The following is a 111,574-nucleotide window of genomic DNA, read 5'->3' on the forward strand; positions in this document are numbered from 1 at the left end:
ATGAAGGGGCCCATGCGCTTGGGGCTGCCTTTCTCGATCACGATCTGATGGGCCTGAAACAGGTTCGAGGTGGAGGGCCCGCCCGAGCCCATGATCAGACCGGTGCGCGGGTTCGAGACATCGGCCGCGTCAAGCCCGGCATCGGCAATCGCCTGTTCCATCGACAGGAAATTATAGGCCGCGCCCGCGCCCATGAAGCGCAGGTTGCGCTTGTCGATATGGTCTTCGAGCACGATCTGCGGTTTGCCATAGACCTGGCTGCGGAAACCGTGTTCGGCATGTTCCGGCGCGAAAACAATGCCCGAGCGGCCTGCGCGCAGGCTGTCCGACACTTCTGCGGCGGAATTTCCGATGGGGGAAATGATCCCCAGACCTGTGATGACGACGCGGCGCATGGTCCCTCCCGGTAAAACAGTCGTGCCTGTCTATGGCAGTGCGCGCGGCGGGGCAAGGGTCTTGGCGTGGTGGTTTTGACGGTCCGGGGGGATGCGGGCACTATCGGGGGTGGGGTAGGGTGCGTGCTGAGCACGCACCTTACATCAGCGCCCTTCGCGCAGCCATGCCCCCAGCGCCAGCCCGGCGGCCAGCAGAAGCCATGCCCAACCCGGCAGCAAAGCGCTGGTCCGCAGATCGCGGGTCAGATAGGCCTCGCGCGGGGTCAGGCCCAGCCAGCCGCGCCCGGCAGCGGCACGGCCCTCGCGCACAAGGCGCAGCTCGGGCAGACCCTCTTCCAGCCGCACGGAACCGCCGCGCGTGGCATTCACCAGCGGGCCCAGCTTCTCGGCCGTGGCGATGGTTTCCTCGAACTCGCGCGGGGCCTGGGGGCCAAGCGCGATCACCGCCTTCAGATCGCCCTCGGTCAGACGGTAGAGGCCGGTTTCGGGCGCGTCAAATTCGGCGCGGAAACTGCCGGGGCTGTCCTCGGTCAGATCCAGCAGGGTCTCGGTCCCGTCGGGGCCGGTCACGGTCACCTCCCCCACCTCGTCGCGCAGGCTGCGGCGCAGGATCGTCACGCGGTTGCCTTCGGCGGTCGCGCTCAGGGTTTCCTCTTCCAGTTCCGGCTCGCCCATCATCCAATGCGCCAGCCGCCGCAAGAGTTCCAGTTGCGGCCCGCCGCCCTCGAACCCGCGATCCCAGAGCCATGTCTGATCCGAGGCCAGCAGCGCCATGCGCCCCGCGCCCACCCGGTCGAGCATCAGCAGCGGGCGGTCCCCCACGCCGCTCATCACGGTCTGGCCCCGCTCCGGCACCATCTCGATCTGGCGGAACCAGCGCCCCCAGCCGGGGCCGTCCTCTGCGGCGGGGGCCAGCGCTTCCAGCCCCGCAGTCACCGGATGGCGCTGGCCAAGCTCGGTCACGCGCGGGGTAAAGCCTTCCTCAATCACGCGCGCGGTGGGCCGGGCCGGGAAGACCTCGCCCAGGGGCGAGCGCCAGATGCTGTCGGCGCTGGCGAGTTCGGGGCCCCCCACCACCAGAAGCGCGCCGCCCTCTTCGACATAGCGGGCGATATTGGCGTAATAGCTGTTGGGCAGGATGCCGCGACGGCGGTAGCGGTCGAAGATGATCAGGTCGAACTCGTCGATCTTCTCGACAAAGAGTTCGCGCGTCGGGAAGGCGATGAGCGAGAGTTCATTGACCGGCACCCCGTCATGGCGGTCGGGCGGGCGCAGGATGGTGAAATGTACCAGATCCACCGCCGGGTCGGATTTCAAGAGGTTGCGCCATGTCCGCTGCCCGGCATTGGGCTCGCCCGAGACCAGAAGCACGCTGAGGCGGTCGCGCACCCCGTTGATCTGGACCACGGCGGCGTTGTTGCGGGTGGTTAACTCACCGGGCGCTTCGTCAAGCTCGAATTGCAGCACATTCATCCCGCCGCGTTCCAGCGTGACGGTGATTTCCATATCCTCGCCCACTGGCACCATGGCGCGCTGCATCTCGCCGCCATTGATCGCGTAATTCAGCGCCGCATAGCTGCTTTCGCCGCGGGGCACCGCGCCCTGATCCTCGATTCGCAGCCCGAGTGTGATCGGCTCGCCCAGAATGGCGAAAGCGGGGGCGTTGCGCAGGATCAGGCGGCGATCCCAGTCGCTGGCCTTGCCGGTCTTGAGCAGGTGGAAAGGGGCGGGCAGGGTCAGGCCGGGGGCTTCGTCATGGGTCTGGCCGTCAGAGATGGCGAAGACGCCCGCCAGCCGGTCGCGCGGCAGATCCGAGAGCGCTTCGGCCAGTGCGGTGTTGATCTCGGTGCCCTGATTGCGCGGCCCGTCGGGCAGGCGCACCACGCGCGTCTCGATCCCGCCCAGGCCTTCGATCGCGCCTTCAAGGTGGTCGAGCGCGGCTTCGGTCTGTTCGGCGCGGCTGCCCAGCCGGTTCGAGGCGGTGTCATCGACGACAATCAGCGCGATATCGTCGAGCGTGTCGCGATCCTCGGTCTGCAGCGAGGGGTTGGTGAGCGCCGCGATCAGCGCCAGTGCCGCAAGCCCGCGCAGCCACCAGCCGCGAAGGCCCCGCCATAGGGCGATCCCGACCATGAGCGCGGCAATCCCCGTCACGGCCCAGATCAGCGCCCAGTCGAGCAGGGGTGCGAAGATGATCTCCTGCGCGCCGGTCATTGGCCCAGCCTTTCGAGCAGGGCGGGCACATGGACCTGATCGGATTTGTAATTGCCGGTCAGCACATGGGTGATCAGGTTGATCCCGAAGCGATAGGCCATTTCGCGCTGTTCCTCGCCCGAATAGCCCATGCCAAGGCGCACCATCGCGCGGCCCTGATCATCGACCGCCCAGGCCGAGGCCCAGTCATGCCCGCCGATGATCACCGGCGTCACCCCGTCATTGAGGTTGCGAAACGGCATGCCCTCGGCGCGCTCGGCATCGGGGGGCGCGGCTTCGACCCAGACATCGCGCCCGGTATGCCTGCCGGGAAAGTCCTGGATCAGATAGAAGGTGCGGGTCAGGATATGGTCCTCGGGGATTGGCTCTAGCGGCGGAATATCGAGCGTGCGGGCAATCGCCTGCAACCGGCGCGCTTCCGGCGTCGTGCGGGTCAGCCCGGCCAGTTCGGCATCGCGCGTGTCGAACAGGATCATGCCGCCGCCGCGCAGATAGCGGTTCAGTTTGGCTGTGGCCGCATCCGAGGGGATCGGCGTGTCCTCGGTGATGGGCCAGTAGAGGAAGGGGAAGAAGGTGAGTTCATCCGCTTCGATATCGACGCCGATGGGCGGGCCGGGCTCGACCGAGGTGCGGGCGTAAAGCGTGCGGCTGAGGCCCAGCAGCCCCGCGCGCGCAAGCTGATCGACGCGGCTGTCCCCGGTCAGGACATGGCCCAGCACCATGTCAGAGGTGGCTTGCAGCGCAAGGCGGTCATCGGCCTGCGCGGGGCTGTGATGCAGGCCAAGGGTGAGAAGCGCCAGCGCGGCGGTCGCATGGCGCAGCCGCCCCGAGATCCAGAGCGCGGCCAGAATGTCGATCATGAGAAGGCCAAGGCCAAGGGTGAGGAAGAGCGCGGTCAGATCGCGTTCTTCGGCAATGGTGTCGCGCTCGACCACCACGCTTGCGGGCCAGACGGTCGGGCGCAGTTCCATCTCGGGCGCGCCTATGTTCAGCGCCAGCGATCCGGCGGCGCTGCGATAGATGCCGGGGGGCAGATCGGGGCCGAAACGGTGCTCGGTCATGCGCTCGCCGGGGACAACCGGGCGCTGGCTGGCGTCGAGCACCTGCCCGAAGCCATCGAGCGCGCGTTCGGGTTGCCAGACCGTGCCTGCCATCGCCGCTTCGGTCGGGGCGGCGGGGCGAGTCGAGACGGCGAGGCGTTCCAGCATCTGCACGAAAAGGCCCGAAAGCGGCAGCGAGGACCATTCGGCATTGGCGGTGGTGTGGATCAGCACGACCTGACCATCGCCCGAGAATTTGCGCGTCACCAGCGGCGTGCCATCGGCCAGCGCGGCAATCGTGCGTTCCGCCAGCGCCGGATCAGGCTGGGCCAGAACCTGCGCGCTGATGGTGACATCACTGGGGATGGAAAGCCCCGCAAAGGGCGAGTCATTGCTGAATTCGCGCAATTCGCGGGGCGCGCCCCAGCTCATCGCGCCGCCCACAGTGCGCCCGCCAATGCGCAGGCGGACGGGCAGAAGCGGGTCTTCCTCGGCACGGGCCACGTCGCTTGCCGCCAGACGCGGCCCGGCGAAGCGCAGGAGAAGCCCGCCATCATTCACGAAATCGAGCAACTGGGCGGATTCGATCTCGGCCAGTTGCGCGATATCGACAAGGATCAGCACATCGGGCGCGGTCAGCAGCAGATCATCGATTGACGGGCTCTCGATCAGATCGGCGACCGGTTCCAGCGCCTGCCGCAGGTAGAAGAAGGGCGAGAGCAGATCGAGCCCTTCGCGCCCCTCGCGGCCTGTGAGCAGTGCCACCTTGCGCCGTTGCAGCGCGTCATCGCTCAGCGCCACGGCACCGGCGCTGCGCTCGCCCGCGATCTGGAAGCGGGTGATGCGGTTGCGCAACTCGGGCTGCAGGGTCAGATCGACGCGGGCGGTGGTGGCGCCTGCGGCAAATTCGGTCTCGGCCCGGTGCAACAGCCGCTCGACCCCGGCGGGGTCGCGGCCGGTGGCGGTGATCTCGATGCTCTGCTCGGGCAGGCCAGCGGGGCGGTGGGCGGTCAGCGTGATGACCCCTTCGCGCAAGCTGGGTGGTGCCAGGGCCAGCGGGATGCGCGAGGTCTCATAGACCGTGACCGCGCCACGCGCCTGCAGGGCGGATAACAGGTCAGCGCGGTAGGGGTGGTCGAGACCATCGGACAGCCAATAAGTGTCGAACCCGGCAGGCAGCGCGGCGAGCCAGCCGGTCAGGCGCTCGGGATCGGCGGTGAAGGGCGCAGGCGCCATGCCCGGCACGCGCTCGGCCCAGAAATCCGCCGCGCGGAAGGGGGTTTCACCGGGGGGCGGGTCGGTCAGCGCCACGACCGCGACCGGGCGGCCCGCGCGCTGGGCTTCGGACAGAAGATCATTCACCCGGTCCATGCGACGCGACCAGTCGCGGGCGCTGGCCCAGCTTGCGTCGAGCGCGATCAGAAGCGGCCCGTCGCCATCGCGCGCGGCCTGCGGGTTCAGGACCGGGCCTGCGAAACCGAAGATCAGCGCGGCGACAGCCAGCGCGCGCAGCACCAAGAGCCAGAGCGGGGTCTTGTCGGTCTCGGTGGTCTCGTCGCGCAGCCCGATCAGCAGCGCCACACCGGGGAAGCGGCGGATGACGGGCGCAGGCGGGACCGCGCGCAACAGCCACCACAGAAGCGGCAGCGCGATGAGCGCGCCAAGCAGAAGCGGCGAGGCGAAACCGAGCGGGCCCAGCGTGACCATCAGCGCCCCCGGCTTGCATCAACCTGCTGCCAGAGCCACATCAATGCGGCGCTTGCAGGCTGGTCGGTGTGATGGGAGAGCAATTGCCAGCCGGTGACGCGGGCAAGATTTGCCAGCATGTCGCGCCGCTCGGCCAGCCGGTCCCGGTAGCGGGTTTGCAGGTCATTCGCGCGCAATGTCTCATGGCGCAGGGCACCGGTCATGGATTCAAAGATCGAGCGGCCCTGATAGGGAAATTCCTCTTCCACCGGATCAAGGATCTGCACCAGAGCCCCGCCAATGCCGCGATCTGCGGCGCGGCCCACGGCATCCTGCACCGGCTTCGGATCGCCCAGAAAATCGGACAGGAACACCGCCTGCGAATGCGCGGGCAGCGCCATATCCGGGGGGGTGCCATAGTCCTGATCCGTCGTCTCTGCGACCAGCGCCAGCGCCAAGGGATCAAGCTGCGCGCGGCCTGCGCGCGGGGGCAGGTCGGGCATCAGCCCCACACGCTCGCCGCCCTTCAGCAGCAGGACTGAGAGCGCCAGCCCCAGAAGCCGCGCGCGGTCGGATTTCGGTGCGCGGGTTTTGTGGCCGGTGAATTGCATCGCCTGCGCGCGGTCCACCCAGAGCGTGACCGCCTGCGCCGCCTGCCATTCGGTTTCGCGCACGAAATGCACATCGGCGCGGGCCGAGCGGCGCCAGTCGATCCGCGCGCCCCAGTCCGAGGATGTGGCCTGCCGGTATTGCCAGAATTCATCGCCCGCGCCCGCGCGTCTGCGCCCATGCGCGCCGGGCAGGACCGAGGCCGCCAGCAAATGCGCCTGCGCCATGAGGGCGGGCAGGTTTGCGGCCAGTCCTTCGGCGCGGGAACGGAGCGGGGCGGACAGGTTCACGCCGCGGCCTCCATCCGCGTGGCGGTGGCGGCCACACGGTCGATGATCTGGCCCAGATTGTCACCGCGCGCACGCGCAGCAAAACCCAGCGCCATGCGATGCGTCAGAACAGGACGCGCCATCGCTGCCACATCCTCGACCGAAGGGGCAAGGCGCCCGTCCAGAAGCGCGCGGGCGCGGACCGTGAGCATCAGCGCCTGCGCCGCGCGCGGGCCGGGGCCCCAGCTGACGGCATCCTGCACCGCCTCATGCGCCTCTGGCTCATCGGGGCGGCAGGCGCGGACCAGATCGAGGATCGCCTCGACCACCTTTTCACCCACGGGCATGCGCCGCAGCAGGCGTTGCGCGGCCATCAGTTCCGCGGCGGTGAAGACCTCATGCGCGGCATCCTCGCTCTCGCCGGTGGTGGCCAGCAGGATATCGCGTTCGGTCGCGCGGTCGGGATAATCGACATCGATCTGCACGAGGAACCGGTCAAGCTGCGCCTCGGGCAGGGGATAGGTGCCTTCCTGCTCGATCGGGTTCTGGGTCGCGAGCACATGAAAGGGCCTGTCCAGCGCATGATGCGCGCCCGCGACAGTGACTTCGCCCTCCTGCATCGCCTGCAAAAGCGCGGCCTGCGTGCGGGGCGAGGCGCGGTTGATCTCATCGGCCATCAGAAGCTGGCAGAAAATCGGCCCCGCGATGAAGCGGAAGGCGCGTTTGCCATCCTCGGCCACATCCAGCACTTCCGAGCCAAGGATATCGGCGGGCATCAGGTCGGGGGTGAACTGGATGCGGTTGCCCTTCAGCCCCATCACGGTCGAAAGCGTGTCCACCAGCCGCGTCTTGCCCAGACCCGGCAGGCCGATCAGCAGACCATGGCCGCCGCAGAGCATGGCGGTCAGCGTCAGATCGACGACCCGGGTCTGGCCGATGAAGCGGCGGTTGATGCTGTCGCGCGCCTGCGCCAGTTTCTCGCCCAGGGTTTCGATCTCGGCGATCAGGTCACTCTCTTGGCTCATGCACAGGCTCCTTGGGTCGGGGGTGAGATTTGACCAAATCACCCGATCTGTTACTCTCAGACATATCGCATGAGGCGCCAATGGCAAAAAGCAGTTCTGAACAAAATAGCGTGACCCCTTCGGCAGATACGCTGGCACAGGCGGCGCGTGCCGCGGCCAAGGGCAAGGGCCTGCCGCCGGTGCATCTATGGGATCCGCCCTTTTGCGGCGATCTGGACATGCGCATCGCGCGCGACGGGACATGGTTCTATCAGGGAACGCCGATCGGCCGCGCGCCGCTGGTGCGGCTCTTCTCGACGATCCTGAAGCTGGAGGGGGGCAAATATTATCTAGTGACGCCGGTCGAAAAGGTCGGGATCACGGTCGAGGATGCGCCCTTTGTTGCGGTGGATTTCCAGACCGAGGGGCAGGGCGCGGCGCAGCGCCTGCATTTCACCACCAATGTGGGCGATAGCGCGCTGGCCGGGGCAGAGCATCCGATTCGCGTGATCCGCGATCCCGAGACGGGCGAGCCCTCGCCCTATGTCATGATCCGCGCGGGGCTGGAGGCGCTGATCGACCGCAAGAGTTTCTACCGGCTGGTGGAGCTGGGTCGGCATGCCGAGCATGAGGGCGCAAGCTGGTTCGGGCTGTGGTCGGGCGGCGTGTTCTTTCCGGTGATCCCGTCGGGGGAACTGCCGGACTAGGCTGGGGTGTAAGGTGCGTGCTCAGCACGCACCCTACTGTGATGCGTCAGTTCCGGGCCTTGTCGACCATCTTGCCCTTCGAGATCCAGGGCATCATCTCGCGCAGCTTCGCACCGACCTGTTCGATCTGATGCTCGTCATTGATGCGGCGCGTGGCCTTGAAGAAGGGCTGGCCGACCGCGTTTTCCTGCATGAAGTCGCGCACGAATTTGCCGGTCTGGATGTCGCTCAGCACCGCTTTCATCCGCGCCTTGGTCTCGTCATAGGGCAGGATGCGCGGCCCCGAGACATATTCGCCATATTCGGCAGTGTTCGAGATCGAATAGTTCATGTTGGCGATGCCGCCTTCATAGATCAGATCGACGATCAGCTTGACCTCGTGCAGACACTCGAAATAGGCCATTTCCGGCTCGTAGCCAGCTTCGACCAGCGTCTCGAAGCCCATGCGGATCAGCTCGACCAGACCGCCACAGAGCACGGCCTGCTCGCCGAAGAGGTCGGTTTCGCATTCCTGACGGAAGTTGGTCTCGATGATCCCCGAGCGCCCGCCGCCGATGGCCGAGCAATAGCTCAGGCCGATTTCCATCGCCTTGCCGGTCGCGTCGTGATGCACCGCCACCAGACAGGGCACGCCGCCGCCCTTGACATATTCGCCGCGCACCGTGTGGCCGGGGCCTTTGGGCGCCATCATGATGACATCGACACCGGGTTTCGGCTCGATCAGGCCGAAATGCACGTTCAGACCATGGGCAAAGGCAATCGCAGCACCTTCGCGCAGATTGTCATGGACGTATTTCTTGTAGGTTTCGGCCTGCAATTCATCGGGCATGGTGAACATGATCACATCACACCATGCTGCCGCCTCGGCAATGCCCATGACCTTCAGGCCCTCGGCTTCGCATTTCTTCGCGCTGGGCGAGCCCTCGCGCAGGGCGATCACGACATTCTTGGCCCCCGAATCGCGCAGGTTCAACGCATGGGCATGGCCCTGGCTGCCATAGCCCAGGATCGCCACTTTCTTGTCCTTGATCAGGTTCACATCGCAATCGCGATCATAATAGACGCGCATCTGCCGCCCTCCTTGGTTGCATTCATGCGGCGCAGTATAGGGATTTGAGGCGGGTTTTCGTTTCAATTCCCTCACATTTATGCATAAGAACGAAAAGATTATTCGCCTATCGGAAAATACTGGAAAAATCATGCGCCTTGATGACAGCGATCGCCGGTTGTTGCGCCAGCTTGTCGCCGCGCCCGATGCCAGCACCGCCGATCTGGCCGCGCGCGCGGGGCTGACCGAACCGACCTGCTGGCGGCGGCTGGAACGGCTGCGCGGCGCGGGCATTCTGCGGGGCCAGCGCGCGGTGATCAACTGGCGCGCGCTGGGCTATCAGGTCGAGGTCAGCCTGCGCATCACCCTCGACAAGACCGACCCGCGCGCCTTTGACGAATTCATCGCCCGCGCGCGGCTGGTGCCCGAGGTGCTGGAGATCCAGACATTCCTCGGCCGTGTCGATCTGCGCCTGAATCTGATCGCCCGCGACATGGCGCATTACCGGAAAGTGTATCGCGACCGTATTCTGACGCTACCGCATATCGCCGATCTGGAAGCGCTGATGCATCTCTCAGAGATCAAGTCGGAAGAAAGCCTGCCGCTATGATCATTTTCTTGCCCCAAATACTCAACAAGGCGGTGCGGCCATGATCGAGATTGACACCACTGACCGCGCCCTGCTGCGCGCGCTCTCCGAGGATGCCACGCAAAGCGCGGGTGCCTTGGGCCGCAAGCTGGGCCTCAGCCAGCCCGCGACATGGCGGCGATTGAAACGGTTGCGCGAGGGCGGCGCGATTGCGCGGCAGCGTGTCGATCTCGACCTTGCCGCGCTGGGTTTCGGTGTGACCGTGTTTTTGGGCGTGAGCCTTGCCGCCAAGGGCCGTGTCAGTCTGGCCGATTTCGAACGCGCCGTCGCGGCCATCCCCGAAGTGCAGACGGTGCAGCATGTGCTGGGGCTTTATGATTACCGGCTGCGGGTCGTGGCGCGGGATCTGAGCGATTTCGAGCGTATCCTGCGCCGCCGCATCCTGACCCTGCCCGGCGTGGGCGCGGTGGATGCGAATGTGCTCCTGAGCGAGGAACGCCTTCCGGGGCCGCTCTGAGTGATTGACCTGGGGCGCGGCTTTGGGCAGAAGGCTGCTCATGCTGATCTACAAGATTTTCCGCCGCGCCGAATGGGATGCGCTGGTCGCCGAGGGCGAGAGCCTTGGTGCGCCGGTCGATCTGGCGGATGGCTATATCCATTTCTCGACCGCCGCGCAGGTCATGGAGACAGCAGCGAAGCATTTCGCGCAGGAAAGCAATCTGGTGCTGGTGGCGGTCTCGGCTGATGCCTTGGGCGCGGATCTGAAATGGGAGCCCTCGCGCGGGGGGGCGCTGTTTCCGCATCTCTACCGGGCGCTGCGTCTGTCGGATGTCACATGGGACAAGGCGTTGCCCCTGGGCGCCACCGGCCATATTTTCCCCGAGGGTCTGATATGAGTCTGATCGAGCGCGCGGGCCTTGCCCTGTTGCAGCAAATGGATCCCGAACGCGCGCATGGGCTGGCCCTACGCGCGCTGCAATCGGGGCTGGTGCCGATGCCCGAGCCGGTCACGTCCGAGCGGCTGCGCGTGCATCTCGCGGGGCTTTCGCTGCCCAACCCGGTGGGGCTGGCGGCGGGGTTCGACAAGAACGCGACCGCGCTGCACGGGCTTGCCCGCGCAGGCTTCGGTTTTGTCGAAGTGGGGGCCGCCACGCCGCGCCCGCAACAGGGCAATCCGCGCCCGCGCCTTTTCCGGCTGCGCGAGGATGCGGCAGTGATCAACCGCTTCGGCTTCAACAATGAGGGCGCGGAAGTGATTGCCGCGCGTCTGGCCAAACGCCCCGAGGGTATGGTGCTGGGCCTCAATCTGGGGGCGAACAAGGACAGCGCCGACCGCGCCGCCGATTTCGCGACCGTGCTTGCGCGCTGCGGGGCGCATCTCGATTTCGCCACGGTCAATGTGTCCTCGCCCAACACCGAATCGCTGCGCGATCTGCAAGGGGCCGAGGCGCTGGCGGCGCTGCTTGCGGGGGTGATGGCGGCGCGCGACAGGTTGGCGCGCAGGATCCCGGTCTTTCTCAAGATCGCGCCGGATCTGAGTGAACAGGATCTGGCGGATATCGCGCGGGTGGCGCAGGCGGCGAATGTGGATGCGATCATCGCCACCAATACCACGATCACCCGCGACGGGCTGACCAGCCCGAATGCGTCCCAGACCGGTGGTCTGTCCGGCGCGCCGCTGTTTGACCTTTCGACCCGTGTGCTCGCGCGGCTTTCGCATCTGACCGAGGGCGCGCTGCCCCTGATCGGGGTGGGCGGGATTGCCTCTGCCGAGGATGCCTATGCGAAAATCCGCGCGGGCGCTTCGGCGGTGCAACTCTATTCCGCGCTGACCTATCAGGGCCTGTCGCTGGTGGGGCAGATCAATCGCGGGCTGATCGAGCTTCTCGACCGCGACGGCTTCGCGAGCCTGCAGGAGGCCGTCGGCACGGATCGCGCGCGCTGGCTCTGATCTTCATCTTGCCCGAAAATACTCTGGGGTGAGGGACAAAGCCCCTCAGATCCCGCGTGCGACCCGGCGTTCCAGTTGCGGATAAAGCGCCCCGAGCAATACCCCGCGCAGCACGTTCAGCAGCATCAGCCCCGACCAGAGCGCTGCATTGCCCCAGACCGGCACTGCAAGCCACAGAAACACCCCGTAGATCGCCACTGCCAGCAGCACGGTGTTGCGCATCTCGCGCGTGCCGGTGGCGCCGATGAAGATCCCGTCCAGCATATAGGCGCCCAAGCCCAGCAGGCAGAGCGCCACGACAAAGGGCAGGAACTTCCGCGCGGCCAGGCGCACCTCGGGCGCGGTGGTCATCACATCAATCGCCAGCGGCCCGAAGGCCCAGAAGCCAAGCGCCATGACCAGCGCCGCCCCCAGCGCCCAGAGCGAGGCCCGCAGGCTGGCCGCGCGCATGCCCGCGACCGAGGCCGCACCGACATAGCGCCCGACCAGCGCTTCGGCGGCGAAGGCAAAGCCATCCAGCGCATGCGCCGTGAGCGCCATGAACTGCCACAGGATCTGATTGGCCGCCAATTCCACATCGCCAAAACCCGCCGAGACGAACAGAAACCCCGTCATCGCCGCCTGCAGGGCAATCGTGCGCAGCATGATATCGGAATTGACCACCCACATGCGTTTGAGCCGCAGCCGGTCAAAGACCCGCGCCCAGTTGCGCCATTGCGCGCCCGAGAATGCCGCGCGGCAGAGCCACAGGCCAAGCGCGAGCGCGCTCAGTTCCGCAATCAGCGTGGCAATGGCGACGCCTTGGACGCCCCAGCCCAGGCCCAGCACGAACCACAGATCGAGCGCGATATTCAGCCCGTTCATCCACAACTGCAAGGCCAGCACGCCGCGCGTGCGCTCGGTCGCGATCAGCCAGCCGGTGACCGCGTAAAGCGCAATCGTTGCGGGCGCGCCCCAGATGCGGATGGCAAGATAGGCGCGGGCCAGCGCCTCGACCTCGGCGCTCGCAGGCGCGATGCGGAAGGCGGCGTAGCTGATCGCGGACTGACCCAGCACCATGACCGCCCCGGCGGCCAGCCCGATCATCACCCCGCGCGTCAGGATCGCGCCGCTTTCGGCCAGATCGCCCGCGCCCGTGGCCTGCGCCACCAGCCCGGTGGTGCCCATGCGCAGGAAGCCGAAAATCCAGTAGATCGAGGCGAGGATGATCGCCCCCAGCCCCACGGCGCCGATGGGGGCTGCTTCCCCCATCTGGCCCACCACGCCGGTATCGACCGCACCCAGAAGCGGGACCGAGATATTCGCCAGCACAATCGGCACGGCGATATTCAGGATGCGCCGATGGCTCGGGGCTGTCTCAGTCATCCTTGCGTTGCGGCATCAGGAAATGGCCGGTGGCCTGCGCGAAAAGCCGCGCGCGATTGTCCTGCCAGGCTTCGACATGCACTGAGGCATAGCGCCGCCCCGAGCGGTTGACGCGGGCGCGGGCATAAGCGTCGCGCGGCAGGCCGGTGCGCAGGTAATCCACTGTGAAATCAATGGTTTTCGGCAGGCGGGGCAGGGTATCTGCCATCGCTTCCGGCGTCAGGCGGCCCGATTCCAGCTCGTCCCAGAGCATCGCCCAGCTCAGTTCGATGATCGCCGCCACTTCCAGAAAGGACGCGATCACGCCGCCATGAATCGCAGGCAGCATCGGATTGCCGATCAGCTTCTCGGAATAGGGCAGCACGGCGGTCAGCTCATCCCCATGGCGCTCGAACCGGATGCCGAGAAAGCCCGCATAGGGGACCGCGCCCACAAGCGTGGCCAGTGCCGAATCGCGGCGGTGTTTCAGCTTCTGGACGGGTTCGGGCGCTTTCATGGCTGCTCCTTGCGCTCAAAGGTGAAGGCCCCGCTGGCGGTGGCGACCGGGTTGGCGCTGTCCTCGTCATGGGCGGTGGCCCGCACAAACGCCACGCGGCGGGTGACATGGTAGCATTCCGCCCGCGCGGTGATGCGCTGGCCCGGTGTGGCTGCGCGCATATAGTCGATGCGCAGGTCAATCGTCGCCGTGCCCAGCGCACCGGGATAGGAGAGCACGGCGGCGCCCCCGCAAGTGTCCATCAGCGCCGAGACCGCGCCGCCATGGATGACACCGGTTGCCGGATCGCCGACAAACCGCGCATCCCAGTCCATCGAGATCTGCGCATGCCCTTCGCCGATCTGGTCCAGTCGCATGCCCAGCGCCCGCGCGAAGGGCAGGGCATTGATGAAATCCTGCGCGTCATGTTCCGGCATGTCGGGGCCCTTTGCTGCTGATCGTGCCCTATCTGTGCCAGAAACGGATCGAATGACAAGGCGGCTTGCGTGAATTGCATCTGGCCGCACTGCGCATTAGCATGGCCCTGCGTTCACACCGGGGAGAGGCGCCGCCATGAGCGATAACCGTTTGAGTTTCAAGGAAATGTGCGCGAGGTTCGACGTCACGCCGCGCACCTTGCGTTACTATGAATATATCGAGCTTCTCAGCCCCGAGAAGGAAGGGCGCAATCGTTTCTACACGCCGCGCGAAGTGGCGCGGATGACGCTGATCATGCGCGGGCGCAGATTCGGGTTCAGCCTGGAAGAAATTCGCCAATGGCTTGAAATCTATCAGAAAGAAGGCACCGAGCCGCAATTGCAAGCCTGGCTCTCGATGGCCGACCGGCAGCTTGTCGCGCTGCGCGAACAGGCGCAGGATCTGGCGCATACCATTGACGATCTGGAAAAACTGCGCAGCGAGGCGGCAAAACTCTTGCCGGAACGCTGAGAAACGCTGCGTCGCAGGGAATTCTGACGCAGCGTTTAACTTTACCTTCACGTCAACATGCCTATCTTCGGGATCAAGACGCAGCGGCCCTGCCCCTGTGCCCCTGTTCGGAGGTATGCATCATGCCACAAGACACCAAGACCATCCGCGAGATGTGCGCCGAATTCGGCGTCACGCCCCGTACCCTGCGCTTCTATGAGGCCAAGGAATTGCTGTTCCCGCATCGTGACGGGCAGCACCGGCTGTTCACCCGCCGCGATCAGGCGCGGTTGAAACTGATCCTGCGCGGCAAGCGCTTCGGCTTCAGCCTGGAGGAAATCCGCCAGCTTCTGGAAATGTATGACCGCGACGACAGCGAATTGAAGCAGTTGCGCAAGACCTATGACATTGCCCGCGCGCGTCTGGCCGATATGGAGCGCCAGCGCGATGAACTGACCGAGGCGATTGCCGATCTGAAAAAGGAACTCGCCTGGGGGGAAGATGTGCTGCGCAATGCAGACCGCCCCAAGGCCGCAGAATAACAGCGCATCGCGCAAAGGGATTACGGGAGAGAGAGACCATGCCAAGCTACACTGCCCCCACCAAGGATCTGCATTTCGTGCTGCATGATGTGCTTCAGGTCAGCGCGTCAGACGTGCCGGGATATGGCGATCTGGAGCCGGATTTCACATCTGCGGTGATCGAGGAAGCGGCGAAACTGGCGCAGGATGTGCTCGCGCCGCTGAATGCCGTGGGCGACAGCCAGGGCTGCCGGTTGGAAAATGGCGTGGTCTACACGCCCGATGGCTTCAAGGCGGCGTTTGATGAGATCAAGGCCGGTGGCTGGAACGGGCTGGATATTCCTGAAGAATTCGGCGGCCAGAACCTGCCCTATCTGATGGGCTCTGCGGTGGGCGAGATCTTTGTCTCGGCCAATATGGCGTTGAACATGTATCAGGGGCTGACCCATGGCGCGATCTCGGCCATCCTCGCGCATGGCTCGGAGGCGCAGAAGGCGAAGTTCCTGCCGAAAATGGTCGCACTCGACTGGACCGGCACGATGAACCTGACCGAGCCGCATTGCGGCACCGATCTGGGGATGATGCGCACCAAGGCAGAACCCTCGGACGATGGCAGCTACAAGATCACCGGCCAGAAGATCTTCATCTCGGCGGGCGATCACGACATGGCTGAGAATGTGATCCATCTGGTTCTGGCCAAGGCACCGGGCGGGGGCGAGGGCACCAAGGGGATCTCGCTCTTCATCGTGCCGAAATTTCTGGTGAATGAGGATGGCAGCCTTGGGCCGCGCAACCTGCTCTCGGTCGGCAAGATCGAAGAGAAGATGGGCATCCATGGCAATTCGACCTGCGTGATGAATTATGATGGCGCGACCGGCTATCTGATCGGCGATCTGCACAAGGGCATGCGCGCCATGTTCACCATGATGAACGAAGCCCGTATCGGTGTCGGGCTGCAGGGCTATGCGCAGGCGGCGGTGGCCTATGAAAACGCGGTGGCCTATGCCATCGACCGGTTGCAGGGGCGTGATGTGACCGGTGTGAAGAACCCTGCTGGTCCGGCGGATCCCTTGATCGTGCATCCCGATATCCGCCGTATGCTGATGGATCAGAAAAGCTTCGTCGAGGGCGCCCGCGCCTTCACCATGTGGGGGGCCAGCCTGATCGACCGCGCGCACCGGATGGGCGACAAGGAGGCGGATGGGCTGATCTCGCTCCTGACCCCGGTGATCAAGGGCTTCCTGACCGACAAGGGCTTCGAGATGTGTGTGCAGGCGCAGCAGGTCTATGGCGGGCATGGCTATATCGAGGAATGGGGCATGTCCCAGTTTGCCCGCGACGCGCGCATCGCCATGATCTATGAGGGCGCGAATGGCGTGCAGGCGCTCGATCTGGTGGGCCGCAAACTCGCGCAGGACGGTGGCAAACATGTCATGGCCTTCTTCGCCATGGTCAAGGATTTCCTGAAGGAAAATGAAGGCGATGCGCGGCTGGAGGGCTTCCTTGGCCCGCTGAAATCCGCGTCCAAGGATTTGCAGGCGGCGGGGATGTTCTTCATGGAGCGCGGCATGAAATCGCCCAATGACGCGCTGGCCGGATCGAGCGATTTCATGCATCTCTTCGGCCATGTCTGCTTGGGGCTGATCTGGGCGCGGATGGCGAAAGCCGCCTATGCCGCGCTCGATGCGGGCGCGTCGGATCGCGATTTCTACGAGGCCAAGATCGCGACCGGGCGCTATTACATGGCCCGCCAGCTGCCCGCCACAGGGATGCATCTGGCGCGGATCCAGAGCGGGGCCGATCCGGTGATGGCGCTGGGCGCGGAGCAGTTCTGAGCCTAGGATCACGCTTGAGAATTCGGGGCCGGAATGACCCGGCCCCTGAACGTGACAAGGACTGACCATGCCCAAACGCTTCCGCCTGACCCGCCGCTTCAATGCCGCCATGACCGAAGACGGATATCGCCGCCTGCGCCGTTTCGCGCAGGAGGCGGGGCTTGATGAGGGCGAGGCGCTGTCCTTCCTGTTCGAGAATTTCGACTCGGTCACGGATGCGGACAATCTCGGGCACCGGTTGCGGCTGTTCAATTCCGAGCTTGAGGCGCGCAAGAGATGAGCGAAGGGTGCCTTCGGCGAGAGTATTTGGGGCAAGAAAATGAAGCATAGCTTACCCCGCCTGACCGATGGCCACATGGAAGTCTGTTTCCGGGCGGGCGGCAGGCGGGGCATTTCCTTGCACGGTCATCGGCTCTCCAGCCTGTACCGTGCATTAACCTTAACGCGCGACTGTTAACAGAAAGTGAAGCTGGATCATTTTCTTGCCAAAAATACTCAAACACCCCGGCTGCGGCACAGCGCGACGCTTGCGGCTGGGACACAGACAGACTGACCCCAACAGGGAGGGAATGAGATGAGTGACGCCTATATCTATGACGCGATCCGCACGCCGCGCGGCAAGGGCCGCGCAGACGGAAGCCTGCATGAGGTCACCTCGGTGCGTCTCTCGGCGGGGGTGCTGAACGCCTTGAAATCGCGCAATGATCTGGACACGGCGGCGATCGAGGATGTGATCTGGGGCAATGTGACCCAGGTGGGTGAGCAGGGCGGGTGCCTTGCGCGCACGGCGGTGATGGCGTCTGATTTCGACGAGCAGGTGCCGGGGCTGGCGATCAACCGCTTCTGTGCCTCGGGCATGGAGGCGGTGAATATTGCCGCCAATCAGGTGCGCGGGGGCGCGGGCATGGCCTATGTCGCGGGCGGGGTCGAGATGATGAGCCGGGTGGCGATGGGCTCGGATGGGGCGGCGGTGGCCGTGGATCCATCCGTCGCGATGGAGCGCTATTTCGTGCCGCAGGGGATTGCGGCGGATATCATCGCCACCGAATACGGCTTCACCCGTGATATGGCCGATGCGCTGGCGGTCGAGAGCCAGAAGCGCGCGGTCACGGCCTGGGAAGAGGGGCGCTTCGCGCGCTCAGTGGTGCCGGTCACGGATATCAACGGGCTGACCATTCTGGAGCGCGACGAATATATCCGCCCCGGCACGGATATGCAGAGCCTTGGCGCGCTGAAACCTGCCTTCAAGGATATGGGCGAGGTGATGCCGGGTTTCGACAAGGTGGCGCTGATGAAATATCCGCATCTGGAGCGGATCGAGCATATCCACCATGCGGGCAATTCCTCGGGGATCGTCGATGGCGCGGCGGGGGTGTTGATCGGCAGCAAGGAATTCGGCGAGAAATATGGCCTCAAGCCGCGTGCGCGTATCCGGGCCACGGCCAAGATCGGCACCGATCCCACGATCATGCTGACCGGCCCCGTGCCCGTGACCGAGAAGATCCTGCGCGATAGCGGCATGGCGATCTCGGATATTGATCTGTTTGAGGTCAACGAGGCTTTCGCCGCGGTCGTGCTGCGCTTCATGCAGGCTTTCGATGTGGAGAGCGCGCGCGTGAACGTGAATGGCGGTGCGATTGCGATGGGCCATCCCTTGGGCGCCACCGGCGCGATGATCATCGGCACGCTTTTGGATGAGCTGGAACGCACGGGCAAGGGCACCGGGCTTGCGACGCTTTGTGTGGCGTCGGGCATGGGGGCCGCCACGATCATCGAGCGCGTCTGATGCCGAAGCTCGATCTTTCAAAAGCGCCGGTTCAGACCGGATCGGGCTATCCGGCCCCCTATGCCGCGCAGATGGTCGGGCGGTCGTCGCAGCGGCTGGGCGATCTGGCCGGGTTGACCCAGTTCGGGGTCAATATCGTGACTTTGCAGCCCGGCGCGGTGGCGTCCTTGCGGCACTGGCATCTGCGCGAGGATGAATTCGCCATGGTGCTCGACGGTGTTCTGACCCTGATCGAGGATGCAGGCGAGACCGAGATGCGCGCGGGCGAGTGTGCGGCCTGGAAAGCGGGGGTGGCGAACGGGCATCGTTTCGTCAACCGCACAGGTTCCGTGGCACGGTTTCTGGTCGTGGGCGGCAAGGTCGAAGAGGACATCTGCACCTATACCGATGTGGATATGAAGGTTCATATCTCGGCGGCGGGCGACAGATTCACATATCATGATGGCAGCGACTGGGCCGGGCCCCGCGATCTGCCAGGCGGAGGAAACTGACATGAGCGATTTTCACTATTCCACCGATGCGGATGGCATCGCCACGATTTCCTGGGATATCGCGGGCAAGTCGATGAATGTGCTCTCAATGGAGGGGCTGGCCGAGCTGGAGGCGCATATCGACACCGCGCTGGGCGACGGCGCGGTCAAGGGTGTGATCATCACCTCTGGCAAGCCCGATTTCGCGGGCGGCATGGATCTGAATGTCATCGCCAAGATGAAGGATATGGCAGGCGATCAGCCGGAAAAGGGCCTCTTCGACGGGATCATGTCGATGCATCGCTGCCTGCGCAAGATCGAGCGCGCGGGCATGGACCCCAAGACGCTGAAAGGGGGCAAGCCGGTTGTGGCCGCACTTCCCGGCACCGCGCTGGGGATCGGGCTGGAGATTCCGCTGGCCTGCCATCGGATCATCGCCGCGGATAATCCCAAGGCCAAGATCGGCCTGCCCGAGATCATGGTGGGCATCTTTCCCGGCGCGGGCGGCACCACGCGGCTGTCGCGCAAGCTGGGCGCGATGGGGGCGGCGCCCTTCCTGCTGGAAGGCAAGCTCTCGGAGCCGAAAAAGGCGAAATCCGCCGGGATCATTGATGAGGTGGTGCCGGGCGCGGAATTGCTGGCGCGGGCGAAAGAATGGGTGCTGGGCGCAAAAGACGCCGATCTGGTCAAGCCCTGGGATGCGAAGGGCTACAAGATGCCCGGTGGCGCGCCCTATCACCCGGCCGGGTTCATGACCTTTGTGGGCGCATCCGCCATGATCAACGGCAAGACGCAGGGCGTCTATCCGGCGGCCAAGGCGCTTTTGTCGGCGGTCTATGAGGGTGCGATGGTGCCTTTTGACGTGGCCTTGAAGATCGAGGCGCGCTGGTTCGTCAATGTGCTGATGAACCCGTCTTCCAGCGCCATGATCCGCTCGCTTTTCATCAACAAGGAAGCGCTGGAGAAAGGCGCGAACCGGCCAGAGGTCGCGGATGAGAGAGTGCGCAAACTGGGCGTGCTGGGCGCGGGCATGATGGGCGCAGGCATTGCCTATGTCGCGGCCAATGCGGGTATCGAGGTGGTGCTGATCGACGCGGATCAGGCCGCTGCCGAGCGTGGCAAGGGCTATTCCGAGGGCCTGCTCGATAAAGGCATGAAGCGCGGCAAGGTGACGGAAGCGAAGAAAGCCGAAGTGCTGGGCCGGATCACGCCTACGACGGATTATGCCGCGCTGAGTGGCTGTGATCTGGTGGTCGAAGCGGTGTTTGAAGACCCGAAGGTCAAGGCCGAGGTCACCGCGAAAGCCGAAGCCGCGATCCCGGAGACGGCGATCTTTGCCACCAATACCTCGACCCTGCCGATTTCCGATCTGGCGAAAGCGTCGAGCCGCCCGGAACAGTTCATCGGCATTCATTTCTTCAGCCCTGTGGACAAGATGCTGCTGGTCGAGATCATTCGCGGGCGTGAGACCGGCGACCGCGCGGTGGCCAAGGCGCTGGATTTCGTCCGGCAAATCCGCAAGACGCCGATTGTGGTGAATGATGCGCGCTTCTTCTACGCCAATCGCTGCATTATCCCCTATATCAACGAAGGCATGCGCATGGTGCGCGAGGGCGTGGCACCTGCGCTGGTCGAGAATGCCGCGAAGCTCATGGGCATGCCGCTGGGGCCGCTGCAACTGGTGGATGAGACCTCGCTTGATCTGGGGGCGAAGATCGCCAAGGCCACGCGCGCCGCGATGGGTGAGGCTTATGCGGATGGCGATGTCGATGAGGTCGTGTTCTGGATGGTCGAAGAAGGGCGTCTGGGGCGCAAGACCAAGGCCGGGTTCTACGCCTATGACGAGGCGGGCAAGCGGCAGGGGCTGTGGACCGGACTGGGCGAGAAATTCGCCCCTGCCAGTGACCAGCCCGATCTGATCGAAGTGCAGCACCGGCTGATGTTCGCGCAGGCGCTGGAAGCGGTGCGCGCGCTGGAAGAGGGCGTGCTGACCGATATTCGCGAAGGTGATGTCGGTGCGATCCTTGGCTGGGGCTTCGCGCCATGGTCGGGCGGACCGTTCTCATGGCTCGACATGCTGGGCGCGCCTTTTGCGGTGGCGGTCTGCGAGGATCTGGAAGCGCGTTTCGGCACACGTTTCAAGGCACCCGCCCTGCTGCAGGAAATGGCGCAGAGCGGGCGCAGTTTCTATGCCAGCCGTGCCTCGATGGCGGCATAAGTGTCGTCAATGCTGCTCTCGGCGAAAGCCGGGGGCAGCGGCCTGGATCCGATGCCGAGCAGGCGGCGAAGTTCGGCGGCGGGCAGGCGGGGATAGGTTCCCTCACTCTCCGAAAGCGCGGTGGCAACGGGCGAGAGCGCGGCCTCTGTGACGGACAGGGCCAGAACGCCGCCGCTGCTCAGGACAATCTCTTCGCGCTCGAAGGCAAGCATGATCACCGTGATTGTGCTGTCGAAACGCGCCTTGTGAATGCCTTTGTAGCCGTCAAGCACATAGGCTGGGACCGGCACGAAGGGATCGCCGTAGCGCTCTTCGGCCTCGTCCAGTTCTACAACCACTTCCTGCATCGGCAGGATCTGCACATCAAGCGGGTTTCCAATCGTCCCGGCGGGCACATGCATGAGATGGCGCTTGCGGTCAGGAAGGATCCGGGGGTCAATCTCGACCGTCTGCACGGCGCAGAGGGGCTGCGCGCCATGATCGAAGGTCAGGACCATATCGCCCGCAATCAGGCTTCCGGCGGGCCGCCAGCCATTCTGCGTGGCAACCTGAATGTCCGACAGCAAGCCGGTTTCGCGCAACCGCGCCATCGTGGCCCAGGGCAGGGCCTTGTCATAGCTATGTGTCTCGATCTGTTTCTTGACGCCATCAAAGCTGCAGGAACGCGCAGCGAACAAGTTTACTGAAGAAGCGATATCCAACATGGTATTTCCTTTCTTCAGTGAACGGCGGGTTTCTTTTCTTCTGCCGTTCAGGTTGCCTGTGACTCAACTTTAACAAGTCTTAAATGGCGCAATATCGAAACAATCTGGACATTTTAGAGGCGCGCAGCATTATGATGGAAACATGCATTTCCTGGTAATCTTGTGTCGATCATGGCCTTGATGTGGCAGGCAGCGCAGAGGTTCGGAAGAAATCAGAAGAAATCAGTCGGGGAGGGCTGTGATGGGGTGGCTGTCGGATGAGACCGGTCTGGAGAAATGCGCGGCCAATCATGTCGCGCTGACGCCGCTGTCGCATCTGCGGCGGGCGATGGATCTGTTTGGCCATCGCGAGGCCGTGGTGCATGGCCGGACCCGGCACAGCTATGCCGAATATGGCGCGCGGGTGACACGCCTCGCCTCGGCCCTGGCCGCGCGCGGGGTCGCGCCGGGGGATGTGGTGGCGACACTTCTGCCCAATATCCCGGCACAGGCCGAGGCGCATTTCGGCGTCCCCGCCTGCGGCGCGGTGCTGAACACGATCAACACGCGGCTGGATGTCGATACCATCGCCTATATTCTGGACCATGGCGGGGCGAAGATCCTGCTTGCGGATAGCGGCTTTCTGGATCTGGCGCGCGCGGCCTGCGAAGGCCTGGACCGCCCGCCCGAGATCATCGAGGTCGCGGATGGGGAAGCCGGGTTCACCGCGTCAGGCGCGCATGTCGAATACGAGGATTTTCTGGCCGGGGGCGATCCGTCCTTTGACTGGATCCTGCCGCAGGATGAATGGGAAAGCCTTGCGCTGAATTACACATCGGGCACGACCGGGCGGCCCAAGGGCGTGGTCTATCATCATCGCGGCGCCTATCTGATGACCATGGGCACGGCCATTGCCTGGCAGATGGGGCTTTATCCGCGCTACATGACCATCGTGCCGCTGTTTCACTGCAATGGCTGGAATCACACCTGGATGCTGCCCATGCTGGGGGGTACGCTGATCTGCTGTCGCGATATCACAGCGAAAGCCATGTATGAGCTGATCGCGGATGAGAAGGTCAGCCATTTCGGCGGCGCGCCGATTGTGCTCAGCACTCTGATCAATGCCCGCGAGGAAGAACGCCGCGCCTTCGATCATGTCGTGCAGGTCTACACGGCGGGCGCACCGCCGCCCGCGGCGATTCTGGCGGCGATCGAGCCCCTGGGCTTTCATGTGACGCAGGTTTACGGGCTGACCGAGACCTATGGCCATGTCACCGAATGCCTGTGGCGGGCCGAGCATTGGGACGGGCTGGAAGATGAAGAGCGCTATGCCATCAAGGCGCGCACCGGCGTTGCCATGCCGATGATGGAAGAGATCACGGTTCTGGACCGTGATACCCTGCAGCAGGTGCCGCGCGACGGGGCATCTCTGGGCGAGGTGATGCATCGCGGCAATTGCGTGATGAAGGGCTATCTCAGGAACCCCGAAGCCACGCGCGAGGCTTTCGCGGGGGGCTGGTTTCATTCCGGCGATATCGCCTATCAGCACCCGGATGGTTATATCAAGATCGCCGACCGGGCGAAGGATATCATCATCTCGGGCGGCGAGAATGTCTCTTCGGTCGAGGTCGAGGGCGTGCTGATGAAACACCCCGCCGTGGGGCTGGCGGCGGTGGTGGCCTTGCCGGATGAGAAATGGGGCGAAGTGCCCTGTGCCTGTATCGAGCTGAAATCCGGGGCCGAGGCGAGCGAGGCCGAGCTGATCGCCTTTTGCCGCGAACGTCTGGCCGGATTCAAGACGCCCAAGCGGGTGGTGTTTCTGGATCTGCCCAAGACCTCGACCGGAAAGATACAGAAGTTTGAATTGCGCGCACAGGTCCGGGCGATGTGACTGCTGGTCATGTCGCTCGGGCTGGGGTAGAGTTCGCTCAAGAATGATAACATGCAGGCAAGCGGCATGACCGCGCTCGACAAGTACAGCAAACTCGAAGGTCCGGGCCTCTGGGCGGCTGCGCGCGATGAACAGCGCCGCGAAGTGGTGGTCAGTTTCGGCGATGCCAGTCTGGTCATCATGGACAGCCGCAGCCTGCTGGTGCTGAGCCATTGGTCGCTGCCTGCGGTCGAGCGGCTCAATCCCGGCAAGCGGCCTGCGCTGTTCAGCCCCGAAGGCGATGGCGGCGAGATTCTCGAACTCGATGATGACTGGCTGATCGAGGCGCTGAAAGTGGTGCAGGGCGCGCTGCGCCCGCCGCGCAGTCTGCTGTCGCGGATGCGCAGGCCGATCATGGCGGCGCTGGGGCTGGGCATGCTGGTGGCGGTCAGTGTGATCGTGCCGCCCGCGCTGGTCTCGCATACGGCTTCGGTGGTGCCGATGGCCAAGCGCGTGGAACTGGGCGACCGGCTGCGCGGGGATCTGCGGCAACTGGGCGCGCGCGAATGTATCAGTTCCTATGGCGAGTCGGCGCTGGCCAGCCTGCAGCGCGCGCTGTTCCAGAGCCCGGCGCAGATTGTCGTGGTCAGGGGGCTGCCGGTGGAACAGCCGCGCGTGCAGCATGTGATGGGGCGCTATTTTCTGGTCGATGCAAGGCTGCTGGAAGAGGCCGAAAGCGCCGAGGCGCTGGCCGGTGCGATCCTGATGGCCGCGCAACGCGCGACAGATGACGACCCGCTGCGCTCGCTCTTGCGCCATGCAGGCGTGATCGCGACCTTCCGGCTGCTGACCTCGGCGGAATTGCCGGAACGCTCGACGCGGGGCTATGCCGCGGCGGTGATGCGCGCGACCCCGGCGCCGCCAGCGCTTGACCCGCTCTTGGAACGTTTCGCGCGGGTGGGGCTGTCGACCCGTCCGCTGGTGGATAATCCCACGCCGCTGGATCCTGCCGTGACCGCGCTGGGCGAGGCGATGCGCAGCAAGGATCCGATGGCGGGTGAACTGCCCGAAGCCGCGCTGCTGAGTGACGGGCAATGGGTCAGCCTGCAGAATATCTGCGACAGTTGAGAGCGCATGTAGGGTGCGTGCTGTAGCACGCACCCTACGACAAGACCTCAGGCCAGCATCGTGATCGGGTTTTCCAGCAGCGCCACGACCTGTTGCAGGAATTCGGCCCCGAGCGCGCCGTCAATCACCCGGTGATCGACCGAAAGTGTCATCGACATGACCGTGGCCACCGTCACCGCGCCATCCTTGCCGATGACCGGTTTCTTGATGCCCGCGCCCACAGCCAGGATCGAGCCATGCGGCGGGTTGATCACCGCATCGAAATTCTCGACCCCGAACATGCCGAGATTGGAAATCGCCATCGACCCGCCGACATATTCATGCGGCGCAAGTTTCTTGTTGCGCGCACGTCCCGCTAAGTCCTTCATCTCTGCCGAAAGTGCGGAGAGCGATTTCAGATGCGCGTCTTTCAGGACCGGGGTGAACAGCCCGCCCTCGACCGCCACGGCAACCGCCACATCCGAGGGTTTGAGCCGCAGCATCCGGTCCCCGGACCAGACCGCATTGCAGCCGGGCACGGCCTGCAGCGCCATCGCACTGGCCTTGATGATGAAGTCATTGACCGAGAGCTTCACGCCACGGCTTTCGAGCTGCTTGTTCAGATCGGCGCGGAAGGCCATCAGCGCATCCAGCTGCACCTCGCGGCGCAGGTAGAAATGCGGGATGGTCTGCTTGGCCTCGGTCAGGCGTGCAGCGACGGTCTTGCGCATGCCATCGAGCGCCACTTCCTCATAGTCGCGGCCCTCATACATGCGCGCGACCTGATCGGCGCTTGGACCCGCAGCCAGCGCGGCTTTTGCGGGGGCGGCGGCAGCGGGGGCTGCTGCCGGGGCAGCGGCCTGCGCGGGCGCGGCAGCGGGTTTGGCATCCGCCACATCGGCCTTGACGATCCGGCCATGGGGCCCCGAGCCGCTGATCTGGCCGAGATCAAGGCCCTTTTCAGCGGCGATGCGGCGCGCAAGCGGTGAGGCGAATATGCGCGTGCCATCCGCGCGCGGCGCGCTGGCAGGGGCAGGGGAGACGGGCGCTTTGGTTTCCCCTGCGGGGGCCGCCTTCGCGCCCGTGTCGGCTTTCGCCTCCGTCGCTGGCGCAGCGGATGTGCCGATAGCGTCGGCGCTTTCGCCCTCTTCCAGGAGCACCGCGATCGGGGTGTTGACCTTCACGCCATCGGTGCCCGCCTCGATCAGGATCTTGCCGACCACGCCCTCATCGACGGCTTCAAATTCCATCGTGGCCTTGTCGGTCTCGATCTCGGCGATCACATCGCCCGAGGCAACGCTGTCGCCTTCCTTGACCAGCCATTTCGCGAGTGTACCCTCTTCCATCGTGGGGGACAGGGCAGGCATCAGGATTTCTGTTGGCATCGCTCTCGCCCTCCCTTAGCGATAGGTGACTTTGCGGGCGGCTTCGACCACTTCATCGGTCGTCACCAGCGCAAGTTTCTCAAGATTGGCCGCATAGGGCATCGGCACATCCTTGCCCGCCAGATTGATCACCGGCGCGTCGAGATAGTCGAAGGCCCGCTCCATCACGACCGAGGTGATGTAATTGCCGACAGAGCCTTGCGGGAAGCCTTCCTCGACCGTGATCAGACGGTTGGTCTTCATCACCGAGGCCAGAATCGCATCCGTATCCATGGGCCGGATCGTGCGCAGGTCGATCACCTCGGCGCTGATCCCGTCCTTGGCCAGTCTCTCGGCGGCTTCCAGCGCATAGGTCATGCCGATGCCGAAGCTGACGATGGTGACATCCGTGCCTTCGCGCCAGATCTTGGCCTTGCCGAAGGGGATGGTGAAATCATCCAGCACCGGCACATCGAAACTGCGGCCATAGAGGATTTCATTCTCCAGAAAGATCACCGGATTCGGGTCGCGGATGGCTTGCTTGAGCAGGCCCTTCGCATCGGCTGCCGAATAGGGCATGACGACTTTCAGACCGGGGATCTGCGCATACCAGGCGGCATAGCACTGGCTATGCTGCGCGCCCACACGCGCCGCCGCGCCATTGGGGCCACGGAAGACGATGGGACAGCCCATCTGCCCGCCGGACATATAGAGCGTCTTGGCGGCAGAGTTGATGATATGGTCAATCGCCTGCATCGCGAAGTTGAAGGTCATGAATTCGACAATCGGGCGCAACCCGCCAAAGGCCGCACCGACCCCGATCCCGGCAAAACCATGCTCGGTGATCGGCGTGTCGATCACACGTTTCGCGCCGAATTCGTCGAGCAGCCCCTGGGTGATCTTATAGGCACCCTGATATTCGGCGACCTCTTCGCCCATGACGAACACATCGTCGCTGCTGCGCATTTCCTCGGCCATGGCGTCGCGAAGCGCCTCGCGCACGGTCTGGGTTTTCATCGCCGTGCCTTCGGGCCAGTCGGGCGAGGTATCGGCCTTGGGGGCCGCCGGGGCGGGTGCGGCGCTGGCGGGGGCTGCGAGTTTGCCTTCGCTGTCATTCAGCGCGGCAGGTGCAGGCGCAGTTTCGGCCTTGGCGCCCTCTGCGGGCACGTCTTCGCCTTCGGCGACCAGAATCGCGATAGGGGTGTTGACCTTCACCCCCTCGGTGCCGGCTTCCACGAGGATCTTGCCGATCACGCCTTCATCCACCGCTTCAAATTCCATCGTCGCCTTGTCGGTCTCGATCTCGGCGATGATATCGCCGGATGCGACGGTATCGCCTTCCTTGACGAGCCATTTGGCCAATGTGCCTTCTTCCATCGTCGGCGAGAGGGCGGGCATCAGTATTTCGGTTGCCATATCTGTTCTCCTCCCAGAGCCTTACGCGTAAATATCCGTCCAGAGTTCCTCAAGCGCAGGCTCGGGGCTCTCTTTCGAGAATTCGGCGGCCTCGTTCACGATGGCCTTGATGTCCTTGTCGATATTCTTGAGATCATCCTCGGTCGCGTGCTTGCCCTGCAGCAGCAATTCGCGGACATGCTCGATCGCGTCGCGTTCCTGGCGCATTTTCTGCACTTCGTCGCGGGTGCGGTACTTGGCCGGGTCCGACATGGAATGGCCGCGATAGCGATAGGTCATGACCTCAAGGATATACGGCCCCTTGCCCGCGCGGCAATGTGCGACAGCTTTCTCGCCCGCGGCCTTGACCGCCAGCACATCCATCCCGTCGACTTCCTCGCCCTTGATCCCGTAGGCCGCGCCGCGTTCCCACAGCGAAGGGGATTTCGTCGCGCGCTGGACGCTCGTGCCCATGGCGTATTTGTTATTCTCGATGACGAAGATCACCGGCAAATCCCAGAGCATCGCCATGTTATAGGTCTCATAGACCTGGCCCTGGTTCGCGGCCCCATCCCCGAAATAGGTGAAGGTCACGTTGTCATTGCCCTTGTATCTGTCCGAGAAGGCCAGCCCCGCCCCGAGCGGCACCTGCGCGCCGACAATGCCATGGCCGCCGTAGAAATGCTTCTCTTTCGAGAACATATGCATCGAGCCGCCCTTGCCCTTGGAATAGCCACCCTCGCGGCCGGTCAACTCGGCCATCACGCCCTTGGGGTCCATGCCGCAGGCCAGCATATGCCCGTGATCGCGGTAAGAGGTGATGCGCTTGTCGCCTTCCTTGGCGGCGGCTTCCAGACCCACGACCACGGCTTCCTGACCGATATAGAGATGGCAGAAACCACCGATCAGACCCATGCCGTAAAGCTGACCGGCCTTTTCCTCGAATCGACGGATCAGCAGCATGTCACGGTAATAGCCAAGCAATTCCTCGGCTGAAACGTTTGATTTCGCTGCGGGTTTTTTCACGGCCATGAGCGGCGCCTCCTCCCCTGAAAGCAATAGTTCAACATTAAACCATCTCTTAGCGCAAAAGAGATTATGTTGCGAGAGTTTTTGCGCATGGCCGCCATGCGTGACCCGCAACCCTATTCGGGCTTGGCCACCAGCATATCCGTGGGCGGCGCGCGCATCAGATCGCGGGCGTAATTGCCCAGTTTGGTCGGGCTGCGACCGGAATGGCTGCCGATCACCACCAGATCGGGTTGCAGCTCTTCGATGCGGAAGCCCAGCACCTCATGCACGCCGCCCGGCACGATCTCGGGCGTGACCAGCCATGCGGGCAGGGACTCGAAATCAAGGAAAGCCTTGCGCAGCAATTCCGCCTCGGTCAGTTCGGGGCTGGTCATCAGATCGGCATTGGGCAGTTTCGCGCTCAGCGGCAGTTGCAGGGCATGGATGGCATGCATTTCCGCATCGGGCGCGATATGCGCCGCGACCCGCAGCGCCCGCGCAGAGGCAGGGCCGAAGGTGATCGCGCCCAGAACCTTGCGATAGGGCGCGCCAGAGCGGGACTGGGCGATCAGCACCGGGCAGTCCACCGATTGGGTGATGCGTTCCAGATTGGTCAGGCGCAGCGTGTCGAGCACCCGGCGCGGCAGATGCAGGCCCAGCACGATCAGATCGGCCTTATGCTCTGCCGCCAGCCGCTCGATCAGATCAGCGGGCGGTTCGGTCGCGATATGGGCCTCGATCTCGATATCGGGGAAGGCCGCGCGCAGTTTCGCGATTTCGGTTTCGGCCTTGGGCAGCGGGGTGTTGCTGACCGCCAGCCGGAAGCGCTTGACCGCCTGCACGCGCGGCTCGACCGCATGGGCCACGATCAGCCGCGCCTGATGCGCCCGCGCAAGCTGGGCCGCGCGCGGCAGCACCGCGGCCGAGCGGCGCGACAGATCTGTGGCGGCAAGGATGGTGCGCAGCGAATACAAGGACAGACCTTCGATCAGGGGCAGCGGGGATCAACCAGAGGCATAGCAGATCAGAACCGGGTCGTCACTTTGCTTTGTCGCGCAGGATGGCGGCGCGTTGCGCCTCGGTGACTTTCTCGACCGGGATATCCTGTGCGAAATGCGCGTGCTGATTGAGTTGCGGAAAGCGCCCGGCCAGATCTTCGGCCAATGTCGCGGGCAGATGTTCGAGCGTGGCGCGCGAGACCAGCATGCTCTCGACCGGGATGCCTTCGACATAGATGATCTGGTGCTGGTCGAAAACAAGGCTGAAATATTCGACGAATCCCGCTTCGCGCTGCAGCACGCGCCGCCCGTCCACCAGATATTGCGCCTGCACCAGCACTTCCGCCCGGCTGCCCAGCCGTTCCTCGCCGCGCTGATAGAGGAAGATGCGTTGCAGGGGGCCGACGGTCAGCGCGCCCAGATTGCCCAGACTGCCCGCCGGAAAGGTGACCGGCGCAAAAGAGCCATGCGCGCGGGTTGTCACCCGCCCGATCCAGCGCAGCGGCTGGGGGCCGTGATCGCGGGTGCGCACCGTCTGGCCGATGGACAGCGCCTCGACCGGGCAGAGCCCGCCATCGCCCAGCGTCACCCGCGCGCCCGGCGCGAAACAGCCTGTGACCAGTTCCGCGATGCGCAGTTCCGTGGCCTCGGGATTGACCGCGATCAGCGTGTAGTCGGTCGCCAGCCGCATCGGGTTCAGCGGCAACAGGAGCAGCGCGGGCCCGGTCTGCAGCGCCAGCGCCGTGACCAATTCGCCATCGGTGGACATGAATTTCAACTCGCCCCGCACGAGTACGCGCGCGCCGGGCATCAGCATCGCCGAGGGCGTGCCCGCCACCTCGCCGAGACGGATCACCTCTCCGATCGAGAGTTTCAGCCGCAGCGCCCTGCTGCGCGGCTCCAGCGCGTAGCGGTCGCCCAGACATAATGAGGCAGGCGGTCCCAGACCGTCGCCTTCATTGATGCCCCAGGTCACGCGAAAGGCGCTGCCCTCGAAGACCTCGCATTCATAGCTATAGGCCAAGCGTCCCCCTGCATTGTCAAAGCCTGCCGATGTCGCCCGGCAGACTATAGCGGGGTTTCTGCGGCTGTCATCCTGTCTGCGGCGGCAGTGGTGCAATCGCGCGACAGGTCAGTTGACGCGCGTCCAGTCCGATTCGCGGCAGATGAAGGCCACGCAGCCCGAGACCCCCAGCGTATTGCCGCGCAGGCTCATCTTGGCGTTATAGGTGTTGTCGCGGTCGGGCGCATAGACCTTGCCATTGCCATAAGCGCCATTGCCCTGCGGCACCATGTCCCAGACGATTGCACGGCCGATATTGGGGCTCTGGATCTGCTGGCCCGCGCCGTTGAAGGCCTTTTCCAGCCCGCCGCATATCTTGCCATTCGCGCAGGTCTGGATGCGGACATGGCCGTAATTGCCATTGTCGTCAGGCTTGGTTTTCCAAAGCCCGTGCACCGGATCGGCGAAAGCGGGCAGGGTGAAAGCGGACAGCATGACAGCTGCCAGGGTCAGTTTGCGCATGAGTGAACTCCTCCCAGAGAGGTTCAACTCTTGCACAAACCCGGCCCCGATCAAGCACGACCTCGCGTCAAGCTGCGGGTGATGCCGTTTCGCTGGTTTTCGGTAGGGTGCGTGCTCAGCACGCACCCTACGGATCGCAGCCGCTAGAGCCCGAGTTTCGCCGTCACGATCTCATTCACCGCCGCCGGGTTGGCCTTGCCGCCGGTGGCCTTCATGACCTGACCCACGAACCAGCCCGCAAGCTTGGGGTTCTGCTTGGCCTTTTCCACCTGCGCCGGATTGGCGGCGATGATCTCGTCGACCGCCTTCTCGATGGCACCAGTATCCGTGACCTGCTTCAGCCCGCGCGCTTCGACGATCTCGGCCGGATCGCCGCCTTCGGTATAGACGATCTCGAAGACATCCTTGGCGATCTTGCCCGAAATCTCGCCGGCGCGGATCAGCCGGATGATGCCGGCAAGCTGCGCGCTCGAGACCGGACTGTCGGCGATCTCGCGCGCGTCCTTCTTCAGCCGCCCGAACAATTCGTTGATCACCCAGTTTGCGGCCAGCTTGCCATCCCCGGCCTCGGCGGCCACCGCCTCGAAATAGGCGGCATTGGCTACATCCGCCGTCAGCACGGATGCGTCATAATCGGTCAGCCCGAAATCGGCCATGAAGCGCGCTTTCTTGGCATCCGGGAGTTCCGGCAGCGAGGCCGCGATCTCATCCACCCAGGCCTGTTCGATCTCCAAGGGCAGCAGGTCGGGGCAGGGGAAATAGCGGTAATCATGCGCCTCTTCTTTCGAGCGCATCGAGCGTGTCTCGCCGCGGTCGGGGTCAAACAGCCGCGTTTCCTGATCGACCTTGCCGCCATCTTCCACAATCGCGATCTGGCGGCGGGCCTCATATTCGATGGCCTGCTGAATGAAGCGCATCGAGTTCATGTTCTTGATCTCGCAGCGCGTACCGAGATGGCCGAAATCCTGAGTTGCCTGATAGCGTTCATAGGCACCGGGACGGCAGATCGAGACATTCACATCCGCCCGCAGATTGCCGTTCTGCATATTGCCGTCGCAGGTGCCAAGATAGCGCAGGATCTGGCGCAGCTTGCCGACATAGGCCGCCGCTTCCTCGGGCCCGCGAATATCGGGGCGCGAGACAATCTCCATCAGCGCGACACCGGTGCGGTTGAGATCCACGAAAGACATATTCGGATCCATGTCATGGATCGACTTGCCCGCATCCTGCTCGACATGGATACGCTCGATCCGCACCAGCCGCGCCACGCCCGCGCCCATCTCGACCAGCACTTCGCCTTCGCCCACCAGCGGATGGTAAAGCTGGCTGATCTGATAGCCCTGCGGCAGGTCGGGGTAGAAATAATTCTTGCGGTCAAAGGCCGAGCGCAGATTGATCGCGGCCTTCAGCCCCAGCCCGGTGCGCACCGCCTGTTCGATGCAATATTCATTCACCACCGGCAACATGCCGGGCATGGCAGCATCGACAAAGGCGACATTCGAATTGGGTTCCGCCCCGAAGCGGGTCGAGGCGCCGGAAAACAGCTTGGCCTGACTGGAGACCTGCGCGTGGATCTCCATCCCGATCACCAGTTCCCAATCGCCCGTCGCGCCGGAAATCACCTTGGGCTTGGGGGTCTCATATGTCAGATCGAGCATCTTGCGCGTCCTTTGGCCAATCGCATCGCGTGACTTCTAGCCAAGCCGTGCCAGCGCAGCAAGGGCCGGTTTCGGCGATTCCCCGCCGAAAAAGGGCAGATCCGCCGGGGCGGATTTGCCAACCCCCCCTGATTCGGCGCATTGCTGCACTGCAGCGCAATTTGGGCGCTGTGCCGCTTTCGGAAAACTGATGAAACCTTCGCTGCCTGTCACGCCCTTGCTGGCCGCTGCCTTTGTCGCCATGACCGCCGGGTGCACCCTGTCGGCCCCCGAGCCGAAGGCCAAATCCTCCGATGCTATCGATGTTTCGACCCGCTGGGATCATCGGCCCGAAGCCGAGCTCTGGACCGCAGCGACATTCGACGCGCTCGACAATGGTGGCCGGGCTCTGGTGAAAACAGTGCCGCGCGATATCGACAGTTTCTGTCCGGGCTATGCCAAGGCCGATATTGACGGGCGCAAGGCGTTCTGGACGGCCCTTTTCTCTGGACTGGCCGGTTATGAAAGCACCTGGCGCCCAGAGGCCGCAGGCGCGGGCGGGCGCTACCGGGGATTGCTGCAGATCTGGCCCACTTCGGCGCGCAATTACGGCTGCGATGTCTCGCATCCCAACGGGCTTTATGACGGGCCGACCAATCTGCGCTGCGCTTCGCGCATTGCCGCGCAGGCCGTGGCGCGCGATCAGGTCGTGGCAGGCAGCCCCGGTCGCTGGGGCGGTGTGGCGCGCGACTGGCCGCCTTTGCGCAATGCCAGCAAGCGCGAGGATATCGCCGCGTTCACCCGTACCCTGCCGGTCTGTCAGGCCTGAGCCGGGCGGATTTTCTCGGCCAGCTTCAGTCTTTGCTAACCCTTTTGCGCCAGATTTGGCGGCAGGACGGGTGGCAAGCCAATGACCAGGACCGCACAAAGCGCAGAGGAAACCGGACCGGCTGGCGAACAGGCGCGTGCTGATGCACTGCGCCTGATGGCGACGCGGCATCAACGCGCCGCCGCGCAGGACCGCGCCCAGCTCTGCGCCGCGCTGCGGGTGGCCTTTGGCCGGATGGCCTCTGACTGTCCGGGGCTGGATGCGATGGTGCAGCGCGTCGATATCCGGCAGGGCGCGCTGGCCGAGTGGCTGGATCTGATGGAAAGCGGCATGTTTCTGGCGCTGCTCGAAGGGCAGGGCGAGCGGATCGGCCTCATGACCGCCTGCCCGATGCTGATGGCCGGGATGATCGAGGCGCAGACCACAGGCCGCGTCGATACCGCCATTCCCCCCCGCCGCAAACCCACGCGCACCGATGCCGGGCTGATCGCGCCGCTGATCGACGCATTCCTGCGCCAGATCGACCAGCGCTGCGCCGATCTGGCGCAGGCGGATCTGGTCTCTGGCTATGTCTATGGCTCTTATCTCGACGATCCGCGCCCGCTCGGTATTCTGCTCGAAGACGGGATGTATCACATCCTGCATCTACGCATCAGTCTGGGCTTCGGCGCGAAAGAAGGCGATTTGCTCCTGATCCTGCCCGATCCCGCGCCCGCGCGCCCCGGACGCCGCGATGCGGCGACCGAGATGGAGGCCGAACGCGACTGGCAGGCGCGGATTGAAGCCGCGATCAGCAGCAGCGAAGTGGTGCTGAATGCGATGCTCGGACGGGTGCAGATCACGCTCACCGATGCGCTGCGCCTGCGCCCCGGCGATATTCTGCGCCTGCCCGAAAGCGCGCTGGAAACCCTGACGCTGGAAACCCTCGATGACAATGCCATCGGCATCGGGCGTCTGGGGCAGGCGCGGGGGCAGCGGGCCATGCGCCTGACCGCTGATCCCGGCGTACTGACGGATGCGACCGGCGCGAGCGTGCCGCGCGTCGCCCTGCCTGCGCAGATCACCCCCTTTGCCCCGCCGAAAGCCGCCTTCGTGCCGGACAGGCCGGGGGCGGGAGCGATTGCCGAGCCGCGCGACCCGGAGTGAAGGCCGGGGCCTGCGCAGGGGAAGTGCCCGGCGATATGCGCCCGGCCCGTGAAAACGCTTGGCGGATGGGTGTTCCTGTTTTATCCTCGCGGCAGCATGCAGCGAGGGAAGAATGTCCGTCATCAGCCATATCACGCTCGGGACGAATGACACGCGACGCGCCGGGCGCTTCTATGACGAGGTGCTCGGCGCGCTGGGTTTTGCGCGTCTGCCCAAACCTCCGGGCAAACCACCGGCCTATGAGAAGGGCGGAATGCCGACGCTATATCTCTATCCGCCGGAAGATGGCCGCCCGGCGACATGGGGAAACGGGACGCATATCGCCTTTGTGGCGGAAACGCGGGACGCGGTGCGGAATTTCCACGACTGCGCCTTGCGTCTGGGCGGAAGCTGTGAGGGTCCACCGGGGCTGCGACCGCATTACGGGGAAAATTACTATGCCGCCTATGTGCGTGACCCGGATGGCAACAAGCTGCAAGCGGTCTGCTACGCCGCAGCAGATTGAGTGTTTGTGACACAGGCCGCTGCAGGGCTGACGCGCAGGCTTTCGTGACTTCGGAAGCACTGGCGCAACAAAAAAGCCCCCGGCGTGACGACCGGGGGCCGAAGCGCGCTGTCTCAGCCCTGCGCCAGCTGGTCGATCGTGCCCCGGAACGGCTCCAGCGCATAGCCATAGCGCGCGGGCGCTGCGACCAGCTCATCCGTCGGCCTCTGCCCGGCCTGCGACAGCGCCCAGACAATCGACGAGCGGTTGCCCGAGGCGCAATAGGCCAGCACCGGCCCGTCGCTGTCGCGCAGGGCAGCGCCCTGCGCCTCGACATTCTCCATCGTGATCGCGCCGCCGATTACCGGGTTCAGCACGAAGCGAAGCCCCGCCGCCTCGACCGCCTTGCGGAGTTCCGCTGCCCGGATTTCGGGCGGGATTTCCCCGTCGGGGCGATTGCAGATCACTGTGGTGTAGCCCGCATCCGCAATCGCGGCCACATCTTCCGGCGCGATCTGGGGCGAGACTGCGTAACTGTCAGTCAGGGGTCGAATATCCATGCAAGGCTCCGCTCAGATAGCTGCCAGACGGTCGATCTGCAGCCGGATAGGTCTGGCTATCAGCATACCGCCGATCATCGCAAGGATAAAGGCGATCCCGCCGGTGCCGCCCCAGCTGAGCGAGGCAATCGCCGGGCCGGGGCACAGCCCCACCAGCCCCCAGCCCGCCCCGAACAGCACCGAGCCGATCACCAGATTATGCCCCAGTCGCGGATCAGGCTTGGCCGGAAACGGTTCTCCCACCAGCGACATGGCGCGTTTGGTGGTCATGTGCCACGCGAGCAGCATGGGCAGGATCGCACCGCCCAGCACGAAAGCCAGCGTCGGATCCCAGGCGCCGAAAATATCCAGCCAGCCCTGCACCTTGGTCGTGTCGGTCATGCCCGAAACCAGAAGCCCCGCGCCGAATAACCCGCCCGAAAGCGCTGCAAGAACAATGCGTTGCATCAGATCACCCCCAGAACATGCCGAAACAGCACCATCGCGATACCGCCCGCCAGCAGATAGAACACCGTCGCCACGATCCCGCGCAGCGAGAAGCGCGAAATCCCGCAGACCCCGTGCCCCGAGGTGCAGCCATTCGCCAGCCGCGTGCCGATCCCCACCAGCAACCCGCCCGCAATGATCACCGCCAGATTGGAGGTGATATTGGTCGACACCTCGACCGAATAGAGCGGCAGCATCAGCGCAGGCACCACGATGAGCGCGGCCAGAAAGGCCACCCGCTCGGCCCAGTTGCCCAGTCCGGTGCGGTCCACCAGCCCGCCGATAATCCCGCTCGCGCCCATGATCCGGCCATTGCCCAGCAGGAAAATCGCCGCCGCCATGCCGATCATCAGGCCCCCGATCAGGCCCCAGATCCAGTCTGTTTCAATCATTCTCTTACCCTGCTCGCAGAAGCGGCGCGGCAAAGCCCTGCCGCGCGCGCCCCGTGTTGATGTTGTCGCCCGGATCAGAGCGTGTTGACCGGCACTTTCAGATAGACTGTACCATTATCCTCGGGCTCGGGCATCTGGCCCGCGCGCATATTGACCTGCAATGACGGCACGATCAGTCGCGGCATGTCCAGTTCCGCATCGCGTGCTTTGCGGGCGGCGACGAAATCTTCCTTGGATTTGCCCATGCCCACATGCTTGTTCAGCCGCTTCTGTTCGCCCACCGTGGATTCCCAGGCATAGGTGTCGCGGCCTTCGGCCTTGTAATCATGGCCCACGAAAATGCGCGTCGCATCGGGCAGGGCAAGGATTTTCTGCACCGAATCCCACATCGTATCGGCAGAACCACCGGGGAAATCGCAGCGCGCCGTGCCGAAATCGGGCATGAAGAGCGTATCGCCCACAAATGCCGCATCGCCGATCACATAGGTCAGGCAGGCTGGCGTATGGCCCGGCGTGTGCAGCACATCGCCGCGCATTTGGCCGATATGGAAACTGTCGCCATGCTTGAACAGCGCGTCGAATTGCGAGCCGTCGCGCTGGAACTCGGTGCCTTCATTGAACACCTTGCCGAAAGTGTCCTGCACGATGCGGATATTCTCGCCAATGGCGATCTTGCCGCCCAGCTCGGCCTGAATATAGGGCGCGGCGGACAGGTGGTCGGCATGGACATGGGTCTCCAGCAGCCATTCGACCTCATAGCCTTTGTCCTTCACGAAAGCGATGACCTGATCGGCCGAGCGCGTATCGGTGCGTCCCGAGGCATAGTCGAAATCCAGCACCGAATCGACAATCGCGCATTTCAGGCTGTTCGGATCGCGCAGGACATAGGTGACGGTAAAGGTCTCTTCGTCGAAAAAGGCGGTAACTTCGGGCGTCATCTTGCGTCTCCATCTTTCAGTGTTGGAGGCAATATACGCTTTTGAATACATATTGCAAGATTTGAATGTAATAAATCCCGCAAAGCCCCGCGCCGCCGGAATGGGCAGCGCGGGGCGCGCAGATCAGATTTTCAGCGCTTTCGCGGGCGAGAGCACATCGATTTCCAATGCACGGCCCACGGCGTAATGGGTCAGGTGGCCGGCATGGGTGTTCAGCCCTTCCATCAGATGCGGGTCATCCTCGCAGGCTTTGCGCCAGCCCTTGTTGGCCAGCGCCAGCATGAAGGGCAGGGTCGCATTGCCCAGCGCGATGGTCGAGGTCCGCGCCACGGCCCCCGGCATATTCGCCACGCAATAATGCATCACGCCATCAACCTCATAGACCGGCTCGGCATGGGTGGTCGGGCGCGAGGTCTCGAAACAGCCGCCCTGATCGATCGCCACATCCACCAGCACCGCGCCGGGCTGCATGGTCGAAAGCTGCTCGCGCGTGATCAGTTTCGGGGCCGCAGCACCGGGGATCAGCACCGCGCCGATCACCATATCGGCCCGCGTGATCAGATCGGCAATCGCCGCAGCATCCGAAAACTGCGTCGTCAGCCGCCCGTGGAAGATATCATCAAGGTAAGACAGGCGCGGGACCGAGCGGTCCAGAATCGTCACATTCGCCCCCATGCCCACGGCCACCCGCGCCGCCGCCGTGCCGACCACGCCGCCACCGATGATGGTGACATTCGCAGGCCGCACGCCCGGCACACCGCCCATCAGCACTCCGCGCCCGCCATTGGCCTTTTGCAGCGACCAGGCGCCCATTTGTGGCGCAAGCCGGCCCGCGACCTCGGACATCGGCGCCAGCAGCGGCAACCCGCCATGACGGTCGGTCACGGTTTCATAGGCAATCGCGGTCACGCCCGAATCCAGCAGATCGCGGGTCTGGCTGGGGTCGGGTGCCAGATGCAGATAGGTGAACAGCAGCTGGCCTTCGCGCAGCTGCCGCCGCTCGACCGCCTGCGGCTCCTTGACCTTGACGACCATCTCGGCGCGTGCAAAGATTTCCTCTGCAGTATCAACAATTTCCGCGCCGATCTTCGTGTAATCTTCATCGGTGAAACCGGATCCTGCTCCGGCCCCCGTCTCGATGATCACCTGATGACCATGCGAGATGGCCTCCAGCGCGGCATTGGGCGTCAGGCCCACGCGAAATTCCTGTGGCTTGATTTCCTTGGGGCAACCGATCAGCATGATATCCTCCGTTATGCTTCCAGAAGAAGATATTGCAAAGCCTGCGCGAAATCTTTGATATTATGTGCAGGAATCGCAGATCGTGGCGAAGATTCTGCGCAAGATACCGGATTTCAGCAAGAAAGGTTGCGCCGCAATGCAGCTAGACACGACAGATCGTCGCATCCTCCGGGTGCTGCAAAAGCAGGGCCGGGTCACGAATGCCGAACTGGCCGAGCTTGTGCATCTCTCGCCTTCGGCCTGTCACCGGCGGGTGCAGCGGCTGGAAAGCGAAGGGATCATTGCCGATTATGTGGCCCTGCTCGATCTCAAAAGCATCGGGCGGCCCACAGTGGTTTATGTCGAGATCAAGCTCTCGGGGCAGAGCGACGAGATTCTGGATGCGTTCGAGCGCGAAATCCGCCGCGTGCCCGATGTGCTGGAATGCCACCTGATGGCGGGCAGCGCGGATTACCTGCTTAAGATCATCGCCGCCGATACCGAGGATTTCGCCCGCATCCACCGGCGCTATCTCAGCCGTCTGCCGGGGGTGGTGCAGATGCAATCCTCCTTCGCGCTGCGCACGGTGGTCAAGACCACGGCCGTCGATATCTGAGCCGCCCGGACGCGCCATGCTGTCCGGGCCGACAGGGCGTCAATCCGTGGGACGTGCGCGCAATTCGTCACGAATCTGGATCAGCAGTTCTTCCTGCGTCGGACCTTTGGGTTCTTCCGGGGCCGGGGCGGGGGCCTCTTCCCTCCTGCCCAGTCTGGACAGCCGGTTGAGCGTGCGCACCAGCATGAAGACCACAAAGGCAATGATCACAAACTTGATCACCGCATTGATGAAATTGCCGATCATGAATTGCGCGTTGCCGATGCCGAAACTGACCGCGCTGAAATCAATGCCGCCGATGAAAATCCCGATCAGCGGGTTGATCATATCCTCGACCAGCGAATTGACAATCGCGGTAAAGGCCGCGCCGATGATGATCCCCACAGCCAGATCCATCGCATTGCCACGGGCGATGAACTCCCTGAACTCTTTCAGCATCCTGTAATCCCTCGTGATTATGATGGCAGGATGCTAGCGCCAACGCCCGGACGGGTAAACTGATTAATCCTGCGATGCCGGTCAGGGCAATTGTCCTTTCAGCGTGTAGCGCAGGATCTGCACCACCTGTTCCGGTCTCTGCGCGACGGCGAGCGCTGCGGCATCGACCTCTTTCAGGGCATGCTGATGCTCGTCCTCATGCAGCACGATCAGCGATTTGCCCAGCGCCGCCGCATAGCCTGCATCAAAGGCCGCGTTCCATTGCCTGTATTTCTCGCCAAAGCGCACCACCACGATATCGGCATCCGCCAGCGCCTTTCGGGTGCGGATCGCGTTCAGCTTCGCGCCCTTGTGGTCATGCCAGAATTTCTGCTCCTCCGCCCCCAGAATGGCCACGCCGCAATCATCCGAGGCCGCGTGATCGGTCACAGGCCCGGTGAAGGTGACCGGCAGATCAGCGGCCCCTTGCGTGATCTGATCGCGCCGGTCGCTGTGGATCTCGCCTGCCAGATAGACGGTGAGTTTCATGTCAGCCTCCGTTTTTGCGCCTGTTCCCCAGCATATAAGCTGACGATCCGCGATCTCCAGACGCTGGCATGTTGCGGGGGCGGGCAAACTGTGGCAAAGGTCAGTGACAGGCTTGCTAAACTGATGAGTTCAAAACGATGGCCGATTTCGCTTCCCGCCGCCGGACCATGGTCGACACGCAAGTGCGCCCGTCTGATGTGACCAAATTTCCCATCATCGAGGCGATGCTGCGTGTCCCGCGCGAAGAATTCGTGCCCGATGACAAGATCGAGGCCGCCTATATCGGCGAGAATCTGGCGCTGGAGGGCGGGCGCGTGCTCCTCGATCCGCGCACATTGGCCAAGATGCTGGATGCGCTGAACATCACACGCAGAGATCTGGTGCTCGATATCGGCTGCGGCACAGGCTATTCCTCGGCGCTGATGCAATCCATGGCGCAGGCCGTCATCGGGCTGGAAGAGGATGAGGTGCTTGTCAAAAGCGCCGAAACCGCGCTCGCGCGGGCCGGGGCGGAAACCGTCGTGCTGGTAAACGGGCCACTGACTGCGGGTGCGACGGAACATGCGCCCTATGACGTTATGATCCTGCAAGGCGGGATCGAGGAATTTCCGCAAACCCTGATCGGGCAACTGGCCGAAGGGGGCCGGGTCTGCGCGCTGTTCATGGATGGTGCGCTGGGTGTGGTCCGGCTGGGTGTGCGCAAGGGGGACGTGATCGGCTGGCGCGATATCTTCAATGCCGCCGCCCCGGTGCTGCCCGGCTTTGCGAAGGCAAAGGCGTTCAGCCTGTAGGGAAAGCAAAACGCGCAACAAGCGCGGCATAAAGGGGCAGGATGGATGAAGCGTTTCTTGAAAACCTTGGCGATGGCCTCAACCTGCATCTGTCTTGGCGCAAGCGTGCAGGCGCAATCACTCGCGGATACGCTGATTGCGGCCTACCGCAACTCGAACCTGCTGGAGCAGAACCGCGCCCTGCTGCGCGCCGCTGATGAGGATGTGGCCGTGGCCGTGGCCCAGATGCGCCCGGTGCTGAATTTCGTTGCCGATGCGCAGCAGCGCCTGTCCTCGGGCGGACAGCCCGACAGCCTGACGCTGGGCTTCAATCTGGCCGCCGAAGTGACCATCATCGATTTCGGGCGCGGCAAGCTCGCGCAGGAAGCCGCTAAGGCGCAGGTTCTGGCGACACGTCAGGCGCTGGTCAATGTTGAGCAGAATGTGCTGCTGTCCGCGATTTCTGCCTATATAGATGTGCGCACCGCGACCGAGGCCGTGGCGCTACAGCAAGCGACGCAGCGCGTGATCACCCAGGAACTGAACGCCGCGCGCGAACGCTTTGAACTGGGCGAGGTCACCCGCACCGATGTCGCGCTGGCCGAGGCCCGTCTGGCCGCCGCGCGCTCGTTCCTGTCCGCCGCCGAAGGCGATCTGGCCGCCGCGCGCGAAGCCTATAAGTTCGCGACCGGCAACTATCCGGGCCAGTTGCGCCCGCCGCCCAGCCTGCCGCGCACGGCGGCCAATCTGCAGGTCGCGCAGGATATCGCGCGCCGGACCCATCCCAGCGTGTTGCAGGTCCAGCACGAAGTGACCGCCGCCGAACTGAATGCCGAGCGCGTCTTCGCCCAGCGTCACGGCTCTGTCACCGGATCGGCCTCGCTTGGACGGCAATTCAGCGATAGCGGCGATACGACCAGCGCGACCGCCGGTATCCGCTATGCGCGCCCGATCTATCAGGGCGGCCAGTTGAACGCGCTGCACCGTCAGGCCAATGCCCGCCGCGACGCCGTGCGCGCGGGGCTGCATCAGGCCGTGGCGCAGGCGTTGCAGAATGTTTCGGTGGCCTGGGCGAATGTCGATGTGTCCAGCGCCCGCATCGCGGCCAGCCAGCAACAGGTCCGCGCGGCCCAGACCGCGTTCGAGGGCACGCGCGAGGAGGCCCGCCTTGGCGCGCGCACCACGCTTGATGTGCTCAATGCCGAGACCGACCTTCTGGACGCGCGCACCCAGCTTCTGCAGGCGCAGGGGGCGCAGCAGATTGCCACCTATAATCTCTTGGCGGCGATGGGGCTTCTGACGGTCGATCATCTGGGGCTGGGGATTCCCACCTATGATGCCGAAGCCTATTACAACGCTGTGCGCAATGCCCCTGTCACCTCATCGCAGGGCGAGGCGCTGGATCGCGTGCTGCGCGCGATTGGTCGCCAGTAACCCGTTTACCGCGCAGGGATATTCAAGATTGTCTGCGCGCGCGCGCCGGGTTACACTTGTGCATATTCAGGCGTTTGTGCTCAGGGCCCCGTTCAGAAGGTGCCGCGCATGCGAATGCCTTGGCAGGTGTGGTAAGAGGGCAGCAGAATGACAGAAGCCATGTCGCGGCGCGATATCGAGGATGTTCTGACCTCCATCAAGCGGCTGGTCTCGCAAGAGGCGCAGAGCCGCCCAAACCCGGAGCCCGCCCTCGCGCGCACGGGCAAGCTGATCCTGACCCCGGCGCTGCGTGTGGCCCCGGAAGCGGAGAGCGCTGCGCCCGCCACGCCGATTGCGGCAAATGATCCCGCGCCGACAGAGCCCCTCGCGCCGACGCCGCCTGCGGAAGCCCCTGCCGCTGAGGCCGGAACGCCTGCAAGCTATTCGCTGATCCGGCGCATCTCCGAGGCCGGGGCCATTCCCCCGGCGCAGCCGGACCTAGCGCCCGAGGGTGATGCCTTCGACGCCTTTTCCGGCGCGGAGCCGGATCAGGCGATGGAGGGGCTTGAGGATAGCGCGCTGGAAGCCACGCTTGCGCGGCTGGAGGCGGTTCTTTCCGGCAAACCCGTGCCCCCGGCAGAATCCGCCGAAGCGACAGAGACCCCCGATGCCACCACGCCGGAGGGCGAGCAGATCATCGACGAGGGCATGCTCTATCAACTGGTCGCCCATATCGTGCGGCAGGAATTGCAGGGCGAATTGGGCGAGAAGATCACCCGCAACATCCGCAAGCTGGTCCGGCAGGAAGTCGCCCGCGAATTGCAACTGCGCCGCAGCTAGGGTTGCGCAGCATACTCGGGATCCCCGGTGATGAAGAAAATCGGAATGATCGGCGGGCTGAGCTGGGTCTCAACCGCCGAATACTACAAGCGCGTGAACGAAATCATGCAGGCGACGGCGGGCGGCGTATCCTCGGCCCGGATCGTGCTCGAAAGCGTTAACCGACAGGACTATGTCGATGCGGTGATCGCGCGCGAGGACGAGGACGCCGCCTGCGCACAAATCATGGCGTCAGCCCGCGCATTGGAGGCGGCGAGGGCCGATTTCATTGTCATCACCTGCAATGATGTGCACCGCTTCGTGCCTGCAGTGCAGCCGGAAGTCTCGATCCCTTTCCTGCATATCGCCGAGGTGACGGCCGAAGCCATCAAATCGCAGGGGCTGAAGCGGGTCGCGATCCTTGGTGTGCGCAAGACGATGGAGAGTGACTTCTACCCCGAAATCCTTGCCCGGCACGGGATAGAGGCTGTCATTCCAGATCTCACCGAGAAAGCCTTCATTCACGACAGTATTTATGAAGAACTGGTTCGGAACGAGTTCCGGCAGGAAACGCGCAAGGAATACCAGCGTATCATCGCGGCACTGGGTGCACGCGGCGCGGATTGCGTGGCACTTGCCTGCACCGAGATCCCCTTGCTGCTGGACCCCGGAGAGTCGCCCCTGCCAGCTTTTTCGACCACCGAACTCCATTGTCAGGCCGCCGTGGCCCGCGCGCTGTCATGACGGGGCGCAGTGCATCCGGTGCAAGAGGGGTTTACCCCTCCTCCAGTGGATAATCTTCCCAATCCTCCAGCGCCACCACCGCTTCGGACACGGTGCGCCCCTGCATCGACATGCCCGCCTTGCGGGTCGAGGCGGGATCTCCCGTCACCAGCGGGTGCCAGTCGGGCAGGCTCTGGCCGTTATGCAGCAACCGGTAGGCGCAGGTCTCGGGCATCCAATAGGCGATCTCATCCAGATTGCGCGGCGTCAGCACCACGCATTCCGGCACATGGCGTTTGCGCTCGGTGTAGTTCGCGCAGCGGCAGCTGCTGTCATCGAATAACCGGCAGGCGACGCGGGTGAAGATCAGCTCTTCCGTGTCGATATCTTCCAGCTTGTTCAGGCAGCATTTGCCGCAGCCGTCGCAGAGCGCCTCCCATTCCTCGGGGGTCATCTCGGTCAGGGGGAGGGTCTCCCAGTATCGCGGGCGCAGGCTCATACCGGCCACATAGCCGCAGCGCGCGCCGCTGAAAAGGGGGGCTTGCGCGGGCCGGGGCCGCTTTGCCACCGGTTACGCGCTTGTGACCCTGTGGCCGGACCGGACCCGGACGGAGACCCCCCTAAGCAAATGTGAGCCGCACAGATCGGGGTAGGGTGCGTTTATTCTGGAATCCGGGGAAATTTCGGGGTAGTCTTGGAAACTAGACCCGGAAAACGGGCAAATCAGGCAAGTTGACGCAAAACCAGAACAGACGGGTAGTCGGGGCAGTTCGATGACAGAAATGGTCTATGGCACCGCGCCAATGCGCGTTGTGGAGCCTGTGCTTCCGAAATGGTGGCGCACGATTGATCGGGTTTCGCTGACAGCCGTGCTGCTGCTGATGGCGGTCGGGCTGCTTCTGGGGCTCGCGGCCTCGCCGCCGCTGGCCACGCGCAACGGCTTGCCGCCGTTTTTCTATGTGCAGCGGCAGGTGTTTTTCGGCCTCTTGGGCATCGCGGCCATGATCGCCATGTCGCTCTGCTCGCCCGAGCGCATCCGGCGCGTCGCGACAGTGGGGTTCTTCATCTCGCTCCTGGCGATTGTGCTCCTGCCCTTCTTCGGCACTGATTTCGGCAAGGGCGCGGTGCGCTGGTACAGCCTCGGCTTCGGCTCGTTCCAGCCCTCGGAATTTCTCAAGCCCATGCTGGCGGTCTTTGCCGCCTGGCTGCTGGCCGCAGGCAATGAACCCGGCGGCCCGCCGGGCAAGGCGCTGTCGCTCGGGTTCACCATGATCGTGCTCGGATTTCTGGTCATTCAGCCCGATTTCGGACAGGCCGCGCTGATCGCGGCAGGCTGGATGATCATGTATTTCCTCGCAGGCGCGCCGATGTTCCTGCTGATCGGTTTCGCGGCGCTGGTGCTGCTGGGGGGCTACACCGCCTATCACAGTTCCGAACATTTCGCCCGCCGCATCGACGGCTTCCTCGCCGCCGAGATCGATCCGCGCACCCAGATGGGCTATGCCCAGAACGCGATTTCCGAAGGCGGCTTTTTCGGCGCGGGCGTGGGTGAGGGGCGGGTGAAATGGTCGCTGCCTGACGCGCATACCGATTTCATCATCGCGGTTGCGGCGGAAGAATACGGGCTGATCCTGGTTCTCTTCATCATTGGCCTTTATGCCACGATCCTCATGCGCTCGCTCTTCCGGCTGATGCGCGAACGCGACATGTTCATCCGCCTTGCCGGCACCGGCATCGTGGTCGTCTTCTCGCTTCAGGCCATGATCAACATGGGCGTTGCGGTGCGGCTTCTGCCCTCGAAAGGCATGACTTTGCCACTGGTCAGCTATGGCGGCTCATCGCTGCTTGCGACGGGGCTTGCAATCGGTATGCTTCTGGCATTCACGCGCAACCGGCCACAGGGCGAAATCGGCGAGATTCTCTCGCGGCGCGCGTCAGCCTGAGGGGCAGCATCATGGCCAAGCCGCCACTTCTTCTGATCGCCGCCGGGGGCACCGGGGGGCATATGTTCCCCGCACAGGCGCTGGCCGAGGAAATGCTGGCACGCGGCTGGCGGGTGAAGCTCTCGACCGATGCACGCGGCGCGCGCTATGCGGGGGGCTTTCCGGGCGCTGTGCGCATTGAGAAGGTCCGCGCCGCAACCTTCGCCCGTGGCGGCATGGCCGCGAAGCTGAAAGTGCCGTTTCTGCTGGCCGCAGGCTGCCTGCGCGCCGCCCTTGGCATGATCCTCGATCGTCCGCGCGCCGTGGTGGGCTTTGGCGGCTACCCCTCCATCCCCGCGCTGAGTGCGGCATGGGCGCTGCGTGTGCCCCGGATGATCCATGAACAGAACGGCGTACTGGGCCGAGTGAACCAGATTTTCGCGCGCCGCGTCAATGCGCTCGCCTGCGGTACATGGCCCACCGAGATGCCCGCCGGGATCGAGGGCAGTTTCACCGGCAACCCGGTGCGCGGAGCGGTGCGCGAGCGCGCCGCCGCGGGCTATATCCCGCCCGGCGATTATCCGATGGATCTTCTGGTGATCGGCGGCTCGCAGGGCGCGCGGATCCTGTCCGATGTGGTGCCCGAGGCCATCGCGGCGCTACCAGAGGCGATCAAGCGCAACTTGACGGTTGCCCATCAGGCGCGCGAAGAAGATATCCCGCGCGTGGTCGCCGCCTATGAGGCGGGCGGGGTCGCTGCCGAAATCGCGCCTTTCTTCGGGGATATCCCGCGCCGCCTGTCGGAATGCCAGCTGGTGATCAGCCGGGCCGGGGCCTCTTCGGTGGCCGATATCTCGGTGATCGGGCGGCCTGCGGTGCTGATCCCCTATGCCGCCGCCGCCGCCAATCATCAGGCCGCCAATGCCAGGATGCTTTCGGGCGTCGATGCGGCCGTGGTCTTCCCTGAATCCCAGTTCACCCCGGACGCGCTCTCAGAGACGCTCTATTCAATCCTGACCAATCCCAAAGCGGCCGAGACCATGGCCCGATCCGCGCTGAAAGTGGGCCGCCCCGATGCGGCGTCAGCCCTTGCCGAGATGGTCGAAACCCTTGCCCGAAAGGAGCCGAGATGAGCCCCGCCACGAAACTGCCCACCGATATCGGACCGATTCATTTTATCGGCATCGGCGGTATCGGCATGTCCGGCATTGCCGAAGTGCTGATGACATTGGGCTATGATGTGCAGGGCTCGGACATGAAGGCCAGCGCCATCACCGAGCGGCTGGAAAGCCTTGGCGCGCAGGTGATGATCGGCCAGCGCGCCGAAAATCTGGGCGCGGCGGCGGTGATCGTGGTCTCGACCGCGATCCGCAAGGACAATCCCGAACTGATGGAAGCGCGCCGCCTTGGCCTGCCGGTGGTGCGCCGCGCCGAGATGCTGGCCGAACTGATGCGGCTGCGCTCGAATATCGCGATTGCGGGCACGCATGGCAAGACGACGACCACGACCATGGTTGCGGCCCTGCTCGACGAGGGCAAGCTGGACCCGACCGTGATCAACGGCGGTGTGATCCATGCTTACGGCTCGAATGCGCGGGCGGGCGCAGGCGAATGGATGGTGGTCGAGGCCGACGAGAGCGATGGCAGCTTCAACCGCTTGCCCGCGACCATCGCGATTGTCACCAATATCGACCCCGAGCATATGGAGCATTGGGGCAGTTTCGACGCGCTGCGCAAGGGCTTTCATGATTTCGTCTCGGGTATCCCCTTCTATGGGCTCGCGATCTGCTGCACCGATCACCCGGAAGTGCAGTCGCTGGTGGCCCGGATCACCGACCGGCGCGTGGTGACTTTCGGCTTCAACGCGCAGGCCGATATCCGCGCGATGAACCTGCGCTATGAGGGCGGCATCGCGCATTTCGACATCGCGCTGCAGGATGAGCGGCGCATGATCAAGGGCTGCACCCTGCCCATGCCGGGCGATCACAACGTCTCGAACGCGCTGGCCGCTGTGGCGGCGGCGCGGCATCTGGGCATGAACCCGTCCGAGATCCGTGCGGCGCTGGCGAAATTCGGCGGCGTCAACCGCCGTTTCACCCGCGTGGGCGAGGTCGATGGCGTGACCATCATCGATGATTACGGCCATCACCCGGTCGAGATTGCTGCGGTGCTGAAAGCCGCGCGTCAGGCACTTGGCGGCGAGGGCAGGGTGATCGCCGTGCACCAGCCGCACCGTTTCACGCGGCTCTCGAACCTGTTCGAGGAATTCTGCACCTGTTTCAACGAGGCCGATGTCGTGGGCATCGCGCCGGTCTATGCGGCGGGCGAAGAGCCGATTGCGGGCGCAAGCCGCGATGATCTCTTGGCAGGGCTCAAGGCGCATGGCCACCGGGCCGCGCATCCGGTCGATACCGAGGATGATCTGGAAGCGCTGGTGCGCGGGCATGCGCAGCCCGGCGATATGGTGATCTGTCTGGGCGCGGGCACGATCTCGGGCTGGGCGCATGGTCTGGTGCCGCGCCTGCGGGCGCGCGCCGCGTGATGCTGCCGCCAGAGGCACGGATATGGCTGCTGATGGGCGGTGCGCTTGTCGCCGGTGCGCTTCTGGCGGCGCTGCTGATCCACCGGGGCTGGGCGCGCGCCTATGGGGCGGTTCTGGCCGGGCATATCCTGGCCGCCATCGGCCTCTTCCTTGCAGCGCGGCAGGCGCAGGGCATGGCGGGGCTGGGCCATGCCATCATGCTGTCGGTCTTTGTTCTGCCCGCAACCCTTGGCATGGGCCTCGGCGGCGGCGTGATGTGGTGGCGGCGCAAAAGGTAAGGTGCGTGCTCAGCACGCACCCTACGGATCACGTGGCGCGCGCATCCTCGCGGATCATATCGGCGGCTTTTTCGGCGATCATGATCACCGGCGCCTGGGTATTGCCCGAGGTGATGCGCGGCATGACCGAGGCATCCACCACCCGCAAGCGCTCGACCCCGTTCACCCGCAACCGGCCATCCACCACCGCGCGCGGGTCGGTTCCCATCCGCGCCGTGCCGACAGGGTGAAAGATCGTCGAGGCGATATCGCCTGCCGCGCGGGCAAGCGCGTCATCGCTCTGAAACGCCGCCCCCGGCTTGAACTCTTCGGGCCGGTAGCGCGCCAGCGGTTGCTGTTCCATGATCCGCCGCGTCAGCCGGATCGCGCGCGCGGCCACAAGCCGGTCGCCCTCGGTCGAGAGGTAATTCGGCTGGATCACCGGATGCGCCCTTGGATCGTTTGACGCCAGCCGCACATGGCCGCGACTTTCGGGCCGCAAATGGCAGACGCTCGCGGTGATCGCGGGAAAATCATGCGGCGGCTGGCCGAACGCGTCCAGCGTCACCGGCTGGACATGATATTCCAGATCCGGACTGGCCAGCCCTTCGCCGGAATAGGCGAAGGCCCCGAGCTGGCTCGGCGCCATCGCCATCGGCCCCCGCCTGCGGGCCAGATAATCCAGCCCGATCAGCGCCTTGCCCCACAAAGTCGAGGCCATCGTGTTCAGCGTTTTCACCCCCTGCACCCGATAGGCACAGCGGATCTGCAGATGGTCCTGCAGGTTCTCGCCCAGATCGGGCATGTCATGGATCACCTCGATCCCGTGGCTTTGCAACAGCGCCCCCGGCCCAAGACCGGAAAGCTGCATCAGATGCGGCGTGTTGATCGCGCCCGCCGAGAGGATCACCTCGCCCGCCGCCATCGCCCGCGCGGGCGCGCCCCTATGCGTGAAGCGCACCCCCGCGGCGCGCCGCCCCTCCAGGATCAGCCCCTCGCTCTGCGCGTGGGTCAGAACGCGCAGATTGGGACGCCTCAAAGCGGGACGCAGGAAGCCGCGCACCACCGACCAGCGAAACCCTGCGCGCTGGTTCACCTTGAAATAGCCGACCCCGAAATTATCGCCCAGATTGAAATCCGCCGTTTCGGGAATGCCCGCCGCCACCGCCGCCTCTTTCCAGGCATCCAGTATCTCCCAGCGCAGCCGCTGTTCCTCGATCCGGAAACCGCCACCCGCGCCATGCTGGCCCGGCACGGCGCCTGCATAATAATCCTCGGATTTCAGGAAATAGGGCAGCACATCCTCCCAGCCCCATCCGGCAAGCCCCATCTGCCGCCAGCCATCGTAATCCGCCGCCTGTCCGCGCAGGTAAAGCATCCCGTTGATCGAGGAACACCCGCCCAACAGACGCCCGCGCGGATAGATGAGCGCGCGCCCGTTCAGCCCCGGTTCAGGCGCGGTGCGGTAGCGCCAGTCGGTGCGCGGATTGTCGATGCAATAGAGATAACCCACCGGGATATGCACCCAGTGATAGAGGTCATTGCCGCCCGCCTCCAGAAGCAACACGCGGGTTTTCGGGTTCTCGCTCAGCCGGTTCGCCAGCACACATCCGGCTGAACCCGCGCCGAGGATGATATAGTCATAGCTGCCGAAATCCTGCATCGCCCACCCCCCGCCGATGCTGCCAAATTTCCCGATCCCGGCAGGGCGCGCAAGCCCAAAACCTGTGCAACGGGCCGCATCTCGCTGCGTCAGGGCGCTTAATTCTGTTGCAACTGCCCGGCTCCTGCACAAGAATACCGCAAAGGCAGAGGGCCGGGCTGCAAGCCTTGTGACTTTGCCGCGACAAGGGCTTAGTCCAGAGCCATGACCCCAACAGCAAGAGGTTCTTCCATGCTGCACCGCACTCTGACCACTGCCATCGGCTTCACGGCTCTGGCAGGTTCGCTTCATGCCCAGACCGCCATGCCTTTCGCGCTGGACTGGCGTTTCGAAGGGCCCTCCGCGCCCTATTTCGTGGCCATCGAGAAAGGCTATTTCGCCGAGGCGGGCCTTTCGGTCGAAGTCACCGCCGGGCAGGGCAGTCTGGACGCCATCCCCAAAGTCGCGACCGGCGCTTTCCCGGTGGGCTTTGCCGATATCAACAGCCTGATCAAGTTTCTGGACCAGAATCCCGGCGCACCCGTGATCGGCGCGATGATGGTCTATGACAAGCCGCCCTTCGCCATTGTGGGCCGCAAATCGCTCGGTGTCGAAACCCCTGCCGATCTCGAAGGCAAGATCCTCGGTGCTCCGCCCCCCGATGGTGCTTTCGCGCAATGGCCGATCTTTGTCGCGGAAACCGGCATCGACGCCTCGACCATCACCATTGAACCCGTGGGCTTCCCGACCCGTGAGCCCTCGCTGGCCGAAGGCACGGTCCATGCCGTGACCGGCTTCAGCTTCACCTCCTTCCTCAGCACCGCCCGTCTGGGGGTGCCGGAAGAGGATCTGTCGGTCATCCTGATGGCCGATCACGGGGTGGACCTCTATGGCAATGTGATCATCGTCAATACCGATTTCGCCGAAGCCAATCCCGATGCGGTCAAGGGCTTTCTAGGGGCCGTGGCCAAAGGCGTGATCGACACGATCGCTGACCCTGCCGCGGCGGTCAAAGCCATCGAGCCGTTCAATCCGGCGATGGATCTGGAGCTGGAACAGCGTCGTCTGGAACTCGCCCTGCGCGACACGATGGTCACGGATTGGGTGCTGGAAAACGGCATGGGGATCATCGACGCAGATCGTTTCGCCAATTCCATCGAGCAGATCAAACTCACCTACGAGTATCAGACCGAGCCGGATGCGAGCCTCTATTTCACCGATGCCTTCCTGCCCGAAGGCGGCTTCAAGCTCGACTGAGTGACGACGGGCCAGCGCGCGCCGCTGGCCCAATCCCAAAAGGGCCGCATGACAAATCTCATTGAAATCAAGGGCGTGCGTCACGCCTATCGCACCGATGCCGGGCCGCTGCCGGTTCTGGACGGTCTGGAAATCTCTGTACCCGAAGGCGGCTTTGTCGCTGTGGTCGGCCCCTCGGGCTGCGGCAAATCCACCCTGACGCGGCTGATCGCCGGGCTGATGAAACCCGATCAGGGCGAGGTCTGGCTGCATGGCGAGCGCGTGAAGGGACCGCGCGCGACCGTCGGCATGGCGTTTCAGAACCCGGTGCTGCTGGAATGGCGCTCGATCCTCAAGAACGTTCTGCTGCCGCTTGAAATCGTGCCCTCGAAATTGTCCAAAAAACAGGCCGAAGAGCGCGCACGCTTCCTCTTGTCGCTGGTGGGGCTGGAGGGGTTCGAGGACAAGCGCCCCTCGGAACTGTCGGGCGGGATGCGTCAGCGCGCCAGCCTTTGCCGCGCGCTGATCCACCAGCCCGAAGTGCTGATCCTTGACGAGCCCTTCGGCGCGCTCGACGCCTTCACCCGCGAAGACCTCTGGCAGACCATGCACCGCGTCAAGGAACGCGAACCCTTTACCGGCGTGCTGATCACCCATGATCTGCGGGAATCGATCTTTCTGGCCGATCAGGTTGTGGTGCTCTCGGGCCGCCCCGCGCGCACGCAATATGTGCTCGATATCCCTTCCAGCGGCCTGCGCACGCTCGATGACCTCTACACGCCGCAGGCCGCCGAGCAGCTCAACATCCTGCGCCACCAGATCCAGATCGCGCAGGGGCGCGCGTCGGCCGGGGAAGCCTCAGCATGAACAAGCACTTGCGCGCCATTGCGGTCCCGCTCATCGCCATCGCGATCCTGCTGGCTTTCTGGGAATGGCTGGTCTGGTTCAATGGCTGGCCCAAATTCAAGATGGCCGCGCCCTCGGACCTGCTGCCCGCCTATCAGCGCCATTGGCACCTGTTCCTGACTATGGGCTGGCAGACGCTCTGGCGCACGGTTCTGGGGCTGATGCTGGCGGTTCTGTTCGGCACGGCTCTGGGCATGATCATGGGCTTTTCGCGCACCATGCGAGACGCGCTTTATCCGATCCTCGTGGGCTTCAACGCCATCCCCAAGGCGACGGTGGTGCCCATCGTCGCGCTGATGTTCGTGGGCCAGCATGATTTCAACACGGTGCTTCTGGCCTTCATGATCTCCTTCTTCCCCATCGCGGTCTCGGTCAGTATCGGCCTCTCGACGCTGGAGCCCGAATATCGCGATATCCTGCGCAGCCTTGGGGCCTCGCAGGCGACGATCTTCTGGAAGATTGCCCTGCCCAAGACCCTGCCGGAATTCTTCGGCGCGCTGAAAGTCGCGGTGACACTTGCCTTCATCGGCACCAACCTGATGGAGATCGTCAGCCCGCACGGGCGCGGCCTTGGCGCGCTGTTCGATAGCGGGCGCACCAATTCCGATTTCCCGCTGATGTTCGCGGTGCTGATCGCGCTCGCCTTCCTCGGGATCGTGCTCTATTACATCGTTGTGGCGCTGGAAAAAATCTTCGCAGGCTGGGCCGAACGCGCGCCGGGATAGCGCGGTCCGACGCCTGTCATCCTTGCGCGGATATCCACCAGCGGGCGGGGGTGGTCAGTCCCCGCTTTTCCTGTCCTCAAGGTATTTGATCGCGCAGCGGGCATCTTGCCGGAACAGCTTTCCAATTCCGGGGCCAAACTGCTGATCAGTTACTGCCCTGACTATGTACATTGAACATGTTCCTTATCCTGCCGCGCATATGGTCAAATAGCAGGAAAATATTCTATATTGCTGCACAAGCGAAACAGGAGTCGCCCCATGCAGCACTATCCGGTCTTTCTGGACATGACCCGTGCCCGCGTCGTTATCGGCGGCGGCGGTGAGATTGCGCTGGCGAAACTGCGGCTCCTGCTGAAAACCGATGCGCAGATCACCCTTGCCGCGCCGGATTTCGCCCCCGAGATCGAAGCCCACACCCCCCGCGTGACCCTGATCCGCCGCTCGCTTCTGGGCAGCGATCTGCAGGACGCGCGTCTGGTCTATGCCGCGACCGGCGATGATGCCGAGGATGCCCGCATCGCAGCCCTTGGCCGCGAGGCGGGCGCGCTCGTGAATGTCGTCGACAATCTCGACGCTTCCGACTTCCTGACCCCGGCCATCGTCGATCGCAGCCCCGTCGTCATCGCCATCGGCACCGAAGGCGCGGCCCCGGTACTGGCGCGCAAGATCAAGGCCCATCTCGAAGAGGTGCTGCCCGCCTCGCTGGGTCTCCTCACCCGCATCGGCAAGGGCTTCCGCGCTCTGGCCGAGCAGTTGCCGCAGGGCGCGCGCCGTCGCGCCTTCTGGTCGGAATATTTCGACACTGCAGGCCCCCGCGCACTGCATCAGGGCGGCGAGGGACAGGTCCGGCAGGCGCTGGACGATCTGCTCGTCCGCCATCTGGACGCGGCCGCCCCCGAAGGCCATGTCGATTTCGTCTCGGCAGGCCCCGGCGACGCAGAACTGCTGACGCTGAAAGCCCGCAAGCTGATCGACCGCGCCGATGTCGTGATCTTTGACCGGCTGGTCTCGCCCGAAATCCTCGAACTCGCCCGGCGCGAGGCGGTGATGATCTCTGTCGGCAAGGAAGGTTTCGGCCCCTCGACCCCGCAAGAGGAAATTCACCGCCTGATGATCGAACATGCCGGGCAGGGTGCGCATGTGGTGCGTCTCAAGGGCGGCGATGCCTCGGTCTTTGGCCGTCTGGACGAAGAAACCGAAGCGCTCGACGCCGCCCGCATCCGCTGGCAGGTCATCCCCGGTGTCACTGCGGCCTCCGCCGCAGCCGCCAGCATCGGCCAGAGCCTGACCCGGCGCGGGCGCAATCAGTCGCTGCGGCTGGTAACGGCCCATGACATGCAGGGCTATGCCGATCAGGACTGGCGCGCACTGGCCGCCCCCGGCGCAATCACCGCGATTTATATGGGTAAACGCGCCGCGCGCTTTGTTCAGGGGCGGCTTCTGATGCATGGCGCCAGCCCCGACACCCCGGTCACGCTGGTCGAGAACGCCTCGCGCGTGGATCAGCAGATCCTCCCCACCACGCTCGCGCATCTGCCGCAGCAGGCCAGCGTGCTTGCCGGTCCCGCGATCATCCTTCTGGGCCTTGCGCCCAAAGCCGCCGAGCAGGCAATCGAGATTCAGGAACAGGCCCTATGAGCACCCGATTCACCACTTCTGTCGTCACTGCGAATGACCTGTTCGAAGGCGATGTCGTCTATCTGACGCCGCAGGGCGGCTGGTCGCGCATCCATGCCGAGGCCGAGTTGTTTACCGATCAGGCCGCCGCCGAGGCCGCGCTGGACGCCGCGAATGCCCAGCCCGATCGGCTGGTCGGCGCCTATCTTGCGCCCGCGCGCAGTGGCCCCGACGGCCCCGAGCCCGCGCATTTCCGCGAAGAATTCCGCGCGCGCGGCCCGTCAAACTACCTGCATGGCAAACAGGCCGAGCGAATGTGTTGAGCCCCCAAGCCACATATTCCTGACCTGCCCATCAAAGGACCGAACGCCATGTATACCTATTCCGAATTCGACCGCGACTTCCTCGCGACCCGCAACGCCCAGTTCCGCGCCCAGGTGGAACGCCGCATCGCCGGCAACCTGACCGAAGAGGAATTTCGCCCGCTGCGCCTGATGAACGGGCTCTATCTGCAGCTCCATGCCTATATGCTGCGCGTGGCCATCCCCTACGGCACGCTCCGCAGCGCCCAGATGCGCCAGCTGGCCCTGATCGCCGATAAATGGGACAAGGGCTACGGCCATTTCACCACCCGCCAGAACATCCAGTACAACTGGCCGCGTCTGCGCGATGTGCCTGATATCCTTGATGCTTTGGCCGAAGTCGGGATGCATGCGATCCAGACCTCGGGCAATTGCGTGCGCAATGTGACGGCGGATCATTTCGCAGGTGCTGCGGCGGATGAGATCGCAGATCCGCGCCCCGTGGCGGAGCTCTTGCGCCAATGGTCCACCGATCACCCCGAATTCCAGTTCCTGCCGCGCAAGTTCAAGATCGCCATCACCGGCAGCCCCAATGACCGCGCCGTGACCCGCGCGCATGATATCGGGCTGCGCATGGTGCTGCAGGACGGCCAGCGCGGGTTTGAGGTGATCGTTGGTGGTGGTCTGGGCCGCACGCCGGTGATCGGCAAGGTGCTGGCGGAATTCATCCCCGAGGCCGATCTGCTGCCCTATATCGAGGCGATCCTGTCGACCTATAACAGCTTCGGTCGCCGCGATAACAAATACAAGGCGCGCATCAAGATCATGGTGAACGAGCTTGGGCTGGAAGAGGTCCGCGCCCGTGTCCAGCGCCGGTTCGAGACGCTGCGCGCCGAATGGCAGGGGGCCGATCAGGCGATCCTCGCCGATCTGCGCCGCGACTTCGCGCCGCCCGCTTTCCGCGTGGCGCCGACAGAAGCCTATGAAATCGCGTATAAAAATGACCCTGTATTCCGGTCCTTCGCGGATACGAATCTGGCCCAGCACTGGCAAGAGGGCTACACGATTGTCACCATCAGCCTGAAGGCGCATGGGGCGACACCGGGGGACGCGACCTCGGACCAGATGCGCCTGATGGCCGATCTGGCCGAGCGCTATGGCCATGACGAGTTGCGTATCAGCCATGAGCAGAACGTGATCCTGCCACATGTGCACAAATCCGACTTGCCCGCGCTGCACGCGGCGCTGCAACAGGCCGGGCTAGCGACGGCGAATGTCGGGCTGATCTCGGATATCATCGCCTGCCCCGGCATGGATTATTGCGCGTTGGCCACGGCGCGCTCGATCCCGGTCGCGCAGGAAATCGCGACCGCGTTTGAAGCGCGTGAGCAGGATATCGGCGGGCTGAAAATCAAGATATCGGGGTGCATCAACGCCTGCGGACATCATCATGTGGGTCATATCGGGATTCTCGGTCTCGACCGGGCGGGCGTCGAGAATTACCAGATCACGCTTGGCGGCGATGCGACCGAGACGGCGGCGCTTGGGGAACGTGCTGGTCCGGGCTTTGCCTATGACCAGATCGTCCCGGCCATCGAACGGGTGATCGATGCCTATCTCGACCTGCGCGAAGATCCGCAGGAAGAGTTTATCCAGACATTCCAACGGCTTGGGGCGCAACCTTTCAAGGATGCACTCTATCTGACAGGAGATCGCGCAGATGCCGCTTGATGCACCTTCCCTGATTGCCGAGCTGCTGCGCGATCATGCCGAGAGCACCGCGCAGGGTTTTCTGACGGACGCCATCGCGCGGGTGGGGCGTGTCGCGATGGTCTCGTCCTTCGGGGCGGATTCGGCTGTGCTCTTGCATATGGTGGCCCAGATCGACCGCGATCTTCCGGTCTTATTCATTGATACTCTTGCACTTTTTCCCGAGACCGTGGCCTATCAGAAGGATCTGGCCGCGCATCTGGGGCTGAGCAATGTGCAGACGATCACGCCGGATCGTACGGCGCTCTTCGAGCGTGACCCGGAGGGGTTGCTGTATCAGTCGGATACCGAAAGCTGCTGCCAGCTGCGCAAGGCGGAGCCGCTGGAGCGGGCGCTGCAGGGCTATGATGCCTGGATCACCGGGCGCAAGCGGCATCAGGCGGCGACGCGCGCGGATCTTGACCGGGTGGAGATGGAGCCAGGAACGGGACGTATCCGATTGAATCCATTGGCAGATTGGACGGCCGCGCAGATCGGCGCCTATCTCGATGCGCATGACCTGCCGCGCCACCCGCTGGTCGCGCGGGGCTATCCGTCGATCGGCTGCCAGCCCTGCACTTCGCGCGTCCTGTCGGGTGAAGATCCCCGCGCAGGTCGTTGGCGCGGAACGGAAAAAACCGAATGCGGGATTCATTTCATTGGCGGGGTGCCGCAGCGCGCCCGGAAGGCAGATGCAGCATGAGTGTGATTGTCACCGATACCGGCTTCAAGAGCGATGACTGGCCCGAAGGGGCGGTCGCGTTCGCCGAGATGGAACCCAACGGGATCAACAGCCTGGTGGCTGTTGATCTGCCCGGCGACACGGCCCCGGAGGCTGTGGAAGGGCTTGCCGAACGCGCGAGTCATATCCGCGTCCTGATCCCCGCTTTCAGCGATGGGCGCGGGTTCACGCTGGCTAAGCAATTGCGGCGTATGGGTTTTTCCGGGCGGTTGCGCGCGGCGGGGCCGCTGATTGCGGATCAATATGCCATGGCGCGGCGGTCGGGTTTCGACGAGATCGAGATCCCGCCTGCGCTGGCGGAACGGCAACCTGAAAGCGACTGGTTGGCGCGGGCGGATTGGCAGGCGCCGCATTACCAGCGTCGGTTGCAAGCATAAAAGGACTATAATTCATGTCACTGGACGACGTTCTTCAGGCGAAGAAAGCCACCCCCACGCTGCCCGATGCGCAGGTGGTCACAAGCGTAACCCATTATACCGACAGGCTTTTTGCCTTTCGCTGCTCGCGCCCGCAAAGCCTGCGCTTCCGCTCGGGCGAGTTTGTGATGATCGGGCTGATGGGCGACAATGGCAAGCCACTTTTGCGAGCCTATTCAATAGCTTCGCCCTCATGGGACGAGGAATTGGAGTTCTATTCCATCAAAGTGCCGGATGGCCCGCTGACCTCGCGTCTGCAGCATATCCAGCCCGGAGACCCCATCATCTTGCGGCCCAAGCCGGTCGGAACGCTAGTGCTTGATGCATTGCTGCCGGGCAAGCGGCTGTGGATGCTGGCCACCGGAACCGGCATCGCGCCCTTTGCCTCGCTCCTGCGCGACCCGGAAACCTGGGAGAAATATCAACAGGTTATCGTCATGCATACCTGCCGCGAGGCGGCGGAACTGACCTATGGCAGAAACCTGATCGAGGCGCTGCCGGAAGACCCGCTGATCGGGGAACTGGTCGAGGGCAAGCTCTTGTATTACCCGGCGACGACGCGCGAGCCGAGTGCGAATATGGGAAGAGTGACCGATAACCTGTTGTCCGAAAAGGTTTTTGCCGATCTTGGCATCCCGCCGCTGGACCCGGAGACTGACCGGGCGATGGTCTGCGGATCGCTGGATTTCAACAAGGATATCAAGGCGATACTGGAAGAAGCTGGGCTGCGCGAAGGGGCGAACTCTGCCCCCGCAGAATATGTGGTGGAAAAGGCTTTTGTCGACTAGATGTTGATTTGAAAAAGCCTTTCACCAGATGAAAAAACCCCGCGTCTGTCGCGGGGTTCTTTTTTTGCCTGATGAAAACGCATTCCGCGATGTGAAAAATGCGCTCCAGCCGGGTTGCGACCGTTATTTCACGAAGATCTCGCGCGGTGTTTCGCAGAGAAGTTCCGGCCCTTGTTCGGTGATGAGCACCGGCTCGGTGATTTCCAGCCCGCCATCTTCGAGCCAGAGCGCGGGCATGAAGTGAATCACCATGCCCGGTTTCAGCTCGGTCATGTCACCACGGCGTAAAGACAGCGTGCGCTCGCCCCAGTCGGGCGGGTAGCTGAGACCGATGGAATAGCCGCAGCGATTGTCCTTCTCGAAGCCGCGCTTGTTCAGCGTCGCGTTGAAGGCATTGGCCACATCCTCGGCCCGCGCGCCGGGATAGCATTGCGAGAGGCCCGCCTCGGTCGCCTCTAACACCGCGTCTTCGGCATGGCGGTAGAGATCGGGGACAGTGCCGAAAAACAGCGTGCGCGATTGCGGACAATGGTAGCGGCGATGCACGCCCGCGATTTCGAAAAAGGTCGATTCGCCCTTGCGCATGGGCCGGTCATCCCAGGTCAGATGCGCGGCAGTGGCATCGAGGCCGGAAGGGGCCATGGGCACGATGGCGGGGTAATCGCCCCATTGGCCATCCGCGCCTTCGATCCCGGCCTTGGAAATCTCGGCCACCAGCAGGTTCTTGGCCATGCCGGGTTCGGCGACATCGAGGATGACCTGATGCATGCGTTCGACGATCCGGGCTGCGCGGCGGATATAGAGCAGTTCGGATTCGGATTTCACCAGCCTTTGCCAGTTCACGAGCCCCGTGGCATCGACAAAGCGGGCTTCGTGCAGATGGTTCACAAGGGTCTGATGCGCGGCGGCGGAATAATAGTAATTGTCCATCTCGACGCCGATCCAGCCGGTATTCCAGCCGCGATCAATGATCAGCGCGGCCAGCGCTTCCATCGCGTGTTTCTGCGGGTTCTGAACATAGGTGTCATCATAGGGGACGATGCTGTCTTCGCTTTTGGTGAAGACCGTGCGCAGGGCGCCGGGGGCGTCGATGCCGCGCCCCCACCAGATCGGATCGCCGTGGAGCGGCAGCAGGACCGCCTGCGGCACATAGAAGGACCAGCCGTCATAGCCCGAGATCCAGTTCATGTTGGAGGGATCGCAGATGATCATCAACTCGATGCCGCGCAGGTCCATTTCGACGCGGGTGCGGGTGATGCGGGCCTCATATTCGGCCTGGGTAAAATTCGGGTTGGTTGTGGTCATGGGCGGATCCGCAGGACAAAAAAGCCCCCGCGGGATTGCGGGGGCTTTGGGGGCTTTGGGGGTCAGAACTGGCCGGTCACAGCGTCGATAGCGTCGCGCGTGGCGGTGACGATCTCATCGGCCTCGGGCCGGGACAGGCACAGGGGGGGCGCGAAGCCGATGATTTCGCCCTGCGGCATGGCGCGGGCGATCACGCCGCGTCTGGCCATTTCGCCCACCACCTGCGCGGTGACTTTCTCGGCGGCGTCGAAATCCGTGCCCGTGGCGGGGTCGCGCTGCAATTCGACTGCGGCGAGCATGCCGTCGCCGCGCACATCGCCGACGAAACGGTGATCTGCCAGCGCATCGGCCATGGTCTGGCGGAAATAGGCACCAGTGTCGCGGGCATTCTCCACCAGACCAAGGCTGTCCACCAGTTTGAGGTTTGCCACACCGGCAGCGGCGCCGATGGGATGGGCGGAATAGGTCCAGCCATGGCCGAAGGGGCCGAACCTGTCGGTGCCTTCTTCGAGGATCCTGTACATCTCGTCGCTGACGATGGAGCCGGAAAGCGGCGCATAGGCGGAAGTGAGGCCCTTGGCGATGGTGATGATATCAGGGGTGATACCGTAATGGGTGGAACCCATCATCGTGCCCAGACGGCCGAACCCGGTGACGACCTCATCGGCGATCAGCAGGATATCGTGTTTCTTGAGAATCGGCTGGATCGCTTCCCAATAGCCTGCGGGCGGGGGGACGATGCCGCCGGTGCCAAGGATCGGCTCGCCGATGAAAGCGCCGATCGTGTCCGCGCCTTCGCGCTCGATCAGCTCTTCCAGTTTCGCGGCGCAATGGGCGGTGAACTGTTCCTCGCTCATCGCGGGGTCGGGGCGGCGGAAGTAATAGGGGGCCTCGGTATGGATGACCTCGGACAGGGGCAGGCCGAATTTCGCGTGGAAGGGCGTGAGGCCGGTGAGCGAGCCGGTGATCAGGCCCGAGCCGTGATAGCCGCGCCAGCGCGAGATGATCTTGCGTTTCTCGGGGCGGCCCCGGACGTTGTTGATATACCAGACAAGTTTCACATTGGTTTCATTCGCATCCGACCCGCCAAGGCCGAAATAGACGCGGTTCATATGCGCGGGCGCGCGCTCTGCCACCATATGGGCGAGCGTGATCGAAGCCTCGGTCCCGTGGCCGACATAGGCGTGGTAATAGGCCAGCTCATGCGCCTGGGCGGCGATGGCCTCGGCAATCTCGCTGCGGCCATAGCCGACATTGACGCAATAGAGGCCCGCGAAAGCGTCGAGCAGGCGGGTGCCGTCGCGATCCTCGATATAGACGCCCTTGGCGGTGCTGACGATGCGCGCGGGGCTTTCGCCGCGTCCGTGCTGGCCGAAATGGGTGGAGGGGTGGAGGAAATTCTCGCGATCCCACTGGCTGAGTTGGTCATTTGTCAGCATGTTGCGACCTTTCTGAAAATGTGAGTGCGGGGGGGGCGGCGGGCGGAAGGGCAGCGTTCAGCTGCCGCGCGCGCCTTTGCCGGGGTCGAGCCGATAGCTGCCTTCGGGCAGGTTCAGGGCTGCGGCCAGTTCGCGCAATTGCGACAGCGACAGGGTGATGACGACATCATCATCGCTTTGCGGGTCGAACTGGCGGAGTGTCACGCAATCCTCGAACGCGGTGATGATCACATCCTCGCGCAGCGCCTCTGCATGGGGCGCGCCCTCGTCCACGAGGGTGATGACGGTGGCGTCGAAATCGTGCTCGATGGTGAACATGAGAATGATGCTAGTGCAGGGCCGGGCGAGTTGGAAGCGGAAATCCCCGGTTGCGCGAAAATGGCGGTTTGCGCGCTGTGGCGGGCTTGGGTAGGGTGTTGCGGGCAATTGAGCGGGGGAGATCATGAGAAAATGCATCTGGGCGATGGCCGGTGTGATGGGCGCGGGGGCGGCGCTGGCGGATACTGCGCAGTTTGACGGCACCTATGCGATTGATCCGGCGGCGCGGGACTGTCTGGTCGGGCAGGGCGATGTGCCGGGGGCGGCGTTCCGCATCGAGGAGGGGCAGTTTTTCGGGATCGAATCGGTCTGTCGGCTGGCCAATCCGACCAATATCCGCGACATGAGTGCGGCGCGGCTGTTCGATCTGCAATGCAGCGGCGAGGGGGCGGAATGGTCGGACCGGATCCTGTTGATGAAGCTTGATGACGGGAGCCTGCTGCGGGTGGTGAACGGGCTGGCTTTCACCAACCCGCTCTGCCCGGAGTGACGCGGGGCTGATCGGGCGCCTTCGCCGTGATGGCGGATGCGCCGCCCGTCAGGGCACAAGCTGCTGCGCGCGCGCCAGATAGGCACTGGCCAGTCCGGTGAGTTTCGCGGCATCCACCCCTTCCGAGGCGAGATGGACCTCTTCCAGACGCTCGGCGAGCTCGGTGGCCTCAGTGATGATCTTTGCAAGCGCGTCTTCCAGCGTATAGGTCAGCTGGTGGATATCCTCCATATGGTCCGGGGTCATCGCGGGCTGTGCCAGAATCTCGGCCATGCGTTTGTTATGGGTGGAGAAATTGTCCATGGCTTCGGCCAGATCCGCAGATGTCTCGGCGGCGTAATGGTCAGGCCGCTCTTCGGCAAAGACGGGCATCGCGCCCATGGCCAGTGCAACGATCAGCGCAGTTCTTCGTTTCATGGGAAAGATCCTTCAGCGAGATGTGATAAAACCGGTCACTGGGTGCTGATGGTCATATCAGACTCTGGCTGCCTGAACCTGACGAAATGTATCGGGAAATGATCTGCTGCTGCAAGCGCTTTCGCTGCGGCGTTTCAGCGCTGGCCTGAAATGGGAAATCAGTAGAAAAAACGCATGAAGCGGTTGCGCGCCTGGGGTGAGGGAGAGAGCGCCCGCTCAGCGTGCCCACCCACCCGCCCTTGCACGCTTCGCGGGCGCTGCCCGGGCTGGTTGCCCGGGCGGGCACTATGGCTGCGGTGCTGTCTGCCGCAGCTTTCAGCGCTGGCCTGCGAAACGCGCTTCCCATTCCGCGCGTTGCTCATCGGTGATCTTGGCGAAAAGCACCTCGGGGACTGTGAAGGCATGGCCGGGTTTGAGCGTGTCGAGGGCTGCCGCGACATCAGCGGGCCATGACCAGTTGTCAGACTGCATGTCGGCCATGATGCGCGCGCTCGCTTCGGGGATGAAGGGTTGCGACACGACCGCATAGAAGCGGATCAGGTTGAGCGCGAGGCGGATCTGTGCAGCGGCAAGGTCGGGGTCACTCTTGAAGCTGGACCAAGGCGCGGCCTCTTGCAGGTATTCATTGCCCAGAACCCAGAGCGCGCGCAATTCGCCTGCGGATTTGCGGATTTCCATGGCTTCCATATGGGTCTCGTAAGCGCGCAGGCGGGTGGTCAGATCAGCGATGAGTTGATCTTCGCGCGCGCCGGTGGTGCCGCCGGTCGGGACGGTTTCGCCGAATTTCGAGCGGCAGAATTTGGTGACGCGGCTGACCAGATTGCCCAGCACATCGGCCAGATCCTTGTTCACGGAACTCTGGAAATTCTCCCATGTGAACTCGGAATCGCTGTTTTCGGGGGCGTGGCTGAGCAGCCACCAGCGCCAGTAATCGCTGGGCAGGATCGAGAGCGCCTGATCCATGAACACGCCGCGCCCGAGCGAGGTCGAGAATTGCCCGCCATCATAATTCAGGTAGTTGAAGGACTTGATGTAATCGACCATTTTCCACGGCTCGGCGGAGCCGATGAGGGTGGCGGGGAAGCTGAGCGTGTGGAAGGGCACATTGTCCTTGCCCATGAATTGCACATAACGCACATCCTCTGCGCCCTCGTCCCTGCGCCACCAGCGCCGCCATGCGCTGTCATCAAGCCCCTGTGCATCGGCCCATTCGGCGGTGGCGGCGATATATTCGATGGGGGCGTCGAACCAGACATAGAAGACCTTGCCTTCCATGCCCTGCCAGGGCGCACCCTCGAATTGCACCGGTACGCCCCAGTCCAGATCGCGGGTGATGCCGCGATCCTGCAGCCCGTCGCCATCATGCAGCCATTTCTTGGCAATCGAGGTGGTCAGCACCGGCCAGCCCTGCTGGCTGTCGATCCATTGGTCCAGCGTGTCGCGCAGTTTCGACTGGCGCAGATAGAGATGGCGGGTTTCGCGCACTTCGAGATCGGTGGCGCCGGAAATGGCGCTGCGTGGGTTGATCAGGTCGGTCGGGTCAAGCTGTTTGGTGCAGTTTTCGCATTGATCGCCGCGCGCGCGCTCATAGCCGCAATTGGGGCAGGTGCCCTCGATATAGCGGTCGGGCAGGAAGCGGCCATCGGTATGGGAATAGACCTGTTTTTCCGCGACTTCCTCGATCAGACCGGCCTCGCCCAGCTTTGCCGCCAGATGCTGGGTCAGGGCGTGGTTGCGGGCGCTGGAAGAGCGTCCGTAATGGTCGAAGGAGAGCGCGAAGCCGCGCGCAAGATCGGTCTGGACCGCGTGCATGCGGGCGCAATAGGCGTCCACGGCCTCGCCCGCCTTGGCGGCGGCAAGCTCTGCGGGCGTGCCATGTTCATCGGTGGCGCAGATGAACATGACCTCATGGCCGCGCGCGCGGCAATAGCGGGCATAGAGATCGGCGGGCAACTGGCTGCCGACGAGATTGCCCAGATGCTTGATCCCGTTGATATAGGGCAGGGCCGAAGTGATCAGGATGCGCGCCATGTCTTTCCCCGAAGGCTGAGTTTTGCCGCTCATGTAGTGCAATTCGGTGGCCGAGGGAAACCGGTTTTCGACGCGGGCGGTGGCCTGTGGCCCGGGGGCGGGATGCGGGGGCGCTTCCGGGGCTGGGATATCGCGGCGGAGAAAGCGCCCGCTCATGGCCCGCCCCCCCTGCCCATGCCATTCGCGGGCGCTGCCCAAGCGAGGGCGCATGGGCGGGCAATCTGCGCGCGGTCAGGTTCCGGGCCGTTGGGGCGGTTTCGCTGTGTGTTTTGCGGTCGGCTGGGGCCTGGGGGGCGGCTCCAGACACTGCGCGAGCCGGGCAAACGCGCCCTTGATGCCTGCGGGGGCGGATTCGGCGATGAAAGCATCGAGCGCAGGCCATGTGGCGATGGCGCGGTCCACCAGCGGGTCGGAGCCGCGCTCGTATAGCCCCGCCTGCACCATCATTTCCGCGCGGTCATAGGCGCCGAGCAGCCGCCGGGCCTCGGCAATCCGGGCGTTTTCCTCGGGGGTTGCGCAATGTGGCAGGGCGCGGGAGACCGAGCGCAGCACATCGATCGCGGGAAAGCGCCCGCGCTCGGCAATGGCGCGGTCCATGACGGTATGGCCATCGAGCACGCCGCGCAGGATATCGGCGACGGGTTCTTCCATGTCGGAGCCCGCCACCAGCACGGTGAAGATCGCAGTGATCGCGCCCAGCCCGTCGCGCCCCGGCCCCGCGCGTTCGGCAAGCGCCATGATGCGCTGCGCGGTCGAGGGCGGGAAGCCGCGCAGCGAGGCATCCTCGCCCGCGGCAAGGGCCACTTCGCGATGCGCCTCTGCCAGCCGGGTGATGCTGTCGGTCAGAAGCAGCACATGCCTGCCCTGATCGCGGAAATGCTCGGCCACGCACATGGCGGCCTGCGCGCAGCGCCGCCGCGTCAGCGGGGGCTGGTCGGAGGTGGCGGTGACGATGACCGCGCGCGCGAGCCCGTCCGCGCCCAGCACATCCTCGATGAAATCGCGCAATTCGCGGCCGCGTTCGCCCACCAGCGCGATGACCACCAGATCGGCCTGCATATGGCGCGCGAACTGGCCTAGAAGCAGGGTCTTGCCCACGCCCGAGCCCGCGAAAAGCCCGATGCGCTGGCCTGCGACCAGGGGCAGGAGCGTGTTGAACACGGCCATGCCGGTGTCGAGCCGCTGCCCCAGACGGCCGCGCCGCGCAGGTTCGGGCGCGGGGCTGTCGAGGGGCCGGTCCTGCGCGCCGCGCAGCAGCGGGCGGCCATCGAGGGGCTGGCCGTAAGGGTCGAACACGCGGCCGATCCAGCTGTCATCGGGGGCAATGCCGCGCGCGGGGCGCAATTCGGCGCGGTCGTCAATCGCCAGCCCGTCGCGCGGGCCATCGGGCAGGGCCTGCACCTCCTCCGGGGTCAGGCGCAGGATTTCGGCCCCGATCCGGCTGCCATTGCGGGTGCGGATATCCAGCCAGTCGCCGATCCGGGCCGCATCGGTCAGCCCGCGCACCGCCAGCATCTGCCCGTCCACCCGCGCGACCCGCCCCGAGATGCGCAGCGCGCTGAGGTCGAGCACCTGCGCGCGCATTTCGTCCATCAGATCCATCGCTTGAGTCGCTCTTTTTTTGTGCCGCTTACCGATCCTTAAGCGAATCACTCTTAAAAACGGGTGTATGGACCCAAGGGAGAAACCCTCATGTTCGAGATACCCGATGTGATGCGCATGGCGCAGGCGATGGCCCGTCATGCGGCGGCGCGCCAGTCGGTGATCGCCGAGAATATCGCGCAGGCCGATACGCCGGGATATCGCGCGCGGGATCTGGCGGGATTCGGCGCCAGCTATCAGGCGGCGAGGGCGCTGAAGGCCACGCGCCCGGCGCATCTGGACTGGGGGACGGCGGGCGCAGGGCCGGGGCCGCAGGTGGATCGCGCGGCGCCGTCATTCGCGCCCAATGGCAACACCGTGTCGCTGGAGCGCGAGATGATGCGCGCGGCAGAGACCCGCCAGAGCCATGAGCTGGCGCTGGCGATCTATGGCTCGGCGCGCAGCGTGTTGCGTCTGGCGCTGGGGCGATAGGGGGCGGGGATGGGCGGACTGCGTGACAGGGATGCGATCAGCGCTTCGGGGATGGCGGGGCGGGCGTGCAGGCCGGGGCCTGTGTTGGAGCTTGCCGCCGATACGGGCATGCCGGGTGATCGGTGCGAGAGGTTCGGTTTCCGGGCCGGGACCGCTGGCGCGCGCGGCAGGGCGCGGGGGAACCGTGGCCGGGCGTTTGGGCGATGGGGCGCGGACAGGGGTAGTCTGTTGGTCGACGATGCTCTCCGTGCCTCGGGGATGGAAGCGCAGGTGCGCAGGCTGCGGCATGAGTCGGAGACGAGCGCGCATGCGGTTTTGCCGGGTGATCGGTGCGCGTGGCGTGATTTCCGGGCTGCGACCAGCGGCGCGGGCGGCAGGGCGCGGGGGAACCGTAGACCGGTGCGCCCCGTGCTGCGCAGGGCGCTCGGGCGATGGGGTGCGGACAGGGGCGCTCTGTTTGACGACGATGCTCTCCGTGCCTCGGGGATGGAAGCGCAGGTGCGCAGGCCGCGGCATGTCTCGGAGTTTCGCGCCTGTGTAGGCATGCCGGGTGATCGGTGCGCACGGCGTGATTTCCGGGCCGGGACCGCTGGCGCGCGCGGCAGGGCGCGGGGGAACCGTGGCCGGGCGTTTGGGCGATGGGGCGCGGACAGGGGTAGTCTGTTTGTCGACGATGCTCTCCGTGCCTCGGGGATGGAAGCGCAGGTGCGCGAGCTGGGGCATGAGTCGGAGACGAGCGCGCATGCGGTTTTGCCGGGTGATCGGTGCGCGTGGCGTGATTTCCGGGCTGCGACCAGCGGCGCGGGCGGCAGGGCGCGGGGGAACCGTAGACCGGTGCGCTCCGTGCTGCGCAAGGCGCTCGGGCGATGGGGTGCGGACAGGGGCGCTCTGTTTGACGGCACTGCGACCCGCGCCCCGGGGATAGCGGCGCAGGTGCGCAGGCTGGGGCATATGTCAGAGACGAGCGCCTGTGCGAGCATGCCGGGGTATCTGGGCGCGCGAGGTGCTTTCGGGGCTGAGACCGCGGGCGTGAGTGGCGGGGCGCGGGGGAACCGTGGACCGGTGCGCAGCGTGCTGCGCTTGGCGCTCGGACGATGGGCAGCGGGGGCGGCGCTCTGTATGGCAGCGAGGCACCCCCCCTCGGGGATGGAAGCGCAGGCGCGCGGGCTGGCGCATGTGTCGGATCACAGTGCCAATGCGGGTATGCCGGGCTGTTGGGGCAAGAGTATTGTGATCTGCGGGCCGGGAGCGCCTGCGCGCAGCATGGGGCCATACAGCGATACTGGCGCCCTTGCCGCAGGCGGGACCGCGCGCGCGGCATGGCGGGATCAGGTGGCGCTGCAGGTCATGTGCCGGTCGGCGGGACTGCGCGTGCGGCATGGCGTCAGGGCTCCGTGGCTCGGCGCCCGCTGTGCTGCACTTGGCGCTCGGGCGACAGGGGGCGGGCATGGGCAATCTGTTTGATGGTTTTGCGATCAGCGCCTCGGGGATGGAAGCGCAGGCGCGCAGACTGCGGCATGTCTCGGAGAATATCGCCAATGCCGACACGCCCGGTTACCGGCGCAAGACCATTGATTTCCGGGCCGAGATCGACCGCGCGAGCGGGCTGGCGCGGGTCAGGACGGGGCCGGTGCAGCTCGACCGGCGCGAATTGCCGCGCGTCTATGATCCGGGCCATGCGCTGGCCGATGCGACCGGCTTCTATGACGGATCGACGGTCGATCTGATGATCGAGATCGCCGATGCGCGCGAGGCCGGGCGCAGCTATGAGGCCAATCTGCGCGTTTTCGACCAGACCCGGCAGATGGCGCAGGGATTGCTGGAGTTGTTGCGCCGCTGACCCCCATTCAAGCCCCGTTAACCCCCATTCCAGAAAGGAATAAACCCCATGAGCATCGCGGCCAATCTTGCCATTCAGAGCTATGACACCGCGCGCATTGCCGCGAAACCCGCCGCAGCAGAGCGCAGCGAGGCGGCGTTCGGGGCGGCGCTGGGCAATTTCGCGACCGGGTTGCATCAGGCGGAAGTGGCGGCGCGCAGCACGATGATCGCTGGCGCCGATCCGCATGCGCTGGTCGAGGCGCTGGCGGCAACGGAGCTTGCGGTGGAAACGGCGGTATCGGTGCGCGACAAGGTGGTGGAAGCCTATCTTGAAATCCTGCGCATGCCGGTCTGAGGGGGCGGGGCGATGCAGGAGACCCTTATCTATGACACGCTGCGGCAGGGGCTCTGGGTGGCCACGATCATCGCGACCCCGATCCTGGCGGCGGCGCTGATTTCCGGGGTTGCGGTCGGGCTGTTTCAGGCGCTGACCTCGATTCAGGAAATGACGCTGACTTTCGTGCCGAAACTGGCGGCCATCGTGCTCGTGTTCTGGGTGTCGATGAGTTTCATGACCGCGACGCTGGTCGATTTCTTCCGCCACGAAATCCTGCCGCTGATTGCGGGGGTCTGAGCGATGGACAATGCCGCCTATATCACGCTCACACGGATGAGCGGGCTGCGCCGCGAAATGCAGGTGATCGCGCATAATATCGCCAATGTCTCGACCACCGGATTCCGGCGCGAGGGGGCGGTGTTTTCGGAATTTGTTGTGGGCACCGAGCGGCATGAGCCGTCGCTGTCGATGGCGCTGGGCAATACGCGCCAGACCTATCAGATGCAGGGCGCGCTGTCCCAGACCGGCGGCACCTTCGATATCGCCATCGAGGGCGAGGGGTTTTTCCTGCTGGAGAGCGCGCGGGGGCAGCGGCTGACGCGGGCGGGGGTGTTCACGCCGGGCCCGGCGGGGGAACTGGTCAATATCGACGGGTACCCGCTGCTGGATGCGGGCGGGGCGCCGGTTTTCGTGCCCCCCGATGCGCGCGCCGTGGCGCTGGCGCGCGATGGCACCTTCTCGGCGGATGGTCAGCCCTTCGCCCAGATCGGACTGGTGCGCCCGGTCGATCCGGTCACCATGTCGCGCGAAGCGGGGACGCTCTTTGTCGTCAATGGCGAGATCGAGCCGGTCGAGGCGCCGATGCTGCTGCAGGGCTTCATCGAGGAATCGAATGTCAATCCGGTGATCGAGCTGGCCCGCATGATCGAGGTGCAGCGCGCCTATGAGCGCGGGCAGAAATTGCTGGAGAGCGAGGATGAGCGGATCAGATCCGTGATCCAGACGCTGGGAAGGTAAAGAAAGGGGCGCAACCACATGAAATCACTTCATATTGCCGCAACTGGCATGAGCGCGCAGCAGATGCGTGTGGATACGATTGCCAATAACCTCGCGAATATGAGCACCACCGGTTATAACGCGCGGCGGGCGGATTTCGCCGATCTGCATTATCAGCAATTCGCGCGGCCCGGTGCGATTTCGGCCGCTGACGGGACGGTGCTGCCGACCGGCGTGCAGGCGGGGCTGGGGGTGCGGCCCGCGGCGATCAGCATGCAGATCCAGCAAGGGGCCTCGAACCAGACCGGGGGCGATCTGGATCTCGCCATCGAGGGGCGCGGCTATCTGGAAGTGACCCTGCCCGATGGCACGCAGGGATTTACCCGCGATGGTGGGCTGAAACGGACCGGGGACGGGCTGATTGTCACCTCGGACGGCTATGAGGTGGCGCCGGGGATCGTGATCCCGAATGATGTGCGCGCGCTCTCGATTAATCCGCAGGGCGAGATCCATGGCTATTTCGCGGGCCAGATTCAGCCGCAACTGCTGGGGCAACTGACGCTGGCGGGTTTCGCCAATGAAAAGGGGCTGGAGGCAATCGGCTCGAACCTGTTCATCGAGACCGAAGCCTCTGGCCCGGCCAATGTCGCGGTGCCGGGAACGGAGGGGCTGGGGCGGCTGCGGCAGGGCTATCTGGAGGAAAGCTCGGTCGATCCGGTGCGCGAGATGACCGAGCTGATCAAGGCGCAGCGCGGCTATGAGCTGAATTCCAAGGTGATCACCGCGGCCGATCAGATGATGGGCGCAACTGTGCAGGTGCGCTGATGCGCTGGCTGGTGCTCCTGCTGCTCTGGCCCTTGGGGGGGTATGCCGAAACGCTGGTGGCGACGCGGCTGATCCGCGCGGCGGAGGTGATCGGCCCCGGGGATGTGATGCTGGCCGCCCCGGCGGTGGCGGGGGCGGCAAGCGCGCCGGGTCAGGTGATCGGGCTGGAGACGCGGGTGGCGATCTATCCGGGCCGCCCGGTGCGGCTCGCGGATCTGGGCCCGGCGGCGGTGATCGAGCGCAATGAGATCGTGCGCATGGTCTACCGGCGGGGCGGGCTGATGATCCTGTCGGATGGCCGGGCCATGGCGCGCGCGGGGCTGGGCGAGCGGATCACGGTGATGAATCTCGCCTCGCGCCAGTCGGTGCAGGGGATCGTGGCCTCTTCCGGGCTGGTCGAGGTCGAAGGCTCCATCGGGCTTTGGCAATGATAACAGAATTTTAAGGCGCAGGGTTCATGCTGGTTTCATGCTCTTGTCACAACAGGCCCCCGATGATGCGATTGCTGTTTTCCTGCCTTCTCTGCGCGCTTGTCACGGGCTGTTCGCCGCTGCGCGAGGTCGGGCGTGCGCCGGGTTTCACCCCGCCCGATCAGACGATGGAACATGCCGCGCTTTACCGCATCCCGCTGCCCGAGACGAGCGAGGCGCGGCGCGCTGTCGACAATGCCTCGCTCTGGTCGGCGGGGCAGCGCTCGCTTCTGGGCGACCGGCGGGCCTCTCGCCAAGGGGATATCATGACCGTGGTGATCGAGATCAATGACAGCGCCGAGATTTTGAACAGCACCGCGCGCGGGCGCACGGGGTCGAACAGCATGGCGGTGCCGCAATTCTTCGGCATCCCGCAACTGATCGACCGCAACCTGCCCGGCGGGCTGGCGCTGGGTGCGGGGATTGAAACAGCCGGGTCGAGCACGTTTTCGGGCAATGGCTCGGTGCGGCGCAACGAGAAGCTGACGCTGCGGGTGGCCTCGACCGTGGTTGAACGGCTGCCCAACGGGGTGATGCGGATCGAGGGGCGGCAGGAAGTGCGCGTCAATCACGAACTGCGCGAGCTGTTGGTGACGGGCTATGTGCGGCCCGAGGATATCTCGCGCCAGAATGAGATCACCTATGACAAGATCGCGGGCGCGCGGATTTCCTATGGCGGGCGCGGGGTCATCTCGACGGTGCAGCAACCGGGATATGGGGCGCAGATCACCGAGATTCTGGCCCCGTTCTGACATTGGGTCGCGAGAAGGAGGCCCGCCATGGCCAAGCTGATCCCGGTTCTGCTGATCCTGCTGGGCCTTGGGCTGGGCACGGGCGCGGGGCTCTATCTGCGGCCCGCCCCCGAGGTCGGGGCCGAGGATGATGAACTGGCGTTGCCCCCCGCGCTGGCTGCGGATGAGATCCTGGGCACGCTGGAATTCGCCAATCAGTTCATGGTGCCGCTGGTGATCGAGGGGCGGATTGCCTTTGTGGTGGTGCTGAAACTGGCGCTGGAGATCCCGGAGACGCAGCGCGCCATGGTCGCGGCCAATATCCCGCGCCTGCGCGACAGGCTGCTGCAGGTGCTGTTCGACCATGCCAATTCGGGCGGGTTCGAGGGGATGTTCACCGATCACGACAAGATGGGCCCGCTGCGCCGCGCGCTGCTGGAGGCCGCGCAGCAGATGCTGGGGCGCGAGGCGGTGCGGGGGGTGCTGATCACGGATATGCTGCGGGTCGGCGCGTCGTGATTTTGGCGCGCGCTGATGGGGGCGCGGTGTGATCCGGGGGGTATGGCCTCTCGCCCGTGCTGATGGGGGTCTGGTGCAGGATGCGCCCGGCTGTCTGGGGCCCTTGCGGCGCGCGCTGCCGGAGGCCGCGCAGCAGATGCTGGGGCGCGAGGCGGTGCGGGGGATCAACCGCGCGGCTGTGAGGCCATCGGTCGGATATGCTGGCGCGGTGAGTGATTTGCCGGTTTTTCTTGGGGGCCGCTGTCCGGCAATGCCCCTGACGGACTGTCGAACCTGACCGGTAAGGCAGCATATGCGGGCGGGAGAAAAGCCGCGCTGGGCCCGGTCGCGGGTGGGCGCTCCTGCCGGTTTGGGCTGGGCAGTTTACGCTGCGGCATAGTCCGACGGCATTGCGACCTGCGCCGGGCGCTGCACGGCGAAGCGCGAAGCGTCTTGTTCCCGCGCGGGGTGTCTCTGCATGCCTCGGTAACTCGGAGATTGCTGCCATTGATCAATGCCATCGCTTCCGCCAAAGTCGGCGCATGCCAGCATCAAAGTCCAACTGGGTGTCCGACCTGCTACGAGCCGACCAGCTTCGCTGGCAGGCCCTGGGGATTGTTGAGGCGCTTGAGCTGCCGCAAGGCTGCATTGGTGCCGGATTCCTGCGCAACCTTGTCTGGGATCATCTTCACGGCGCTGCCTCCGATTGTCGTCGGGAAGATATTGATGTGCTGTTCTATGACCCCGCCACGACCGATCCCGCCTATGATGCGGAACTCGAAAGGGCGCTCCGCGCCTGCGCGCCCGGGCTGAACTGGTCGGTCAGGAATCAGGCCCGGATGCATCTGCGCAATCATGACGCGCCTTATATCTCGGTCGAGGATGCCATGCGTTTCTGGCCTGAAACCGCAACCGCCGTCGCGGCAGAGCGTTCGGGCAATGCCTGTATCCTTACCGCGCCATTTGGCCTTGATGATCTGAAAGGGCTGATCCTGCGGCCCAGCTCTGCCGCGCCGCATAAGCTGGCGGCCTTTCAGGCGCGCGTTCAGGCGAAGAACTGGCGCGGTCGATGGCCGAAGCTGCGGGTCATTGGTGTGAGCGACCACGCCTGACAGGCGATCCGGCTCGGGGCTTGACCTTGGGCGGGGGCTGGCGCAGCTTGTGGGTTCGCGATGACAGGAGTTCCCATGCCCCATGATGCCGCCCGACCCGCCAGTGACAGAAGTGACGCGGCTGCGCTGGACCCGCAATTTCTGGACCGTCTGGCGGAACTGGCGGTGCGCACCGGGCTGAACCTGCAGCCGGGGCAGGATCTGGTGATGACGACGCCGGTTGCCGCCTTGCCGCTGGCGCGGGCGATTGCGCGCGCGGCGTATCGTGCGGGGGGCGGGCTGGTGACACCGATCATCAGCGACCGCGACATGACGCTGGCGCGGTTTGAACAGGGCGCAGAGGCGAGTTTTGACCGCGCGCCGGGCTGGCTCTATGAGGGGATGGCCAAGGCGTTCGAGGGCGGCGCGGCGCGGCTGGCGCTGGTGGGCGAAGACCCGATGCTGCTGGCCGGGCAGGATGCCGCGCGTGTGGGCCGGGCCAATCGCGCCAATGCACTGGCCTACCGTCCGGCGCTGGCGGCGATTGCGGGGTTTCATATCAACTGGTCGATCATTTCCTGCCCGACGCCGGATTGGGCGGGGCGGATGTTCCCGGACCTGCCGCCCGCGCAGGCTTTGGAGCAACTGACCGAGGCGATTGCGCTGACCGCGCGGCTGGACCGGCCCGATCCGGTGGCGGCCTGGGCCGAACACAATGCGGCCTTGGCGCGGCGCTGCGCGATGCTGAATGCGGCGCGGTTCGATGCGCTGCAGTTCCGCGCGCCGGGCACGGATCTGAGGGTCGGGCTGGCCGAGGGGCATTTCTGGCAAGGGGGCGCTTCCGAGGCGCGCAATGGCGTGCGCTGCAATCCGAATATCCCGACGGAAGAGGTGTTTACCACGCCGCATGCGGGCCGGGTCGAGGGCCATGTGCGCGCGACGAAGCCTCTGTCGCACCAAGGCAGCCTGCTGGAAGAGATCGAGATGGAGTTCAAGGACGGGCGCGCGGTGGCGGCGCGCGCGGCGCGCGGGCAGGATGTTTTGCGCGAGATGCTGGCCACGGATGAAGGCGCCGCGCGTCTGGGCGAAGTGGCGCTGGTGCCGCATGGATCGCCGGTGTCGCAGACCGGGCATCTCTATTTCAACACGCTGTTTGACGAAAATGCGGCCTCGCATATCGCGATGGGGCAATGCTATGCGTCCTGCCTTGAAGGAGGCGAGGGGCTGTCGCCGGAAGAGATTGCCGCGCGCGGGGGCAATGAGAGCCTGATCCATGTGGATTGGATGATCGGGTCGGAGCGCATGGATGTGGACGGGCTGAAGGACGGCGCGGAGCCGGTCGCGCTGATGCGTCAGGGGGAATGGGTGACGCGCTGAGAGCGGCGCGCGGCGAGCGTGGCCAGTGCCTGCGCACGACCGAAACTGCGCGCGGTGCGGGCGCGTTGGTCGAGCATAAGGGCGGTTTGCTGCGCGAGGGTGATGTTCAGGCTTAGCCGCTGCTGCGTGGCCCATGCGAGATGCGCCTGCCGCGCGGCGAAAAGCGCGGGGTCTTCGGCCAGCGGCAGGGGCCGGGTCAGTTTTTCCAGCCTTGCGCGGCTCTCGTCGCGGGCGGCGGCGAGTTTTTTCAGCCGCGCCATGTCGTGATCGCGCTTCAGCTCGGCCAGAATTTTCAGCCGGTGCAGGCGGGTTTTTTCGTTCAGCGCCATGGCGATTTCCGGGCCTTGGCGCGCATGGCTTCGGCGAAACGGATCGCGGTGGCGACAGCGGCGAAGTGATCGGGGCGGATTTCCTGCCCGATTTCGACCGTGGCATGCAGCGCGCGGGCGGTGGGCGGGTCGGAATGGACCGGCACGCCTGCGGCTTCGGCGCGTTCGCGGATGCGGGCGGCGATCTCATCGACGCCCTTGGCCACGCAAATGGGTGCGCCCGGGTCGGTGGGCGACCATTTCAGCGCGACGGCGTAATGGGTGGGGTTGACGATCACCACAGCGGCTTGCGGCACATCGGCGAGCATCTGGCTGGTGGCGATCTCGCGCCCGCGCCTGCGGCGTTCGCCCTTGGCATGGGGGTCGCCCTCGGATTGTTTCATCTCGTCGCGCATCTCTTTATGCGACATGCGGTTCTTGCGCAGATGCTCGGCGCGTTGCCAGAAGAAATCGATCGCGCCGATGACCAGATTGACGGTGAAGACCAGCGCGAGGAAGCTGACGACCAGCCCCATGAGTTCGCGCGCGGCGAGCGCCGGGGTGAGATGCATGGTCAGCAGGATCACCGGCAGATGGTGCATCAGGAAGAGCCAGAGCACGGTCGAGATCACGCCAAGCTTGACCGCGCTTTTGGCGAATTCAAAGAGGCCATTGCGGCCGAATTTGTTCCTGGCGTTGCTGACCGGGTTCAGGCGCGAGGTCTTGGGCAGGAGTTTTTCAGGCGCGAAGATCACCGCGCGCTGGGCGAAAAGCGCGGCCCAGACCATGAGGAAGGGCAGCAGCACCAGCGGCAGGAGCGCGAGCGCGACATTGCCGATCAGCCCGCCGGTGAGGGGGCGGGCATGGGCGGTCATGAGGGAAGCGAGCGTGTCGGATTGCGCAAAGAGTGTCATGCCGGTATCGCCCAGCCGGGTCAGCGAGATCTGGCCTGCGGCAAGGGCGGCGATGAGCAGGCCCAGATAGGCGGCAGCGGTGTTGATATCGGTCGAGCGCGGCACTTCGCCCTTGCGGCGCTGTTCGTCGAGCTTGCGCTCGGTGGGCTCAAACTCCTTCTCGCTGCTCTGGTCTTCGGTGCTCATGGCAGGGGCCGGGTGGGGTCGATGAGGAAGCCGCGGAAGCTTTCGTGCCAGATGGGCAGGATCAGGGGGGCGGTGAGCATGAGGACCGCGAGCCCGGCCCATGTGATTGCGGGGGCACCCACGAAGGCGACCATGAGTTGCGGCATGGCCTTGTTGATCGCGCCGAGGGCGACATAGAAGAGGAGCGACAGGATCACGAAGGGCATGGCGAGGGTAAAGGCCAGCGTGAAGGCGCGGGCGGTCTGCGCCAGCCCCCAGTCGCCGAGGCTGGCCGCATCAGGGAAGCGGGCGGGCGGAAAGATGCTGTAGGACAGAAGGATCAGTTCCGCGACGGCGACATGCAGATCGGCGGTGACGGCAAGCGCCAGCCCGGCCATGACGAGGATCTGCGCCATGGCGGGTTGCGGATCGACGCCCGCGCCGCCGAAGAATTGCGACAGCGACGTGGCCTGTGCGGCGATGGTGCCCGCGATCTGCAGTGCCATGGTGAAAAGCCGCAGGCCCATGCCGAGGGCGAGGCCCGCCGCGGCCTCGGCGGTGATGAGTTCCAGCAGCGGGCCGGGGGCCGTGGGCGCAGGCGGCATGACAGGGGCGAGCGCGGGGGCGGTGATGGCGGTGAAGGCGAGGGTGAGGCCAAGGCGGATGCGGACCGGCACGACCTGTTCGCCAAAGGCGGGGAGAAGCGCCATCATCGCGCCGATGCGGATGAAAGTGCCGAAGCTAAGCGCGAAGAGATCGGCGAGATCGCTTTGCAGGGTGAGGAGATCGGGGATCATGGCGCGATGGTCCCGACAAGGGCGGGGCGGGCCTCCAGCCCGATTTCCTCGTAAGAGAGGACGGCGGCGGCGAGGCCCTTGGCGGCCATGACCGTGCGCAGGAAGCGGCGGCGGCGGGCCGAGGTGACCAGCGCGGGGGTGATGCCTGATCGGGTCAGATCGGCGAGTTTCTGGGCGATGCGCTCGGTCAGGCGGGCGAAATCTTCGGGCGGCAGGGCGATATCGGTGGCGCCATAATCGCCGGAAAGCTGATAGGTCGAGAAGATCTCTTCCCAATCGGGGTCGAGCTGCAGGAGCGGCAGGGTGCCATCGGCGCGTTTGAGCGGCGCCACAAGCTGGAAGCCAAGGCGCTGGCGGACATGTTCGCAGACCGCTTCGGGGCCTTGCAGGAGCGCGCGGACCTCGGACATGGATTCGAGGATCAGGGGGAGGTTGCGGATCGAGACACGCTCTTCCAGCAAGAGCCGCAGCACACCGAGCAGCAGTTCAACCGGCACCTTGTCGGGGATGAGGTCGGAAAGCAGGCGTTTGTTGGCCTCGGCCCGGGTGCTGTCGGAGAGGCTGGTCATCTCATCCAGCAGCCGGTGCAGGCTTTTGAAGGTGAGGAGCCGGGCGAAATTGGCTTTGAGCACTTCGAGGAGATGCGTGGCCAGCACTTCGGTCGGGCTGACCACGGTCGAGCCTGCAAGCGCTGCCTCTTCCTGCAGCGCGGGGTCGATCCAGCGGGCGGGGGCCTGATAGACCGGTTCCTTCACATCCTCGCCGATGATGGTGAATGTGGCGTCATCCTGCACCAGTGCGAGCATCTTGTCGGGGCGGATGGTGTCGCGGGCCTGTTCGACGCCGTGGATCAGGATGGCGTAGCTGCCTTGCGGCAGGGCGGCGTCATCGGTGAGGCGGATCTCGGGCAGGATCAGGCCGAATTCGCGGGCGATATGGGCGCGGATCGAGGTGATGCGGGCATCGAGCCCGAGCGCCGGGTCGAGCACCATCGGCACCAGATCGGGGGCGAATTTGACGTGGATCTCATCGAGGTCGAGGACATCGCCCATGCCCCGGCGCGGGGGATCGGGCATGGTGTCGGGGGGCGCCGCTGACTGTGCGCGCTGCGCTTCGGCGTGGCGGCGGGCGAGCCATGCCAGCCCGATCAGAAGGGCGGAACCGGCGAGGAAGGGCGCGAAGGGCAGGCCGGGGATGAAAGCGAAAATCGCCATCAACAGGCCCACGGTCGCCAGCGCTGAAGGGTAGCGGCCAAGCTGGTCGAAAAGCTGGATATCGGTCGCGCCATTCGCCCCCCCGCGCGCGAGCAGGAGGGCCGCGGCAATCGAGATGATCACGGCGGGGATCTGGCTGACCAGACCATCGCCCACGGTCAGGATGGCATAGGTCTCGAACGCGGCCGAAAGGGTCATGCCATGCATCATCGTGCCGTTGATCAGCCCCATGACGATGTTCAGAAGCGTGATCAGCAGGCCCGCAATCGCATCGCCCTTGACGAATTTCGAGGCACCATCGAGCGAGCCGTAGAAATTCGTCTCGGCCTGTTCGGTCTCGCGGCGGCGCTTGGCTTCCTGATGGTCGATGGCGCCTGCCGACATGTCGCTGTCGATGGCCAGCTGTTTGCCGGGCATGCCGTCGAGGGCGAAACGCGCGCCGACTTCGGCCATGCGGCCCGCGCCCTTGGTGATGACGATGAAATTGACGATCAAGAGGACCAGGAAGATCACCACGCCCAGAAAGATCGAGCCGGACATGACGAAACTGGCGAAACCCTGAATCACGCCGCCTGCGGCATGGGTGCCGGTATGGCCTTCGCCGATGATGAGTTTCGTGGAGGAGACATTGAGCGAAAGCCGCAGCATGAGGGACGCCAGCAGCACGGTCGGGAAGATCGAGAAATCGAGCGGGCGCTGGATGAAGAGGGTTACGGTGAACATGAGGATCGCCAGCGCGAAGCTGGCGGCGAGGCCGAGATCCAGGAGCCATGCCGGGATCGGCAGGATCATCATGCCGATCACCGCCATCAGCGCGAGGGCAAGCAGGATCGTGGGGCTGAACAGCGTCTGCGGCGTGAGTTTGATCATTGGCTGGCGCTGAGCCGGATCAGGGGTTGGGCGGCGCTGGTGGCGATGGGCACGAGCGAGCCCATGCGCTGCGCGCCGCCCGGTTGCAGCAGGCTGTAGCGGTTCTCGCGGATGGCGGCGATTTGCGGGGTTTCGGGGGCGCTGCTGCCGCGCAGGGCGCGGAAACGGGTGATATAGCGCGCGGCCAGTGTGGGGGTGGCAGAGTGATAGGCGCCGGCTGCGGCCTCCCACGAGCCGAGACGGGCATGGTGCCGACGCAGCAGGCGGGCGGCGTAATCGGCGTTTGTCTCGGGGTCGATCATCGCGTCGAGCGTGGCGAAGTTATGGCCATGCCAGTGGTAATTGACCTGAAAACAGCCAAGGTCGATATTGTGGCGGCCCTGATCGATCTGGGCGCGGGCGAGGGACAGGGCGGCAGTGCGGCTGTAAGGCCAGAAACCCGGCCCGCCCATATTGAGCGCCCATGGCCAGGGCTCCATCCGGCCATTCCGGCGGCGTCCGGTTTCGGTGAGGGTGATGGCGCGCAGCACATCGAGCGGCACGCCATGGCGCTGGGCGGCGTTGCGGGCAGCGATGTCGCAAAGCTGTGCGGGATTGGCGGCGCGTATCAGCGAGGGCCAGAGCAGGATTGCGGCGATGATGCCTGCTGCCGCACCAAGGCACATATATTGCGCCCATTTGCGTCCGCGATTGCCCTGTAGTCCCGCCACGCGCGCCCCCCTGGTGCTGCCGGGGCATCCCTTCTGGAATGCCGCGCCTGCTATTGGGCCTGATTCTGATTGAGATTTGGTAAGCGCGGGCGGCGGGGCGGGTTTGACATCGGCTTGGGCCGGGTCCGGGGGCGTGCGGCCTGGCGCGGTCAGAAGCGCCCGCTCACGGCCCGCCCACCCCCCCATGCCATTCGCGGGCGCTGCCCGGCGAAGCCGGGCGGTTTTGTCCGGGGAGTGGGCGCGCAGGATCAGATCGGGGCGATCAGCGGCAGGATCAGGTCGAGATGCAGCGCGACCATGGCCGCGCCCGCGACAAGGCCAAGGGCGAGGAAGATCGCGTCATGGCGGCGGTCCCAGACGCCCATGTCGCGGGCGAGGCGGGCCATGAACGGATAGGCGAGGAGCGCGGCGAGCGCCTGACCGGCCAGCGCGCCGGGCAGCCCGGCCAGCATGACGCCGAAGATGAAGAGCGCGGTTTGCAGGCTGGCGCGCAGCGCCATCATCTGGAAGAAGCGCCGCGATTCGCCGCGGGCCAGCGCTGCCTGATCATAGGTGAGCGTCACCAGCGGCAGGAGGCTGGCGGTTGCGATCATCACGATGATCGGCCCGGCCTGCGTGTAGCGGTCGTCATAGAGGAAGGTCACGAGCCATGGACCGATCAGGGCGAGGGTGATCAGCATGGCGGCCACGAGGCTGGTGAGGATGATCCGCAGCCGTCTGATGCGGGCATCCTGCGCGGGATTGGCGGCCTCTGCGCTTTCGCGGTAGGCGGGGATCAGCAGGCGACCGATCAGGGCATTGGCGAAGAGGATCGGGAAAGAGGCGAGGAACCAGCCGATATTGTAGATGCCCAGCCCCTCGATGCTGAGGGTGAGGCCGAGAATGGCGCGGTCGCCCTGCGCCATCAGGAAACCAAAAGCCGAGGAGAGCAGGATCCAGCCGCCGAAGCTGAGCAGGGCGCGGCCCGCCGCGCTTTCCCAGCGCAGGCGGTTCGGGGGGCCGGGGAGGGTGGTCCATTCGAGCGCGAGTTTCAGCGCGGCAGTGGCGAGCGCGCCCCAGACCAGCGCCCAGACGCTGCCGGTCGCATAGGCCAGCGCGATCATCAGCAGGATGCCTGCGCTCTGCGCGGCGAGTTCGATGGCCATGATCCGGCCCAGCAGGAGATGGCGCTGGGCAGTGTAGATGCGGGTGGGGGTCAGGCCGGAGAGCACGAGCGCGAAGGCCCCCACCGGGACGATGGTCTTGAGATCGGGCGCGTCATAGAGGGCGGCGGCGGGCCATGCGAAGGCACAGGCGATGAGCCACAGCAGCACGCCGCGCAGGGCGTTCAGCGTCCATGCGGTGTTGAGGAAATCGGGATCATCGCCGCGCGCATGGCCCATGATGGATTGCTGCACGCCGGTATCCGACAGGAGCGTCAGCCCCATCAGGATCATGGTCAGCAGCGCCATCAGGCCGAATGCCTCGGGGAACAACAGCCGCGCGAGGATCAGGTTCGAGCCAAACCGCAGCGCCTGTGCGATGACGAAACCGCCCGAGGTGAAGGCAGCGCCGCGCAGAAGGCGCGTGATCAGGGGCTGGGCGGTCGGGCTCATGCGCGGGGCTTTGGCGGCAAAAGACGGCAATCCTGTGGCATGGATCAGGTGACTTTGGCGCGGGCGTGGAATTCGGGGCGGTTCCATGCGTCTGTGGCCATGATCCGGGCGAGGGTTTGGGCGGCCTGTTCGACATCCTCGGGGGTGAGGTAGAGGGGCGTGAAGCCGAAGCGCAGGATATCGGGGGCGCGGAAATCGCCGACCACGCCTTGGGCGATCAGGGCCTGAATGATGGCATAGCCCTGAGGGTGGCGGAAGCTGACCTGGCTGCCGCGCTGGCTGGCGTCGCGGGGGGAGGCGAGGGTGAGGCCGGGGCAGCTGGCCTCGACTTTGGCGATGAAGCTTTCCTGCAGCGCGATGGAGCGGGCGCGGAGCGCCTGCATATCGACGCCCTCCCAGACATCCAGCGCCGCATCGAGGGCGGCGAGTTGCAGGATCGGGGGGGTGCCCACACGCATGCGCTCGATGCCGCGTCCGGGGCGGTAATCGAGGTCAAAGGCGAAGGGCGCTTCATGGCCGAGCCAGCCCGAGAGCGCGGGGCGGGCCTCTTCGGCCAGACGCGGGGCGATATAGATGAAAGCGGGGCCGCCGGGGCCGGAATTGAGGTATTTATAGCTGCATCCGACGGCGAAATCGGTATTGGCGCCGGTGACATCGACCGGGATCGCGCCTGCGGAATGGGCGAGATCCCAGACCACCAGCGCGCCTTTCTGGTGCGCTTTCGCGATCAGCCGGGCCATGTCGTGTTTGCGGCCGGTGCGATAATCAACCTCGGTCAGCAGCAGGACGGCGATGGTGTCGTCGATGGCGGCTTCGACATCTTCGGGGGCGACGGTTTTCAGGCGGTAATCCGGGCCGAGGGTGCGGCAGAGGCCATCGGCCATATAGAGATCCGAGGGGAAATTGCCGGTATCCGAGAGGATCACGCGGCGCTCGGGGGTGAGTTCCAGTGCCGAGGCCAGCGCCTGATAGACCTTGATCGAGAGCGTGTCGCCCATGGTGACGGTGCCGGGGGGCGCGCCGATCAGCCGGCCCACGCGGTCGCCGACGCGGGCGGGCAGGTCCATCCAGCCGGCGCGGTTCCAGCCGGTGATGACCATTCTGCCCCATTCTTCGGTGATCGCCTGCGTCACGCGGGCGGCGACGCCTTTGGGCAGGGGGCCGAGCGAATTGCCGTCGAGATAGATCATGCCTTCGGGCAGGTCAAAACGCGCGCGGGTGGCGGCGAAATCGGTCATGGGGCGGTCCTTTCTGCTTGGGCTATCGGTGGCGCTTGTGCGCGGGACAGTCAAGGTGGCAATGATCGGGCGCCTGGGTAGAGGATCGCGGGAGACCGCAATGCTGCGGTCTCCCGTGCGGGCGGAAGCGCCCGCTCATGGCCCACCCGCCCGCCCTGTTGCCATTCGCGGGCGCTGTCCGGCTGCGCCGGACGGGGAACCCTGGCTGCGGGGGCATTGTGCAGGGGCTTGGGGCGGGCGCGGCTGCGGCCGGTTTTCGTGCTGGTGGCGCGCGGATTCGCGGCGATGCGTCGCAGCTTGTGACGCGACGGCATTTCGCAATATTGCCTGCTTGTGCAAGAAAGTTGCGCAGGTTATTGAGGCCCGATGCCATCTGGGCCGGGATTGCGCTGCTTTTCCCGGTGAACCTGAACGAAAGGGGGACGACGCGTGAAAGTCGGGGCGTTGAAGGAAATCAAACCGGGCGAGGCGCGGGTAGCGTTGACACCTGACAGTGCCGCACAGATCCGGAAACTGGGCCATGAGTGCTTCGTGCAATCGGGGGCCGGGCTGGCGGCGGGCTTCAGCGATGCGCTGTATCAGGCGGCGGGCGTGACTGTCTGCGCTGACGCGCAAGCGCTGGCGGAAGCGGTGGATGTGGTCATCAAGGTGCGCGAGCCCGAGATGAGCGAGATTGATCTGCTGCGCGAAGGGCAGACGCTGATTTCCTTCTTCTGGCCTGCGCAGAACGCGGAGATGCTGGAAGCCGCGAAAGCCCGCGGCGCGACCGTGGTCGCGATGGATATGGTGCCGCGGATTTCCCGCGCGCAGAAGATGGATGCGCTCTCTTCCATGGCCAATATCGCGGGCTATCGGGCCGTGATCGAGGCGGGCAATAATTTCGGGCGGTTCTTCACTGGTCAGGTGACGGCGGCGGGCAAGATCCCGCCCGCGCGGGTGCTGATCGTGGGCGCGGGTGTGGCCGGTCTCGCGGCGATCGGGACCAGCGTCAGCCTCGGCGCGATCACCATGGCCTTTGATGTGCGCCCCGAAGTGGCGGAACAGATTGAATCGATGGGCGCGGAATTCGTGTTCCTTGAATTCGACGAGGCTGCCACCGATGGCGCTGAGACGGGCGGTTATGCGGCCCCGTCCAGCCCCGAATTCCGCGAGAAGCAGCTGGAGAAATTCCGCGAACTGGCGCCCGATGTCGATATCGTCATCACCACCGCGCTGATCCCCGGACGCCCGGCGCCGAAGCTCTGGACCGAGGATATGGTGCAGATGATGAAGCCGGGTTCGGTCATCGTCGATCTGGCCGCAGAAAAGGGCGGCAATTGCGATCTGACGGTGATGGATGAGCGGCTGGTCACGGAAAACGGCGTGGTGATCATCGGCTATACCGATTTCCCGAGCCGGATGGCGGCGCAGGCCTCGACGCTTTATGCGACGAATATCCGGCATATGCTGCATGATCTGACCCCCGGCAAGGATGGGGTCATCAACCATAATATGGAAGATGACGTGATCCGGGGCGCGACGGTCACGCATGAGGGCGCGGTCACGTTCCCGCCGCCGCCGCCCAAGGTGAAGGCGATTGCCGCCAAGCCCAAGGAAAAGGTCAAGGAACTGACGCCGGAAGAGAAGCGCGCGAAGGAGATCGCGGCTTTCAGATCCGAGACCAGGATGCAGGTCGGGCTTCTGCTCGGCGGTGCGGCTTTCGTCATGGCCGTGGGGCTGGTGGCGCCGGAAAGCTTCATGCGCAATTTCATCATCTTCGTGCTGGCGGTTTTCGTGGGCTTCCAGGTGATCTGGAAGGTCAGCCATTCGCTGCACACGCCGCTGATGGCGGTCACGAATGCGATCTCTTCGATCATCATCGTGGGGGCACTGCTGCAGATCGGCTCGACCTCGGGGCTGATCACGGTGATGGCGGCGCTGGCGCTCCTGATGGCGGCGGTGAATATCTTTGGCGGGTTCATGGTGACACGGCGCATGCTCGCCATGTTCCAGAAATCCTGACGGCAGGAGGAAGAAGAGATGGATTTCGGATTTACAGTTGCGGCCTATGCCGTCGCAACAGTTCTCTTTGTCCTGTCGCTGGGCGGTCTTTCGGGGCAGGAAAGCGCCAAGCGCGCGATCTGGTACGGGATTGCCGGGATGGCGGTTGCGGTGCTGGCGATGCTGGTCGGGCCGGGCTCTGGCCTCTGGCTGCTCTCGCTGGTGCTGATCGCCATTGGCGGCGTGGTGGGCTGGCAGCTGGCCACCCGCGTGCAGATGACGCAGATGCCGGAACTGGTGGCTTTCATGCATTCGCTGGTCGGTCTGGCCGCAGTGCTGGTCGGTCTGAACGCGCATCTGGAAATCGGGCGCGTGGCCACGGAGTTCATGGCCGAGGGTCTGCCCTTTCCGCAGCCCAAAGGGCTGATGTCGGTTCCGGCCTATGAGCTGTGGCTGAGCCTGACCAATTTCGCCGCCATCATCGGCAAGAAAACCGCAGTGGAAATCACCATTCTGCGGGTCGAGCTGATGCTGGGGATCTGGATCGGGGCTGTGACCTTTACCGGCTCGATCATCGCCTATGGCAAGCTGGCGGGGCGGGTGGATTCGGCGGCGAAGAAACTGCCGGGCGGGCATATGCTGAATGCCGGGGCGGCGATTGGCTCGCTGGTCGCGGCGGGGCTCTATCTGGCCTTTGCCGAGAGCGCGGGCGCGTCGATCTTCTTTCTCTTCGTGCTGACGGCGCTGGCGCTTTTCATCGGCTACCATCTGATCATGGGGATCGGCGGCGCGGATATGCCGGTGGTTGTCTCGATGCTCAACAGCTATTCCGGCTGGGCGGCGGCGGCGATCGGCTTCAGCCTTGGCAATGAGCTGCTGATCGTTGTCGGCGCGCTGGTGGGCTCTTCGGGGGCGATCCTGTCCTATATCATGTGCAAGGCGATGAATCGCAGCTTTGTCAGCGTGATCCTGGGCGGCTTTGGCGGCAGCGCGGGTCCGGCGATGGAGGTCGAGGGCGAGCAGGTGGCGATCAATGCTGATGGTGTGGCGACGGCGCTGAACGAGGCCGACAGCGTGATCATCGTTCCGGGCTATGGCATGGCGGTGGCGCAGGCGCAGCAATCGGTGTCGGAACTGACCCGCAAGCTGCGCGCCAAGGGCAAATCGGTGCGCTTCGCCATTCACCCGGTGGCGGGCCGTCTGCCGGGGCATATGAATGTGCTCCTGGCCGAGGCCAAGGTGCCCTATGACATCGTGCTGGAGATGGACGAGATCAACGAGGATTTCCCGTCCACGGATGTGGTGATCGTCATTGGCTCGAATGACATCGTGAACCCCGCCGCGCAGGAAGACCCGAACAGCCCGATTGCCGGGATGCCGGTGCTGGAAGTGTGGAAGGCCAAGCAGGTGTTTGTCTCGAAGCGCGGGCAGGGGACGGGGTATTCGGGGATCGAGAACCCGCTCTTCTACAAGGAGAATACGCGGATGTTCTACGGGGATGCGAAAGCCTCGGTGGATAGTCTGCTGCCGATGATTGAGTGATCGGTGAGAGATGTGCAAAAGGCCCCCGGTTTGGGGGCCTTTTTTTTGTTGGGGGGAGAAGGAGCCCATCAGAGACATTCAGGCATGCCGCAGCATGGAAGGCATCTGCGTAGTTGCACCATTCAGACTATCGCCCTTGAATGCGCTTAGTCGTACTTTCTATGTGTTCCGTGATCGCTGCCGTTAGCTTCTGGCAGACCTTCTCAACAAGAAATTCAGGATCATCATCCCATTCTAACTTATACCAGCGTCTAACTACTTCAGAACCATCTGGTGCAAACGCCTCCCAGTCTGCAAGAGAATGCTGAGTAAGCACCTCAAATACATAACAGTGTTCGAGGCTCGGTGCGCAACTAATTTCTAGCTGTAGTTGCTTAAGGGCGCGGTACTTAGGAGTAAGTATGATCTTAATTTGCGCTCTTGCGAGCGTGCAATTTAATCGCAGATCATAGTGATCTACCCATTCTTGATTCATCGCGGCCATCATACCTATTATAGCTGACTGAAAGGGTGAGGAGTTCTTCTTCTCTCTTTTAATTTCAGCGGTCACCAGCCGGTCATATCTCTCTTCGCGTGATAGTACGCGAATCATAAACTCTTCGGTACCAGACTCATAGAAGTCTGAGTGATTCTTGATTTCTAAGTCGAAAAATTTCGCAAAATCACTCTCGTTAAATCTATTAGTAACTCCATCAAATATGCTTCCTATAAATTCATCCGCAGCTTCTGGCGTAGCCATTTTTTCTTCGATGGCTGCGAGCGCTTGTGTTGGGGTTAACGGTTCGAATGGCGTTATTTCTAAGCTGCCGTCTTCAGCTGCATCATCAGTGTCATCATCATCCTTAGAAGACCAAACTGTCCCGAGTTTTCTCTTGAAGGTAGCCAGTTTTTTTACGTCGTCGACTAACCGCTCGCGACCGGTGCCTTGGTTGACAAAAAAAGGCGTCTGAGAATCGTTTCCGAGAAACCTATCACGTAGCGCATTTTTGATGTCTGTATAAAATACTTCTCCATCACTTTTTCTAACACATGCTTCTAGGAAGGCCCGAGTGAACTCACTAAGTTTTTCACCAGCTAGGGACGTTTGACTGTCAAGAGATGAGGAAAACTGAAGCACATTCCGTAGTCCGTTCTTTGCGACCTGAGGCACCGCTGGTGCGCCTTTCACCAATGGGGATCCAGAAAAGCAAGCATCAAATACCGTAATAAGGACGCTAGGGGTGGCAGCTCTAAAAATATCTATTAGGTCGCTATGCGATAATCCCGTCTCATTTGGGCGCGAGCCATCGAAATTTGTGCCGCACAGATATAGGTCACCAGCAACGTGGCATCCATGGCCTGAAAAGAAGAAGAAAACCTCTTCGTAATCTTCGCTCAACTGCAACGCCTCTCTCACCGCAGTTCTCATCCCGTCAGCATCTAAATCTACCTTCGATGTGATTTCATCGAACCGCCCAGTTTCTTCCAAAAGTGAAGCGAACGCAGACACATCTTCACGGCAGCATGGAAGATTGTTTTCCTGTGCGTATTCCGCATTTCCGATTAAAACTGCAACTGATTTCACAACCTTACCTCCGTGAGAATGAATCAAGTTGTAGACGCTTCTGAAGCAATGACGTCTCCACATGCACTGGCGTGTAAGCTCTTGTATGTGATATTATGCCGACTGCAAAGTGCGGCGAAATCGTGGGCTGGATGTCAGCTTTTGCATTTGGCTGCGTGCCCATTCGCACACGCAGAGAAGGGCGGCTGTCCTCCCTCCATGTCGTTGATGCCGAAAACGCGAACGATTTTGCGCTGAAGCATCAAACGACCGCAAATCCCGCCTTGCCGACTCTCACCAACACACCCCGCGCGGAATCAAGGCCGCAGGCCGCCGCGCAGCGCCCGACCGCCCCCCGGGCGGGCGCTCCTCGCTGTCGGGCATCTCAAAACCGCTGGAATATGCCGCGCCATAAACTGCCCGCCAAAACCGGAGTGAGCGCCCCCCCGCGGTCGGGCGCTGCGCGGCTTTCGTTCACTGTCTCCTGTCCGCTTGCGTCCTGCTTTGCCGACACTCTCCGAGAAGCCCCCGCGCCTGCAAAATCCGCCGCAGCAGAGGCCGCGTCGCCCCCTAACGAAAAACCCCGCCTCTCGGGGCGGGGTTTTGCAGATCTTACGCGCTGGCCTTGGCCTGACGTTTGCGCTCATGCGGATCGAGGAAGCGCTTGCGCAGGCGGATGGCGCTCGGCGTCACCTCGACCAGTTCGTCATCGTCGATATAGGCAATCGCCTGTTCCAGCGACATGATCACCGGCGGCGTCAGCTTGACCGCATCATCCGTGCCCGAGGCCCGCACATTGGTCAGTTTCTTGCCCTTGAGCGGGTTCACTTCCAGATCATTGTCGCGGCTATGCTCGCCGATGATCATGCCCTGATAGACCGGATCCTGCGGGTTGATGAACATGCGCCCGCGCTCTTCCAGATTCCACAGCGCATAGGCCACTGCCGTGCCGTCCTCCATCGAGATCAGCACGCCCTCGCGACGGCCCGGAATGGTGCCCTTATAGGGCGCCCATTCGTGGAAGACGCGGTTCAGCACGCCGGTGCCGCGCGTGTCGGTCATGAATTCGCCGTGATAGCCGATCAAGCCGCGCGAGGGGACATGGGCGATAATCCGGGTCTTGCCGGTGCCTGCGGGTTTCATCTCGACCAACTCGCCCTTGCGGGGGCCGGTGATCTTCTCGATGACGCTGCCGGTATAGTCGTCATCAACGTCGATGGTGACTTCCTCGACCGGTTCCAGCCGCTGGCCATCCACATCGCGCATCAGCACGCGGGGGCGCGAGATCGAGAGTTCGAAGCCTTCGCGGCGCATATTCTCGATCAGCACGCCCATCTGCAATTCGCCGCGCCCGGCGACGTCAAACGCCTCGCCGCCCGGTGTGTCAGTGACCTTGATTGCGACATTGACCTCGGCCTCGCGCATCAGACGCTCGCGGATGACGCGGGACTGCACCTTGGAGCCGTCGCGGCCCGCCAGCGGCGAATCATTGATGCCGAAAGTGACCGAGATGGTGGGCGGGTCGATGGGCTGGGCGGGGAGTGCGATGTCAATGTCGAGCGCGCAGAGCGTGTCGGCGACCGTGGCCTTGGACATGCCCGCGAGGGTGACGATATCGCCCGCTTCTGCGGCCTCGATCGGCTGCTGGCCGAGGCCGCGGAAGGCCAGAACCTTGGTCACGCGGAACTGCTCGATCTTCTTACTGTCGCGCGAGAGCGCCTTGATGGTCTCGCCCGCTTTCAGCGTGCCGGATTCGACCCGGCCGGTCAGGATGCGGCCCAGATAGGGGTCGGCGCCCAGGGTGGTTGCGAGCATGCGGAAGGGTTCCGCGCGCGCGGCGACCTGTTTCGGCGCGGGCACATGTTTGACCACCAGATCGAACAGCGCGGACATGTCCTGACGCGGCCCGTCGAGTTCGGCATCGGCCCAGCCATTGATGCCGGATGCATAAAGCACAGGGAAATCAAGCTGTTCGTCATCCGCGCCCAGATTGGCAAACAGATCGAAGACTTCATCCAGCGCGCGGTCGGGTTCGGCGGCGGGCTTGTCGACCTTGTTCAGCACCACGATCGGGCGCAGGCCAAGCGCGAGGGCTTTCGAGGTCACGAATTTGGTCTGCGGCATCGGGCCCTCAGCCGCATCGACCAGCAGCACGACACCATCGACCATCGACAGGATCCGCTCGACCTCGCCGCCGAAATCGGCATGGCCGGGCGTGTCGACGATATTGATGCGCATGTCTTTCCATTCGACCGAGGTCGCTTTGGCAAGAATGGTGATCCCGCGCTCGCGCTCCAGATCATTGCTGTCCATCATGCGCTCGGACGTCGCCTGATTCTCGCGAAACGCGCCCGATTGTTTCAGAAGCTCGTCCACCAGCGTGGTCTTGCCGTGGTCAACATGGGCGATAATCGCGATATTGCGAAGGGTCATAACTCTGGCCTTTTAGGGGATGCTGCGCCGCCGCATAGCGCATTGCGGGCCATCTGGCTACCCCCTAAGTGGCGATGTCACGTTCCGATGTAGCGATCCCGCCGATGGTTGATGCCGATGATCGCATTCAGGATCGCCGCGCCGAGGAGCGACCAGAGCACCAGTGTCAGCGGCAGGATCAGCGCGGCGGCGGCGAAAAGCACCAGATCGAAGCCCAGCTGGACCCAGCCCGCGCGCCAGCCCAGACGTTCCTGCAGATCGTAAGCGACGATGCCCACGCCGCCAAGGCTGGCGCGGTGGCGGAAGATTGCAAGCAGCCCCGCGCCCGAGACCATGCCGAAAAGCACGGAAGCGACGGCGGGATGGGCGGGCGAGATGCTGACCAGATCGCCGATGATAAGCGAGAAGCCCGAGATCAGCGCCACCGAGAGAAAGGTTTTCAGCGTGAAGGCGGGGCCAAGGCGGAACCATGCCAGCGCGTAGAAAGGCAGGTTGATCACGAAGAAGACCACGCCGAAGCTGTAGCCGGTGAGGTAGGAGATGAGCACGGCGGCGCCTGCGGTCTGGCCGGTGACCAGCCCCGCGCCGGTCAGGATCAGCACGCCGAAGGCGCACATCGCCGCCCCGAAGATCAGGCCCTGCGCATCCTCGAAGGCGGTGTGGCGGGCGGGGGCGGTCATGTCAGTGGCCCACGGATGTGCTGAAGATATTGATCACCACGATCCCGGCAATGATCATGCCCAGCCCGATCAGCGCGGGCAGATCGAGCCGCTGGCCGAAGACGATATAGCCGATGCCTGCGATCAGGCAGATGCCAAGCCCCGACCAGATCGCATAGGCGACGCCCACAGGGATCACGCGCAGCACCAAGGCCAAGAGCCAGAAAGAGAGCGCATAGGCCAGCACCACCACCGCCGCAGGCAGCGCGCGGGTCATGCCGTCGCTGGCCTTGAGGGCAGTGGTGCCGATGGTTTCAAACAGGATCGCGACCGCGAGATAGATCCAATGCATGGTTTACTCTCCCCTCAGACTGGCTGGCCCGCGCGGTGGCGCGCGACGGCGGATTCGACTTCGCGCAGGCGCTCGGCATTGGGGGGATGAGTGCCAAGGAACTGGTTGCCCGGATCGGGGATGCGCCGGAAGACCTGCGCGCCGCGCAACGCGTCATAGCCGGCGCGCTCGGCGATCACGGCGCCGATACGGTCGGCTTCCAGCTCAAAGGGCTTGGAATAGCGCCGCGCGCCCACGGTTGCCGTGGCGGACATGATCTGGCGCGCGGTGGCGTCATCGGCCCCGACCAGTGCGGCGGCGAGCCCGCCCAGAAGCGCGCCGGTGCGCGCCTCGCGCTGGATGCGGGGAATATGATCGGCGATGTGATGGGCGGCTTCATGGCCGAAGATCAGCGCGATCTCGTCGGGGCTGCGCAATTCGCGGATCAGGCTTTCGGTGAAAGAGATGACCGGGCGGCCGCGCTCGTCGCGGGTGTGGAAGGCATTGGGGGGCTGGTCCGCGCGGTCATCGAGCATGACGATGAAATTGCAGTCCAGATGCGGGCTGCGCTCGCGGCAGACCTGCGTGGCGACCGGGCGCATGCGGGCCACGACCGCGTTGAAATCGGCGCGGGTGCTGGGCTGCGCCTGCGCGGGCGGCGCTATGGGCGCGGGCAGCGGCGCCATGGGGGCCATGGTGCAGGCGGCGGTGAGGGTCAGGGCAAGCAGGGCGAGCAGAGGACGCAGGGCAGGGAGCATCGCAATCGGGCCTTTCGCGAGGGATCAGCAGGGACATAGCGCAGGGAGCGGGCGGGGGCAATTCGGGGCCTGTGCACATTCTGGCCAGCAGGGGGCGGGGGGGGGAGCGACGGTCAAGAAGCGCCCGCTCATGGCCCGCCCGCCCGCCCCGATGCCATTCGCGGGCGCTGCCCGCGCTTGCGCGCGGGCGGGGTTTCGGTGCGGGGGGGATCCTTGCGATCTGGCCCGCCCCTTTCGGGGACGGGCCGGGGGCGGGGCGTTTCTGGTGCGGTGTCGGAGCGTTGCGCGGCGGTGAAACGCGCAGTGTGCGGGAGGCGGCGGTGGGGCGGCGTGCGCGGGGCAAGAAGCGCCCGCTCATGGCCCGCCCGCCCACCCGTTGCCATTCGCGGGCGCTGCCCGCGCTTGCGCGCGGGCGGGGTTTCGGTGCGGGGGGCGATCCTTGTGATGTGACCCGCCCCCTTGCGGGGACGGGTCGGGGGCAGGTCGGGGAGAGGCGGCTCAGGGCTTTTCGACGTATTCCGAGAGCAGTTTTTCGTTTTTCGCCTGCTCAAGCCGCGACAGGCGGTCTGCGGCGATGCGGGCGTCGAATTTGTATTTCACGAAATTCACCAGACTGATCGTCAGCATGACCACGGCGAGCGCCCAGAAGCCCTTGGTCGAGAGGCTGACATCGGTGTTGATCCAGAGCGAAAGCCCAAGGAAGATATAGGAGGCGATGACGCCGCCAAGGTTGAAATTGGTGATGAGGGTGGTGTCGCTGGGTTGGGTGTTCATGGGAGTACCTTTCTGAGTGACAGGCTTGGGGGATTATTTGGTGAACCGGGCCAGAACGGCCTCGGCGGTGATGCGGGTGGGGGTGCCGATGCCAGCCGCGGACATGCGGTCGGTCAGGCTGTCACCAGTGAGGTCGCGATTGATCTCGGCGAGAATATCCGAGCGCTCGATCGGGTCTTCCTCGGAGGTGACGCGGGCGATCAGATCCTGCGCCTCGTCCAGCGGCGAGGCGCCGGTGGAATGCAGTCGCGCCGTGGCTGCGCGTTCATGGCGGATGGCGCGGGCCTGAACCTGCCCCAGCCGCAGATCCTGCAAGCGGCGATGCGCGCTTTCGACGGCCATGCGCAGGCGCAGCACCTTGGCGTCGAGCCTGTCGAGCAATTGCTTGCGGCTCTCGGCCTCGGTCTCCATCCGGGCCAGTGCCTCGGCGGCGGGCTGGGCCAGATCCATGCGCTCCTGCGCCACCGCCTGTTCGATGCGGGCGGTCATGTCAGCGATGCGCTTGTGGAGCGCGTCGCGTTGGGTCTGCTCCATCCGCTGGCGCTGGATGAGGGCGGCGAGGGTGGCCTTGGCGGCGTTCAGCCCGGCTTCGCCTTCGCGGATTTTCTGGGCGATCAGGTCGAGCGCGAATGTGTCGCGCAGGTTTTCTTCGGCGCGGGCATTGGCGCCTGCAAAGAGGGTCTTGAGCGTGGCAAACATTCCGGCTTCCTTTCTTGAACATCGTTCATGAACAAGGGATAGCCGAAGCGTGAACGCTGTTCAAATAAAAAATGAACGGTGTTCAAAATGACGTGGCGTCACGGATCCGGGGCGGCGGTTTTCGCGATCAGGAGTGCCAGCATCTGCGCCACGCGATCATCGGGCACGCCGGAGATACGTTTCTCGACCCCCAGAAGCACGATGCCATGCACGGCGGAAAAGAGGGTGCGCACGAGAAGGTCCAGATCCTCGGGGCTGCGCTCGGGGTGCAACTGGCGCAGGGGGGCGGCGATGATCTCGAAGAGTGCGGCCATTTCCTGCCAGTACCAGGCGGGCACATCGGCCTCCGAGGACATGCGCAGATCAAAGAGCGCAAGCCAGGCATTCCGGTTCTGGATGGCGAAGGCGCGGTAGCTTTCGGCCATGGCAATGAGTTGCGCCACGGGCGCGGCATCAGGCTGGGCGGCGACGGCGCGGCGCACCTGATCGCCAAGGCGCAGGAAGGTGCGGCCATTCACTGCCAGCACAAGCTGGTTGAGATCGGCAAAGACATTGTAGATCGCACCGAGGGCACAACCGGCCTCGCGCGCCAGATCACGGGCGCGCAGGCCGCTGATACCGTCCGCGCAGATCCGCGCCTCGGCAATCCCGATCAGGCGGGTACGCAATTCGTCGCGGGGGATACGGGCCATTCCTGCCTCCATGAACCTTGTTCATGGGCTTCTAGCGGGAATGGCCGGGAAACCCAAGCGCGGATTTCAGCGGGTCGTTTCCGTCAGGCGGCGGGTCACATAGTCGCTGACCGTATCGAGCATCGGCTGCATGTGGCGTTCTTCATCCTTGAAGAAATGATCCGCGCCCTCGATCTCGGTATGGGTGATGGTGATGCCGCGCTGTTCCTGCAGTTTCGCCACCAGCGATTTGGTGTCGCGCGGGGGGGCCACGCGATCTGCCGTGCCATTGATGATCAGGCCCGAGGCCGGGCAGGGCGCGAGGAAGCTGAAATCATAGAGATTCGCGGGCGGGGAGACCGAGATGAAGCCGGTGATATCGGGGCGGCGCATCAGAAGCTGCATCCCGATCCATGCGCCGAAGCTGAAGCCCGCGACCCAGCAATGCCGCGCATTCTGGGTCTGGGCCTGCACATAATCAAGCGCGGCGGCGGCGTCGGACAATTCGCCGATGCCCTGATCATATTCGCCCTGGCTGCGGCCGACGCCCCGGAAATTGAAACGCAGCACCGTGAAGCCCATCTTGTGAAAGGCGTAGTGCAGATTATAGACCACCTTGTTGTTCATCGTGCCGCCGAATTGCGGATGCGGATGCAACACGATGGCGATTGGCGCATCGGGTCTGGCTTGCGGGTGATAGCGGCCTTCTAGGCGGCCTTCGGGGCCGGGGAAGATGATTTCGGGCATGCGGGGCCTTGTGACTGAGGGGGCGCAGGCAGATCAGAGAGCAGGTGCTGCGCGCGGGGATGCGCCTGGGCCGAGGCTAATTCTTGACTCTTTGATTTGGGCATTTTAGAAGTGTTCTAAATTGCGAGTGTCTGTTGCCGGGACCGGGCTGTGTGCCGTCAGGATTTATGCCCGCGGCTGCCCCGCGTCAACCTCTTTGCCAGTCCGCGCCCCTTCGTCAGGGGGATGGAAGGGCCATCCCGATGGGGCCGCGAATGAAACTATCGACAAAGGGCCGCTATGCGATGATCGCGCTGGTGGATCTGGCGCAGGCGCCGGAGGGTGCGCTGGTTTCGCTAAATGAGATATCAGGGCGGCAGAATGTCTCGCTGGCCTATCTGGAGCAGCTTTTCGTGAAGCTGCGCCGGGCCGGGCTGGTCGATTCGGTGCGGGGCCCCGGTGGCGGTTACCGGCTGGCGCGCCCGGCCGAGTCGATCCGTATCTCGGAAGTGCTGGAAGCGGTCGAGGAAACCGTGAGCGCGATGCATACCGGGGCGGGCGCGACCGGGGCGGTTTCGGGCTCGCGCGCGCAATCCATGACCAACCGCTTGTGGGAAAGCCTGTCGGCGCATGTCTATGTGTTCCTGCATCAGACGCGGCTGTCGGATGTTGCGGGCAATGCGCTGACGCCCTGTCCGGCAGTGCCGTCGCTGTTTCATGTCGTGGATGAGTGAGCGCCGTGGCGCGCGGGTTGAGTGAGTATTTTGGGCAAGATGAAAGCAGGGCCGATGCGCGCGCGGGTCTATCTGGATTATAACGCCACCACGCCGCTGCGGCCCGAGGCGCGCGCGGCGATGATTGCCGCGATGGATATCCATGGCAACCCGTCTTCGGTCCATGCAGAGGGAAGGGCCGCGCGGGCGCTGGTCGAGCGCGCGCGCGCGCAGGTCGCGGCGGCGCTGGGGGCCGAGGGGGCGGAGATTGTCTTTACCTCGGGCGCGACCGAGGCTGCCGCGCTGGCACTGGCCGGGCGCGGGCTGACGGGGGCGGCGATCGAGCATGATGCGGTGCGCGCCTGGGTGGATCAGTCGCTGGCGGTAGATGCGCAGGGGCGCGTCACAGTGCCCGATCCGGCCCGCGCCACGCTGCAACTGGCCAATTCCGAGACGGGGGTGGTGCAGGAATTTCCCGAGGGGCTGGCGGTCAGTGATCTGACGCAGGGTTTTGGCAAGCTGCCTTTCGCCTTCAACTGGCTGGGGGTGGAGATGGGCTTTGTCTCGGCGCATAAGCTGGGCGGGCCGAAAGGTGTGGGCGCGCTGGTGATGCGGCGCGGCACCGATCTGGCGGCGCAGTTGCGCGGCGGCGGGCAGGAGATGGGGCGGCGCGCGGGCACCGAGAATCTGACCGGGATTGCCGGTTTCGGCGCGGCGGCAGAGGCTGCGGCAAAAGACCTTGCGGAAGGGGTCTGGAATTCTGTATCTGAAATTAGAAATATTCTAGAAGAGGCTCTGGACGCTGGCGCAAAGAAGACTATTTTGGTCGGGAAAGGTGCTGCGCGCCTGCCGAATACGCTTTGCCTTGCGACACCGGGCTGGAAGGCCGAGACGCAGGTGATGCAGATGGACCTTGCGGGCTTCGCGATCTCTGCGGGCTCGGCCTGTTCATCCGGCAAGATGCGCGCCTCGGGCGTGCTGGAGGCGATGGGTTATGCGCCGCAACTGGCCGCAAGCGCGATCCGGGTCTCGCTGGGGCCCGAGACGCGCGAGGAAGATGTGCTGCGTTTCGCGGAAGCGTGGTTGAAGGAATACCGCCGGTTCGAGAGCCGCGCGGCATGACAGAGGGGAAAGACATGGTTGCCTTGGATGAAAGCCAGTTGCGCGAGGGCGTGGACCGCGAGACGGTTGAAACCGTGCAGTCCATGGCGGGCACTTACAAGCATGGCTGGGAAACCGAGATCGAGATGGAGTTCGCCCCCAAAGGGCTGAACGAGGATATCGTGCGGCTGATCTCGGAGAAGAATGGCGAGCCGGACTGGCTGCTGGAATGGCGGCTGGACGCCTATCGGCGCTGGCTGACCATGGAAAGCCCCGACTGGGCGATGCTGAACATTCCCGAGATCGACTATCAGGAGCAATATTATTACGCCACGCCCAAATCGATGGTGGAGAAGCCGAAATCGCTGGATGAGGTGGATCCGAAGCTGCTGGAAACCTATGCCAAGCTGGGGATTCCGCTGAAGGAGCAGGCGATTCTGGCGGGCGTCGAGGGCGCCGATGAGGGCCGCAAGGTGGCGGTCGATGCGGTGTTTGATTCCGTCTCTGTGGGCACGACCTTCCGCAAGGAACTGGCGGCGGCGGGGGTGATCTTCTGTTCGATCTCTGAAGCCGTGCGGGAACACCCGGAACTGGTGAAAAAATACCTCGGATCGGTCGTGCCGCAGAATGACAATTACTTCGCGGCGCTGAATTCGGCGGTCTTCTCGGATGGCAGCTTCGTCTATATCCCCGCGGGTGTGAAATGCCCGATGGAGTTGTCCACCTATTTCCGCATCAATGCCGAGAATACCGGGCAGTTCGAGCGCACGCTGATCGTGGCCGAAAAAGGCAGCCATGTCAGCTATCTGGAAGGCTGCACCGCGCCCAAGCGCGACACCCATCAGTTGCATGCGGCGGTGGTGGAAATCGTCGTGCTGGAAGATGCCGAAGTGAAATATTCGACGGTGCAGAACTGGTATCCGGGCGATGAGAACGGCAAGGGCGGGATCTATAATTTCGTGACCAAACGCGCCGATTGCCGCGAGGCGCGCGCGAAAGTGATGTGGACGCAGGTCGAAACCGGATCGGCGATCACCTGGAAATACCCCTCCTGCGTCCTGCGCGGGGATGACAGTCAGGGCGAGTTCTATTCCATTGCCATCGCCAATAACTGGCAGCAGGCCGATACCGGCACCAAGATGGTGCATCTGGGCAAGAATACCCGCTCGCGGATTGTCTCGAAGGGGATTTCGGCGGGGCATGCGCAGAATACCTATCGCGGGCTGGTCTCGATGCACCCGCGCGCCACGTCGAGCCGCAACTATACCCAATGCGACAGCCTGCTGATCGGCGATAAATGCGGCGCGCATACGGTGCCTTATATCGAGGTGCGCAATGCCTCCAGCCGCGTGGAGCATGAGGCGACGACCAGCAAGGTTGACGATGATCAGCTTTTCTATTGCCGCCAGCGCGGGATGGATGAGGAAGAGGCGGTTGCGCTGGTGGTGAACGGGTTCTGCAAGGAAGTGTTGCAGGAATTGCCGATGGAATTCGCGATGGAAGCGCAGGCGCTGGTCGCGATTTCGCTGGAAGGGTCGGTGGGGTGAGCTACGCGGCTGCGATCAGGAATACCGCGCGGGCGGCGCTGATCTTTGCAGTCATTTTCTTTGCTTTCATGGTTGGCGTCGCGCTCATCTCTGGTGAGACGATCAACTGGCTGGAAGCGGGCATGATGACAGTGATCGCAACCGGGGTCTATTGGGCCTTGATGGCCGCGCTCAAGACCCGCAGGACCGGAAAATAACGCGCGCAGGTAGTTGCGCCGACAAATGAATGAGGACAAAAATGCTGGAAATCAACAACCTGCACTGCGAACTTGAAGACGATTCCGAGGTGAAGATCCTGCGGGGCGTGTCGCTGACGATCAATCCCGGCGAGGTGCATGCGATCATGGGCCCGAATGGTTCGGGCAAATCGACGCTCTCTTATGTGCTCTCGGGCCGCGATGGGTATGAGGTCACAGAGGGCAGCACGACGCTGGACGGGGCGGATCTCTTGGAGATGGAACCCGAAGAGCGCGCGGCGGCGGGGCTGTTTCTGGCGTTTCAATATCCGGTGGAAATTCCGGGGGTTGGCAACATGACCTTTCTGCGCACGGCGGTGAATGCGCAGCGGAAAGCGCGCGGTGAGGAAGAGCTTTCGGCGGGCGAGTTCCTGAAAATCATCCGCGCGAAAGCGAAGGAATTGCAGATCGACGCCGATATGCTGAAACGCCCGGTCAATGTGGGCTTTTCGGGCGGCGAGAAGAAGCGCAACGAAATCCTGCAGATGGCGATGCTGGAGCCGAAAATGTGCATCCTCGACGAGACCGATTCGGGGCTGGATGTGGATGCGATGAAGCTGGTGGCCGATGGGGTGAACGCGCTGCGCGATGCCGGGCGGTCTTTCCTTGTTATCACGCATTATCAACGGCTTCTGAACCATATCAAACCCGATGTGGTGCATATCATGTCCGAGGGAAGGATCATCAAGACCGGCGGGCCGGATCTGGCGCTGGAGGTCGAGGAAAACGGCTATGGCGATCTGCTGGCGGAGGCCCAGGCATGATGCCGCGCGCGAAACTGGTAGCGCAGAAGCGCGAGGCGGCGGCGGCGCTTCTGGACGGGCGCGCGCTGCCCGAGGGCGGCGCATGGGCCACCAAGGCGCGCAACGCGGCGGAAGCCCGGCTGCGCGAGATGGGGCTGCCGGTCAAGCGCGATGAATACTGGCGCTATACCGATCCGCGTCGGCTGACCGATGCCAACGTCCAGCCCGGCAAGCTGCATGCGCAGGATGATGAGACCCCGGTATTCGACGCGGTGGACCGGGTGAAGCTGGTCTTCGTGGATGGGGTGTTCGACGCTTCGGCCTCTGACGCGCCGGAACTGGCGGGGGTCGAGATCTGCCACTTGGCAGAGGCGGCGCGCGCCGATCTGCATTGGGCGCGGGATCTGTTCGGGGTGCTGGAAGCGCGCGGGCAGGTGCCTGTGGCGCGGCCGCTGGCGAGCCTGAACAGCGCTTTCGCGACCGAAGGGCTGCTGATCCGGGTGACGGGCAAGGCGGAAAAGCCGGTCTCGCTGATCTATCAGCGCAAGGATCCGGCGGCAGAGGCGCTGACGCATCATGTGATCCGGCTGGAAGCGGGGGCGGAACTGACGCTGTTGGAAAACGGCCCGGTGGCGGCGCGCTACAATCAGGTTCTGGAGATGGATATCGCTGACGGCGCCGTGCTGCACCATGTGCGCGCGCAGGGGCGCGACCATGAACGCGCGGGCGCCACGCATCTGTTCGCGCGGCTGGGTGCAGAGGCGCAGTTCAAATCCTTCACCCTGAGCGCCAATGGCGCGCTGACGCGCAATGAGGCGGTGATCTGGCTGGATGGCGCCGAGGGATCAGCCCATATCGCGGGCACGACGGTCGGGGATGGCGCGTTTCATCATGATGATACGGTCTTCATCAACCATGCCGCGCCGCGCTGCGAGAGCCGTCAGGTGTTCAAGAAAGTGCTGCGCCATGGTGCAGTGGGCGTGTTTCAGGGCAAGATCCTTGTGGATCAGGCGGCGCAGCTGACCGATGGCTATCAGATCAGCCAGTCGCTGCTGCTGGATGAGAATGCGCAGTTTCTGGCCAAGCCGGAGCTGGAGATCTATGCCGATGACGTGAAATGCAGCCATGGCTCGACCTCGGGCGAGATTGATCAGAGCCAGCTTTTCTATCTGCGCGCGCGCGGTGTGCCGGAGGATCAGGCGAAGCTTCTCTTGGTGCTGGCCTTTCTGGCCGAGGCGCTGGAAGAGATTGCCGATCCGGTGCTGGCCGAGGATCTGCGCGGCAAGATGGAAGCCTGGCTCAAGCGGCGGGCCTGAGCGTCAGGGGGCTTCGGGCCCCCGTCCGGCCCCGAAAAGGGGCTCGGGGTTCTTTTGCAAGGCTGAAACCAGCGTCAGCGTGGAAATAATATGTCCTTGATGCGCAATATCGCGCGCAGCTATCGCGCGCCGGGTGAGGTGGTCGCTGCTCTGGCGCGGGGCGATCTGCGCGAGCCGCAGGTGCTGTTTTTCGCGCTGCTGGCCTGCGGGCTGATCTATGTCGCGCAATGGCCGGGCCTGTCGCGTGCGGCCACGCTCGACCCGTCGGTCAGTTTCGAACAACGCATGGGCGGCGCGCTGTTTGCGGTGATGTTCGTGCTGCCGCTGCTGCTTTATGCGGTGGCGGCGCTGCTGCAGCTTGGGTTGCGGCTGTTTCGCCCGGTGCCGGGCGTGCATGTGCGGCTGGCATTGTTCTGGGCGCTGCTGGCGGTCACGCCGCTGATGCTGCTGCAGGGCGGGCTGTCGGCGCTGCTGGGACCGCAGGGCTTGGTGCAGGCTTTCGGGTTTGTGGTCGCTGGCGCCTTCCTTTACATATTGGGCGCGGGGCTGGGGGCGGTGATGCGGCTTGCCCATGGCCCGGAGCAGAAAGGGCGAGGATAGACGCGATGAACCTGAATTTCGCCACGGTAAGCGCGTTGGTGCGCCTGACCCTGACCCAGCCGCGCGCGGCGGCAGAGCGGCTGATCGCGATGAATGTGCCCGATGATGCGCGCTGGCTGGGCTTTGTCATTGTCGTGGTGCTGTCGGTCATCCTGAGCCATGCCTCGCTCACGCTGATGGAGGAGGAAACCGTCTCGCTGCTGAATGTGGCGCTGATGCAAAGCTCGGTCCTGCTGGCGACAGTGGTTGCGGTGCAGGGGGTGGGGCGGCTTTTTGGCGGGCAGGGCACATTTCCCGACACGCTGTTGCTGATGGCCTGGCTGCAATTCGTGATGCTGGTGTTTCAGGTCATCCAGATGGCGAGTCTGGTGCTGATCCCGGCCCTGTTCGGGCTGATCGTGGTTGTGGCGCTGGTGGCATTCCTGTGGATGCTGACGCATTTCATCGTGGCGCTGCATGGGTTCCAATCGGCGCTGAAGGTTGTTGTCGGGATCATTTTCACGGTATTCGCGATGTCCTTCGTCTTTGCCATTCTGCTGACCATGTTCGGTCTGGTGCCGGGGGGTGTGTGATGCTTGATCTGGACAGGATCCGTGCCGATTTTCCGATTCTGGCGCGGCAGGTGAATGGCAAGCCGCTGGTCTATCTGGACAATGGCGCCTCGGCGCAGAAGCCGCAGGCGGTGATTGATGCGGTGGTCCGTGCCTATGCCGAGGAATACTCGAATGTGCATCGCGGGCTGCATTACCTGTCCAATCTGGCGACCGATAAATACGAGGCGGTGCGCGGCAAATTGCAGCGTTTTCTGAATGCCGCGCATGAAGACGAGATCCTCTATACCACCGGCACCACCATGGGCATCAATCTGGTGGCCTATGGCTGGGCGATGCCGCGATTCGAGCCGGGCGACGAGATCGTGCTCTCAGTCATGGAGCATCACGCCAATATTGTGCCCTGGCATTTCCTGCGCGAGCGGCAGGGGGCGGTGCTGAAATGGGTCGATTGCGCCGCTGATGGCAGTCTTGATCCGCAGGCGGTGATTGACGCAATCGGGCCGCGCACCAAGCTGGTGGCGATCACGCAGATGTCGAATGTGCTGGGCACGGTGGTCGATGTGGCCGCGATCTGTGCCGGTGCGCGCGAGAAGGGCGTGGCGGTCATGGTCGATGGCAGCCAGGCGGCGGTGCATATGCCGGTCGATGTGCAGGCGATTGGCTGCGATTTCTATGCTGTGACCGGGCACAAGCTTTATGGCCCCTCAGCGTCGGGCGCGATCTATATCCGCCGCGACCGGCAGGCCGAGATGCGCCCCTTTCTGGGCGGCGGCGACATGATCCGCGAGGTCACACGCGAGGGTGTGATCTATAATGACCCGCCGCATAAATTCGAGGCGGGCACGCCCGGCATTGTCCAGCAGATCGGGCTGGGTGTGGCCATCGATTATATGTCGGAAATCGGGATGGCGGCGATTGCCGCGCATGAGGCGGATCTGCGCGACTATGCGGCCGCGCGGCTTGCCGGGCTGAACTGGTTGAATGTGCAGGGCACGGCACCGGGCAAGGGCGCGATTTTCAGCTTCACGCTGGAAGGGGCGGCGCATGCGCATGATATCTCGACCGTGCTCGACAAGAAGGGCATTGCCGTGCGCGCGGGCCAGCATTGCGCGGCCCCCCTGATGGATCATCTGGGGGTGAGCGCCACCTGCCGCGCGTCATTTGCGATGTATAACACCCGCGCGGAAGTGGATGCGCTGATCGAGGCGCTGGAGTTGTGCCACGAGCTTTTTGCCTGAAATGGCCCGTTGCATCGTCCCCTCCGGCACCGTATAGAGGCGCTCAGGCACCCATAGCTCAGCTGGATAGAGCGCTGCCCTCCGAAGGCAGAGGTCAGAGGTTCGAATCCTCTTGGGTGCGCCAAATCTCTGGAAATCTCACTCAGCGGCGATGAACCGCGCCGGGATCAGCCCGCGCAGGGCGTTGCCGACCCAGAGCCGCAGATGCGGCAGGTCGGGGGCCAGCAGGATTTCCTCGGGGCAGGCCAGTTCGGCGCGCAATACCCCCGGCAACAGGCCCGAGGCGAGCGGCGGCGTGCGCAGCCCCGCGCCGCGGTCGAAAAACACGGTGGTGATCGAGCCGTCGCAGACCTCGCCGCGTTCATTGAGGAAGATCACTTCGTCCAGCCCCGCAGGCAGCGTGGCGCGGGCGGTGTCATAGATTGCGCGGCGGGTGGATTTCACGCGCAGCCAGGGATCAGCCGAGTGCAGCCGCGCCTGTGCCAGCCCGACGCGCCAGAGCGGTTTCACGGGCGGCAGGGGGCTGGTGGTCATTTCGGTGCGGCCCTGCCGGTCGAGCGTCAGGCGCAGGCGGGCGGGCTGGCCTGTGGGCCCTGCAAAGGTGACATCGGGGCAGGCCCAGCCCAGCGCCTGCGCGCCTGCGCGCAGACGCGCATGGTGCAGGCGGGCGCGGGGCGCGCGCTGGCCATCCCAGAGAACCGTCTCGATCAGGCGCAGGCCGGGGTCGTCAGCGCCTGCGCGTAGCGGGTTTTCCACAGCGCTTCCTCCCATTCGCCTGTCGCCGTGCTGTCCTGCACCACGCCACCGCCGACATTGGCCAGAATCTGCCCCGCGCTGTCGATCTGCATGGTGCGGATCGCCACCGACCAGCATTGATCGCCCTCCGGCGCGGCCCAGCCGATCGCGCCGCAATAGGCGCCGCGCGGCTGCGATTCCAGCTCCGCGATGATCTGCATGGCGCGGATCTTGGGGGCACCGGTGACTGAACCACAGGGGAACAGTGCTGCCATCAATTCGGGCAATCCGGCATCGCGCAGCAATTCGCCCTGAATGCGGCTGCTCATCTGATGCACGGTCGCGAAACTCTCGATCCCGAAGAGTTCCGGCACCCGCACCGAGCCGACCCGGCTGATCCGCGCGATATCATTGCGCAAGAGATCGACGATCATCAGATTCTCGGCCTGCACCTTCTCGCTGGCGGCAAGCTCTGCTTTCAGCCGTGCATCCTCTGCCGGGTCGCTGCTGCGCGGGGCCGTGCCCTTCATCGGGCGGCTTTCCAGCAGTCCGCCCTGAACCTGAAAGAAGAGTTCGGGGCTGCGCGAGACCAGCGCCGCGCCGCCCCCCAGATCGACAAAGGCGCCGAATCCCACGGGCTGGCGCGCGCGCAGCGCCCCGTAGAGCCCCAGCGCCGTGCCCGCGCCTTGCCGTGTCGTGACCGGGAAGGTCAGGTTGATCTGATAGCAATCGCCCGCACTGACATACTCCTGCAGCCGCGCGAAGGCGGCGTCATACTCGGCGCGGGTGATTCCCGGCAGCAGCGGGTCGAGCCGGACATGCGGCGCGGCCCCGGCGGCGCGGGCGAGCATCGCCTCGGGGGCGCGCGGCGCGTCATGGATGCGCAGATCGACCAGCGGCCCGGCCTGCGGCGTCCAGAGCGGGGCGAGGCGCGGCTCGAAAGCATAGCCTGCCTCATAGGCCAGATAGCCCGCCACCCATTTGCCCTCACGCCGTGCGGCTTCGGCCTGTTCAAGCACCGGCAGGACATCGGCCAGCCCATGCGCGATCAGGCGCTGCTCGGGCGCCTCAAACAGGACAGGGCGGCCTTTCGGCCCGTGTTCGATCAGGATCACGCGCGGCACTCGCTTTCGATTCACTGCAAGGGAACAGATAACGCGGCCTGCGGGGATTTGCACCCGCACAGTACGACCGGGCGGCGCTGAAATGCGGCAGAGGTGCGGCGTAGGCTGCGACTTATTGCCGGCGCGCGCGGGTGGCGCTTGTTTCCATGCCTCAGGGCGCTATCTTGATACGCATGGATTGCAGGAGGAGCCGATGCGACCGCAGCAAGAACCGATGCCGAAACTGGTCAAGCTCTATATTCAGCAGGTGCTGATCGGCTTTGGCCTCTCGGCGGTGTTCACGGCGATCCTGATCTATCTCGATATCGGCAATCTGCAGCGTCTGGTTTTCGGCTCCGGCGACGGGCTGCTGGGGCTGTTCCTGATCTTCTTCTTCAATGGTCTGGTCTTTGCCGGGGTGCAATTCGCGATCCGCATCATGCGCATGGGGCATGAGGATGATGATGACGATGATGATGACCAGGGCGGCACACCTGTGCGCGCCGATCTCAAGCCCGTGGCTGTGGCGGCGCGGTGATGGGGGGCGGCAGGCCCGCAGCGACCGTGGTGGCGTGAGTTTCCCGAGAGCCTGAACTTATCAGGTGGGCGCCAGATAACAGGGCCAGGACCCCGCCAGAGCCAGCTCCCTCGGAGATGCTTATCGGCCACTGGAAAATGGCCACGCACGCGAAGAGCAGAACCTGCCAGCCCCTGACATAGGCGTGGGCCGCGCGTCGCGCAAGGGTGATCCTGTGCTTGACCTGTGTTCTGCTTTCGTTCATCATTTCGGGTATGTCCGATGATCTGAGCCTTGCGCCGCCGGGCCGGGTGCTGGCGCGCGGTGTGTGCCGCTGCCTGACCAGCCTTGGTTTCGCGCCTTTGACCGAATTCGTGCCCGCGCGCGGGTTGCGGGTCGATGTGATGGCGCTGGGGCCGAAGGGCGAGATCTGGGTGGTGGAGTGCAAATCCTCACGCGCGGATTTCCGGTCGGATCATAAATGGCAGGGCTATCTGGACTGGTGCGACCGGTTCTTCTGGGCGGTGGACCTTGAATTTCCGCAGGAATTGTTGCCGCCCGAGACCGGGCTGATCCTTGGCGACGGGTTCGGGGCGGAAGTCTTGCGCATGCCCGAGGCGGAGCCGCTCGCGCCCGCGCGCCGCAAGGTGCTGGTGCAGGGTTTCGCGCGTCAGGCGGCGCTGCGGCTGGCGCGGGTCTATGATCCGCAGGGGGGCGGGATGGGGTAGGGGGTGGTAGGTGAAGAGGGGTGGGGGCCTTGGCCGCCAGTCGGCTGCGTGCCCCTTTGAGGCGCGCGCCTATTGATCGCCTCCGCAATTCAGGTAATGTTGATCGGGTAGGGGGCAGATGACATTTACCGCGCTTGAACAGGAGGCCATCGTATTAAATGCCGTAATGGGCATGGTGGACGACATGGTGAACCACACCATATTTTGTTTGCCGGGTGAGAAGACAGAAAACACAAATCTCCTGCCTCAAACGTCGGGAACCCTTCGGCAGTTTGCAATCCTACTGCGCGATTTCCTTTCGACAGTCGCTGGGAGAGGAAAGGGGCCGATGCCGTTCGGACTGCCAAGGCCGCCCAACGGCGACAATGCTACCGATAACACAACTCTCTTCTATCTCGCTCGTGTTTGCAAGAACCCGTTGATAGGAACCAACGTAGATTTCCTCGAAATACAGACACACAGTTTTATTGAATGGCTTGAATGTTCTGCCGTCGTCCCAAATGTATGGTTGGCGAACATCGAGGTCGAGGTCAATCTAACCATCAAGCGCATCGACTTCATCCGCATGGGTGGGGACATTGGGAAGCACAACTTCCTGCGCCTCGGCGGACAAGCAGCCAGGCTGAGAAAAATCCTTGGAGAGAACGGAGTTACGATTAACGAGAGCCAAGCCTACGCTGCGTTACCGGACTGCTGGGATTGGTTTCACACGCACCTGTTCGCCTACCACGCCAGCACGATAGCTGAGTTCCTGAACAACATTCGCTATGCCATTCGGCTCTACGTCACACCCACCGCAAAATCTAGCTATCGAGTCACGGGAAAGATCGACGACTATATTGATAGATACACTTTTGACCGTCCCACAGAGATTAAGAACGAATTTGCATGGGCGCAATACTGTGAACTGCTGAACAGCACACGGCATAAACCTAATTTTCCGTTCTTCAGCGTGACACAATCTCTGAAAAGCCAGTTCTGATAGGCTAGTCGACTAGGCCCAAAGCTGGCAGCTTTGGGCGTCAAATAAATTCGCGTCCGTCAACCTTGAAGCCAGCGCCGCTAGTCTGCGTCCTGCCAACGAGTAGATGCTTTCGTTGCTACAGCGATAGTCCTCTCCGTCCCGCTTCGCCGCCACTCACCAAGACGCCCCCGCGCGGAATCAAGGCCGCAGGCCGCCGCGCAGCGCCCGACCGCCCCCCGGGCGGGCGCTTCTCGCTGTCGGGCATCTCAAAACCGTCGGAATAGGCCGCAGCATAAACTGCCCGCCAAAACCGGAGTGAGCGCCCCCCCGCGGTCGGGCGCTGCACGGCTTTCTCCCACGGTCAACTGTCTGCAGAGCCCCGCTTCGCCGACACTCGCCAAGACGCCCCCCCGGTGCGGCACCAAGGCCGCCCGCGCGGCGGCCGTCCGCCCCGTCACGCCGGAGGCGTGCCTTCGGCACGATGGCGGGCGCTTCTCGCTGTCGGGCACGTCAAAACCGCCGGAATATGCCGCAGCATAAACTGCCCGCCTTCACTGTGGGAGCGCCCCCCCGCGGTCGGGCGCTGCACGGCTTTCGCTCACCCGCAGCTGGGCGCCGCGCGGCAGCGCGATCGCGAACCGGGCCTGCGCCCCTCCCGCCCCGCCCTCAGCGCGCACCATGCCCGCTGACCAGATGCAGCGCCGCTGCGCCCGCGCGCAGGGCCAGTCCGCGCAGGCTGCGCAGTTGCGCCGGGCTGGAGGGGGTGAGCGGCAGCGGCATCTGATCCGCGCTGATCCGGCCAAGGCACAGCTCCGCCAGCAACCGCCCGAAGACCGTGCCGGGCGCGATCCCGCGTCCGTTATAGCCGGAGACGGACCAGAGGCCGGGCGCGGGCTGGTGCAGCCGGGGCAGGGCGTCGGATGTGGTGCCGATCCGCCCCCACCAGCCCCACTGCAACGCGACACCGCGCAGCGCCGGGTAAAGCCGCGCCATCTGCCGCGCGGCCCATGCGTGATGCACGGCCGTATCCAGCGCGCCAAGCTGGCCGACCGATCCGATGATGAACCGCCCCGCCGCATCGAGCCGGAAGGAGGTCAGCACCTTGCGCGTGTCCCATGCGCCCTCGCCGCCGGGCAGGATGGCGGCGCGCAATTCGGGCGGCAGCGGGTCGGTGGCGAAGTTGAAATAGGGCAGGATGACCTGTTCCTGCGCGCATTCGGGCCGGGGGGCGCCGGGAAAGAGGTCGGTGGCAAGGATCACCTGCGCCGCATCCACCTGCCCCTGCGGCGTGGCGAGCTGCCAGCCCTGTGCGGTCTCGCGCAGGCCGCTCACCGGGCTATGGCCGCAGATCCGCGCGCCTTTGGCCATCGCCGTCCGCGCCAGCCCTCGCGCATAGGCCAGCGGCTGGATCGTGCCCGCGCGCGGGTCGAAAAGCGCGGCCTGAAAACCCAGGCTGCCGGTGCGCGCGCTGGTCTCATCCCGGTCGAGCAGGCGGAGATCCGCGCCCAAAGCCTGCCATTGCGCCGCGCGGGCGGTCAGCGCCGCGACACCCGCCGCATCGGGGGCGCAATGCAAGGTGCCGTTGGGGATGGCCTCGCAGGCGATTGCTTCTTCGGCGATCACCTGCCAGACCTCGGCCGGGGCGCGGCCAAGGCAGTCAAGCAGGCGCGGCCCATGCTCGGGACCGGCGCGCGCGATCAGATCCTGGGGCATCAGCCAGAGCCCGGCATTGACCAGCCCGACATTGCGCCCGGCCCCGCCTGCGCCGGGGGCGAGGGCGTCGAGCACCACCACATCCGCGCCCGCCCGCGCCAGATGCAGCGCGGCAGAGAGGCCGGTATAGCCCGCGCCGATCACCGCGACATCTGCCCGGAGCGCCCCCGCGAGGGGCGGGCAATCCGGGGCGGGGGGCGCGGTCATCCCCCAGAGGCCGGGGCCATCAGATGTCAAAGCGCACCCCTTGCGCAAGCGGCAGGGCGTCGGAATAGTTGATCGTGTTGGTGGCGCGGCGCATATAGGCTTTCCATGCATCCGAGCCGCTTTCGCGCCCGCCGCCGGTTTCCTTCTCGCCGCCGAAAGCGCCGCCGATTTCCGCCCCGGACGGCCCGATATTCACATTCGAGATGCCGCAATCCGACCCTGCCGCCGACAGGAAGGTCTCGGCCTCGCGCAGATCGCGGGTGAAGATGCAGGAGGACAGGCCCTGCGGCACGCCGTTTTGCAGCGCGATGGCCTGATCGAGCCTGTCATAGCTGATGACATAGAGGATCGGCGCGAAGGTCTCGGCGCGCACGATGTCGCTCTGCGCGGGCATTTCGACAATCGCCGGGCGCACATAGGCGCCGCCCGCGACGCCCTCGACCACTTCGCCGCCATGGACCGTGCCGCCCTCGGCGCGGGCCTGTTCCAGCGCGGCCTGCATCCGCGCGAGCGCCTCCTTGTCGATCAGCGGGCCGACCAGCGTGCCCTCGGCGCGCGGATCGCCGATCGGCAGGCTGGCATAGGCGCGGGCGAGATTGGCGACCAGCCCTTCGCGCAGGCTTTCATGCACGATCAGGCGGCGCAGCGAGGTGCAGCGCTGCCCCGCCGTGCCCACAGCCGAAAACACGATGGCGCGCAGGGCCATGTCCAGATCGGCCGAAGGGGCCACGATCATCGCATTATTGCCGCCCAGTTCCAGAATCGAGCGGCCGAAGCGTTCCGCCACTTTCGGCCCGACGATCCGCCCCATGCGGGTCGATCCGGTAGCCGAGACCAGCGGCACGCGCGGGCTGCTGACCAGCGCATCCCCCAGATCCGCGCCGCCGATGACGAGTTGCGCCAAGCCTTCGGGCGCATCGCCGAAACGCGCCAGCGCGCGGTTGAAGATCGCCATGGTGGCCATGGCGGTCAGGGGCGATTTTTCGGACGGCTTCCAGATCACCGGATTGCCGCAGACCAGTGCCAGCGCCGCATTCCACGACCAGACCGCGACCGGGAAATTGAAGGCGGTGATCACGGCGGTCGGCCCCAGCGGATGCCAGGTTTCCATCATCCGGTGGCCGGGGCGCTCGCTGGCGATGGTCAGCCCGTATAGCTGGCGCGACAGGCCGACGGCGAAATCGCAGATATCGATCATTTCCTGCACTTCACCCAGTCCCTCGGAGGTGATCTTGCCCGCTTCCAGCGTCACCACGGCGCCAAGTTCATCCTTGGCCGCGCGCAATTCCTCGCCCAGAAGCCGCACCAATTCGCCCCGGCGGGGGGCAGGGACGGTGCGCCATGCGTGAAAGGCGGCCTCTGCCCGGTCGAGAACCGCGCCCATCTCGGAGGCCGGAGTCTGGTGCACCTGCGCGATCTCGCGCCCGTCAATCGGGCTGGTGACGCTCAGATCGCCCCCGGAAAGCTGGTCGCTGGTCAGGTCAAGGGCGGTGAGCACGGGCTCAATGGTCATGTCGTATCCTCCTGCTTTGCGCCCCGGTCCGGGCACGGCGTCTGCGGCGCAGACAATCATGTTCCGCGGGCCGGGCCAAGGCAAAATCCCACGAAAAAGCCCGGCACAGGGCCGGGCTCTGGTCTGGGCTTTGATCGGGGGGGGCGGAAGGCCGCTTTATTGCGGCAACTGTTCCGCCAGTTCGGTGAAGGCCGCGGTGAAGCCGATCAGCGACATGTTCAGCTCGACGATCTGGTCGGGTGCCGCGACCGGCACCAGCGACCAGGTTGCCGCCGCACCGCGCCGGAAGGCGTCGATCTCTTCACCGGTGAAACCCACCCGCGCGATGCAGCCGATAGCCGTGCAGAAGGTGAAAGGATAGCGCTTCGCGGAGCCGCCATCGACCTGCATCACCAGTTGCGCGGTCAGCAGCGTTTCCAGCGGCGTCAGGATGGTTGCCCCGGCAACGGCATCCTGCCCCTCGGGCAGCGGAAAGAGCGAGATTTCCGCCGTGGCATTGCCCTCGCCATCGCGCAGAAGCTGATACATCTGGCAGGGGTCTTCCTCATCAGGAATGCGCACGCAGACCATTTCCCAATCGCCATGCGTGTTGCCGACATAGCTTTCACCATCCGGGGAGTCGCCGATGATCTCGCCGGTGGACAGCGCCATGGCGGGGGATTCCGCGGCAGCGGGCGGCTCGGGCGCTGCGGGTTCCTCGGTGCCCTGCGCAGAGGCCTGCGCGGCAAAGAGCGCCAGAATCGCTGCTGCGCCGGTCAATCTTGCTGCGGTGAATTTCGGTGATGCCAAAACTGGAAATGTCATTCGCGTATCCTTCACATCCTCGTCGTGATTGCGGCTGTGGTAGCATGCGCCCAAATCGGTGTCAGGTGAAAAACGAAGACCAAAACCTGCTTGTGATCTGCGCGCGACCGGGCGGGTTCCACGGCCATGTTGACAAGCGTGCGGGATACGGATCGTTTGCCGCGCTTCTGAAGCAACAAAAAACAAGGAC

Annotated in this window: 114 protein-coding genes and 1 tRNA gene (1 of these 115 cut by a window edge); 62 read left to right on the plus strand and 53 right to left on the minus strand. The window is 64.4% G+C overall.

Annotated features, from left to right (window positions below; all coding sequences use genetic code 11):
* The 5 genes from fabB to BG457_RS16565 all read right to left on the minus strand — a co-directional run.
* Positions 1-395, minus strand: partial view of a beta-ketoacyl-ACP synthase I gene (fabB, locus tag BG457_RS16545; protein ID WP_071798627.1) — the beginning only. 835 nt of this gene lie to the left of the window's left edge; 395 of the gene's 1,230 nt are visible here — the first part of the coding sequence; its start codon is at positions 393-395; its stop codon lies off the left edge, out of view.
* A 144-nt stretch (positions 396-539) separates the two neighbouring features.
* The gene (locus BG457_RS16550) at positions 540-2,609 is read right to left on the minus strand and encodes a hypothetical protein (RefSeq protein ID WP_071798629.1); all 2,070 of its coding nucleotides are present in this window, start codon (positions 2,607-2,609) and stop codon (positions 540-542) included.
* Complete coding sequence (locus tag BG457_RS16555) at positions 2,606-5,356, minus strand: DUF4159 domain-containing protein (RefSeq protein ID WP_071798632.1); 2,751 nt, start codon at positions 5,354-5,356, stop codon at positions 2,606-2,608. The genes BG457_RS16550 and BG457_RS16555 overlap by 4 nt, the downstream gene beginning before the upstream one ends.
* Positions 5,356-6,234 (minus strand): DUF58 domain-containing protein, encoded by an 879-nt coding sequence (locus BG457_RS16560; RefSeq protein WP_425434935.1) that lies wholly within the window; start codon positions 6,232-6,234, stop codon positions 5,356-5,358. The genes BG457_RS16555 and BG457_RS16560 overlap by 1 nt, the downstream gene beginning before the upstream one ends.
* On the minus strand, positions 6,231-7,238 hold the full coding sequence (locus tag BG457_RS16565) for an AAA family ATPase (RefSeq protein WP_071798634.1): 1,008 nt from the start codon (positions 7,236-7,238) through the stop codon (positions 6,231-6,233). The genes BG457_RS16560 and BG457_RS16565 overlap by 4 nt, the downstream gene beginning before the upstream one ends.
* 80 nt (positions 7,239-7,318) lie before the next feature.
* Between BG457_RS16565 and BG457_RS16570 the strand changes: the two genes are divergently transcribed.
* Positions 7,319-7,924: a DUF1285 domain-containing protein gene (locus BG457_RS16570; protein ID WP_071798636.1), complete on the plus strand. Its 606-nt coding sequence runs from the start codon at positions 7,319-7,321 to the stop codon at positions 7,922-7,924.
* Positions 7,925-7,970: 46 nt separating this feature from the next.
* Here the strand turns inward: BG457_RS16570 and ilvC are convergent, their stop codons facing one another.
* Positions 7,971-8,993: a ketol-acid reductoisomerase gene (gene ilvC / locus BG457_RS16575; RefSeq protein WP_071798638.1), complete on the minus strand. Its 1,023-nt coding sequence runs from the start codon at positions 8,991-8,993 to the stop codon at positions 7,971-7,973.
* 130 nt (positions 8,994-9,123) lie between these two features.
* Here ilvC and BG457_RS16580 point away from each other — a divergent pair, with 130 nt between their 5' ends.
* The 4 genes from BG457_RS16580 to BG457_RS16595 are packed head-to-tail and all read left to right on the plus strand — an operon-like array spanning position 9,124 to position 11,512.
* Positions 9,124-9,582: an Lrp/AsnC family transcriptional regulator gene (locus BG457_RS16580; RefSeq protein WP_071799262.1), complete on the plus strand. Its 459-nt coding sequence runs from the start codon at positions 9,124-9,126 to the stop codon at positions 9,580-9,582.
* A 40-nt stretch (positions 9,583-9,622) separates the two neighbouring features.
* Positions 9,623-10,078: an Lrp/AsnC family transcriptional regulator gene (locus BG457_RS16585; protein ID WP_071798640.1), complete on the plus strand. Its 456-nt coding sequence runs from the start codon at positions 9,623-9,625 to the stop codon at positions 10,076-10,078.
* 40 nt (positions 10,079-10,118) lie between these two features.
* The gene (locus BG457_RS16590; RefSeq protein WP_071798642.1) at positions 10,119-10,457 is read left to right on the plus strand and encodes a DUF952 domain-containing protein; all 339 of its coding nucleotides are present in this window, start codon (positions 10,119-10,121) and stop codon (positions 10,455-10,457) included.
* The gene (locus tag BG457_RS16595) at positions 10,454-11,512 is read left to right on the plus strand and encodes a quinone-dependent dihydroorotate dehydrogenase (protein ID WP_071798644.1); all 1,059 of its coding nucleotides are present in this window, start codon (positions 10,454-10,456) and stop codon (positions 11,510-11,512) included. Before BG457_RS16590 ends, BG457_RS16595 begins: the two co-directional genes overlap by 4 nt.
* A gap of 45 nt (positions 11,513-11,557) precedes the next feature.
* On the opposite strand, the gene BG457_RS16600 is transcribed toward BG457_RS16595, so the two are convergent.
* Genes BG457_RS16600 through BG457_RS16610 form a run of 3 tightly spaced genes read right to left on the minus strand, consistent with a single transcriptional unit; the run spans position 11,558 to position 13,789 of the window.
* On the minus strand, positions 11,558-12,877 hold the full coding sequence (locus tag BG457_RS16600) for an MATE family efflux transporter (protein WP_071798646.1): 1,320 nt from the start codon (positions 12,875-12,877) through the stop codon (positions 11,558-11,560).
* Positions 12,870-13,373, minus strand: a complete 504-nt coding sequence (locus tag BG457_RS16605; RefSeq protein ID WP_071798648.1) for a PaaI family thioesterase — start codon at positions 13,371-13,373, stop codon at positions 12,870-12,872. Before BG457_RS16605 ends, BG457_RS16600 begins: the two co-directional genes overlap by 8 nt.
* Positions 13,370-13,789: a PaaI family thioesterase gene (locus tag BG457_RS16610; RefSeq protein ID WP_071798650.1), complete on the minus strand. Its 420-nt coding sequence runs from the start codon at positions 13,787-13,789 to the stop codon at positions 13,370-13,372. Before BG457_RS16610 ends, BG457_RS16605 begins: the two co-directional genes overlap by 4 nt.
* A gap of 136 nt (positions 13,790-13,925) precedes the next feature.
* Between BG457_RS16610 and BG457_RS16615 the strand changes: the two genes are divergently transcribed.
* The 7 genes from BG457_RS16615 (at position 13,926) to BG457_RS16645 (ending at position 21,109) form a co-directional block, all read left to right on the plus strand.
* Positions 13,926-14,300, plus strand: a complete 375-nt coding sequence (locus tag BG457_RS16615; RefSeq protein ID WP_071798652.1) for a MerR family transcriptional regulator — start codon at positions 13,926-13,928, stop codon at positions 14,298-14,300.
* Between the two features lie 122 nt (positions 14,301-14,422).
* On the plus strand, positions 14,423-14,821 hold the full coding sequence (locus tag BG457_RS16620; RefSeq protein ID WP_071798654.1) for a MerR family transcriptional regulator: 399 nt from the start codon (positions 14,423-14,425) through the stop codon (positions 14,819-14,821).
* 38 nt (positions 14,822-14,859) lie between these two features.
* Complete coding sequence (locus tag BG457_RS16625) at positions 14,860-16,635, plus strand: acyl-CoA dehydrogenase C-terminal domain-containing protein (RefSeq protein WP_071798656.1); 1,776 nt, start codon at positions 14,860-14,862, stop codon at positions 16,633-16,635.
* 67 nt (positions 16,636-16,702) lie between these two features.
* The gene (locus BG457_RS16630; RefSeq protein ID WP_071798658.1) at positions 16,703-16,915 is read left to right on the plus strand and encodes a hypothetical protein; all 213 of its coding nucleotides are present in this window, start codon (positions 16,703-16,705) and stop codon (positions 16,913-16,915) included.
* A 294-nt stretch (positions 16,916-17,209) separates the two neighbouring features.
* Positions 17,210-18,421 carry an acetyl-CoA C-acetyltransferase gene (locus BG457_RS16635; protein ID WP_071798661.1) on the plus strand — a complete coding sequence of 404 codons (1,212 nt, stop codon included), beginning with the start codon at positions 17,210-17,212 and terminating at the stop codon, positions 18,419-18,421.
* Positions 18,421-18,912 (plus strand): cupin domain-containing protein, encoded by a 492-nt coding sequence (locus BG457_RS16640; protein ID WP_071798663.1) that lies wholly within the window; start codon positions 18,421-18,423, stop codon positions 18,910-18,912. Before BG457_RS16635 ends, BG457_RS16640 begins: the two co-directional genes overlap by 1 nt.
* A 1-nt stretch (position 18,913) precedes the next feature.
* Positions 18,914-21,109, plus strand: a complete 2,196-nt coding sequence (locus tag BG457_RS16645; RefSeq protein ID WP_071799263.1) for a 3-hydroxyacyl-CoA dehydrogenase NAD-binding domain-containing protein — start codon at positions 18,914-18,916, stop codon at positions 21,107-21,109.
* Here BG457_RS16645 and BG457_RS16650 read toward each other — a convergent pair.
* Complete coding sequence (locus BG457_RS16650; protein ID WP_084657692.1) at positions 21,079-21,813, minus strand: Hint domain-containing protein; 735 nt, start codon at positions 21,811-21,813, stop codon at positions 21,079-21,081. The two genes, BG457_RS16645 and BG457_RS16650, sit on opposite strands and share 31 nt — an antisense overlap.
* Positions 21,814-22,054: 241 nt before the next feature.
* Here BG457_RS16650 and BG457_RS16655 point away from each other — a divergent pair, with 241 nt between their 5' ends.
* Positions 22,055-23,683 (plus strand): AMP-binding protein, encoded by a 1,629-nt coding sequence (locus BG457_RS16655; protein WP_071798667.1) that lies wholly within the window; start codon positions 22,055-22,057, stop codon positions 23,681-23,683.
* Positions 23,684-23,734: 51 nt separating this feature from the next.
* The gene (locus BG457_RS16660; RefSeq protein WP_084657693.1) at positions 23,735-24,790 is read left to right on the plus strand and encodes a hypothetical protein; all 1,056 of its coding nucleotides are present in this window, start codon (positions 23,735-23,737) and stop codon (positions 24,788-24,790) included.
* Between the two features lie 47 nt (positions 24,791-24,837).
* Here the strand turns inward: BG457_RS16660 and BG457_RS16665 are convergent, their stop codons facing one another.
* The 7 genes from BG457_RS16665 to gatB all read right to left on the minus strand — a co-directional run bounded on the left by BG457_RS16665 (position 24,838) and on the right by gatB (position 32,720).
* Positions 24,838-26,154, minus strand: a complete 1,317-nt coding sequence (locus tag BG457_RS16665; protein ID WP_071798669.1) for a pyruvate dehydrogenase complex dihydrolipoamide acetyltransferase — start codon at positions 26,152-26,154, stop codon at positions 24,838-24,840.
* 15 nt (positions 26,155-26,169) lie between these two features.
* Positions 26,170-27,549: a pyruvate dehydrogenase complex E1 component subunit beta gene (locus BG457_RS16670; protein WP_071798671.1), complete on the minus strand. Its 1,380-nt coding sequence runs from the start codon at positions 27,547-27,549 to the stop codon at positions 26,170-26,172.
* Between the two features lie 21 nt (positions 27,550-27,570).
* Positions 27,571-28,560, minus strand: a complete 990-nt coding sequence (gene pdhA, locus BG457_RS16675) for a pyruvate dehydrogenase (acetyl-transferring) E1 component subunit alpha (protein ID WP_071798673.1) — start codon at positions 28,558-28,560, stop codon at positions 27,571-27,573.
* 113 nt (positions 28,561-28,673) lie between these two features.
* Positions 28,674-29,513 (minus strand): universal stress protein, encoded by an 840-nt coding sequence (locus BG457_RS16680; protein WP_071798675.1) that lies wholly within the window; start codon positions 29,511-29,513, stop codon positions 28,674-28,676.
* Between the two features lie 64 nt (positions 29,514-29,577).
* Positions 29,578-30,561: a Hint domain-containing protein gene (locus BG457_RS16685; protein ID WP_084657694.1), complete on the minus strand. Its 984-nt coding sequence runs from the start codon at positions 30,559-30,561 to the stop codon at positions 29,578-29,580.
* A 108-nt stretch (positions 30,562-30,669) separates the two neighbouring features.
* Positions 30,670-31,062, minus strand: a complete 393-nt coding sequence (locus BG457_RS16690; protein WP_071798676.1) for a DUF2147 domain-containing protein — start codon at positions 31,060-31,062, stop codon at positions 30,670-30,672.
* Positions 31,063-31,205: 143 nt separating this feature from the next.
* Positions 31,206-32,720 (minus strand): Asp-tRNA(Asn)/Glu-tRNA(Gln) amidotransferase subunit GatB, encoded by a 1,515-nt coding sequence (gatB, locus tag BG457_RS16695; RefSeq protein WP_071798679.1) that lies wholly within the window; start codon positions 32,718-32,720, stop codon positions 31,206-31,208.
* A gap of 190 nt (positions 32,721-32,910) precedes the next feature.
* On the opposite strand from gatB, the gene BG457_RS16700 reads away from it, so the two are divergent.
* The 3 genes from BG457_RS16700 to BG457_RS16710 all read left to right on the plus strand — a co-directional run bounded on the left by BG457_RS16700 (position 32,911) and on the right by BG457_RS16710 (position 35,179).
* Positions 32,911-33,528: a hypothetical protein gene (locus BG457_RS16700; RefSeq protein ID WP_084657695.1), complete on the plus strand. Its 618-nt coding sequence runs from the start codon at positions 32,911-32,913 to the stop codon at positions 33,526-33,528.
* A gap of 81 nt (positions 33,529-33,609) precedes the next feature.
* Positions 33,610-34,674: a FliM/FliN family flagellar motor switch protein gene (locus tag BG457_RS16705; RefSeq protein WP_071798680.1), complete on the plus strand. Its 1,065-nt coding sequence runs from the start codon at positions 33,610-33,612 to the stop codon at positions 34,672-34,674.
* 112 nt (positions 34,675-34,786) lie between these two features.
* On the plus strand, positions 34,787-35,179 hold the full coding sequence (locus BG457_RS16710) for a VOC family protein (protein WP_071798682.1): 393 nt from the start codon (positions 34,787-34,789) through the stop codon (positions 35,177-35,179).
* Between the two features lie 113 nt (positions 35,180-35,292).
* On the opposite strand, the gene BG457_RS16715 is transcribed toward BG457_RS16710, so the two are convergent.
* The 5 genes from BG457_RS16715 to ald form a co-directional block, all read right to left on the minus strand.
* Positions 35,293-35,718 carry a protein tyrosine phosphatase family protein gene (locus tag BG457_RS16715; RefSeq protein WP_071798684.1) on the minus strand — a complete coding sequence of 142 codons (426 nt, stop codon included), beginning with the start codon at positions 35,716-35,718 and terminating at the stop codon, positions 35,293-35,295.
* Between the two features lie 12 nt (positions 35,719-35,730).
* Positions 35,731-36,165: a DUF6691 family protein gene (locus BG457_RS16720; RefSeq protein ID WP_071798686.1), complete on the minus strand. Its 435-nt coding sequence runs from the start codon at positions 36,163-36,165 to the stop codon at positions 35,731-35,733.
* Positions 36,165-36,593 carry a YeeE/YedE family protein gene (locus tag BG457_RS16725; RefSeq protein WP_071799267.1) on the minus strand — a complete coding sequence of 143 codons (429 nt, stop codon included), beginning with the start codon at positions 36,591-36,593 and terminating at the stop codon, positions 36,165-36,167. The genes BG457_RS16720 and BG457_RS16725 overlap by 1 nt, the downstream gene beginning before the upstream one ends.
* A gap of 77 nt (positions 36,594-36,670) precedes the next feature.
* Positions 36,671-37,534: an MBL fold metallo-hydrolase gene (locus BG457_RS16730; RefSeq protein ID WP_071798688.1), complete on the minus strand. Its 864-nt coding sequence runs from the start codon at positions 37,532-37,534 to the stop codon at positions 36,671-36,673.
* A gap of 123 nt (positions 37,535-37,657) precedes the next feature.
* Complete coding sequence (gene ald, locus BG457_RS16735; RefSeq protein ID WP_071798691.1) at positions 37,658-38,776, minus strand: alanine dehydrogenase; 1,119 nt, start codon at positions 38,774-38,776, stop codon at positions 37,658-37,660.
* 136 nt (positions 38,777-38,912) lie between these two features.
* On the opposite strand from ald, the gene BG457_RS16740 reads away from it, so the two are divergent.
* Positions 38,913-39,371, plus strand: a complete 459-nt coding sequence (locus BG457_RS16740) for an Lrp/AsnC family transcriptional regulator (protein ID WP_071799268.1) — start codon at positions 38,913-38,915, stop codon at positions 39,369-39,371.
* A 39-nt stretch (positions 39,372-39,410) separates the two neighbouring features.
* Here BG457_RS16740 and mscL read toward each other — a convergent pair whose 3' ends face one another.
* Together mscL and BG457_RS16750 are read right to left on the minus strand one after the other, a co-directional pair.
* On the minus strand, positions 39,411-39,809 hold the full coding sequence (mscL, locus tag BG457_RS16745; RefSeq protein ID WP_071798693.1) for a large conductance mechanosensitive channel protein MscL: 399 nt from the start codon (positions 39,807-39,809) through the stop codon (positions 39,411-39,413).
* Positions 39,810-39,890: 81 nt separating this feature from the next.
* Positions 39,891-40,337: a YtoQ family protein gene (locus tag BG457_RS16750; protein ID WP_071798695.1), complete on the minus strand. Its 447-nt coding sequence runs from the start codon at positions 40,335-40,337 to the stop codon at positions 39,891-39,893.
* Positions 40,338-40,474: 137 nt separating this feature from the next.
* Between BG457_RS16750 and BG457_RS16755 the strand changes: the two genes are divergently transcribed.
* The 4 genes from BG457_RS16755 (at position 40,475) to BG457_RS16770 (ending at position 44,083) form a co-directional block, all read left to right on the plus strand.
* A complete protein-coding gene (locus tag BG457_RS16755; RefSeq protein ID WP_071798697.1) occupies positions 40,475-41,128 on the plus strand; it encodes a protein-L-isoaspartate O-methyltransferase family protein in 654 nt (217 codons plus the stop codon).
* 45 nt (positions 41,129-41,173) lie between these two features.
* Positions 41,174-42,541 carry a TolC family outer membrane protein gene (locus BG457_RS16760; RefSeq protein WP_071798698.1) on the plus strand — a complete coding sequence of 456 codons (1,368 nt, stop codon included), beginning with the start codon at positions 41,174-41,176 and terminating at the stop codon, positions 42,539-42,541.
* Between the two features lie 147 nt (positions 42,542-42,688).
* Positions 42,689-43,360: a hypothetical protein gene (locus BG457_RS16765; RefSeq protein WP_071798700.1), complete on the plus strand. Its 672-nt coding sequence runs from the start codon at positions 42,689-42,691 to the stop codon at positions 43,358-43,360.
* Positions 43,361-43,390: 30 nt separating this feature from the next.
* Positions 43,391-44,083, plus strand: coding sequence for an aspartate/glutamate racemase family protein (locus BG457_RS16770; RefSeq protein WP_071798703.1), 693 nt, complete (start codon positions 43,391-43,393; stop codon positions 44,081-44,083).
* 31 nt (positions 44,084-44,114) lie between these two features.
* Here the strand turns inward: BG457_RS16770 and BG457_RS16775 are convergent, their stop codons facing one another.
* Complete coding sequence (locus tag BG457_RS16775; RefSeq protein WP_071798704.1) at positions 44,115-44,561, minus strand: YcgN family cysteine cluster protein; 447 nt, start codon at positions 44,559-44,561, stop codon at positions 44,115-44,117.
* 274 nt (positions 44,562-44,835) lie between these two features.
* On the opposite strand from BG457_RS16775, the gene BG457_RS16780 reads away from it, so the two are divergent.
* From BG457_RS16780 to BG457_RS16795, 4 genes are read left to right on the plus strand one after another with little or no spacing between them, the layout of a single operon-like run.
* Complete coding sequence (locus BG457_RS16780; protein WP_071798706.1) at positions 44,836-46,005, plus strand: FtsW/RodA/SpoVE family cell cycle protein; 1,170 nt, start codon at positions 44,836-44,838, stop codon at positions 46,003-46,005.
* 11 nt (positions 46,006-46,016) lie between these two features.
* Complete coding sequence (locus tag BG457_RS16785) at positions 46,017-47,117, plus strand: UDP-N-acetylglucosamine--N-acetylmuramyl-(pentapeptide) pyrophosphoryl-undecaprenol N-acetylglucosamine transferase (protein ID WP_071798708.1); 1,101 nt, start codon at positions 46,017-46,019, stop codon at positions 47,115-47,117.
* A complete protein-coding gene (murC, locus tag BG457_RS16790; RefSeq protein ID WP_071798711.1) occupies positions 47,114-48,526 on the plus strand; it encodes a UDP-N-acetylmuramate--L-alanine ligase in 1,413 nt (470 codons plus the stop codon). Before BG457_RS16785 ends, murC begins: the two co-directional genes overlap by 4 nt.
* Positions 48,523-48,804, plus strand: a complete 282-nt coding sequence (locus tag BG457_RS16795) for a hypothetical protein (protein ID WP_139257820.1) — start codon at positions 48,523-48,525, stop codon at positions 48,802-48,804. The genes murC and BG457_RS16795 overlap by 4 nt, the downstream gene beginning before the upstream one ends.
* Positions 48,805-48,832: 28 nt before the next feature.
* Here BG457_RS16795 and BG457_RS16800 read toward each other — a convergent pair whose 3' ends face one another.
* The gene (locus BG457_RS16800) at positions 48,833-50,446 is read right to left on the minus strand and encodes a GMC family oxidoreductase (protein WP_071798714.1); all 1,614 of its coding nucleotides are present in this window, start codon (positions 50,444-50,446) and stop codon (positions 48,833-48,835) included.
* A gap of 231 nt (positions 50,447-50,677) precedes the next feature.
* On the opposite strand from BG457_RS16800, the gene BG457_RS16805 reads away from it, so the two are divergent.
* From BG457_RS16805 to BG457_RS16845, 9 genes are all read left to right on the plus strand, one after another.
* The gene (locus BG457_RS16805) at positions 50,678-51,682 is read left to right on the plus strand and encodes an ABC transporter substrate-binding protein (RefSeq protein ID WP_071798716.1); all 1,005 of its coding nucleotides are present in this window, start codon (positions 50,678-50,680) and stop codon (positions 51,680-51,682) included.
* A 48-nt stretch (positions 51,683-51,730) separates the two neighbouring features.
* Complete coding sequence (locus tag BG457_RS16810) at positions 51,731-52,528, plus strand: ABC transporter ATP-binding protein (protein WP_071799269.1); 798 nt, start codon at positions 51,731-51,733, stop codon at positions 52,526-52,528.
* Positions 52,525-53,292, plus strand: a complete 768-nt coding sequence (locus BG457_RS16815) for an ABC transporter permease (RefSeq protein WP_071798718.1) — start codon at positions 52,525-52,527, stop codon at positions 53,290-53,292. The genes BG457_RS16810 and BG457_RS16815 overlap by 4 nt, the downstream gene beginning before the upstream one ends.
* A gap of 258 nt (positions 53,293-53,550) precedes the next feature.
* On the plus strand, positions 53,551-54,930 hold the full coding sequence (gene cysG / locus BG457_RS16820; RefSeq protein WP_071798721.1) for a siroheme synthase CysG: 1,380 nt from the start codon (positions 53,551-53,553) through the stop codon (positions 54,928-54,930).
* Positions 54,927-55,232 (plus strand): DUF2849 domain-containing protein, encoded by a 306-nt coding sequence (locus tag BG457_RS16825; protein WP_071798723.1) that lies wholly within the window; start codon positions 54,927-54,929, stop codon positions 55,230-55,232. The genes cysG and BG457_RS16825 overlap by 4 nt, the downstream gene beginning before the upstream one ends.
* A gap of 48 nt (positions 55,233-55,280) precedes the next feature.
* The gene (locus BG457_RS16830; RefSeq protein WP_071798725.1) at positions 55,281-56,942 is read left to right on the plus strand and encodes a nitrite/sulfite reductase; all 1,662 of its coding nucleotides are present in this window, start codon (positions 55,281-55,283) and stop codon (positions 56,940-56,942) included.
* The gene (locus tag BG457_RS16835) at positions 56,932-57,663 is read left to right on the plus strand and encodes a phosphoadenylyl-sulfate reductase (RefSeq protein WP_071798727.1); all 732 of its coding nucleotides are present in this window, start codon (positions 56,932-56,934) and stop codon (positions 57,661-57,663) included. Before BG457_RS16830 ends, BG457_RS16835 begins: the two co-directional genes overlap by 11 nt.
* On the plus strand, positions 57,660-58,079 hold the full coding sequence (locus BG457_RS16840) for a DUF934 domain-containing protein (protein WP_071798728.1): 420 nt from the start codon (positions 57,660-57,662) through the stop codon (positions 58,077-58,079). Before BG457_RS16835 ends, BG457_RS16840 begins: the two co-directional genes overlap by 4 nt.
* Positions 58,080-58,093: 14 nt before the next feature.
* The gene (locus BG457_RS16845; RefSeq protein ID WP_071798731.1) at positions 58,094-58,906 is read left to right on the plus strand and encodes a ferredoxin--NADP reductase; all 813 of its coding nucleotides are present in this window, start codon (positions 58,094-58,096) and stop codon (positions 58,904-58,906) included.
* Between the two features lie 123 nt (positions 58,907-59,029).
* Here BG457_RS16845 and BG457_RS16850 read toward each other — a convergent pair whose 3' ends face one another.
* From BG457_RS16850 to BG457_RS16860, 3 genes are all read right to left on the minus strand, one after another.
* Positions 59,030-60,211 (minus strand): M24 family metallopeptidase, encoded by a 1,182-nt coding sequence (locus BG457_RS16850; protein ID WP_071798733.1) that lies wholly within the window; start codon positions 60,209-60,211, stop codon positions 59,030-59,032.
* 62 nt (positions 60,212-60,273) lie between these two features.
* A complete protein-coding gene (locus BG457_RS16855; protein WP_071798735.1) occupies positions 60,274-61,650 on the minus strand; it encodes an aminotransferase class III-fold pyridoxal phosphate-dependent enzyme in 1,377 nt (458 codons plus the stop codon).
* Between the two features lie 57 nt (positions 61,651-61,707).
* Positions 61,708-61,968, minus strand: a complete 261-nt coding sequence (locus BG457_RS16860; RefSeq protein WP_071798737.1) for a hypothetical protein — start codon at positions 61,966-61,968, stop codon at positions 61,708-61,710.
* Between the two features lie 124 nt (positions 61,969-62,092).
* Here BG457_RS16860 and BG457_RS16865 point away from each other — a divergent pair, with 124 nt between their 5' ends.
* Positions 62,093-62,458, plus strand: coding sequence for a hypothetical protein (locus BG457_RS16865; protein WP_071798738.1), 366 nt, complete (start codon positions 62,093-62,095; stop codon positions 62,456-62,458).
* A gap of 48 nt (positions 62,459-62,506) precedes the next feature.
* Here the strand turns inward: BG457_RS16865 and BG457_RS16870 are convergent, their stop codons facing one another.
* From BG457_RS16870 to BG457_RS16880, 3 genes are all read right to left on the minus strand, one after another.
* Positions 62,507-62,875 (minus strand): DUF6746 family protein, encoded by a 369-nt coding sequence (locus BG457_RS16870; protein WP_071798740.1) that lies wholly within the window; start codon positions 62,873-62,875, stop codon positions 62,507-62,509.
* 315 nt (positions 62,876-63,190) lie between these two features.
* Positions 63,191-64,906: a methionine--tRNA ligase gene (gene metG / locus BG457_RS16875; RefSeq protein ID WP_071799270.1), complete on the minus strand. Its 1,716-nt coding sequence runs from the start codon at positions 64,904-64,906 to the stop codon at positions 63,191-63,193.
* A 231-nt stretch (positions 64,907-65,137) separates the two neighbouring features.
* On the minus strand, positions 65,138-66,499 hold the full coding sequence (locus BG457_RS16880; protein ID WP_071799271.1) for a FliI/YscN family ATPase: 1,362 nt from the start codon (positions 66,497-66,499) through the stop codon (positions 65,138-65,140).
* A 99-nt stretch (positions 66,500-66,598) separates the two neighbouring features.
* Between BG457_RS16880 and BG457_RS16885 the strand changes: the two genes are divergently transcribed.
* The 11 genes from BG457_RS16885 to BG457_RS16945 all read left to right on the plus strand — a co-directional run bounded on the left by BG457_RS16885 (position 66,599) and on the right by BG457_RS16945 (position 75,125).
* Positions 66,599-66,979, plus strand: a complete 381-nt coding sequence (locus tag BG457_RS16885; protein ID WP_071798742.1) for a FlgB family protein — start codon at positions 66,599-66,601, stop codon at positions 66,977-66,979.
* 1,447 nt (positions 66,980-68,426) lie between these two features.
* The gene (gene flgC / locus BG457_RS16895) at positions 68,427-68,819 is read left to right on the plus strand and encodes a flagellar basal body rod protein FlgC (protein ID WP_071798746.1); all 393 of its coding nucleotides are present in this window, start codon (positions 68,427-68,429) and stop codon (positions 68,817-68,819) included.
* 48 nt (positions 68,820-68,867) lie between these two features.
* Positions 68,868-69,155 (plus strand): flagellar hook-basal body complex protein FliE, encoded by a 288-nt coding sequence (gene fliE, locus BG457_RS16900; protein WP_071798748.1) that lies wholly within the window; start codon positions 68,868-68,870, stop codon positions 69,153-69,155.
* 12 nt (positions 69,156-69,167) lie between these two features.
* Positions 69,168-69,434: a flagellar biosynthetic protein FliQ gene (locus tag BG457_RS16905; protein ID WP_071798750.1), complete on the plus strand. Its 267-nt coding sequence runs from the start codon at positions 69,168-69,170 to the stop codon at positions 69,432-69,434.
* A 3-nt stretch (positions 69,435-69,437) separates the two neighbouring features.
* The gene (locus BG457_RS16910) at positions 69,438-70,154 is read left to right on the plus strand and encodes a flagellar hook-basal body complex protein (protein WP_071798752.1); all 717 of its coding nucleotides are present in this window, start codon (positions 69,438-69,440) and stop codon (positions 70,152-70,154) included.
* Positions 70,155-70,172: 18 nt separating this feature from the next.
* Positions 70,173-70,958, plus strand: coding sequence for a flagellar basal-body rod protein FlgG (flgG, locus tag BG457_RS16915; protein ID WP_071798754.1), 786 nt, complete (start codon positions 70,173-70,175; stop codon positions 70,956-70,958).
* Positions 70,958-71,389, plus strand: a complete 432-nt coding sequence (flgA, locus tag BG457_RS16920; RefSeq protein ID WP_084657696.1) for a flagellar basal body P-ring formation chaperone FlgA — start codon at positions 70,958-70,960, stop codon at positions 71,387-71,389. Before flgG ends, flgA begins: the two co-directional genes overlap by 1 nt.
* 62 nt (positions 71,390-71,451) lie before the next feature.
* Complete coding sequence (gene flgH / locus BG457_RS16925) at positions 71,452-72,180, plus strand: flagellar basal body L-ring protein FlgH (RefSeq protein ID WP_071798758.1); 729 nt, start codon at positions 71,452-71,454, stop codon at positions 72,178-72,180.
* A gap of 27 nt (positions 72,181-72,207) precedes the next feature.
* Positions 72,208-72,678, plus strand: coding sequence for a flagellar basal body-associated FliL family protein (locus tag BG457_RS16930; RefSeq protein WP_071798760.1), 471 nt, complete (start codon positions 72,208-72,210; stop codon positions 72,676-72,678).
* A gap of 521 nt (positions 72,679-73,199) precedes the next feature.
* On the plus strand, positions 73,200-73,769 hold the full coding sequence (locus tag BG457_RS16940) for a nucleotidyltransferase family protein (protein WP_071798765.1): 570 nt from the start codon (positions 73,200-73,202) through the stop codon (positions 73,767-73,769).
* Positions 73,770-73,844: 75 nt separating this feature from the next.
* A complete protein-coding gene (locus BG457_RS16945) occupies positions 73,845-75,125 on the plus strand; it encodes an aminopeptidase (protein ID WP_071798767.1) in 1,281 nt (426 codons plus the stop codon).
* On the opposite strand, the gene BG457_RS16950 is transcribed toward BG457_RS16945, so the two are convergent.
* From BG457_RS16950 to kynU, 7 genes are all read right to left on the minus strand, one after another.
* Positions 75,101-75,454: a hypothetical protein gene (locus BG457_RS16950; protein WP_071798769.1), complete on the minus strand. Its 354-nt coding sequence runs from the start codon at positions 75,452-75,454 to the stop codon at positions 75,101-75,103. The two genes, BG457_RS16945 and BG457_RS16950, sit on opposite strands and share 25 nt — an antisense overlap.
* The gene (locus tag BG457_RS16955) at positions 75,445-76,533 is read right to left on the minus strand and encodes an EscU/YscU/HrcU family type III secretion system export apparatus switch protein (RefSeq protein ID WP_071798771.1); all 1,089 of its coding nucleotides are present in this window, start codon (positions 76,531-76,533) and stop codon (positions 75,445-75,447) included. Before BG457_RS16955 ends, BG457_RS16950 begins: the two co-directional genes overlap by 10 nt.
* Positions 76,530-77,309, minus strand: a complete 780-nt coding sequence (locus BG457_RS16960) for a flagellar biosynthetic protein FliR (protein ID WP_071798773.1) — start codon at positions 77,307-77,309, stop codon at positions 76,530-76,532. The genes BG457_RS16955 and BG457_RS16960 overlap by 4 nt, the downstream gene beginning before the upstream one ends.
* A complete protein-coding gene (gene flhA / locus BG457_RS16965; protein ID WP_245771024.1) occupies positions 77,306-79,393 on the minus strand; it encodes a flagellar biosynthesis protein FlhA in 2,088 nt (695 codons plus the stop codon). The genes BG457_RS16960 and flhA overlap by 4 nt, the downstream gene beginning before the upstream one ends.
* Positions 79,390-80,103 (minus strand): transglycosylase SLT domain-containing protein, encoded by a 714-nt coding sequence (locus BG457_RS16970; RefSeq protein WP_245771025.1) that lies wholly within the window; start codon positions 80,101-80,103, stop codon positions 79,390-79,392. Before BG457_RS16970 ends, flhA begins: the two co-directional genes overlap by 4 nt.
* A 248-nt stretch (positions 80,104-80,351) precedes the next feature.
* Entirely contained in the window at positions 80,352-81,698 is a 1,347-nt protein-coding gene (locus BG457_RS16975; RefSeq protein WP_071798776.1) for an oligosaccharide flippase family protein, read from the minus strand.
* A 44-nt stretch (positions 81,699-81,742) separates the two neighbouring features.
* Positions 81,743-82,936, minus strand: coding sequence for a kynureninase (kynU, locus tag BG457_RS16980; protein WP_071798778.1), 1,194 nt, complete (start codon positions 82,934-82,936; stop codon positions 81,743-81,745).
* 429 nt (positions 82,937-83,365) lie between these two features.
* Here kynU and BG457_RS16985 point away from each other — a divergent pair, with 429 nt between their 5' ends.
* A complete protein-coding gene (locus BG457_RS16985; protein WP_071798780.1) occupies positions 83,366-84,937 on the plus strand; it encodes a Re/Si-specific NAD(P)(+) transhydrogenase subunit alpha in 1,572 nt (523 codons plus the stop codon).
* 18 nt (positions 84,938-84,955) lie between these two features.
* Positions 84,956-86,458 (plus strand): NAD(P)(+) transhydrogenase (Re/Si-specific) subunit beta, encoded by a 1,503-nt coding sequence (locus BG457_RS16990; RefSeq protein ID WP_071798782.1) that lies wholly within the window; start codon positions 84,956-84,958, stop codon positions 86,456-86,458.
* Positions 86,459-86,585: 127 nt separating this feature from the next.
* Here BG457_RS16990 and BG457_RS16995 read toward each other — a convergent pair whose 3' ends face one another.
* The 9 genes from BG457_RS16995 to BG457_RS17035 form a co-directional block, all read right to left on the minus strand.
* Positions 86,586-88,022, minus strand: coding sequence for a caspase family protein (locus BG457_RS16995; RefSeq protein ID WP_071798784.1), 1,437 nt, complete (start codon positions 88,020-88,022; stop codon positions 86,586-86,588).
* Between the two features lie 591 nt (positions 88,023-88,613).
* A complete protein-coding gene (gene typA / locus BG457_RS17000; protein ID WP_071798786.1) occupies positions 88,614-90,434 on the minus strand; it encodes a translational GTPase TypA in 1,821 nt (606 codons plus the stop codon).
* A gap of 77 nt (positions 90,435-90,511) precedes the next feature.
* Complete coding sequence (locus tag BG457_RS17005) at positions 90,512-91,114, minus strand: YitT family protein (protein WP_071798788.1); 603 nt, start codon at positions 91,112-91,114, stop codon at positions 90,512-90,514.
* 1 nt (position 91,115) lies between these two features.
* The gene (locus BG457_RS17010; RefSeq protein WP_071798790.1) at positions 91,116-91,445 is read right to left on the minus strand and encodes a DMT family transporter; all 330 of its coding nucleotides are present in this window, start codon (positions 91,443-91,445) and stop codon (positions 91,116-91,118) included.
* A gap of 14 nt (positions 91,446-91,459) precedes the next feature.
* Positions 91,460-92,182, minus strand: coding sequence for a M48 family metalloprotease (locus BG457_RS17015; RefSeq protein ID WP_071798792.1), 723 nt, complete (start codon positions 92,180-92,182; stop codon positions 91,460-91,462).
* 498 nt (positions 92,183-92,680) lie between these two features.
* Positions 92,681-92,956: a hypothetical protein gene (locus tag BG457_RS17020; RefSeq protein WP_071798794.1), complete on the minus strand. Its 276-nt coding sequence runs from the start codon at positions 92,954-92,956 to the stop codon at positions 92,681-92,683.
* A gap of 33 nt (positions 92,957-92,989) precedes the next feature.
* Positions 92,990-93,655 (minus strand): PspA/IM30 family protein, encoded by a 666-nt coding sequence (locus BG457_RS17025; RefSeq protein WP_071798796.1) that lies wholly within the window; start codon positions 93,653-93,655, stop codon positions 92,990-92,992.
* Between the two features lie 98 nt (positions 93,656-93,753).
* A complete protein-coding gene (locus BG457_RS17030; protein WP_071799273.1) occupies positions 93,754-94,347 on the minus strand; it encodes a TetR/AcrR family transcriptional regulator in 594 nt (197 codons plus the stop codon).
* Between the two features lie 66 nt (positions 94,348-94,413).
* Complete coding sequence (locus tag BG457_RS17035) at positions 94,414-95,073, minus strand: alpha/beta hydrolase (protein ID WP_071798798.1); 660 nt, start codon at positions 95,071-95,073, stop codon at positions 94,414-94,416.
* Positions 95,074-95,327: 254 nt separating this feature from the next.
* Between BG457_RS17035 and iscR the strand changes: the two genes are divergently transcribed.
* The 10 genes from iscR (at position 95,328) to BG457_RS17085 (ending at position 103,224) form a co-directional block, all read left to right on the plus strand.
* Entirely contained in the window at positions 95,328-95,786 is a 459-nt protein-coding gene (gene iscR, locus BG457_RS17040; RefSeq protein ID WP_071798800.1) for a Fe-S cluster assembly transcriptional regulator IscR, read from the plus strand.
* 54 nt (positions 95,787-95,840) lie between these two features.
* Positions 95,841-96,887: a cysteine desulfurase family protein gene (locus BG457_RS17045; protein WP_071799274.1), complete on the plus strand. Its 1,047-nt coding sequence runs from the start codon at positions 95,841-95,843 to the stop codon at positions 96,885-96,887.
* 14 nt (positions 96,888-96,901) lie between these two features.
* Positions 96,902-98,413, plus strand: coding sequence for a Fe-S cluster assembly protein SufB (gene sufB / locus BG457_RS17050; RefSeq protein ID WP_071798802.1), 1,512 nt, complete (start codon positions 96,902-96,904; stop codon positions 98,411-98,413).
* Entirely contained in the window at positions 98,410-98,610 is a 201-nt protein-coding gene (locus BG457_RS17055) for a hypothetical protein (RefSeq protein ID WP_071798805.1), read from the plus strand. The genes sufB and BG457_RS17055 overlap by 4 nt, the downstream gene beginning before the upstream one ends.
* Positions 98,611-98,651: 41 nt before the next feature.
* Positions 98,652-99,413: a Fe-S cluster assembly ATPase SufC gene (gene sufC, locus BG457_RS17060; protein WP_071798807.1), complete on the plus strand. Its 762-nt coding sequence runs from the start codon at positions 98,652-98,654 to the stop codon at positions 99,411-99,413.
* The gene (locus BG457_RS17065; RefSeq protein ID WP_071799275.1) at positions 99,413-100,708 is read left to right on the plus strand and encodes a SufB/SufD family protein; all 1,296 of its coding nucleotides are present in this window, start codon (positions 99,413-99,415) and stop codon (positions 100,706-100,708) included. The genes sufC and BG457_RS17065 overlap by 1 nt, the downstream gene beginning before the upstream one ends.
* A 90-nt stretch (positions 100,709-100,798) precedes the next feature.
* The gene (locus tag BG457_RS17070) at positions 100,799-101,308 is read left to right on the plus strand and encodes a hypothetical protein (RefSeq protein WP_071798809.1); all 510 of its coding nucleotides are present in this window, start codon (positions 100,799-100,801) and stop codon (positions 101,306-101,308) included.
* Between the two features lie 5 nt (positions 101,309-101,313).
* A complete protein-coding gene (locus BG457_RS17075) occupies positions 101,314-101,880 on the plus strand; it encodes a Yip1 family protein (RefSeq protein WP_071798811.1) in 567 nt (188 codons plus the stop codon).
* A complete protein-coding gene (locus tag BG457_RS17080) occupies positions 101,880-103,100 on the plus strand; it encodes a cysteine desulfurase (RefSeq protein WP_071798813.1) in 1,221 nt (406 codons plus the stop codon). Before BG457_RS17075 ends, BG457_RS17080 begins: the two co-directional genes overlap by 1 nt.
* Positions 103,101-103,147: 47 nt before the next feature.
* Positions 103,148-103,224, plus strand: a tRNA-Arg gene (locus BG457_RS17085).
* 14 nt (positions 103,225-103,238) lie between these two features.
* Here BG457_RS17085 and BG457_RS17090 read toward each other — a convergent pair.
* Both BG457_RS17090 and BG457_RS17095 read right to left on the minus strand, forming a co-directional pair.
* Positions 103,239-103,856, minus strand: a complete 618-nt coding sequence (locus BG457_RS17090; protein ID WP_071798815.1) for an aminotransferase class IV family protein — start codon at positions 103,854-103,856, stop codon at positions 103,239-103,241.
* On the minus strand, positions 103,808-104,950 hold the full coding sequence (locus tag BG457_RS17095) for an aminodeoxychorismate synthase component I (RefSeq protein WP_071799276.1): 1,143 nt from the start codon (positions 104,948-104,950) through the stop codon (positions 103,808-103,810). Before BG457_RS17095 ends, BG457_RS17090 begins: the two co-directional genes overlap by 49 nt.
* Before the next feature lie 202 nt (positions 104,951-105,152).
* Between BG457_RS17095 and BG457_RS17100 the strand changes: the two genes are divergently transcribed.
* From BG457_RS17100 to BG457_RS17110, 3 genes are all read left to right on the plus strand, one after another.
* Positions 105,153-105,476, plus strand: a complete 324-nt coding sequence (locus BG457_RS17100) for a hypothetical protein (RefSeq protein WP_245771027.1) — start codon at positions 105,153-105,155, stop codon at positions 105,474-105,476.
* Positions 105,477-105,730: 254 nt separating this feature from the next.
* A complete protein-coding gene (locus BG457_RS17105) occupies positions 105,731-106,183 on the plus strand; it encodes an MmcB family DNA repair protein (protein ID WP_071798819.1) in 453 nt (150 codons plus the stop codon).
* A 118-nt stretch (positions 106,184-106,301) separates the two neighbouring features.
* Positions 106,302-107,165, plus strand: a complete 864-nt coding sequence (locus tag BG457_RS17110) for a hypothetical protein (RefSeq protein ID WP_071798821.1) — start codon at positions 106,302-106,304, stop codon at positions 107,163-107,165.
* A gap of 648 nt (positions 107,166-107,813) precedes the next feature.
* On the opposite strand, the gene BG457_RS17115 is transcribed toward BG457_RS17110, so the two are convergent.
* From BG457_RS17115 to BG457_RS17125, 3 genes are all read right to left on the minus strand, one after another.
* Positions 107,814-109,097 carry an NAD(P)/FAD-dependent oxidoreductase gene (locus BG457_RS17115; protein WP_245771028.1) on the minus strand — a complete coding sequence of 428 codons (1,284 nt, stop codon included), beginning with the start codon at positions 109,095-109,097 and terminating at the stop codon, positions 107,814-107,816.
* Complete coding sequence (amaB, locus tag BG457_RS17120) at positions 109,087-110,580, minus strand: L-piperidine-6-carboxylate dehydrogenase (protein WP_071799277.1); 1,494 nt, start codon at positions 110,578-110,580, stop codon at positions 109,087-109,089. Before amaB ends, BG457_RS17115 begins: the two co-directional genes overlap by 11 nt.
* A gap of 156 nt (positions 110,581-110,736) precedes the next feature.
* A complete protein-coding gene (locus tag BG457_RS17125) occupies positions 110,737-111,384 on the minus strand; it encodes an invasion associated locus B family protein (protein ID WP_084657699.1) in 648 nt (215 codons plus the stop codon).
* Positions 111,385-111,574: the final 190 nt, after the last annotated feature.

Source organism: Natronohydrobacter thiooxidans (assembly GCF_001884735.1).
In the GTDB taxonomy this organism is placed as follows: Bacteria; Pseudomonadota; Alphaproteobacteria; order Rhodobacterales; family Rhodobacteraceae; genus Roseinatronobacter; species Roseinatronobacter thiooxidans_A.

Excerpts from the sequence above, each read along its gene's own strand:
- BG457_RS17010 (WP_071798790.1), bottom strand. The coding sequence starts at position 91,445 with ATGCATTGGATCTATCTCGCGGTCGCGATCCTGTTTGAAACCATCGGC.
- sufB (WP_071798802.1), top strand. The coding sequence starts at position 96,902 with ATGGTTGCCTTGGATGAAAGCCAGTTGCGCGAGGGCGTGGACCGCGAG.
- BG457_RS17035 (WP_071798798.1), bottom strand. The coding sequence starts at position 95,073 with ATGCCCGAAATCATCTTCCCCGGCCCCGAAGGCCGCCTAGAAGGCCGC.
- cysG (WP_071798721.1), top strand. The coding sequence starts at position 53,551 with ATGCAGCACTATCCGGTCTTTCTGGACATGACCCGTGCCCGCGTCGTT.
- BG457_RS16630 (WP_071798658.1), top strand. The coding sequence starts at position 16,703 with ATGCCCAAACGCTTCCGCCTGACCCGCCGCTTCAATGCCGCCATGACC.
- BG457_RS16750 (WP_071798695.1), bottom strand. The coding sequence starts at position 40,337 with ATGAAACTCACCGTCTATCTGGCAGGCGAGATCCACAGCGACCGGCGC.
- BG457_RS16835 (WP_071798727.1), top strand. The coding sequence starts at position 56,932 with ATGCCGCTTGATGCACCTTCCCTGATTGCCGAGCTGCTGCGCGATCAT.
- ald (WP_071798691.1), bottom strand. The coding sequence starts at position 38,776 with ATGCTGATCGGTTGCCCCAAGGAAATCAAGCCACAGGAATTTCGCGTG.
- BG457_RS16830 (WP_071798725.1), top strand. The coding sequence starts at position 55,281 with ATGTATACCTATTCCGAATTCGACCGCGACTTCCTCGCGACCCGCAAC.
- BG457_RS16825 (WP_071798723.1), top strand. The coding sequence starts at position 54,927 with ATGAGCACCCGATTCACCACTTCTGTCGTCACTGCGAATGACCTGTTC.
- BG457_RS16605 (WP_071798648.1), bottom strand. The coding sequence starts at position 13,373 with ATGAAAGCGCCCGAACCCGTCCAGAAGCTGAAACACCGCCGCGATTCG.
- BG457_RS16765 (WP_071798700.1), top strand. The coding sequence starts at position 42,689 with ATGACAGAAGCCATGTCGCGGCGCGATATCGAGGATGTTCTGACCTCC.
- BG457_RS17105 (WP_071798819.1), top strand. The coding sequence starts at position 105,731 with ATGTCCGATGATCTGAGCCTTGCGCCGCCGGGCCGGGTGCTGGCGCGC.
- BG457_RS17015 (WP_071798792.1), bottom strand. The coding sequence starts at position 92,182 with ATGCTCCCTGCCCTGCGTCCTCTGCTCGCCCTGCTTGCCCTGACCCTC.
- BG457_RS16700 (WP_084657695.1), top strand. The coding sequence starts at position 32,911 with ATGAAACCTTCGCTGCCTGTCACGCCCTTGCTGGCCGCTGCCTTTGTC.
- flgH (WP_071798758.1), top strand. The coding sequence starts at position 71,452 with ATGATGCGATTGCTGTTTTCCTGCCTTCTCTGCGCGCTTGTCACGGGC.
- typA (WP_071798786.1), bottom strand. The coding sequence starts at position 90,434 with ATGACCCTTCGCAATATCGCGATTATCGCCCATGTTGACCACGGCAAG.
- fliE (WP_071798748.1), top strand. The coding sequence starts at position 68,868 with ATGAGCATCGCGGCCAATCTTGCCATTCAGAGCTATGACACCGCGCGC.
- amaB (WP_071799277.1), bottom strand. The coding sequence starts at position 110,580 with ATGACCATTGAGCCCGTGCTCACCGCCCTTGACCTGACCAGCGACCAG.
- flgG (WP_071798754.1), top strand. The coding sequence starts at position 70,173 with ATGAAATCACTTCATATTGCCGCAACTGGCATGAGCGCGCAGCAGATG.
- BG457_RS16940 (WP_071798765.1), top strand. The coding sequence starts at position 73,200 with ATGCCAGCATCAAAGTCCAACTGGGTGTCCGACCTGCTACGAGCCGAC.
- BG457_RS17100 (WP_245771027.1), top strand. The coding sequence starts at position 105,153 with ATGCGACCGCAGCAAGAACCGATGCCGAAACTGGTCAAGCTCTATATT.
- BG457_RS16780 (WP_071798706.1), top strand. The coding sequence starts at position 44,836 with ATGACAGAAATGGTCTATGGCACCGCGCCAATGCGCGTTGTGGAGCCT.
- BG457_RS17025 (WP_071798796.1), bottom strand. The coding sequence starts at position 93,655 with ATGTTTGCCACGCTCAAGACCCTCTTTGCAGGCGCCAATGCCCGCGCC.
- BG457_RS16710 (WP_071798682.1), top strand. The coding sequence starts at position 34,787 with ATGTCCGTCATCAGCCATATCACGCTCGGGACGAATGACACGCGACGC.
- BG457_RS16860 (WP_071798737.1), bottom strand. The coding sequence starts at position 61,968 with ATGTTCACCATCGAGCACGATTTCGACGCCACCGTCATCACCCTCGTG.
- BG457_RS16840 (WP_071798728.1), top strand. The coding sequence starts at position 57,660 with ATGAGTGTGATTGTCACCGATACCGGCTTCAAGAGCGATGACTGGCCC.
- iscR (WP_071798800.1), top strand. The coding sequence starts at position 95,328 with ATGAAACTATCGACAAAGGGCCGCTATGCGATGATCGCGCTGGTGGAT.
- BG457_RS16870 (WP_071798740.1), bottom strand. The coding sequence starts at position 62,875 with ATGAAACGAAGAACTGCGCTGATCGTTGCACTGGCCATGGGCGCGATG.
- BG457_RS16755 (WP_071798697.1), top strand. The coding sequence starts at position 40,475 with ATGGCCGATTTCGCTTCCCGCCGCCGGACCATGGTCGACACGCAAGTG.
- BG457_RS16990 (WP_071798782.1), top strand. The coding sequence starts at position 84,956 with ATGGATTTCGGATTTACAGTTGCGGCCTATGCCGTCGCAACAGTTCTC.
- sufC (WP_071798807.1), top strand. The coding sequence starts at position 98,652 with ATGCTGGAAATCAACAACCTGCACTGCGAACTTGAAGACGATTCCGAG.
- BG457_RS16770 (WP_071798703.1), top strand. The coding sequence starts at position 43,391 with ATGAAGAAAATCGGAATGATCGGCGGGCTGAGCTGGGTCTCAACCGCC.
- BG457_RS16760 (WP_071798698.1), top strand. The coding sequence starts at position 41,174 with ATGAAGCGTTTCTTGAAAACCTTGGCGATGGCCTCAACCTGCATCTGT.
- BG457_RS16845 (WP_071798731.1), top strand. The coding sequence starts at position 58,094 with ATGTCACTGGACGACGTTCTTCAGGCGAAGAAAGCCACCCCCACGCTG.
- BG457_RS16975 (WP_071798776.1), bottom strand. The coding sequence starts at position 81,698 with ATGAGCCCGACCGCCCAGCCCCTGATCACGCGCCTTCTGCGCGGCGCT.
- BG457_RS16720 (WP_071798686.1), bottom strand. The coding sequence starts at position 36,165 with ATGCAACGCATTGTTCTTGCAGCGCTTTCGGGCGGGTTATTCGGCGCG.
- BG457_RS16810 (WP_071799269.1), top strand. The coding sequence starts at position 51,731 with ATGACAAATCTCATTGAAATCAAGGGCGTGCGTCACGCCTATCGCACC.
- BG457_RS16885 (WP_071798742.1), top strand. The coding sequence starts at position 66,599 with ATGTTCGAGATACCCGATGTGATGCGCATGGCGCAGGCGATGGCCCGT.
- BG457_RS16645 (WP_071799263.1), top strand. The coding sequence starts at position 18,914 with ATGAGCGATTTTCACTATTCCACCGATGCGGATGGCATCGCCACGATT.
- BG457_RS16775 (WP_071798704.1), bottom strand. The coding sequence starts at position 44,561 with ATGAGCCTGCGCCCGCGATACTGGGAGACCCTCCCCCTGACCGAGATG.
- BG457_RS16570 (WP_071798636.1), top strand. The coding sequence starts at position 7,319 with ATGGCAAAAAGCAGTTCTGAACAAAATAGCGTGACCCCTTCGGCAGAT.
- BG457_RS16705 (WP_071798680.1), top strand. The coding sequence starts at position 33,610 with ATGACCAGGACCGCACAAAGCGCAGAGGAAACCGGACCGGCTGGCGAA.
- BG457_RS16950 (WP_071798769.1), bottom strand. The coding sequence starts at position 75,454 with ATGGCGCTGAACGAAAAAACCCGCCTGCACCGGCTGAAAATTCTGGCC.
- BG457_RS16590 (WP_071798642.1), top strand. The coding sequence starts at position 10,119 with ATGCTGATCTACAAGATTTTCCGCCGCGCCGAATGGGATGCGCTGGTC.
- BG457_RS16665 (WP_071798669.1), bottom strand. The coding sequence starts at position 26,154 with ATGCCAACAGAAATCCTGATGCCTGCCCTGTCCCCCACGATGGAAGAG.
- BG457_RS16730 (WP_071798688.1), bottom strand. The coding sequence starts at position 37,534 with ATGACGCCCGAAGTTACCGCCTTTTTCGACGAAGAGACCTTTACCGTC.
- BG457_RS16650 (WP_084657692.1), bottom strand. The coding sequence starts at position 21,813 with ATGTTGGATATCGCTTCTTCAGTAAACTTGTTCGCTGCGCGTTCCTGC.
- BG457_RS16620 (WP_071798654.1), top strand. The coding sequence starts at position 14,423 with ATGCCACAAGACACCAAGACCATCCGCGAGATGTGCGCCGAATTCGGC.
- BG457_RS16660 (WP_084657693.1), top strand. The coding sequence starts at position 23,735 with ATGCAGGCAAGCGGCATGACCGCGCTCGACAAGTACAGCAAACTCGAA.
- BG457_RS16670 (WP_071798671.1), bottom strand. The coding sequence starts at position 27,549 with ATGGCAACCGAAATACTGATGCCCGCCCTCTCGCCGACGATGGAAGAA.
- BG457_RS16635 (WP_071798661.1), top strand. The coding sequence starts at position 17,210 with ATGAGTGACGCCTATATCTATGACGCGATCCGCACGCCGCGCGGCAAG.
- BG457_RS16800 (WP_071798714.1), bottom strand. The coding sequence starts at position 50,446 with ATGCAGGATTTCGGCAGCTATGACTATATCATCCTCGGCGCGGGTTCA.
- metG (WP_071799270.1), bottom strand. The coding sequence starts at position 64,906 with ATGGCGCGCATCCTGATCACTTCGGCCCTGCCCTATATCAACGGGATC.
- BG457_RS16905 (WP_071798750.1), top strand. The coding sequence starts at position 69,168 with ATGCAGGAGACCCTTATCTATGACACGCTGCGGCAGGGGCTCTGGGTG.
- BG457_RS17065 (WP_071799275.1), top strand. The coding sequence starts at position 99,413 with ATGCCGCGCGCGAAACTGGTAGCGCAGAAGCGCGAGGCGGCGGCGGCG.
- BG457_RS16580 (WP_071799262.1), top strand. The coding sequence starts at position 9,124 with ATGCGCCTTGATGACAGCGATCGCCGGTTGTTGCGCCAGCTTGTCGCC.
- BG457_RS17075 (WP_071798811.1), top strand. The coding sequence starts at position 101,314 with ATGAACCTGAATTTCGCCACGGTAAGCGCGTTGGTGCGCCTGACCCTG.
- kynU (WP_071798778.1), bottom strand. The coding sequence starts at position 82,936 with ATGACCGATTTCGCCGCCACCCGCGCGCGTTTTGACCTGCCCGAAGGC.
- BG457_RS17070 (WP_071798809.1), top strand. The coding sequence starts at position 100,799 with ATGTCCTTGATGCGCAATATCGCGCGCAGCTATCGCGCGCCGGGTGAG.
- BG457_RS16640 (WP_071798663.1), top strand. The coding sequence starts at position 18,421 with ATGCCGAAGCTCGATCTTTCAAAAGCGCCGGTTCAGACCGGATCGGGC.
- BG457_RS16610 (WP_071798650.1), bottom strand. The coding sequence starts at position 13,789 with ATGCCGGAACATGACGCGCAGGATTTCATCAATGCCCTGCCCTTCGCG.
- BG457_RS16850 (WP_071798733.1), bottom strand. The coding sequence starts at position 60,211 with ATGACCACAACCAACCCGAATTTTACCCAGGCCGAATATGAGGCCCGC.
- BG457_RS16625 (WP_071798656.1), top strand. The coding sequence starts at position 14,860 with ATGCCAAGCTACACTGCCCCCACCAAGGATCTGCATTTCGTGCTGCAT.
- flgA (WP_084657696.1), top strand. The coding sequence starts at position 70,958 with ATGCGCTGGCTGGTGCTCCTGCTGCTCTGGCCCTTGGGGGGGTATGCC.
- BG457_RS16600 (WP_071798646.1), bottom strand. The coding sequence starts at position 12,877 with ATGACTGAGACAGCCCCGAGCCATCGGCGCATCCTGAATATCGCCGTG.
- BG457_RS17030 (WP_071799273.1), bottom strand. The coding sequence starts at position 94,347 with ATGGCCCGTATCCCCCGCGACGAATTGCGTACCCGCCTGATCGGGATT.
- murC (WP_071798711.1), top strand. The coding sequence starts at position 47,114 with ATGAGCCCCGCCACGAAACTGCCCACCGATATCGGACCGATTCATTTT.
- BG457_RS17110 (WP_071798821.1), top strand. The coding sequence starts at position 106,302 with ATGACATTTACCGCGCTTGAACAGGAGGCCATCGTATTAAATGCCGTA.
- BG457_RS16740 (WP_071799268.1), top strand. The coding sequence starts at position 38,913 with ATGCAGCTAGACACGACAGATCGTCGCATCCTCCGGGTGCTGCAAAAG.
- BG457_RS16855 (WP_071798735.1), bottom strand. The coding sequence starts at position 61,650 with ATGCTGACAAATGACCAACTCAGCCAGTGGGATCGCGAGAATTTCCTC.
- BG457_RS16785 (WP_071798708.1), top strand. The coding sequence starts at position 46,017 with ATGGCCAAGCCGCCACTTCTTCTGATCGCCGCCGGGGGCACCGGGGGG.
- ilvC (WP_071798638.1), bottom strand. The coding sequence starts at position 8,993 with ATGCGCGTCTATTATGATCGCGATTGCGATGTGAACCTGATCAAGGAC.
- BG457_RS16615 (WP_071798652.1), top strand. The coding sequence starts at position 13,926 with ATGAGCGATAACCGTTTGAGTTTCAAGGAAATGTGCGCGAGGTTCGAC.
- pdhA (WP_071798673.1), bottom strand. The coding sequence starts at position 28,560 with ATGGCCGTGAAAAAACCCGCAGCGAAATCAAACGTTTCAGCCGAGGAA.
- BG457_RS16805 (WP_071798716.1), top strand. The coding sequence starts at position 50,678 with ATGCTGCACCGCACTCTGACCACTGCCATCGGCTTCACGGCTCTGGCA.
- BG457_RS16565 (WP_071798634.1), bottom strand. The coding sequence starts at position 7,238 with ATGAGCCAAGAGAGTGACCTGATCGCCGAGATCGAAACCCTGGGCGAG.
- BG457_RS16555 (WP_071798632.1), bottom strand. The coding sequence starts at position 5,356 with ATGGTCACGCTGGGCCCGCTCGGTTTCGCCTCGCCGCTTCTGCTTGGC.
- gatB (WP_071798679.1), bottom strand. The coding sequence starts at position 32,720 with ATGCTCGATCTGACATATGAGACCCCCAAGCCCAAGGTGATTTCCGGC.
- BG457_RS16585 (WP_071798640.1), top strand. The coding sequence starts at position 9,623 with ATGATCGAGATTGACACCACTGACCGCGCCCTGCTGCGCGCGCTCTCC.
- BG457_RS16655 (WP_071798667.1), top strand. The coding sequence starts at position 22,055 with ATGGGGTGGCTGTCGGATGAGACCGGTCTGGAGAAATGCGCGGCCAAT.
- BG457_RS16945 (WP_071798767.1), top strand. The coding sequence starts at position 73,845 with ATGCCCCATGATGCCGCCCGACCCGCCAGTGACAGAAGTGACGCGGCT.
- BG457_RS17045 (WP_071799274.1), top strand. The coding sequence starts at position 95,841 with ATGCGCGCGCGGGTCTATCTGGATTATAACGCCACCACGCCGCTGCGG.
- BG457_RS16880 (WP_071799271.1), bottom strand. The coding sequence starts at position 66,499 with ATGGACGAAATGCGCGCGCAGGTGCTCGACCTCAGCGCGCTGCGCATC.
- flhA (WP_245771024.1), bottom strand. The coding sequence starts at position 79,393 with ATGATCAAACTCACGCCGCAGACGCTGTTCAGCCCCACGATCCTGCTT.
- BG457_RS16595 (WP_071798644.1), top strand. The coding sequence starts at position 10,454 with ATGAGTCTGATCGAGCGCGCGGGCCTTGCCCTGTTGCAGCAAATGGAT.
- BG457_RS17005 (WP_071798788.1), bottom strand. The coding sequence starts at position 91,114 with ATGACCGCCCCCGCCCGCCACACCGCCTTCGAGGATGCGCAGGGCCTG.
- BG457_RS17020 (WP_071798794.1), bottom strand. The coding sequence starts at position 92,956 with ATGAACACCCAACCCAGCGACACCACCCTCATCACCAATTTCAACCTT.
- BG457_RS16715 (WP_071798684.1), bottom strand. The coding sequence starts at position 35,718 with ATGGATATTCGACCCCTGACTGACAGTTACGCAGTCTCGCCCCAGATC.
- BG457_RS16865 (WP_071798738.1), top strand. The coding sequence starts at position 62,093 with ATGAGAAAATGCATCTGGGCGATGGCCGGTGTGATGGGCGCGGGGGCG.
- BG457_RS16960 (WP_071798773.1), bottom strand. The coding sequence starts at position 77,309 with ATGATCCCCGATCTCCTCACCCTGCAAAGCGATCTCGCCGATCTCTTC.
- BG457_RS17080 (WP_071798813.1), top strand. The coding sequence starts at position 101,880 with ATGCTTGATCTGGACAGGATCCGTGCCGATTTTCCGATTCTGGCGCGG.
- BG457_RS16690 (WP_071798676.1), bottom strand. The coding sequence starts at position 31,062 with ATGCGCAAACTGACCCTGGCAGCTGTCATGCTGTCCGCTTTCACCCTG.
- BG457_RS16815 (WP_071798718.1), top strand. The coding sequence starts at position 52,525 with ATGAACAAGCACTTGCGCGCCATTGCGGTCCCGCTCATCGCCATCGCG.
- BG457_RS16955 (WP_071798771.1), bottom strand. The coding sequence starts at position 76,533 with ATGAGCACCGAAGACCAGAGCAGCGAGAAGGAGTTTGAGCCCACCGAG.
- BG457_RS17125 (WP_084657699.1), bottom strand. The coding sequence starts at position 111,384 with ATGACATTTCCAGTTTTGGCATCACCGAAATTCACCGCAGCAAGATTG.
- BG457_RS16930 (WP_071798760.1), top strand. The coding sequence starts at position 72,208 with ATGGCCAAGCTGATCCCGGTTCTGCTGATCCTGCTGGGCCTTGGGCTG.
- flgC (WP_071798746.1), top strand. The coding sequence starts at position 68,427 with ATGGGCAATCTGTTTGATGGTTTTGCGATCAGCGCCTCGGGGATGGAA.
- mscL (WP_071798693.1), bottom strand. The coding sequence starts at position 39,809 with ATGCTGAAAGAGTTCAGGGAGTTCATCGCCCGTGGCAATGCGATGGAT.
- BG457_RS16550 (WP_071798629.1), bottom strand. The coding sequence starts at position 2,609 with ATGACCGGCGCGCAGGAGATCATCTTCGCACCCCTGCTCGACTGGGCG.
- BG457_RS16910 (WP_071798752.1), top strand. The coding sequence starts at position 69,438 with ATGGACAATGCCGCCTATATCACGCTCACACGGATGAGCGGGCTGCGC.